This window comes from Phenylobacterium sp. Root700 (assembly GCF_001429025.1).
In the GTDB taxonomy this organism is placed as follows: domain Bacteria; phylum Pseudomonadota; class Alphaproteobacteria; order Caulobacterales; family Caulobacteraceae; genus Phenylobacterium.
Genome location: NZ_LMHT01000015.1, coordinates 1 through 108,866, shown reverse-complemented (window position 1 = coordinate 108,866; position 108,866 = coordinate 1). Strand labels below are relative to the sequence as shown.

Below are 108,866 nucleotides of genomic sequence, written 5' to 3'. Positions count from 1 at the left end.
CGCCTGGCCGCCGGCTTCCACCAGCCATGTCGCCTTGGCGGGATCGGCGAGGTCGGCCTTGGCGCTCTCCAGCCCATAGGCCTGAGCCAGGAAGTCTGCGAGGTCCTGCGGCGGATAGAGGTATCCAAAGGTCTCGACGAAGGTGCGGGCGCCGAGCTCGGCGACGGTCTGCGCGTCGGAGGCTTCGGCGCGGCGGATCACGGGTTCCTGCATTCTGTTTGAGACGCTCGACGGGTTAGGGTGAGATTCCATGGACACCGCCCTCTACACCCATCGCGACATGCTGGACCACCGCCCAGGCGAGGGGCATCACGAGCGGCCCGCGCGGCTGAGCGCGGTGCTGGACGCTCTGGCCGACAGCGGCCTGCTGCTCGACCCGCGCGAGGCGCCGCTGGTGGCGCGCGCCGATCTCGAACTGGCGCACCGTGGAAATTATGTCGACGCGATCTTCGAGACCGCGCCCGTGACCGGCAGGCTGCGGCTGGACGACGACACCTACATGTCGCCCGGCAGTCTGACCGCCGCGCGCCGCGCCGCCGGGGCGGTGGTGCAGGCGGTGAGGGACGTGGCCGCGGGCCGGGCGAATCGCGCCTTCTGCGCCGTGCGGCCTCCGGGCCACCACGCCGAGCCGGCCCTGCCGATGGGCTTTTGCATTTTTTCCAACGTCGCCATCGCCGCCCGCGCCGCTCAGGAAGCTGGGCTCAAGCGGGTCGCCGTGGTCGATTTCGACGTCCATCACGGTAACGGAACCCAGGCGGTGTTCGCCGGGCGCGAGGACCTGTTCTTCGCCTCGGTCCAGCAGTGGCCGATGTGGCCGGGCACCGGCCATCCGTCCGAAGTCGTACCCGCCAATATCCGGAACGCCGTTGTACCGCCGGGCGCGCCGCGGGAATTGTGGCGCAAGGAATTCGAGGGGCTGATGTCCCATGTCGACGCCTTCGCGCCCGATCTGATCATCGTCTCGGCCGGCTTCGACGCCCATGCCCGCGACCCGATCGGCGATTCGAGTCAGAGCCTGGAGGCCGAGGATTTCGCCTGGGCGACGCGGGCGATCGTCAGCGTGGCGCAGGCTCATAGCAGCGGCCGGGTTGTTTCCTCGCTCGAGGGCGGGTACGACCTTGAGGCTCTAGGCCGTTCTGCACTCGCGCACGTTCAGGCTCTCTCGCAGGGGTGAAGGGCGAGTCCGGGTTGCTCGAATCCGGGCCTTCGAATGATATGGCCGACGCTTTGACCGCCGACCTTCCAAAAACCGCCGCTACGCGTCCGGGCTCGATTGTCCTGGCTCGCCATGGCGAGCCCGACATCGCGCGCAACGTGATGCTGAACGCGCGCGGCTACGAAGACTATTGGGGCCGCTACGAGCAGCTGGGGATTCGGCCCGGCCAGACCCCGCCGCGCGAGCTGCTGGAACTGGCCGCCAAGGCTGACGTCATCATCTCGTCGGTGCGCAGGCGGTCGGTCGAAAGCACTCAGGCGCTGGTGGGCGGACGTGAATTCGCCCGCGACCCGATGTTCGTCGAGGCGCCGTTGCCGGCGCCGGGCTTCCCGGGCTTCCTGAAGATGTCGCCGAAGGTCTGGGGCTTCACGGCCCGGTTCTGGTGGTGGTTCTTCAACCACCACGCCGGTCAGGAAACCCGCGCCCAGGCCGAGGCCCGCGCCGACCAGGCCGCCGACCTGATCGTGGACCTAGCCGAGCAGGGCCAGGACGTGGTGGTGCTGGCGCACGGCTTCTTCAACTTCATGGTCGGTCGATCCCTGCGAAAGCGCGGCTGGCGGCTGACGGCCAACCAAGGCTGGAAGTACTGGTCGACGCGGCGCTTCGAGCGCTCCTGACACCTCTCCGGCGTTGCGACCAAGGTCCCTCGTCTCTAACGTGCCCGCTTCTCAAGGAACTTCAGAAATGGCCGACGCCGCCGACATTGATGCGCTTTCGTTCGAGCAGGCTCTCGCCGAGCTGGAACGCATTGTCGGCCAGCTGGAGTCCGGCCAAGCGCCGCTGGAGCAATCCATCGAACTCTATGAGCGCGGGGCCCTGCTGAAGGCTCACTGCGAGAAGCGCCTCGAGGCCGCGCGCCTGCGGGTCGAGAAGATCGTGGTGGGCGCGGGCGGCCAGGCGGGCGTCGAGCCGGCCGAGTTCAACTGAGATGGCGCTCGCCCAGCGTGTCGCGGAGTCCGCCGATCTGGTGACGGTGGCGCTCGATCAGCTGCTGCATCGCGCCGAGGGGCCCGAGGCTCGCCTGACTGAGGCCATGCGCTATGCGGCGCTCGGCCCTGGCAAGCGGCTGCGACCGTTCTTCGCCATCGAGACCGGCAAGATGTTCGACCTGGACGACCGCGCGGTGTTGCGCGCGGCCTGCGCGCTGGAGTGCATCCAGGCCTACAGCCTGGTCCATGACGACCTGCCGTGCATGGACGACGACGACATGCGCCGGGGCCGGCCGACGGTGCATAAGGCCTATGACGAGGCCACGGCGGTGCTGGTCGGCGACGCCCTGCAGACCGTCGCCTTCGAGATTCTCGCCCATCCCGACACCCATAAGGACGGCAATGTCCGCGCCGAGATGGTGTTGCGCCTGGCCCTGGCGTCCGGCGCGCGGGGCATGTGCGGCGGCCAGATGATCGACATGCTGGGCGTGCGCGACGACCTGGGCGCGGTGGCCCGCATGCAGCGGCTGAAGACCGGCGCGCTGATCGCCGTCGCCTTCGAACTGCCGCTGATCATGGCCCACGCCGGCGACGCCGAGCGCCATGCGCTGATGGCCTTCGCCCAGGACATCGGCCTGGCCTACCAGATCGTCGATGACCTGCTGGACGCCGAGGGCGACAGCGCCGTACTCGGCAAAAAGGCCGGCAAGGACGCCGACAAGGGCAAGGCCAACTATGTGACCTTGCTGGGCGCGCAGGCCGCGCGCGAACGCCTGAATCTCCTGGCGGAACAGACGAAAGCACACCTCGATCCGTTCGGTCCGCGGGCCGAATTCCTGCGGGCGAGTGTGGATTTCGTGTTAGATCGCCGAAACTAAACTCAAAGCAGACCCTTCATTTAGACATGCCGCCAGTCACGCCTCTGCTCGACAAGGTCTCGTATCCCCGGGACATGCGCGGGTTCAATTCAGCCGAACTTCGACAGCTCGCTGACGAAGTGCGCGCCGAGATGATCGACGCCGTTTCGCAGACCGGCGGCCACTTCGGCGCGGGCCTGGGCGTGGTCGAACTGACCGTGGCGCTGCACCATGTCTATGAGACGCCGGACGACATCCTGATCTGGGACGTCGGCCACCAGGCCTACCCGCACAAGATTCTCACCGGACGCCGCGACCGCATCCGCACCCTGCGCCAGGGCGGGGGCCTGTCGGGCTTCACCAAGCGCAGTGAGAGCGAATACGACCCGTTCGGCGCGGCCCACGCGGCGACCTCGATCTCCGCGGCGCTCGGCTTCGCCGCCGCCCGCGACGCGCACGGCAAGCACAACAGCGTGGTCGCGGTGATCGGCGACGGCTCGATGAGCGCCGGCATGGCCTATGAGGCGATGAACAACGCCTGCGAGACCACGGGCCAGCTTACCGTCATCCTCAACGACAACGACATGTCCATCGCCCCGCCGGTCGGCGGGATGAGCGCCTATCTGGCCCGCGTCGTCTCCGGCGGCGGCTATCAGTCGCTGCGCAATCTCGGCAAGTCGGTGGCCAAGGTCCTGCCCAAGCCGCTGCAAGAAGCCGCTCGCAAGGCCGAGGAATACGCCCGCGGCATGGTGACCGGCGGCACGCTGTTCGAGGAGCTGGGCTTCTACTATGTCGGCCCGATCGACGGTCATGACCTCGACGCCCTGGTGCCGATCCTGAAGAACGTCCGTGAAATCAAGGACAAGCCGGTCCTGGTCCACGTGGTGACGCAAAAGGGCAAGGGCTACGCGCCGGCCGAGAGCGCCGCCGACAAGCTGCACGCCGTGGCCAAGTTCGACATCGTCACCGGCCAACAGGCCAAGAGCCAGCCGGCCGCCCCGCAGTACACCAAGGTCTTCGCCCAGGAACTGATCAAGCAGGCCGAGCGCGACGACAGGATCATCGCCGTGACCGCCGCCATGCCCTCGGGCACCGGACTGGACCTGTTCGCCCAGCGATTCCCGGAACGCACCTTCGACGTCGGCATCGCCGAGCAGCACGCGGTGACCTTCGCCGCCGGCCTCGCCGCCGACGGCATGAAGCCGTTCTGCGCGATCTATTCGACCTTCCTGCAACGCGGCTACGATCAGGTCGTCCACGATGTGGCGATCCAGGGCCTGCCGGTGCGCTTCGCCATGGACCGCGCCGGTCTGGTGGGCGCGGACGGCGCGACGCACGCAGGCTCCTTCGACATCGGCTTCATGGGCGCTCTGCCCGGCATGGTGCTGATGGCCGCCGCCGACGAGGCTGACCTCGCCCGCATGGTCGCCACCGCCGTGGCCATCGACGACCGCCCCTCGGCCTTCCGCTATCCGCGCGGCGAGGGCGTGGGCGTGGCGATCCCGGAGATCGCTGAGCCGCTGGAGATCGGCAAGGGCCGCATCGTTCGCGAAGGTAGCGCCGTCGCCATCCTGTCGTTCGGCACCCGCCTGGCCGAATGCCTGAAGGCCGCGGATCTGCTGGCCGCGCGCGGCCTGTCGGCCACCGTCGCCGACGCCCGCTTCGCCAAGCCGCTCGACATCGACATGCTGCTGCGGCTGGCCCGCGAGCATGAGGCGCTGATCACGGTGGAAGAGGGCGCCATGGGCGGCTTCGGGGCTTTCGTGCTCCAGGCCCTGGCCCAGCACGGCGCGCTGGATCGCGGGCTGAAGGTCCGCACGCTGAACCTGCCCGACATCTTCCAGGATCACGACAAGCCCGAGATCATGTACGCCGACGCAGGTCTCGACGCCGAAGGCATCGCGGCCGGCGCGCTGTCGGCCCTCGGCGTCGACAACCACTCGATGGCGGGCCGCCGCGCTTAAGAGCGCGCGTCACCCTTCCAAGATCGTCATGGCCGGCCTACGTGCCGGCCATCCATAAACTTCGCTGTCGTGGGTTGTCTGGGCGGCTCGTGCGTATGGATCGCCGGGACAAGCCCGCCGATGACGAACGGGGTCAGGGTCGGCGCTTGGCCCGACCTCCTACTTGCAGGCGCTGAGGAACTTCCGAACCATCGACTTGGGCGCGGGCGGCGGCTGAACCGTTTCGCCAGCGGCCTTCAAGGTGATCAGCCCGGTCTTGCGGAACGCGGCGGCCACCGGCGCCGCGGTCGAGAACTCGGCGATCGCCAGCGTGCCGCCGGTGGTTTCATCGGCATGGGCCTGGCCTCGCAGGGTGCTGGTCGCCGCCTCCGAGGACAGGGCGACGCTCATCGGCCAGGGTCCGCGCACGCCGGCCTTGTCGAGCCAGGTCCCGCCAGCCTCCTGGGTCACCCCGATCTGGCGGGCCAGTTGCCCGAACACCTTCACCTGCCCGGACTTGCGCACGCAGACAAAGGCGATCGGCTGGGCGTCGGTGTCGGGGATGGCGTAGCGCAGGGCCGCGTCCGCGTCCTTGGGCGTCTCCACCGACCAGACGTGAGTGTCCTGGGCGGCGGCCTGGGTGGCGAAGAGGGCGAGGGCGGCGGCAAGGACGAACTTCATGCGCCCAAGCTAGCATCACCTTTCCGGCGGCTCTAGGCGGCCCGGCACTGGGCGAAGAAGTCGGCGACCACCGCCCGCTCGGCTTGGCGGACCGGCAGGCGCGAGGCCCGCCCGTTTTCGACCACCGCGATGTCGCCGGTGCGGGCGAAGCTGGCCAGGGTGGGGTCGCTGGCCGGCGCCATCGCCTCGACCAGGGCCGAGCCTTCGGCCATGGCCGGAGCCGTTTCGCCCGGAAGCCGGCTGGAAAGGCCCTTGGAGGACAGCTCGATGGCTTTCGGCGCGGCGGGGGCGTGCGGCGCGGTTAGCGAGACCAGCACCTGACCCGAACGGGGCCTGCAGGTCATCATCAGCAGCACGTTGTCGCTGTCAGGCTGGCCATAGGCGAGCTTGGCGCCTTCGCCCTCGGCGTTGTGCAGCGACCAGCCGAGATCGACCGCCCCGTAGCCGCCATGGGTGCAGGCGCCCAGTAGGCAGGAAAGTCCTAGTCCGAGGATCGTGCGGGGACGCATGAGGGGCTCCTTACGAGGAGGGGAAACGCCGCCCGCGCGCCAAACGATCCAAATCGGGCGTCAGAACGGTTGGAAGCGTTCCACCAGCGACTGGCCGGCCGGGGTCTTCTGGACCCGGCTGATGTCGCCGCGGCCGCCATAGCTGATCCGGGCTTCGGCGATCTGGGTGTGCTTGATCACGTTGGAGGAGGAGATGTCCTCGGGCCGCACGATGCCGGCCACGGTGAGCTGGCGCAGTTCGGCGTTGGTGCGCACTTCCTGCGAGCCCTGGATCACCATGTTGCCGTTCGGCAGGACGTTGGTGACGACGGCGGCGATGGTCAGCGAGATCTTCTCCGAGCGGGTCACCGCGCCCGAACCGGCGTTGGTCGACTGGGAGTTGGTGTTCACTGCGTTGGCCGGATCGAAACCGCCGGGGAAGAACCGGCCGAGGCTGCTCTCCAGGCCCAGGAAGTTGTCGACGCCGGCGCTCATCCCCGCCGTGCGGCTGCTGTTGGAGGCGTTGGAGGTCTGGGCGCTGTCGTTGATGTCGATCTGGACGGTCAGGATGTCGCCGACGCGGTTGGCCCGCTGGTCGATGAAGAAGGCGCGGGCGCCGTTGCGCCACAGCGAATTGGCCGAGGCCGCCTGGGGCGCCGGCTCACGGGCCGAGACGAAGGTCGGCTGCTCGCGGGCGATCAGGGCCGAGGGGTAGCCGACCGGCGCAAGCTCGGGGCCCTTCACCGCTTCGGAGACGGTCGAGCAGGCGGCCAGCGGGGCCAGGGCGAGGACGGCGAGGATCGAAAGACGCATGGGACTGGCTCTCTAACGAAGCGCGAGCTGGGTGCGGCGGGCGGCCTTGAGCTGATCGGCGGCGGGGCCGACCAGGGCCTCGCCAGGGGCGCTGGCGATGGCCTGGATGATCTTCTTCGAGGTGGTGTTCTGGACGCTGACGGTGTCGCCAAGCCCGGCGGCGGTCATCGCCTTGCCTTGCAGTGACAACGAGATCCCGCCGTCCTGGTAGTTCACGACGATCAGGTCGCCGGCCTTGATGACCTGGGGTGCGGAGACGTCCCGGGCCGACACCGCGGCGCCGGCGCGCAGCGGGCGGCGGGCCGACAAGCCGATCACCGCCTCGGCGTCGCTGGGCGCATCGTTCGGCGCGGCGGCGGCCTTGCCCCACACCAGGTCCTGGGGCTGGACGATCTCGCCGGCCGACAGGCTGCGGGCGTAGGTCAGGACCTCGACATTGCCGCGGACGGCGATTTGGCCGGCGCCGGCCCCGTCGCTGCGCACCACGATCCGGCGCAGGCCCTCGGCGTTGGCCCAGTCCAGGCCCGCGCGGCGAGCGACAGCCTGGACGGCGGCGGCGTCCAGCACGGTCGAGGCGCCCGGTTTGGCGGCGACGGCGATCTTGCCCGCCGCGCCGGCCCCGTCGAACAGGTCCGACAGCGTGACCATCCCGTCGTTGTCGAGGGTCTCGGCCTTCAGCGTCACCGGCTGGCCGGCCAGGGCGGGGCTGGCGGCGAGGGCGACGGCGAGGGTGATCAGCAGGCGCTTCATGACTATGACCGCAGGTTGCTGGTGGTGCGCAGCATTTCGTCGGCCGAGGTGATCACCTTGGAGTTCATCTCGTAGGCGCGCTGGGCGACGATCAGGGCCGTAATCTCGGTCACGGCGTCGACGTTCGAGGCCTCGGTGTAGCCCTGGTTGAGGCCGCCGATGCCCTCGGTTCCGGGCGTGCCCACGGTCGGGGCGCCGGACGCGGCGCTCTCCAGCAGCAGGTTGTCGCCGATCGCGTCGAGGCCCGCCTCGTTGACGAAGGTCGCCAGCTCCAGATTGCCGATCACTTCGGGCGTCGTCTGGCCGGTGCGGACCGCCTGGACCTGACCGCTCTTGGAAATCGAGATGTCGGTGGCGTCCTGCGGGATGGTGATCGCCGGCTGGACCAGATAGCCGTCCTCGGTGACCAACTGGCCCTGGTCGTTCGGCGAGAAGTTGCCGGCGCGGGTGTAGGCGGTCTCGCCGCCCGGCATCAGCACCTGGAAATAGCCGCGGCCGGAGATCGCCACGTCGAGCTTGTTGCCGGTGGAGGTCAGGGCCCCCTGCTGGGTGATCCGATAGACCGACCCGGTCTTCACCCCGCCGCCGACCTGCACGCCGGTCGGCACCACCGTGCCCTGGTCGGAGGACTGCGCCCCGGCCCGCTCGATGGTCTGGTAGAGCAGATCCTGGAACTCCGCCCGCTGCTTCTTGAAGCCGACGGTGTTCATGTTGGCGATGTTGTTCGAGATGACCTCGACGTTCAGCTGTTGGGCGGCCATGCCGGTCGCGGCGGTGCGAAGCGCTTGCATCGACTAGACTTTCCTTAGTTCAGCTTGCCCATCCGCTCGATCGAGCGGCGGGAGAGTTCAGCGTTGGCGTCCATCATCTTGGCCATGGACTCATAGGCGCGGGTGACTTCGATCATCCGGGTGATCTCGGTGATCGGCTTGACGTTGGAACCTTCCAGCATGCCCTGGTGCATGGTCACGCCGGAGGCGGCGACGGGCTGTTGGTTCGAGGTGTTGCGGTAGCGGTTGTCGCCAACCTTCTCGAGGATGCTCAGGGTGTCGAAGCGCGCGACGCCGATCTTGCCCAGCAGGTTCCGGCCCTGGCTGACCGTGCCGTCCGGGGCGATGGTCACCGGCCCGTCCTTGGGCTCGATGACGATCTCGCCGCCGCCTTCATCGAGGATCGGCATGCCTTCCTGGGTGGTGATCCGTCCGGCGTCGTCCAGGCGGAAGCGGCCGTCGCGGGTGAATTGCTCGCCGTCCGGGGTGCGGACCTTGAAGAAGCCGTTCCCGTCCAGCCCCAGGTCGAACGGCGCGCCGGTCTGGCGCAGCGTCCCCTGGCCGAAGTCGCGCCCGACGCTGCGGTCGATCACGAACTTCACCGGACGCGGCGCGCCGGCGGTCTGGGCGGGGGCCATCGGCTCGGTCTCCACCATCAGGCTCTCGACCTTGAACCCGGTGGTGTCGGCGTTGGCGATATTGTTGGCCACGATGTCGAGTTCGCGGCGCAGAGTCATCTGACGCGAGAGTCCGACGTAGAGGGCGTTGTCCATGGCTAGGTCTTAACCTGCGGCGAATTTGTCGCGGTCATCGCTGCAAGGATTGGGCCAGTTGGAAAGCTCAGCAAAAACAACAAGAAATAAAGTTAACGCAGGGCGCTCGGCCGATTTTGCCCGGCACGGAAATCGCGCCCGTTAACACCTGTTAAAAACTGATCCTTAACCATGCGCAGGTCATGAGACGGGGATAGATTCTAAGGAGCGCGCGCGCGTGGCCAAGGACAAGGTGAAGGAAGCCCCCGCCGGGGACGCCGCCGAAGGCGAGGACGGCGAGGGTGCGCCTGCCAAAAAGAAGTTCACGCCGAAGATGATGATCATCGCCGGCGTGGCCGCTGCGGTGATCCTGGGCGGCGGTGGAACCGCCGGCTTCCTGCTGCTGAAGCCGAAGCCCGACGAGGCCCACGCCGGTAAGAAGGTCGAGAAGAAAAAAGAGAAAGAAAAGAAGGGCGACAAGGAAGGCGACAAGGCCCTCGGCGAGATCCGCGAGGGACCTGACGGCATCCTGTTCTACACCATGCCCAACGTGGTGGTGAACATGCAGACGGCCGACGGCCGCACCACCTTCCTGAAGCTGAAGCTGACCCTCGAAGTGCCAGATCAAGCGACGGTGGATCTTCTTGAGCCGAACATGCCTAGGCTGCAGGACATGTTCCAGACCTTCCTGCGCGAACTGCGTCCCGAAGACCTGCAAGGCAGCCAGGGTTCCTACCAGCTGCGCATGGAGATCCAGCGCCGGGTCAACCTGGTGATCGCGCCCTCCAAGGTGAACGCCGTGCTCATCGAGGAGATGCTGATCAACTAGGCCCGTCGGGCCTGGCCAGCGCGCATCGCATGGAAGACGAAGAACCTCAAATCATCGGCGGAATGCAGGGTGCGATGAACCCTGACGACCCCGCGACCTGGGACAACGCCGCGGCCAGCGAGGGCCTGGGCGGCGGCGCCGAGCGGATCCTCAATCAGGACGAGATCGACAGCCTGCTGGGCTTCGACCTCTCCGACGAAGAGGCCGCCGAGCGCTCCGGCATCCGGGCGATCATCAACTCGGCGCTGGTGTCGTACGAACGCCTGCCGATGCTGGAGATCGTCTTCGACCGCCTGGTGCGGTTGATGACCACCTCCCTGCGGAACTTCACCTCCGACAACGTCGAGGTCAGCCTCGACAACATCTCGTCGATCCGCTTCGGCGACTATCTGAACTCGATCCCGCTGCCGGCCATCCTCTCGGTCTTCAAGGCCGAGGAGCTTGAGAATTACGGCCTGCTGACGGTCGACTCCAATCTGATCTACTCGATCGTCGACGTGCTGCTGGGCGGCCGTCGCGGCACCGCGGCCATGCGCATCGAGGGCCGGCCCTACACCACCATCGAACGCGTGCTGGTCCAGCGGATGGTCGAGGTCGTGCTGGCCGACGCCCGCGCCGCCTTCGAACCGCTGACCCCGGTGACCTTCACCCTCGACCGGTTGGAGACCAATCCGCGTTTCGCCGCCATCGCGCGTCCAGCCAACGCCGCCATCCTGGTGAAGCTGCGGATCGATATGGAAGATCGCGGCGGGCGCATCGAACTGCTGCTGCCCTACGCCACGCTCGAACCCATCCGCAAGATGCTGCTGCAGCAGTTCATGGGTGAGAAGTTCGGCCGCGACAACATCTGGGAAGGCCACTTGGCCACCGAGCTCTGGACCACGCAGATGGAAGTCCGCGCGGTTCTCGACGAGCAGCAGATGAGCCTGCGCGAAGTGCTCGACTTCAAGGTCGGCGACACCATCATGCTGAACGCCACGCCCGACAGTCAGGTCGAGCTGCGGGCCGGGGCGATCCCGCTGACCCGCGGCCGGATGGGCCGGCGCAATCATCATATCGCGGTCCGCGTCGACGGGCCGCTGTCGCCCCACGCCAAGAAAGCCATTTCGAGGGTCAAATGAGCATCGTCGCTATCGGCATGAACCTGATGCTGGCCGGCCTGCTGGCCGCGGCCCTGCTGATGGGCTACCGGCTCAACGCCCGCCTGAAGGCGCTGCGCGACAGCCACGAGGGCTTCGCCAAGGCCGTGGCTGAGTTGGACTCCGCCGCCGCCCGCGCCGAGCAGGGCCTGGCCGACCTGCGCGCCGCCACCGACGAGGCGCACGACGCGCTCGCCGACCGGATCGAAAAGGCGAGAGCCCTGACGGCCAAGCTGGATCGCCAACTGCAGTCGGCCCCGTCGCCGGTGTCGCGTGCGTCCCGCGAGGAGCCGGCCGTGGACGACGACGTCGAGCGCGTCGCTCACCGCCTGGGCGCAATGCTGTCGGGATCGCGCGAGCGTCGCCCCGAACGTGAACCCCTGGCTCGCCGCGAGGCCCCGGCGCCGCGCGTGCGGCCCAGCCTCGACGACGATCTTTTCGACCAGCCGACTGAGCGCCAGCCGTCGCGCGCCGGAGCCCGCCGATGAGAAACATGCCCCGCATCCTGCCGCTGGTCGGCGTCGCCATCGTCGGCGTCATGGGCATCAACGCCCTGGCCGGCGCGCAATCGTTGCCGGACATGGTGTCGGGCGCGCGCGCCTTCGCCGAGGAAGCCGCCAAGAGCGTCAAGCCGGGCGCTAAGTCTGAAGAAAAGGCCGCGACCGGAACCGCCAAGGACGCCGCTGCGTCCGTCGCCCTGCCGCCAGCCGCCAAGCCCGCCGCGGTCTGCGCGCCCACCGCCGCCGAACTGGCCAAGGAGGCTGGGCTCTCGCCCGCCGAGCTCCAGGTTCTGCAGAGCCTGGGCGCCCGCCGTGGCCAATTGGACAAGCGCGAGCAGGACATGGACGTCCAACTCGCCCTGATGGCCGCCGCCGAGGCCAAGCTCGACGCCAAGATCAAGGCCCTGACCGGCATGAAGGGCGACATCGCCAAGCTGATGGTCGACGCCGACGCCAAGGAGCAGGCCGAGATCGACCGCCTGGTGAAGGTGTTCGAGGGCATGAAGCCCAAGGACGCCGCGCCGCGCATGGTGCTGCTGGACGACGCCGTCCGCATCCCGATCGCCGCTCGAATGAAGGAGCGCGCGCTCTCGCCGATCATCGCGGCCATGCCGCCGATCGAGGCCAAGAAGCTGACCGAGGCCCTGGCCAGCCGGTTCGCCGATGTGAAGAAGGTGGCCGCCGCCGCCAACGCCGCCGTGGCGACGCCCGCCGCCACGCCTGGCCCGGCCAAGCCCGCCGCCCAGGCCGCCGCTCCGGCGCCGAAGGGCGCCGCGCCCGCGCCAAAGGCCTGATAGCTCGTGAGCCTGCGCCAAACCCTTCGGTCCGGCGTCGCGGCGATCACCATCGCCAGCGTCGTTGCGCCCGCGGGCGTGGCGCCGGCGCAGACCACCGCGCCGCGCGGCGGACTCGAAGTCCGCGTCGCCCAGGCGCGTGACTTCTCGCGGATCGAGTTCAAGGGCGCCCGCGCCGTGGCGCGCCGCGACGGCCAGACCCTGATCCTGAAGTTCAACGGCCAGGCCAATCCAGACATCTCGCGCCTGCGGGTCTCGCCGCCGAAATGGCTGAAGACGACCGAGGCGCGCCGCGCGAGCGGCGGGCTGGAGCTGGTTCTGACGCTGGCCGAGAACGCCGACGCCAAGGTCGGCGTCGCCGACGGCGTCACCTACGTCAATCTGTTCGAGAGGCCTCCGGCGCCGGCGGCGACGCTTGCCGAGGCGGCGCCCGTCGTCGCGCCCGAACCGCCGCGTCCCAACCCTGTGCCGGCCGGCGGCGTGGTGCGGATGGAGAGCAAGATCGGCGCGGGCCAGGTGCAACTGGTCTTCCCGTGGGCCAATCCCAGCGGCGCGGCGGTGTTCCGGCGCGGCGGCGCGATCTGGGTGGTGTTCGACGCGCCGGCCGCCATCGACGTTTCCAAGGCCCCGCGCGGCCTGCGCCAGATGAGCGGCCTCAGCGCCATTCGCGGCAATGACTATACCGCCGTGCGTATCGAGTCGGCGCCCAACGTGCCGTTCTTCGCCTCCAGCCAGGGCGCGGTCTGGACCGTCACGCTCGGCCCCGGGGCCCAGGTCGAACAGCCGGGCCAGATCCGGGTCGTCCGCGACCAGGCCGGCGGCCCCGCCGCGCTGAAGGCCGCCGTCGCCGGCGTCACCGGCGTGGTCAAGGTGGCCGATCCGGTGGTCGGCGACACGCTCTCGGTCGTCACCGCGCTTGGCCCCGCCAAGGGGCTGCCGTCGCGGCGCGAGTACGTGCAGATGGCGCTGCTGCCCTCGGCCCAGGGGCTGGCGGCCGAATCCTATATCGAGGACCTCGGCGTCCGGCACGAGGGCGACCTGGTGCAGATCGGCCGGCCCGCGGGCCTGACCCTGTCGCCGGCTTCGGCGACCGCCGAGCGGACCGAGGCCAATCTGGGCGCGCCGCAGGCGGCCGGAATGCCGGGCCTGATCGACTATCAGAACTGGCCGAAGACCGGTTCCGGCGGTTTCCTGACCCGCTACAACGCCCTGCTGGCGGCGTCGAACGAGGAGGCCGCGCTGGGGCGCGACGCCCCGGTCGGCGCCCGGATGGCGATGGCCCGTTTCCTGGTCGGCTCGGAACTGTCCTTCGAGGCGATCGGCGTGCTCAACGAGGCCGCGCGACGCAGCCCGGCGATCATGGAGGACCCGGAGTTCCGGGCCCTGCGGGGCATCGCCCGCGTCATGGCGCGGCGCTACAAGGAGGCCCAGGCCGACTTCTCGGTCCCGATCCTCTCGGACGACCCGTCGGCGGCGCTCTGGCGCTCCTACATCGCCGTCCAACTGGCCCAGTGGCCCGAGGCGCGCACCCAATTCGGGGCTGGCGCCGAGGCTTTCAACCAGTTCTCGCCGGTCTGGAAGGCGCGCTTCGCCCGCTCCGACGCCCAGGCGGCCCTGGCGCTCGGCGACATCAACGGCGCCGACGCCCGCATCAAACTGGCCCTGATGGACAAGACCGATCCGTTGGAGGAATTGGCCACCCGGCTGGTCCAGGCCAAGGTCGTGGAGGCCCAGGGCTACAAGGACCGGGCGCTGCGCATCTACGCCGCTGTCGCCGGCGCGCCGACCGAAGCCCTGTCCGCGCCGGCCACCCTGCACGCGACCAAGATCCGGCTGGAGATGGGCCGTATCACGCCGGTCCAGGCCGCCAACACCTTTGCGGGCCTGCGCTACCGCTGGCGCGGCGACTCCACGGAACTGGAGACCATCCGCGCGCTTGGCCATCTCTATCTCAGCCAGGGGCGCTATCGCGAGGCGCTGGAGGCGTTGCGCTCGGCCGGTCGCAGCCTGCCCGACCTGCCCGAAGCCGTGCAGCTTCAGGCCGACCTCGGCGCGGCGTTCCGGGCGCTGTTCCTCGACGGCGCGGCCGACGGCTTGGAGCCGGTCCAGGCCCTGGCCATGTTCTACGATTTCCGCGAGTTGACCCCGCTGGGCGCCGACGGCGACCTGATGGTGCGCAAGCTCGTGCGGCGGCTGGTCGATGTCGACCTGCTCGACCAGGCGGCCGACCTGCTGAAGTACCAGGCCGACAACCGTCTCGACGGCGTGCCCCGCGCCCAGGTCGCCACCGACCTGGCGCTGATCTACCTGATGGATCGCAAGCCCGAGCAGGCCTTGCAGGCGATCAACGGCTCGCGCACCACCATCCTGCCGACCGCCCTCAACGCCGAGCGCCGGCTGGTCGAGGCCCGCGCCCTGATGGGCCTGGGCCGCACCGATCACGCCCTGGAGGTCATCGAACGCGACACCTCGCGTGAGGGCCAGGATCTGCGCGCCGAGGTGTTCTGGAAGCAGAAGAACTGGGACGCCTCGGCCGCCCTGTTCGAAAAGAGCCTGGGCGACCGCTGGAAGACGCCTGGCCCGCTGTCGGCCGAGGACGAGGGCAAGCTGCTTCGCACCGGCGTCGGCTACAGCCTGGCGGGCAACGACGGCGCCCTGACCCGGATGCAGCAGCGCTATGGCGGTTTCTACGACCAGGCGCGCAATCCCGAGGCGTTGCGCGTGGCGCTCTCCGGCGTCCAGACCGGCCAGCTCAGCGTCGCCGACTTCGGCCGCGCCACCGCCGACAACGAGGCCTTCGCGGGCTGGGTCGACAAGATGAAGGCGCGCTTCCGCGAGAAACCCGCGCCGGTCGGCGTGGCCAAGCCCGCGGCCCCGGCCACGCCGCCGGCCAAGCAGGCCGCGGCGACCACCGCGGCGAAGGGCTAGGCGACGGACGGCGATGCGACCTAGGCTGGTCGGATCGACAGCTCACCGGGGATATTCCATGCGCCGTCCTGCCGTCCGCATCCTCGCCGGCACCGCCCTGGCGAGCCTGAGCCTCGCGGCCGCCCAGGCCCAGAGCGCGCCGGAGCGTCGTGACTTCTGCGCCGACCGGCCGGGCAAGGGTTCACCGTCCTGCGTGATCGATCCCGGCGTTTTCCAGGCCGAAGTCGGGGCGTTCGACGCCAGCTTTCAACGCTCGGGACCGGGCTCCAGCGACACCTACGCCATCGGCGAGTTGGAGCTGCGGCTGGGCCTGGCGCCGACCACCGAGGGGCAGATCGCGTGGACGCCCTACACCCAGGTGCGTGACCGTTCCGGCGGCCAGAGCGTCCGCGACCAGGGCGTCGGCGACGTGATCTTCGCGCTGCGTCGCTCTCTGAAAAATCCAGACGGATCAGGGGTTTCGGTGGCGCTGCAACCGTTTGTCTCGGCGCCGACCGGCAAGTCAGGGATCGGAGCCGGGGCCTGGCAGGGCGGCCTGATCGCGCCGATCTCGGCGCCCCTGAGCGCCGAGGTGTCGTTGGCCTTCACCCCGGAGCTCGACGTGCTGGCCGACGCCGACGGCCACGGCAGCCACCTCGGCTGGGTGGGCGTGGTGGCGATCAGCCGGTCCTTCGGGGCGCTCTCGCTGGGGGCTGAGCTCTGGGCCGCGGTGGATGACGATCCGGCCGAGCGCACGACCCAGGCTTGTTTCGACCTGACGCTGGCCTGGACGCCGGTCGACGACCTGCAGTTCGATTTCGGCGTCAATGCCGGCCTGACCCGCGATACGCCCGATCTGCAGGTCGGGGCCGGGATCGCGCGGCGGTTCTAACCGCCGCCGGCCCCGCGCTGGAAGCTCTCGACCAGGGAGCCCGCGACCAGTCGCCAGCCGTCCACCAGGACGAAGAAGATCAGCTTGAAGGGCAGGGAAACCACCACCGGCGGCAGCATCATCATACCCATGCTCATCAGTACGCTGGCGACGACAAGGTCGATCACCAGGAACGGGATGAACAGCAGGAAGCCGATTTCGAAAGCGCGCTTCAGTTCCGAGATCATGAAGGCCGGGGTGACCACCTGCAGGGGCGTGTCCTGCATGGTCGCCGGTTTGGGGATCTTCGAAAGCCGGATGAACAGGGCCAGGTCTTCCTGGTCGACCTGACTCAGCATGAAGGTCTTGAGCGGCGCCCCTGCCGCGTCGAACGCCTGCGGCAGTTCGATCTGCTGGTCCATCAAAGGCTTAATGCCCTCGTCATAGGAGCGTTGCAGGGTCGGGCCCATGACGATGGCGCTGAGGAACAGCGCCAGGCTGATCAGCACCGCGTTGGGCGGGCTCTGCTGCAGGCCGAGCGCCGTGCGCAGCAGGCCCAGCACCACCACAATCCGCACGAAGGACGTGGTCATGATCACGATCGACGGCGCCAGCGACAGCACGGTCAGCAGACCGACCATCTGCACGACGCGCTCGGAGAGGCCCGCGCCGGTGCCGAGGTTGACGTTGATCGCCTGGGCCGCGGCGATGGCCGGGAAGATCAGGCTGATCAGGGTCGCCAGCGCCGACAGGCCCGCGGCGCGGCGCCAGTCGGCCGGTTCCAGGCGGGTGAGGGCGGAGAAGAACTTGCGCATCAGGCGGCCGTCTTGGGTTTGCGGGCGGGCTTGGCGTTGGTTGGAAGCAGTTGGCCTTCGCCCAGCAACAGCAGGCGCTCGTCGCCGTCGAACGAGACCACCACCAGTCGCCGCGAGGGATCGAGCACCAGGGTCTCGACGACCGCCAGCCGGCGCTCCTTGCGGGTGGGCGTGAACCTCGCCAGGGCTTCGGGGCCGAAGCGTCGCAGGGCTACGGCCGCCAGGCCGACGAGGCCCAGGGTGACCGCCAGGGCGAAGACGGCGCGGAGGAAATCGGCGAATTCCATCGGGATGTTCGAACAGGGCCAAAGGGCGTGAATGCGCCGTCGAGCCAGGGTTTGCGCCGCAGGGTCTTAAGGCCCGGTTAACCCTATTTATTCACCATATTGCTCATGAACCTCGCTGAGATTCCCCTGTTTGCGATGCTGAAGGGCCGGCTTGGGCACCTCAACGAACGCCAGCGGCTGATCTCGCAGAACGTCGCCAATTCCGACACCCCCGGCTTCACGCCCACCGACCTGAAGGCCTACAGCTTCCAGGCTCAGATGAAGACCCAGATGACCCAGGTCGCCACCCAGGCGGTGACCCAGGCTGGTCACATGGCGCCGGCCGAACGCAAGAGCACCGCGTTCAAGCCGATCAAGGCCAAGGATTCGGAAACCACCCTCGACGGCAATTCGGTCGTGCTCGAGGAAGAGATGCTGAAGATGGCCGAGGCGCGCATGAACTATGATGCGGCGATCGGTTTCTATCAGAAGTCGCTGGGCATGCTGCGCATGGCCAGCCGCGGCCCCCGCGGATAGGACGCCCTAGATGGCCGACATCAAACCCATGACCGGGGCCACCCAGTCCATCGCCGCCACCGCCCTGCGCGCCCAGCAGGCCCGGATGCGGGTGATCGCCGAGAACATGGCCAACGCCAATTCCGTGTCGCGCCAGCCGGGCGGCGATCCCTATCGCCGGCAGGTGCCGGTGTTCACGCCGGTCAAGACCGACGCCGGCCAGGGCGTGCGCGTCGCCCGTGTAGAGCCCGACCGCAAGGACTTCCGCAACGTCTACGACCCCGGCCATCCCTCGGCCGACGCCTCGGGCTATGTGAAGCTGCCCAATGTCGACACCCTGGTCGAGGCGCTCGACATGAAGGAGGCCCAGCGGGCCTATGAGGCCAACCTCAACGTGATCGAGACCGCGCGCGCCATGGAAATGCGCACCCTCGACATGCTGAAGAAGTAAGGGGCGCCTGAGCCATGATGACCGCGCTCGCCGCCGCTAAAGCCTACGCCGCGACCCAGAACACCCCGGCGATCAAGCCGCCGTCGCCCAGCCAGGAAGACGGCGGGCTCGACTTTGGTTCGATGGTCAAGTCGGCCATGAACGACGTGATGCACAGCACCAAGAAGGCCGAGACTCAGATCGCGGCCCAGGTGCAGGGCAAGGCTGAACTGATCGACGTGGTCACCGCCATCTCGGCGGCCGAGGCCAGCCTGGAGACGGTGATGGCCGTCCGCGACCAGGTGATCAGCGCCTATCAAGAAATCATGCGGATGCCGATCTGACGGATCGTGTCTAAGGTTGGCGACATGGCCCAACCGGCGATTGAACTCATCGGCATAGAGAAACGCTACGGCGCGCGCGCGGCGCTGGCCGGGGTGTCGCTGGACGTGCCCACGGGGCAGTTCGTAGCCCTGGTCGGGGCGTCGGGTTCGGGCAAGACCACGTTGCTCAAGACCATCAACGGCTTGATCGCACCAGGCGGCGGTCAGGTGCGTGTCGTCGGCGAGGACGCCGCCGCCGTTCCGCCGCACCAGCTGCGTCGCAGCATCGGTTATGTGTTCCAGGAAGTCGGGCTGTTTCCGCATCTGAGCGTCGGCGAGAACATCGCCATCACCCCGAAATTGCTAGGCTGGGACCGGGCCCGTACGGCGGCGCGGGTCGACGAACTGCTCGACCTCGTCGTCCTGCCGCGTGAGGTCGCCGCGCGCGCGCCGGCCCAGCTGTCGGGCGGCCAACGCCAGCGGGTGGGCGTGGCCCGCGCCCTGGCGGCCGAACCGAAGATCATGCTGATGGACGAGCCGTTCGGCGCCCTCGATCCCTTGACCCGCGACGCCCTGGGGACCGACTACCGCGCCCTGCACGACAAGCTCTCGCTGACCACGCTCATGGTCACCCATGACATGGCCGAGGCGGTGCTCCTCGCCGACCGGATCGTGGTGCTGAAGGACGGCGTGATCGTCGCCGACGGCGCGCCTGGCCGCCTGCTCGCCACCACCCAGGACCCCGATGTTCGCGCCCTGCTGGAGGCGCCGCGCCGCCAGGCTGAGCGGCTGCGCGAACGCCTCAACGGGGTGGCCTCATGAGCGACCGCGTCGCGCAGGCCTGGGGCCTGCTGCCCGAGTACCTGGCCTGGCACGTCTTGCTGAGCGCCAGCGCCCTGGCGCTCGGCCTGCTGATCAGCCTGCCGCTCGCGGTCGCCGCCAGCCGCAGCGCGCGGCTGCGCTGGCCGGTCCTGGCCTTCGCCGGCCTGATCCAGACCATTCCCAGCCTAGCCCTGCTGGCCCTGTTCTATCCGCTGCTGCTGGCGCTCTCGGCGCTGAGCCAGACGGTCTTAGGCCAGGGCTTCTCGGCGCTCGGCTTCCTGCCTTCGCTGCTGGCGCTCACCCTCTATTCGATGCTGCCGATCCTGCGGACTGGGACGGCCGGCATCCTTGGCGTCGATCCGGCGGTGCGCGAGGCGGCCGACGGGGTGGGCATGACCCCGCGCCAGCGACTGTTCCAGGTCGAGCTGCCGCTTGCCATGCCGGTGATCATGGCCGGGGTGCGCACCGCCGCGGTCTGGACCATCGGGGCGGCGACGCTGTCGACGCCGGTCGGCCAGACCAGTCTTGGCAACTACATCTTCGCCGGATTGCAGACCGAGAACTGGGTCTTCGTGCTGTTCGGCTGCGCGGCTTCGGCGGCGCTGGCCATGGTGGTCGATCAACTGCTCGGCCTGATCGAGACCGGGGCGGCCCGGCGCAAACGCGGGCTGATGATCGCCGGCGCGGCGCTGCTGGTCGTCGGCGTGCTCGCCGCCCTGACGCCGCTGGCGGCGTTCGGCAAGCCGTCCAGCTATGTGGTCGGGGCCAAGAATTTCTCCGAGCAGTACATCCTGGCCGAGGTGATGGCCGAGCGGCTGGAGCGGTCCGGCGGGCATGTGTCGCGCAAGGAGGATCTCGGCTCGGCGGTCGCCTACCGCGCCTTGGCGGCCGGCGAACTGGACGTCTATGTCGACTATTCCGGCACGCTCTGGACCAATGTCCTGAAGCGGCAAGACAATCCGGGCCGCGCCCAGGTGCTGGCGCAGCTCACCACCGAGCTGAAGAAGCGTGACGGGGTGGTGGTGCTCGGCTCGCTCGGCTTTGAGAACGCCTACGCCTTCGCCATGCGCGCCGACCGCGCCAAGGCGCAGGGGATCGTCAGCCTCGCCGATCTCGCCCGCCAGGCGCCGCGCCTGACGCTCGGCTCGGACCTGGAGTTCCTGTCGCGGCCGGAATGGAAGGCGGTCGACGCCGCCTACGGCTTCAACTTCAAGCAGGAGCGTTCGTTCCAGCCGACCTTCATGTACCGGGCGCTGTCGGGCGGCGAGGCCGACGTGATCTCGGCCTTCTCCTCGGACGGCCGGATCTCGGCCGACAAGCTGGTGGTGCTGACCGACCCCAAGGGCGCCCTGCCGCCCTATGACGCCGTGATCCTGATTTCGCCCAAGCGGGCCGGCGACGAGCGCCTGCTGGCGGCGCTGAGGCCGCTGATCGGCTCGATCTCGGTCGAGGCGATGCGGGCGGCGAACTACAGCGTCGACCGCGACCAGGGAAAAGCCTCGCCCGCCGAAGCCGCGCGGGCGCTGCATCCGTAAACGGCAGGTAGCCGTTCGTTAACCATAACTAGGCAAATTCCGCCTAGCTTGAATTTCACTGTCCACGCGTACCCAAGAGGCCAAAGATGAACGGCGCCGAGGTTCTCGACATCGGTCGCGACGCCATCTGGCTCACCATCCAGCTGTCGGCGCCCGTGCTCATTGTCGGGCTGGTGGTCGGGGTCGGGATCGGCCTGCTGCAGGCCCTGACCCAGATCCAGGAAGCCACCCTGGTCTATGCGCCGAAGATCGTCGCCATCTTCCTCTCCCTGCTGCTGTTCCTGCCGCTGATGGGCGCTCTGATGAGCGGCTTCATGCGCGAGATCGCCGCTCGCATCGCAGCGATGTAGCGGCCGTTCGGCCGGGTCCATGGAAAGCTTCGCAGCCGCATCCCAGGTCTACGCAGGCGGCCTGATCTTCGCCCGTGTCGCGGCGATCATCATGCTGCTGCCGGGCATCGGCGACTCCAGCGTGCCGCCGCGCATCCGGTTGGGCTTCGCCTTCCTGATGGCCCTGATGCTGATGCCGGTCATCGCGCGCGGCATGGTGGTTCCCGGGACGGTGTCCGGGGTCGGCGGGGCGGTGATCAAGGAGATCATGATCGGCCTGATGATCGGCGGGATCCTGCGGATGTTCCTGTCATCCCTGACGGCGACCGGCGAGATCATCTCGATCCAGACCACGCTGGCCTTCGCCCAGACCGCCGCGCCGGGCCAAGCCGCGCCGTCGACCACGCTGGGCACCTTCCTGGGCCTGATCGGGGTGACCCTGATCATGACCACCGACCTGCACCACATGTTCCTGACCGCCATCGTCAGGTCCTATGCGCTGTTCCCGTTTTCCCGCGACGTGCCGGTGGCCGACAGCGCCCAGCTGGCGGTGCAGACGGTGGCCGGCTCCTTCCGCCTGGGCTTGCAATTGGCCGCGCCGGTCGTGGTGTTCTCGGTGATCTTCAACATCGCCGCCGGCCTGGTTGGGCGGGTGATGCCGCAGTTCCAGGTGTTCTTCGTCGTCACCCCGCTGATCGTGCTGTTCGGCCTGTCGATCTTCGCCCTCAGCCTGGGCGTCATCGGCATGGTCTGGCTCAACCGTTACCGCGAGCTCGCCTCGCTGTTCCTGGGATAGAGCCATGGCCGAAGAGCAGGACGCAGCCTCTAAAACAGAAGACGCGACCCCTACCAAACTCCAGAAGGCGCGGGAGAAGGGGGATGTCGCCAAGACCCCGGACCTGGCGACCCTGGCCTCGTTCGCGGGCGCTGCGTCGGTTCTGGCTATCGCCGGCGGCTGGATGTCGCGCGAGATGGCGGTCGCCCTGCTGCCGTTCATCGCCCATCCGGACACGATGAGCCTGGAGGGGCACGGCGCCATCGAGGTGGCGCGGACCGCTGCGCGCGCCGCCGCCCCCATGCTGATCGCCGTCCTGGCGGTGGCCGCCTTGGCGGGCGCGGGCGGCAACCTCATTCAGACCGGCCTGCTGTTCAGCCCCGACAAGATCAAGCCGGACTGGAAGAAGGTCTCGCCGATGGCGGGCCTGAAGCGCCTGGTCGGCCTCGACAGCCTGATGCAGTTCTTCAAGTCGCTGACCAAGGTCGTCATGGTCGGCTGGGTCGGCTGGCTGGTGATGAAGCCGCACATGTATTCGCTGCGCGATCTGGCGGCGCTCGATCCGGCCGCCATGCTGCCGCTGATGGCCGAGATCCTGCGCAAGCTGGTCTTCGCCACCGCCGCCCTGATGCTGGCCATCGCCGGCTTCGACTGGTTCTGGCAGCGCCAGCGCTTCCTCAAGCGCATGCGGATGACCAAGGAAGAGCAGAAGGAAGAATACAAGAACTCGGAAGGCGATCCGCACTTCAAGGCCAAGCGCCGCCAGATCGCCATCCAGCGCTCGCGCCGCCGGATGATGGCCGCCGTCCCGACCGCGACCATGGTGGTCATGAACCCGACCCACTACGCCGTGGCGCTGAAATACGAGGCCGGCGAAACCGCCGCGCCGCAGTGCGTGGCCAAGGGCATGGACGCCGTCGCCTTGAAGATCCGCGCGCTCGCCGAAGAGCACGGCGTGCCGATCATCGAGGACCCGCCGTTGGCGCGCGCGCTCTACGCCGCCGTCGAGATCGAAGAGTTTATTCCGCCCGCCCACTACGAGGCCGTGGCCAAGCTGATCGGCTTCATCATGCAGAGCGGCGCCCGCGTCGTCGCAAATGCCCGTGGCCGCTGAGATTTCGTGAGAAGATTGCGTGACTGATTCGCCTGAGGCCATCGCCTCTCCGTCTGGCATCAACCGAGGCCTCCCTATGGCCAAGTCGTCGAACCTTGATGGCGCTCGTCGCCGTTTCGACCTGCTGACGGTGTTCGCGGCCTTGTGCTTCGTCGCTGCGGTCGGCTTTGCGGCTGTGCCGGCGATCGACGCCGGCGCCTCGACGCGGGCCGGGCTGATGCTGCTGATCGGCCTGGCCGGCGTCGCCTGCCTGGGGCTGTTCGCGCTGCGCAATTCCGCCGCCCCGGCCCCGGCCGCCGAGCCGGGCGCCGACCAACTCATCGACGCGCTGTCGGAACCGGCCGCCATCGCCGCCGCCGACGGTCGCATCCATGCCGCGAACGCCTCGTGGCGTTTGGTGCTGGGCGCCGCCGCGCGCCTGCCCAAGGGCGGCCCCTCGGCCGCCAGCCTGTTCTCGGCCCTGACCGCCGCGCGTCGCGGCGAGACCGCCCAGGCCTCGATCCGCAACAATGGCTCGGAGCACTCGGCCACCGTCGCGCCGCTGGGCGAGCGCCGCTTCCTGGTCCGGCTGACCGAGCCGACGCCGCTGGCCCTGCCGCCGGCCGCCGCCGAGGTGCTGAACGCCTTCAACTCCGCCAAGCCGCCGCCGCCCAAGGTGCTGGACGCCTTCGCCGCCGCCTCGCCGTTCGGCGCGGCGCTGCTGGATGGCGAGGACCCCTTCGCCGCCACCATCATCGAGGCCAATCCGACCCTGTCGGCGGTCGCCGGCGGCGGCGCGGCGGGCACGATCTTTGGCGAACTGATCGACGCGGCCTCGCGCACCGACGCCGCCCAGAAGCTGGCCGATGGTCATGTCGGCGCCCTGGAGGTCCGGCTCGCGTGCGACCTGACCAAGGTCGCCCACCTCTATCTTTCCAAGAGCGACGGCCGCTGGGTCGCCTATCTGGTCGACGTCTCCGAGCAGAAGCAGATCGAACTGCAGCTCTCCCAGAGCCAGAAGATGCAGGCCATCGGCCAGCTGGCCGGCGGCGTGGCGCACGATTTCAACAACCTGCTGACCGCGATCTTCATGCAGCTGGACGTGCTGGCCCAGCGCCACCCGGTCGGCGATCCCTCCTATGAGGGCCTGAACGAGATCCGTTCGACCTCGGCCCGCGCCGCCGACCTGGTCCGCAAGCTGCTGGCCTTCTCGCGCAAGCAGACCGTCCAGCGCGAGACCCTCGACCTTGGCGAACTGATCAGCGAGTCCGAGGTGCTGCTGCGCCGCGTGCTCTACGAAGACGTGAAGCTGGAGACCGAGTACGGCCGCAACCTGCCGCACGTCCGCGCCGACCGCAGCCAGATCGAGACCGCGGTGATGAACCTGGCGGTCAACGCCCGTGACGCGGTGCGCGCCCATGGCGGCGGCGTGGTCCGCATCCGGCTGGCCCGCCTGACGCAGGACGAGGCCGTGGCCCACGGCTATCCCGCCGCCCAGGGCGATCAGGCCCTGATCGAGGTGTCCGACGACGGTCCCGGCATTCCGGCCGACGTCATGGACAAGATCTTCGACCCCTTCTTCACCACCAAGCCGGTGGGCGAGGGGACGGGCCTGGGCCTTGCCACCGTCTACGGCATCGTCAAGCAGTCGGACGGCTGGATCAGCGTGGCCTCCAAGCCGGGCGAGGGCGCGGCCTTCCGCATCTTCCTGCCGGTGCATGTGCCCAGCGCCTCGTCGCCGGCCCTGGTTCCGGTCGTCAAGACCGCGCCGAAGGCCCGCGATCTCTCGGGCGCCGGCCGCATCCTGTTCGTCGAGGACGAGGACGCCGTGCGCGGCGTCGCGGCCAAGCTGCTGCGGGCTCGCGGCTACGAGGTGATCGAAGCGGCCTCGGGCGAGGAAGCCCTGGAACTGGCCGAGGAGTACGCCGGCAAGATCGACCTGATGATCTCCGACGTGGTGATGCCCGGCATGCAGGGGCCGGACCTGCTGAAGCACGCGCGGGTCTACCTGGCCGGCGCGCCGGTGATGTTCATCTCCGGCTATGCCGAGGCGGAGTTCTCGAACCTGCTGGAAGGCGAGGAGAACGTCTCCTTCCTGCCCAAGCCGATCGACATCAAGACGCTGGCCGAGCGGGTGAAGCAGGAACTCCAGAAGGCCGCCTGACGTATTCACCGATTGGCCTTGCGCCGCCGAGGAGTGCTAAGCGACCGTCATGCAGCGATTTGAAACCGAGCTCGCCGACCGTCTGCGTCAGACCGTGACGACCGACGAGAACGTCCTCCACAAGTTCATCAACGCCGCGGGCGACCTCGCCGTGAACCTGGTGGTCGCGGTGATCATCCTGACGGTCACCTGGTGGGCGGCGGGCTGGGCCTCGCGCCTGGTGCGCCGGCTGATCGCCAGGGTGCATGGGGCCGGGCCGCCCGACGTAACGCTGCAGAGCTTCGCCGGATCGCTCGCCCGCTACCTGGTCATCGTCGTCGGCCTGATCGCGGTGCTGCAGCAGCTCGGCGTCCAGACCACCTCGATCCTGGCGGTGCTGGGCGCGGCCTCGCTGGCGGTGGGCCTGGCCTTGCAGGGCACGCTCAGCAATGTGGCGGCGGGCGTCATGCTGCTGCTGTTCCGGCCCTACCGGGTCGGCGACACGGTGGAGATCGGCGGGCGGACGGGCACGGTCAAGACGCTCGACCTCTTCGTCACCGAGCTGGCGACCCCTGACAACCTCAAGGTCGTGCTGCCGAACGGCAAGGTGTTCGGCGATGTCATCGTCAACACCAGCTACCACAGCCGTCGCCGGGTCGACGCCGTCTTCCGGGTCGACACCAAGCGCGACATGGCCGCGCTGCTGGCGGGACTGAAGGCGCGGGCCGAGGCCAACCCGCTGGTGCTCAAGGACCCGGCTCCGGCGGTCGAGGTCACCGGGATGTCGGAAGCCTATGTCGAGGGCGTGGTGCGGGCCTGGGTGGAGACCGCCGACTTCGGCGCGGTGAAGGCCGACCTGATGCTGGCGGCGCGGCTGCTGGCCGACGGTGAGAGCCAGGCCCTGCCGCCCCTGCCGACGCCGCGCGTGAAGGCCGCGCCGGCGGCCCGCAAGCGCCGGCCCTCGATCCGCGACCGCCTGAACTCCTAGCTCTTTAGCGCCGCCTTGGCCGCCGCGACCCCGGTCGCGAAGCAGGCCTGCAGCAGGTAGCCGCCAGTCGGCGCCTCCCAATCCAGCATTTCCCCGGCGGCGTAGACGCCCGGAATGTCGCGCAGCATCAGGTCTTCGCCTAGCGCCGAGAACGACACGCCGCCGGCCGTCGAGATCGCCCGGTCGATGGGGCGCACGGCCTTGAGCGTGATCGGCGTCGACTTGATCGCGCGCGCCAGGGCGCCGGCGTCCTTCGGCAGTTCGACGCCATGGCCTTCGCGCAGCAGGTTGATCTCGGCCGGGGTCAGGCCGGCGGTCTTGCGCAGCAGGTTGGTCGTCGACTGGCCGCTGACGACCTTGTGCAATCGGTCCGCCAGCTTAGGACGGCTGACGTCGGGGCGAAGATCGACTTCTAGAACCGCCGACCCGTCGCGTGCGATCGCCGCGCGCAGATCCGCCGACAGCGCATAGACCGCGCCGCCCTCGATCCCGTAGTCGGCGACCATGGCCTCGCCGCGCACCGTGCGGCCGCCGAAGCTGAGGGCGATGTTCTTCAGCGGGTGGCCGGCGAAGCGGGTGCGGAACAGCTCGGTCCAGGCGACATCGAAGCCGCTGTTGGACGGTTGGAAGGGCGCGAGTTCGACGCCGCGTCCGGCCAGGGCCTGCGTCCACGCGCCGTTTGATCCCAGGCGCGGCCAGCTGGCGCCGCCCAGCGCCAGGATGGTGGCGTCGGGACGTGCGGTCTCGACCTGGTCGCCTTCGACCTGGAAGACCAAATCGCCGGCCTCGTTCCAGCCGCGCCAGTCACGGCGGGTGCGGAACTCGACGCCCTGGGCGTTCAGCCGCGCCAGCCAGGCGCGGAGCAGGGGAGAGGCCTTCAGCGCACGGGGGAACATCCGGCCGCTGGAGCCGATGAAGGTTTCCTGGCCCAGACCCTCAGCCCAGGCGATCAGGTCGGCCGGGGTGAAGGCCTCCAGGATTGGCTTCAGCCGTTCGGCCTGCGCGCCGTAGCGGGTGACGAAGGCGGCGAGGTCCTCGGAATGGGTGAGGTTCAGCCCGCCGCGCCCGGCCATCAGGAACTTGCGGCCGAGCGTCGGCATCCGGTCATAGACGACGACGGCTGCGCCGGCGGCGCTCAGCACTTCGGCGGCCATAAGCCCGGCCGGGCCGCCACCGATGACGGCGGCATTCTTAATTCGTTGGGTCATGGCGGCAGGTCACGTCCTATTCCGCCACGAATGTCCAGCGATTAGGGCGCGAAGCTCGATCTGGCCTTCACGCCCCAATGGCCGTTTTCGCAGGTGATGACGTAGATCGAGTTGAATCCGCCGATCACCGAACCGTCCTTCCGGTAGCGGGTGAAGCGGGTGTCCAGGTGCACCTTGTCGGCCCCGGCGTGGATCACCTCGCGGCGCTCCCAGGCCGAATGGTCCCAGTCCGACAGCGGGCCGCGTTCGAACATCTGCGGTTGGTGGTGGCCAGGCTCGATCACCGTCAGGGTGTTGGAGGCCAACCGCACGCTCGGAAAGTTGAACGTGGCCTCGAAGGCGGGCAGGTCGCGGGCGTTGAACGCGGTCATGAAGGCGTCGGTCACGGCCATGGCCGCGGCGATCTCGGTCTCGTTGGCAGGCATTGGAACTCCCTTTTTGAGGCAGCTTGCCACGCCCGGCGCCGGTAAAAACAGTGGTTTTCGCCCTGCGGCCCTTCCGCACCAGTTAATGAATTCCTTGCCGCAAGGCTTGCCGTAACGTCTTGCTTGGCCTCTAAGGCGCGCCCGCGCGTTCTTTGTGTGTGGCGCGAACCGACAGGACGACAATGGCCTTCCCCGAAATCCACCCCGCCTTGGCGCGCGCGCTCGCGAGCCAGGGCTACGCCGAACCCACCCCCGTTCAAGAGGCGGTGCTGACCGAGGAGGCCGCTGGCCGCGACCTGCTGGTCTCGGCCCAGACCGGCTCGGGCAAGACCGTCGCCTTCGGTCTGGCCGCTGGTCCGACCTTGCTCGGCGACGAGGCCCGCTTCGGCAAGCCGGGCGCGCCGCTCGCCCTGGTCATCGCCCCGACCCGCGAACTGGCCATTCAGGTCAGCCGCGAGCTCACCTGGCTCTACGCCGACTCCGGCGCGAAGGTGGAAACCTGCGTCGGCGGCATGGATCCGCGCCGCGAGAAGTTCGCGCTGCAGGACGGTGTCCACATCCTGGTCGGCACGCCCGGCCGCCTGAAGGATCACCTGGAGCGCGGCAACCTCGATCTGGGCTCCCTGCGCGTTCTCGTCCTCGACGAGGCCGACGAGATGCTCGACATGGGCTTCCGCGAAGACCTGGAAGAGATCCTCGACTCCTCGCCGGTCGATCGCCGCACCCTGCTGTTCTCGGCGACCATCGCCAAGGACATCGCGGCCCTGGCCAAGCGTTACCAGAAGAACGCTCTGCGCGTCGACACGGTGCGCCGCGACGAACCGCACGGCGATATCGAGTACCGCGCCATTCGCGTGGCGCCGAATGAGATCGAGCTGGCCGTCGTCAACGTGCTGCGCTTCTACGAGTCCCCCGGCGCCCTGGTGTTCTGCAACACCCGCGAAGGCGTTCGTCACATGCATGCGGCCCTGCGCGAGCGCGGCTTCGCCGTCGTCGGGCTGTCCGGCGAACTTGGCCAGCGTGAACGCTCCGAGGCGCTGCAAGCGCTGCGTGACGGCCATGCCCGCGTCTGCGTCGCCACCGACGTCGCCGCCCGCGGCCTCGACCTGCCGGACCTGGGCCTCGTGATCCACGCCGACATTCCGATCAATAAGCCGGGCCTGCTGCACCGCTCGGGCCGGACGGGCCGCGCGGGCAAGAAGGGCATCTCGGTCCTGCTGGTCTCGTACACTCGCCGCCGCAAGGCCGAGCAGCTGCTGGCCTCGGCCGGCATCGAGGCCCATTGGCAAGGTCCGCCGACCGCCGACGAGATCAAGGTGAAGGACCAGGTCCGCCTGCTGGAAGACCCGATCCTCACCGCGCCGATGGCCGAGGAAGACCTGGCGCTCGCCAAGCTGGTGCTGGAAAATCGCAGCGCCGAAGAGGTGGCCGCGGCCCTGATCCGCCTGTACCGTCAGCGTCTGCCCTCGCCCGAAGAACTCTATGACGACGCGCGGATGCGCGACTCCCAGAGCCGTGACCGTGAGCGCCCCGTGCGTGGCGGCGACCGCTACGATCCGGCCGATCGTGACGGCGGCCCTGTCGGCCGCCCGCCGCGCATGGCGCCGGAAGACGTCTCGTGGTTCCGCATCAGCGTGGGCCGCGACAAGAACGCCGACCCGAAGTGGCTGATCCCGATGATCTGCCGCCTGGGCCATGTCACCAAGAAGGACATCGGCTCGATCAAGATCTTCGACCGCGAGACCAAGTTCGAGATTTCCAAGGAAGCCGAACCGAAATTCGCCGCCGCCGTGAAGGCGACCGTGGCCGACGAGATCAAGATCGAACCGTCCTCGCCTCCGGGCGGTCCGACCTCGCCGCCGCGCGGTGGTCCGAACCGCAAGGGCCCGCCGACTGGCGACCGCCCGTTCCGCAAGGGGCCTCCGGGCGAAGGCAAGCCGGCGTTCCGCAAGGGCCCGCCCGGCGAAGACAAGCCGGCGTTCCGTAAGGGGCCGCCTGGTGAAGACCGTCCTCCGTTCCGCAAAGGCCCGCCGCGTGACGGCGCCAAGCCGGCCTTCAAGGGACCTCCGGGCGCCCCCGGCCCCAAGGCCGGCAAGCCGCCGTGGAAGAAAAAAGGCAACGACGAACGCCGCTAGGCGTCTTGGTCTGGTCACAAAATCAGCGATAGGCTCACGTCAGCTTCCGGGACGACTTTGCGTTTAGTCGCCCGGAGGCCCTGACTTCCGAGGGGCTATCCCCAGGGGGATGGCGATGTGGGACGCGCCGCATGACCGAGGCTGAGCCGCCCGTTCGTAAAGCCTTGCGGGCTTTCGCCCGCTGGACCCCGGCGGTTCTGTTGATCGCGGCCACGGTCTGGCTCTACGCCAGCGGCCTGGCCACCGACATCTCGCTCGACAACATTCAGGCCCACGAGATCCGCCTGCGCGCGGAGGTGGCGGCGACGCCGCTCCTGGCCCTGGCGGTCTTCACCATCCTTTACGCCGTGGCCACCGCGGCCTTCGTGCCGGTCGGGCTGGTGTTGATGCTGGCCGGCGGGTTCCTGTTCGGCCCGCTGGTCGGAACCCTGGCCACCATCGTCGGATCGACCGCTGGCGCGGTCATGGCCTATCTGGCCGCGCGGTTCGCCGCCGGCGACCTGATCCGTGATCGGCTGGCGAGCGGCCGCCTGCGCAAGCTGGTCGAGGGGTTCGAGCGCGCGCCGTTCCGATACCTGCTCACCCTGCGCCTGGTGCCGCTCAGTCCGTTCGGGCTGGTCAATGTGGCGGCCGGCTGCGCCCGCGCGCCATTCCAGGCCTATCTGGCGGCGACGGCGCTGGGCGCCGTGCCTTACTCGCTGATCTATAGCTATCTGGGCGACGGCCTCGGCGAGGCGTTCCTGACCAGCCGCACGCCCACGGCCTCGATCCTGCTCACGCCCGACATCGCCTGGCCGCTGACGGCGCTGGCGGTCGTGTCGCTGCTGACGGCGCGGCTGAGCCGCCGGGACCGGATCGGCGCCGGAAACCTCGCCTAGAACGCTCGACTTCCCTTAGGGCGCGGCCGCATGATCCCGCCTTCTCAGGGAAGGGAACGTCATGCCGATCAATCGCCAATGGGTCCTGCGCCATCGCCCGGCCGGGGAGATTGGTCCGGGCGACCTCGAACTGGTCGAAAGCGTCACCCCCGAACTGCAGGACGGCGAGGTCCTGGTTCGCAACATCTACCTGTCGCTCGACCCCACCAACCGCATCTGGATGAGCGACCAGGATCAGTACCTGCCGCCGGTGCAGATCGGCGACGTCATGCGCGGCGGGGTGATCGGCGTGGTCGAGCAGTCGCGGGCCACGAGCCTGCCGGTCGGCGCCATCGTCAATCCCGGCCTCGGAGGCTGGCAGGACTACACCGTGGCGCCGGAATCGATGGCGCGGCGCACGCCGCAGATCCCCGGCGTGCCGCTCACCGCATATATGAGCGTGCTGGGGGCCACGGGCCTCACCGCCTATTTTGGCCTGATGGATATCGGCAAGCCGCAGCCGGGCGAGACGGTGGTGGTGTCCGCCGCCGCCGGCGCCGTGGGTTCGATCGTCGGCCAGATCGCCAAGCTGAAGGGCTGCCGGGTGATCGGCATCGCCGGCGGGGCCGAGAAGTGCCGCTGGATCACCCAGGATCTCGGGTTCGACGCGGCCATCGACTACAAGTCCGAAGATGTGAGCGCGGCCTTGGCCCGACTGGCGCCCAACGGCGTCGACATCAATTTCGAGAACGTCGGCGGCAAGGTCATGGACGCCGTCATGGGTCACATGAACAACCACAGCCGCATGCCGTTGTGCGGGATGATCTCGACCTACAACACCGCTGGCCCCGTGCCAGGCCCGAGCGACTTCGCCCGGGTCCTGATGCGCCGCATCCATATCCAGGGCTTCATCGTCATCGACTACCTGCCGCGCGCCGCCGAGGCGATGTCGGAACTGGCTCCCTGGGTCGCGTCCGGCCAGATCAAGTGGAAGGCCCACGTCGAGGACGGCCTGGAGAACGCCGCCACCGCCGTGAAGCGCCTGTTCACCGGCGACCACGACGGCAAGCTGCTGGTTCGCGTGTCGCCCGAGCACTAGGCGCTGTGGATCTCGAAAGGCGCGCTTGCTTGTGGAGACAGTGTCCTGAGACGCTATGATCGGCGGGTCAGGCTTCTGGCCTCGGCCCTTTCGGCTGCGGCCGGCTATGTTGACGCCGTCGGTTTCCTGATGACCGGGGGCTTCTTCGTCTCATTCATGAGCGGAAATTCTACGCGGCTGGCCGTCGGTCTGGCCGATCGCGCCGCCTATGCTGGATTCGCACTTGGTTTGATCGTCCTGTTCGTGGCCGGCGTGGCGACCGGAGCGCTGGTCGGCCGGATGGCGAAGGATCGCCGCGGCGTCGCCGTCCTCGCGCTGGTCGCGCTGTTGCTCGCAGGCGCGGCTATTTTGGCCTCATGCGGCGCGGATCGGTTCGCGGTCCTGATGCTCGCGCTGGCCATGGGGGCGGAGAACACCATCTTCACCGAGGACGGGGAGGTCAGGATCGGACTGACCTATATGACCGGCACGCTCGTGAAGTTGGGCAAGCGGATCACCGCGGCCGTTCTTGGCGAGGATCGCTTGGGCTGGGCGCCCTATCTCCTTTTGTGGCTTGGTCTCGTCGTTGGGGCCGCCCTTGGCGCCACGGCGTATCACTATGTCGGATCGCAAGCTCTCTGGGTGGCCGCGTGCATTATGGCGCTGCTGGCGATGGTCGCCGCCAGATTGCGCGTCGGCGATACGTCGTCACCACTCCCCGAGCGGCGTTAGAAGGCGCTGCGGCCATGGGTGGGGCCGGCCTTGGGGATGTCTGGTCGCACGGTTCTCAGGCATTCTGAATAGGTGGTGAGCAGCCAGGAACGATCGGGGCCGCCGCTGTCGCGCAGCGCGCTCGACGCCCCCTCGATCGCCAGGACGTCGCGCATGAGCTGGTAGGCCACCGCTTCTGGTGTCTGCGGAGTGTCGGCCATGATGATTTCCTTTGTCCGAGGCGACCGTGCGCCCCGGACATGAAGGAATTGGTCGAGCCTAGGCGGTCACGCCCAGGGCCAGCAGCGCCCGGTCTCGCGAGGCCTTGTAGTCGACCTTGCCGTTCGGAGCCCGGCCGATGCTCTCGACCACCACCAGCTCGCGCGGCGCCTTGTAGGCGGCGAGCTTGCTTTTCACGTGGCCGGCCATCTCCTCCAGGGTCGGCGAGGTCGCGGCCGGGTCGGGCTCGACCACCGCGCAGATGCGCTCGCCGAACCGAGCGTCGGGCACGCCCACCACCACCGCGTCGCGCACCGAGGGGTGGGTCTTCAGGGCCTCCTCGACCTCCTCGGGGAAGACCTTCTCGCCGCCGGTGTTGATGCACTGGCTCCCGCGTCCCAGCAGCTTCAGGGTGCCGTCGAGATTGACCTCGGCCCAGTCGCCCGGAACGCTCCAGCGTTGGCCCTCCATGGTCTTGAAGGTCTTGGCGCTCTTCTCGGCGTCCTTGTAATAGCCCATCGGCAGGAAGCCGCAGACCGCGACCATGCCGCGCTCGCCCGAGCCGGGCTCGACCCGCAGGCCGTCTTCGTTGAACACCGCGCAGTTGGGACCAAGCATGAAGGCCGCGGTCGCCGCCTCGGCGCCGGGCGCGGAGGCCGAGGCCCCCAGGCCCACGGCCTCGGACGAACCGAAGCTGTCCATGATCATCGCGTTGCGGGCGTAGGACAGCAGGCCGCGCTTGTTCTCCTGGCTCCACATCGAACCCGAGGAGCTCATCGCCTTGACGTGGGAAAGGTCCCAGCGGCCCGGATTGGCCTCCAGCGCCTCCAGCATCGGCGTGGAGAAGGCCAGGCCGACGATGACGATGTTGTCGGCCTTCAGCCGCACCGCCTCGTCCCACAGCTCCATCGGGTTGAACTGCCGAGAGGGCAGGGAGGCGACCGCCCCGCCGATATTGAGGGTGATGAAGGCCGAGAACTGGCCGGTGCCGTGCATCAGCGGGCAGCAGACCAGGGTGGTGGGCTTCTCGTAGGTCGACAGCCGGTCGCTGACGTCCTCGACCCGCTCCAACGGCGGCAGGCCCATCAGGGCATGGCCCCCGGCGCCGATAACGTTGAACAGGTCGTCCTGGCGCCACATCACGCCCTTGGGCATGCCGGTGGTGCCGCCGGTGTAGAGCAGCATCAGGTCTTCGGGCGAACGTCCCCAGGGCGCCTTGAACGGCCGCACGGGCGCCGGTCTGGCGACCACGGCCTCATAGTCCTCGGCCCAGGCCGGGGCGGGGTGGCCAGGCTCGGCCACGGCGATCCAGCGCTTCACCTGCGGTAGCTTCGCGCGCAGCGGCTCCAGCGTGGCGGCGAAGCCGGCGTGGAACACCACCGCCTGCGCGTCGGCGTTGTCGAACAGATAGGTGAGCTCTTCGCCGCCGTAGCGATAGTTGGTGTTGATCGGCGTCATGCCGGCCTTGAAGGCGGCGTAGTAGGTCTCAAGATATTCCGGGCTGTTGTAGAGGTAGGCGGCGATCTTGGCGTCGTGGGTCAGGCCGCCGGCCGTCAGGTGCGCGGCCAGGGCGTCGGCGCGGGCGTCGAACTGGCCCCAGGTCACCACCCGCTCGCCTTGGATCAGGGCCGGTTGGCCGGGTTGCCTGGCGGCGATCGCCTCCCAGACGTCAGCGAATGTCCACGCGCTCACCGCAACCTCCCATGACTTCTTCTTATGGGCCGAAGTTGGGGGGCAGGGGCGTCAGGGTGTCAACGCTGACGCCGGGTCAGGTGACGTGCGCGGAAGGCTGGGCGCATATGGAATTCCTCTCCCGAGGGAGAGGAGTATCGATCCTAAGCCAGTTGCTCGCGGCCGCGGACCTCGCGGAACGACACCAGCCGCTGGGCGGCTTCGTCCCAGAGCGCCAGGCGCGCGTTCTTGAAGCTTTCCAGCAGGCCGATGCGGCTGACGCCCTGAAGTTCGGGATGATCCTTCAGCACCTGCGGCAGGCGGTAGAAGGGGATGCGGCTCGACAGGTGATGGACGTGGTGGATGCCGATATTGGCGGTCAGCCAGGCCAGCGGCTGGGGCAGGTCGTAGTGCGAGCTGCCATGCAGGGCCGCGTCGTCGCGCTTCCAGTCTTTTTGCCGCGACCAGGACACGCCCTCGTATTGGTGCTGAACGAAGAACAGCCAGACCCCGATGGTGGCGGCGATCACCATGGTGGTGAAGTTGACCAGCATGACCGGCGCGACGCCCAGCAGCCAGATCATCACCCCGATCCCCGCCGCGATCAGCGCGGTGTTGCCCAGCGTCGAGACCCAGGGGCGCCAGTCCTTCATCATCCCGACCGGCACGCGCTGCTGCAGGAAGAACACGAAGGTCGGACCAAGGCCGAACATCACCGCCGGGTGGCGATAGAGGCGATAGCCCAGGCGCTTGCGCGGCGTCAGGGCCAGGTACTCATCGACGGTCAGCATCTCGATCACGCCCAGGCTGCGGCGGTCGAGATTGCCGGAGGTGGCGTGGTGGATCGCGTGCGTCTGGCGCCAGTAGTCGTAGGGGGTGAGGGTCAGCAGCCCGATCGAGCGGCCCACCCAGTCGTTGGCCGCCTTGGCCTCGAAGAACGAGCCGTGGCCGCAGTCGTGCTGGATCATGAACAGCCGCACCAGGAAGGCGGCGGCAGGCACGCTCAACAGCAGGGCCAGCCACCAGAGGCCGAAATGCATCGCCACCCAGCCGAGGGTCCAAAGACCCGCCAACGCCGAAGCGGTCAGCACCAGTTCAAAGATGCTGCGCGCCAGATCCGGGCGCTTGTAGGCGGCGAGCCGGCGGCTCCAGTCGGCGGGCTTGGCGTCAGTCACGTCGGCAGGTTTCCAATCGCGGAGGGCATAACCGCTATCGGCAGAATGGGGTTCTTCTGCGACGGGCTGATAACGGTGCTCGCCCTGCATTACGGCGAATTAACACGTCGCGCTACGCCGGGTTCTTGCCCCGCTTGATCGCGCGCCCCTAGGGTCCAGTCACAAATGTAACCAGTTCGGGGAGGGCGCTACATGCAAAGCCGCCGCCAACTTCTTCTGTCCGCCGCCGCCTTGGTCGCCCTGACCGGTTGCGCCAGCACGGCGCAGCCCATCGTTGCGTCCGCGCCGCCGACGCCGGCTCCTCCGCCCGCGCCCAGCGCCGCCGACCAGCTCACCAAGTTCCTGGATCAGATCTTCGAACAGGCGCTGGACGATTCGCCGCAACTCACCACCGGGCTTGGCCTGGACAAGGGCGCGCGCGCCCAGGCGAAATGGAAGCTCGACGACGCCTCGCTGACCGACAAGGCCAAGGACAAGGCGCTGAACAGCGAGCAATTGCGCCAGCTCAAAGCCATCGACCGCTCGCAGCTCTCGGGCATGTCCGGGGTCAACTACGACAGCGTGATGTTCGGGCTGGAGAGCAGCGAGGCCGCCAACCAGCGGTTCGACTACGGCTATGCGGGCGCCGGCCAGCCCTACATGCTCTCCCAGCTCACCGGCTCCTACCGGTCGACGCCTGACTGGCTCGACAACCAGCACCGCATCGAGACCAAGGACGACGCCGACGCCTATCTGTCGCGGCTTTCCGACTTCGGGACGGTGATAGACCAGGAGACCGAGCGCGCGCGCCGCGACATCGGGGCCGGCGTCATTCCCCCGGACTTCATCATCGCCCGCGCCCTGCCGCAGATGCAGGGCCTGCTGACCAGGCCGGAAGCCTCTTCGCTGGTCGCTTCGGTCGCGCGCCGGGCCAAGGAAAAGGGCATCGCCGGCGACTATGCCGGCCAGGCCGCCAAGATCTACGCTGAGAAGGTCGCCCCGGCGCTGGAGCGGCAGATCGCGCTGCTTAAGGAGGCCCAGGGCAAGGCCGTGCATGAGGCCGGCGTCTGGCGTCAGCCTGATGGCGAGGCCTACTATCAGCACGCTCTGCTCGACTCGACGACCACCAACCTGACGGCCGACGAGATCCACAATATCGGCCTGGAACAGGCCAAGGCGCTGCAGGCTCGGGCCGAGACGCTGCTGCGCGGCCAGGGGCTGACGCGCGGCACGGTCGGCGAGCGCATCCAGGCGCTCTACAAGGACAAGCGCTACCACTACCCGAACACCGACCTCGGCAAGGAGAAGCTGCTGGCCGACCTGACCGATCTGGTCGCCGCCACCAACAAGCGCCTGCCGGAATATTTTGACACGCTTCCCAAGGCGCCGCTGCAGATCAAGCGGGTGCCGAAGTTCATCGAGGCTGGCGCGCCAGGCGGCTACTACAACCAGCCCTCGCTGGATGGTTCGCGGCCGGGGATCTACTGGATCAACCTGCGCGACACCGCCGAGTATCCGAAGTGGGCGCTGCCGACCCTGACCTATCACGAGGGGGTTCCGGGCCACCATCTGCAGCTCTCGCTGCAACAGGAGGCCGACCTGCCGATGATCCGGCGGGCGACCTTCCTCTCGGCCTATGGCGAGGGATGGGCGCTCTATTCGGAGGAACTGGCCCGCGAGATGGGGGTCTATGAGGGCGATCCGCGCGGCGAGATCGGCTACATCCAGTCCTCGCTGTTCCGCGCCGCGCGGCTGGTGGTCGACACCGGCATGCACGCCAAGCGCTGGAGCCGCGAGAAGGCCATCGAGACGATGAACGCCATCTCGGGCACGCCGACCACCGCCTCGACCACCGAGATCGAGCGCTACGTCGTCTGGCCGGGCCAGGCCTGCAGCTACATGGTCGGCAAGCTGGAATGGCTGCGTCTGCGGGCCAAGGTGAAGGCCGCGCTCGGCGAGCGCTTCGATATCCGCAAATTCCACGACGCCGGCCTGCTGTCAGGCGCGATGCCGCTCACCGTACTGGACGCGGTGATGGATCAGCACATCGCGGCGATGAAGGCCTGAGGGCCTAGCCCCAGCTGTCGACCGAGCCGACCCGGCGCGCGGCGGGCTTGGCCGGCGGCGAGGGAACCGAGGGCTCGGGCTGGCTTGGGCGCTCGGCCGGAGCCCCGTAGAGCCAGCCCTGGGCGTAGTCGACACCTGCGCGCCGAACCGCGTCCTCGGCCTGGGTGTTCTCGACCATCTCGGCCAGGGTCTTCACGCCCAGCTCGGTGCACATGTGCACCAGGTGGCGGATGAAGGTGCTTTCGCGGCCGCCGTGCTGCAGCTCGCGGATGAAGCGGCCGTCGATCTTCACGATGTCGAGGGTGAGTTGCTGCAGATAGGCCAGCGACGCCGCGCCAGCCCCGAAGTCGTCGAGGCAGATCACGCAGCCCTCGCCCCGCAGGGCTTTCAGGTGCTGGTCGGCCAGGGCCAGGTTGTCGATCGCCGCGCTCTCGGTGATCTCCAGCAGCAGCCGGCCGGCGGCGAGCGGGGACTTGGCCAGCATGCTGCGAACCGCGACCACGAAGGCCGGGCTGACGATCGTGCGGCCCGAAACATTGGCGGCCAGCCGCAGGCTCGGATCGGCTGTCAGCCGCGCGATCGTCTCCTCGACCACGGCGATGTCGAGCGGCTCGATCATGTCGAGCTCCTCGGCCATGCGGATCATCGGATAGGGACTGGCGTCGTCGCCGAACCGGACCAGCACCTCATGGTGATGCAGGGCTGAATTGGCCTTCAGATTGACCACCGGCTGGAAGACCAGCTGGAAGCGCTTTTCGTGCACGGCCTGGCCCAGGACGCCGACCTCGACGAGGGTGCGCTTGATCGAGCGGTCGACGGCCTCGTCGATGGTGAGGGAGGCCTCGCCGGCCATCCCGTCCTTGATGAAATTGTCGAGCGAGAAGCGCAGGGCGCGCAGCACCTGGGCGGGCGGGGCGTCGGCCTTCAGGCCCATGGCCCGGCCGGTCGCGGTCAGGCCGTGGCTGGCATCGGTCGAGACCAGCTTGATCAGGCGCTGGACCAGCGCCTCGACCCCTTCGCCTTTTTGGCGGACCAGGGCGAAGCGGTCAGCGCCGAGGCCGGCGGCGGCGTTCCCGCCGTGGGATTGAGAGCAGATCGCGGCTGTCAGCCGTTGCTCCAGCTCCTTCGAGCCTTCGGAGCCGAGCACCTTGCGCAAGGCGGCCAGACCGCCGAATTCGACCAGGGCCAGTTCCAGCTCCAGCCCGGTGGTCTTGGCGGTCTCGATCAGGGCGGCGGCGGTGGTTTCGAACTTGGCCTTGTCGTGCAGGCCGTGGGTTTCCTTGGCCGCGGCGCGGCTGAAGGCGCAGGAAATCGCGCCGGCGTTGCCTGGCATGCGGAAGGCGGTCATCGAGGCGGCGCGTTCGACGCCGTCGGCGGCGCCGGCCAGGCTGATCACCAGGGGGCCGCCGCGCCCGCCATCCTTCAGGCCGCTGAGCAGGGCCTCCAGCATCATCCGGTCGCGAACGTCGACGAAGTCGCGCCAGGCCCGGCCGACCAGGGCGGTCTCGGCTGAACCGGACAGGGCCTCGCTGGCGCCGATGGCGAAGCTGATCGCTCCGTCCTGGGTGATCTCGAGAAGGAGGTCGGCGCTTGCAAAGGCGAAGCCGAGCAGGCGTTGAGGGCCGAGCGACAAAGGGGGACTCCATCCCGTTACGGGCAACACCCTGTCCCAGCTCAATTAATTTCACGTTGAGAGCGGTGTTCGTCTTCCTGTCTGAACGCGCTAGGCTCGCTGTCAGATCCTTATGGAGCTTGTCTTGCGCGAACGTCTGACCGCCCGTGTCCTGCTGTTCGATCCGCAGGGGCGGATCCTGCTGATGAAGGGGCGCCTGGCCAATCGTCCGCAGGGAACTTCGTCGTGGTTCACGATCGGCGGCGGGGTCGACGAGGGCGAGAGCCTGATCGAGGGCGCGATCCGCGAGATCGCCGAGGAAACCGGCTTCACCGAGGTCGAGATTGGCCCCGTGGTGTGGACGCGGGAAGGACCGGGCGTGCTGGTCACTGGCGAGCACGTGATCTTCAAGGAAAACTACATCGTCGCCCGCTGCGCCGGCGGCGAGCCGTCGCGCGAGGGCTGGGCCGACTACGAGGTCGACCTGATCGACGACATCCGGTGGTGGACGCTGGATGAGGTGGCCGCGACCACCGAGCGGATCTACCCGGAACGCTTCGGCGAACTGATCATCGACGTCGCGGCTGGGACCTATCCCGACGCGCCGCTGGCGATCACCGTGATCGCCGTCGCAAGTTAAGCCGCTGTCACAGCGCCGCCGTGCAGGCGCCCTAGGGAGGGGCTCATGATCGCCATCGTCTTCGCCGCCGCCGTGGCCCTCGCCGCTCAATGCGATCTGGAGGCGCCGTCCGGCCAAGCCGGCTGCACGCGCGCGGCGGTCGACGCCCTGAAGATCAACCAGGTTCAGGCGGTCGGCAGCCACAATTCCTACAAGCAGGCGATCTCGCCGCGCCAGATGGCGCTGCTGCGCTCGGCCGACCCGAAACAGGCCGACGGGCTCGACTACGCCCATCCGCCGCTCAGCGTCCAACTGGACGCTGGCGCGCGGCAGTTGGAGATCGACGTCCTCAACGACCCGGACGGCGGCCGCTACGCCGCGCCGCTGGCCATGAAGATGGCCAATGACCTGCCCTACGACCTGACGCCCCTGAAGGCGCCGGGGCTGAAGGTGATGCATGTCCAGGACATCGACTACCGCTCCAGCTGCCCGCGCTTCACCGATTGCCTGGGCCAGATCCGCGCCTGGTCCAAGGCGCACCCGGGTCATCTGCCGCTGTTGATCCTGCTCAATCTCAAGGAAGGCGGGCTGAGCGTGCCCGGCGCGGTGATGGCCGCGCCCTTCGACGCCAAGGCCATGGACGCGGTGGACGCCGAGATCGCCTCGGTGTTCCCGGCCGCCGAGCTGATCACGCCAGGCGGCGTCCAGGGGCGTCATGCGACCCTGCGCGAGGCGGCCGCTGCCGGCGCCTGGCCCACGCTCAAGACCGCGCGGGGCAAGGTGATGTTCGCCCTCGACGCGCCGGACGAGCAGGTCGCCCTCTATCGCGGCGCCCGCAAGACGCTCGAAGGGCGGGTGATGTTCGTCAACACCGCCGAGACCTCGCCCGCCGCCGGCTACATCACCCTGAACGAGCCCGCCGCCCAGAGTGAGCGCATCCAGGCCGCGGTGCGCGCCGGCCTCATCGTCCGCACCCGCGCCGACGCCGACACGATCGAGGCGCGGACCAACGATCAGACCCGGGCCCAGGCCGCCTTCGCCTCCGGCGCGCAGTATGTCTCGACCGACTACATGTTCCCCGATCCCCGCCGCGGCCCCTATCAGGTCCGCTTGCCGGGAGACCACGTGGCGCGACGCAATCCGGTCGCGCGTTGAGGGATGGGCGAAAAGTCCGGTCATCAGTCTGCGCCCAAGCGAGCTTCAGGCTATGGGTCCCGCGAGATTGTTGATCTCCGCTCAATGTAGCAAGAGTGTGGAGACGGGCTGAGTTCGAGCCTCGTTCCTGACCGGGCTGCGCAATGCAATTTCGACGTTCAGATTTCGCGGACCTCTCTTATTTCCTGGAGATCGCCAAGCACCGGAATTTTCGTCGGGCGGGCTTGGAGCTTGGCCTGAGCGCATCGGCCCTAAGCCACGCCCTCCGAGGTTTGGAAGAACGCCTGGGCGTAAGACTGCTGAATCGGACGAGCCGCAGCGTGACGCTGACCGCCGCCGGTGAGGCTCTTCAGGCCGCGGTCCAGGATCCATTTCTGAAGATCGCCCAAGCCCTGGATGTGGTGAACCGGTTCCGCGACGCGCCGATGGGTCGGGTCAGGCTGAGCGTGCCCAACGATGCGGCCGACCACCTCCTGGCGCCGGTGCTGCCCACCTTCATCGAACGATATCCCGACGTCGAACTGGAGGTGTCGGTCTCCAATCGGCTCATCGACGTGATCGAAAAGGGTTTTGACGCGGGCATACGGTACGACGGCACCGTTCCCGAGGACATGGTGGCGCAGCGATTGTCGGCCGACATCCGCTGGATCGTCGTGGGGGCTCCAGCGTACCTCGAACGCTTCGGCGTGCCCGCGCACCCGAACGATTTGCAATCTCATCGCTGCATTCGGATCAGGATCGGAGACGACAGTCTTTACCGCTGGGAATTCGAACGCGGTGACGAGCAACTCGCAATCGCTGTGCCGGGCAGCCTCGTGGTCGATGACGGCCGCCTTGGCCTGGCTGCGGCGCGCGACGGCGTCGGCCTAATGTACGTGGCTGACACCATGGTCCGAAGAGAACTGGCCAGCGGCGAGCTACGCATCGTTCTCGGCGATTGGGCGACCTCGAGCGGCGGGTACCACATCTACTATTCGAGCCGCCGCCAAGTGCCGGCGGCGCTCCGCCTGTTCATCGACCTGGTCCGCGAGCTCCGGCCGCTCGGCCTCTAGTCGCCCTTTCGATCGTTGAATTTGGCGCAACGGTCCATCGCGCGATCAGCGGCTGATGCAGTCGCTGCGCGAACGCTATCTCACGGGCCTCGGGTACGTCGCCCCCAGGTCGTGAGAGCCCATGTCGATCCAAACTGCAATTGCATCCGATCTCCCGCAGCCGACCCAAGGCGCATGGGGCGCGGTCGCCGCGCTCACGCTTTGCGTCTCGACGCTGATCGCCTCGGAGTTCATGCCGGTCAGCCTGCTGACGCCGATCGCCGCCGATCTGCACATCACTGAGGGGCGCGCGGGCCAAGCGATCGCGATCTCCGGCTTGTTCGCCGTCCTGACCAGCCTCGTCATCTCCTCGGCCACGCGCAAGATCGATCGCAAACACGTGCTGCTCGCGCTGACCGGCGTGATGATCCTCTCGGGTCTGATCGTCGCCTTCGCGCCGAACGCCACCGTCTTTATGGCGGGACGGGCGCTCGTCGGCGTCGTGATCGGCGGCTTCTGGTCGATGTCCGCCGCCATCGTAATGCGTCTTGTGCCCGAAGATCAGGTCCCGCGCGCTCTTGGGGTCCTGAACGGCGGCAATGCGCTGGCCACAACAATCGCGGCCCCGCTGGGAAGCTTCATGGGCCAGTACATCGGCTGGCGCGGCGCGTTCTTCGTCGTCGTACCGCTCGCCGCTATCGTACTGGCCTGGCAGCACTTCAGCCTTCCCGCCATGCCGCCTCGCGCGACGCCGCGCACGGGCGGCGTGTTTCGGGTGCTGCGCCGGCCAGGCGTCTCGCTCGGCTTCGCCGCCGTGGCCTTGTTCTTCACTGGGCAGTTCGCGCTCTTCACCTATCTGCGCCCGTTCCTGGAGACGGTTACGGGGGTCAGCGTGTCGAGCCTGTCCTTGATCCTTCTGGGACTCGGTCTCGCCGGCCTCTCAGGAACGTGGCTGATCGGCCAACTGCTGCCGGCGCGCTTGGGCCTTCTGCTCGTGGCCGCCCCGCTCGCCCTGGCGGCGATTGCGGTGGGGCTCATTGCTTTCGGCGCCGCGCCGCTTCCGACCGCAGCCTTGCTCGCCGGTTGGGGACTGGTCGGCACGGCTGCGCCCGTCGCCTGGTGGACCTGGATCAGCAGGACCCTGCCCGACGATGCCGAGGCCGGCGGCGGCCTGATGGTCGCCGTCATCCAACTTGCGATCACGCTTGGGGCGTCACTCGGCGGCGTCCTCGTCGACGCTCGCGGCTACCACACCGCCTTCGGGGTCAGCGCCGCCATCCTCGTCAGCGGGGCGATGCTCGCAGCAGTCGGCGCCCGCGCGACATCCCGCACAGGAGTTCCCGAATGAGACTGACCTCGGCCGCCGCAGGCCGCCTTGGCCGACGCGATGTTCTGAAACTCAGCGCCGCCGGCCTCGCCACCGCCGCCCTGCCGCTCGCCCCAAACCCCAGCTCAGCAAAGGCCCAAATCATGTCCAATCAGTGGGATAAGGTCTTCCCTCGCAGCGAGAAGGTCGACCACGCAAAGGTCACCTTCAAGAACCGCTATGGCCTCACGCTGGCCGGCGATCTCTACACGCCGAAAGCTCGCGGCTCCGCGCCCCTCCCGGCGCTGGCGGTCGGCGGCCCGTTCGGGGCCGTCAAGGAGCAGTCCTCGGGTCTCTACGCCCAGACCATGGCCGAGCGCGGCTTCGTCAGCTTGGCGTTTGATCCGTCCTTCACGGGCGAGAGCGGCGGCGAGCCCCGCAATGTCGCCTCGCCTGACATCAACACCGAAGACTTCAGCGCAGCCGTCGATCTCCTCGGCCTGCAGCCGACGGTCGACCGCGACCACATCGGCGTCATCGGCATCTGCGGCTGGGCCGGCATGGCGCTGAACGCGAGCGCCGTGGACAAGCGCATCAAGGCGGTCGCCACCACCAGCATGTACGACATGTCCCGGGTCATGGCGCGGGGCTACTACGACAAGCTCACGACCGACGACCGGACCAAGATGCTGGAGCAGATGAGCCAGCAACGATGGGTCGACGCGGAGCGGGGCTCGCCGGCTCCCGGACCGCGCATCCTGCCGGAGACGCTGGACGGCGTAACCGATCCCGCCGCCCGCATGTACTTTGACTACTACCGGACGCCGCGGGGCTTTCATCCGCGGTCGCCGAACTCCAACGGCGCTTGGACGGCGACGAACGCGCTGTCGTTCATGAACATGCCGCTGCTCACCTACATCAAGGAGATCACGCCACGGCCGATCCTGCTGATCGCTGGCGATAGCGCGCACTCCCGGTACTTCAGCGAAGACGCGCATGTAGCGGCGGCCGAGCCGAAGGAACTCCTGATCATAAAGGCCGCCGACCACGTCGACCTCTACGACCGGGCGGACAAGATCCCCTTCGACAAGCTGCAAGCCTTCTTCAGTCAGCATCTCGGATGATGGCCCGCCGCGATCGGACCCTGGCCCAATGATCAGGCTCGCAATCTGGATCGCCGCCCTCGTATCGGCCACGACCGCTGACGCAGCACAGCAAGGAACCAAGACGATGGAAATCACCCGCAAGGCAGACCTGAAAACCGTCGACGGCCCAGCCGATTACTTCACCGGCAAGGTCACGATCACCGGTCAATTCCAGCGGCCCGAGCCGTCCAGGGTCAGCGGCGCCATTGTTCATTTCGAACCCGGCGCTCGAACGGCCTGGCACACGCATCCGGCGGGTCAGACGCTGCTCGTAACCGAAGGTGTAGGCTGGACCCAGATTGAGGGCGGTCCGAAGCTAGAATTCCACGCCGGGGACATCCTCTGGTGTCCCGCCGAACACAAGCACTGGCACGGTGCTACACCGCATCAGGCCATGACCCACATCGCCATCCAGGAGTCGGTCAACGGCTCGCCGGTCACCTGGATGGAGAAGGTTTCCGACGAGGAATATCTCGCGGCTAAGGGCGACCAATAGCAGCGTTCAGGGATAGTCGTGGAGGTCTGCTGGCAAACGGGGCAAAGGCTGGGGACCGGCAGGTCGAAGCTGACCGGCGCCTTCGATCTGTCGACGGGGACGGCCCTGACGACACTGGGCGCTCAAAACGGCCGCGCGTCGGGGTACTGCGGCAGGTCGTCGGTGATCGGCCACCAGTTGGCTTTCGAGGCGGTGTAGAAATGGAAGTCGAGCTCGCTTTCGACCGCGCCGTCCAGCGTGCCGACCCGCACGCGCATGACGCCGGGCTTGCTCTTCAGGCGGCTGAACAGCGGGCCGCCGCAGCGGCCGCAGAACACCCGCTCCTTGCCCGGCGAGGACTCGTAGATCCGCAGGTCATCTTCGCCTGAGAGCAGGGTGAAGTTCGCCGTTTCGACCGGGATATTGGTCCCGAACGGCCCGCCCTGGGCTTTGCGGCAATCGCCGCAATGGCACACCTGGATCGGCGCGAGGTCGCCCGCGATCTCAAAACGGGCGGCGCGGCAATGGCAGGAACCGGTGTGCATGGGATCTCCGGGGAAGGGCGCTGCGGGCGGTCTTTTTGCGCGGGGATCCGAAACTAACCAAACGCTTTTACCAGCGATTGACCGAACGTTGTTATTCGCGAGGATATGACGCGCTTCTCTATCCCTTACGAGGATCCCGAGCCCAGGAAACCGCCCCCGAGCGGCTGGGCCATCGTCCGCGTCTTCATCTGGACCCTGCTGCTGGCCTGCGTCGGCCTCTGGTGCTGGGCGATGCTCGCGGCCTGACTTTCCTCCGCTGACCAGGTTGGCCCGGCCTTTGCGGCCTGACGCCCATGAGTGGTCAGATCGTCCCAGCGGAGGACAACATGCGGTTCACGTTTGCAGACAGCCCGGTCGAGCTCCCCCGGCGCAATGTCGTCCTGGTCTGGGCGCGCCGCGCCTTCGACATGATCGTCATCGGCGCGATGGTCTACGCCGCCGCCGAGACCCTGGCCTTCCTGCGCGGCCTCCTCGCCTAGCACCGTCATCGGCCTGTCATCCAAAGGTCGCATCACCAAGCCTCAGTGCGGCTCGGGAGTGTGCGGCGGATGGGGCAAGCCAGCGGGTTCCTTTGGGCCTACGCCTTTCATGAGGGCGGCGCGGAGCCGCTCACCGACCAGACGTTCGAGATCCCGCCGGGCGATCCCAAGGCCTGGGTCTGGACGCACTTTCCGCTCAGCGACCAGCGCGCGCGGCTCTATCTGGAAAACCAGCACGACATCCCGGCGCCGGCGCGCGACCTGATCCTGCGCACCGACCAGCGGGTGCAAATCCAGTTCAGCGGCCAATGGGCGTTCGGCGTCCTGCCCGATCTGGAGCGGGACCTGGACGGCCGCCCCGTCGGCGCCGGGCGGCTGTTGTTCGCCTTCGATGGGCGGCGATTGATCACTGCTCGCCGCCAGGCGCTGCGGGTGGTCGACGAGGTGCGGCGCGAGGTCGATCGCGGCGCGCTGATCGCCAGTCCGGCCGACGCCGTGGTGCGCCTGATCGAGCGCTATGTCGATGTCTCCGAACAGCGGCTGCATGACGCCGCCGAGGCCCTGGACCGGGTCGAGGACCGGATGCTGGGCGATCATGGCGAGGTCGAGGGGCTGAAGCTTGGCCCCACCCGCCGCGGCCTGTCGCGCGACCATCGGGAGTATCTGGGCCTACGCAGCGCCCTGCACCGGGCCTGCGTCCCGCGCGAGGACCACCGGGTGGCCCTGTTGCCCCAGCACCTGCCCAGGCTGGCGCAGGAGGCCGAGGATCTCGACCGCGAGGCCGCCAGCCTGCAGGAGCGCGCGCGTCTGCTGCACGAGGAGCTCGACACCCAGATCACCAGCGCCACCAACCGAAGCATGCGGGCCCTGACGGTGATGTCGAGCCTGCTGATCCCGCCGACCCTGATCGTCGGGGCCTTCGGCATGAACCTCTCGGGCATTCCCTTCGCCGGCTCGCACAGCGGCTTCGTCGCCGCCTGCGTGCTCTGCCTGGCGGTGGTGGGCGGCGCCTATTGGGTCCTGCGGCGGATGCGGATCATGCCCTAGCCGCGCGGCCTTCCGTCAGGCCGGCAGCTTGACGGGTTCGCCGGCCGCGTCGGGGCCCAGGTCCAGGTCCAGGTCCTCGATGTCGTCGAGCTCGCCTTCCCACTTGGCGACCACGGCGGCGGCGACGGAGTTGCCGACGACGTTGGTGGCCGAGCGGCCCATGTCCAGCAGGTGGTCGACGCCCAGCACCAGGGCGATCCAGGCCTCAGGCAGGCCGAAATAGGTGAGGGTGGCCATGATCACCACCAGCGAGGCGCGCGGCACCCCGGCGATCCCCTTGGACGTCACCATCAGCAACAGCAGCATGAAGATCTGCTGCTGGACGGTCAGGTGCACCCCATGGGCCTGGGTGATGAAGATGGTGGCGAAGGTGCAGTAGAGCATCGAGCCGTCGAGGTTGAACGAGTAGCCCAGCGGCAGCACGAACGAGACGATGCGGCGGCGCACGCCCACCTTGGGCAGGCCGTCGAGGATCTTGGGATAGGCCGCCTCGGAACTGGCGGTCGAGAAGGCCAGCAGGGCCGGGTCACGGATGACGCCGAACAGCGGGATCACCCGTTTGCCGATCACCAGGAAGCCGGCGATGAACAGCAGCACCCACAGCAGTCCCATGGTCGCATAGAAGCCGAGGACGAACTTGCCGTAGACGGCCAGCATCGACACGCCCTGGGTGGCGATGGTCGAGGCCAGCGCCGCGAAAATCGCCAAGGGGGCCAGCTTCATCACGAAACCGGTCACCTTGAGCATGATCTGGGCGCCCTGCTCGACCAGATCGAGGACGGCCGGCGCCTTGTTGTCGAGCGCGGCCACCGCGGTGCCGACGAACAGCGAGAAGACGACGATCTGCAAGATCTCGTTCTTGGCCATGGCGTCGACGATGGAGGTCGGCACCAGGTGGGTGATGAAGCCCTTCAGGGTGAAGGCGTCGGTGGTGGCGGCGGCCGGGGCGCTGGCGGCGATGGCGGTCTGCATGTGCAGGCCCGCGCCCGGTTGCAGCAGATGCACCATCATCAGGCCGAGCAGCAGCGAGACCAGCGAGGCGCCGATGAACCAGCCCATGGTCTTGACGCCGATCCGGCCCACGGCCGCGGCGTTCTCCATGTGCGCGATGCCCGCGACCAGGGTCGTGAACACCAGCGGCGCGATGATCATTTTGATCAGCCGCAGGAAGACGTCGGTGACCAGGGACAGGCCGTCGGCGGCCCGTGCGGCCTGGGCTGGATCAAGGAACTGGTTGCACGCCCAGCCGACGCCGACCCCGAGGATCATGGACATGACGATCAGCATGGCGAAGCGGCGATTCATGGGCGGCTCACGGTTGGCGGCGGACCGTGAGGCGCGTGCTTCACGGTATCGGCGCGACCCCCAGGTCGCACTCGCTTGGTCATAAGACGCACAGCCGCGCGCCGACCTCACCTGGAAACGGCGACGTCCTCGTCGGGGACCAGGTCGAAGGCGATGGTGGTGCGCACCTGGTCGCCGCCGAACGGCACGGTTCCGTGCCACAGATAGGATGGGAACAGGACCAGCAGGCCGGGCTCGGGCCGCACGAAATGCTCGGCGCTCAGGCTTGGCCGGGTCGGGATCGGCGGCGCGCCAAACCGGATCCAGCCGGCGTGATCGCCCTGGTCCTGCACGGCCGGCGGCACGTCGATGTAGCAGGCCGAGGAGATCCAGCCCTCCGGGTGGATGTGATCGACGTGGAAACCGTTGGGGCGCAGCCGCACCGACCAGGCGCCGTGGACGCGGTGGGCGCCGTGGTTGCGGGCACGGAAAATGTCGCTGCCCTGGCCGACCGCGTCGCGATAGGCGGCGATAGGTCCCTCGACAGCCTCGAAGAAGGCCCGCACCACCGGGTGCTCGCTTTGCAGCAGGTTCTGCGAGGTCTGGGTCCCGCCGCGCACCGACTGTTCGATCGGGTGGGCGTTCAGGGCGTGCAGCTCAGAGAGCGCGACGCGCAGGTCGGCGAGATAGGCGTCAAGGTTCGCCCAGCCGCGCGGGGTGTCGATGGGACTGGCGCGGACCAGGGCCTGATAGTCCCAGAGCCGCCGATAGCGGTTGTCGCCGGCCAGCCGCCAGGCGGTGGCCAATGCGGCCGCGGCTTCCTGGTCCCGGGGGTTTTCGGCTAGCAGCCGCTCGGCGATCTCCGCGCCCTTGCCGGGGTGTCCCAGAGCCAGCTCCGCATGGGACAGGGCGCGGCGGGCTGACGGATCGGTGGGGCGACGCTCCAGGACCTGCCCGATCAGGGCGTGGCTGCGTTCGGGCGCCTGGCTCAGCAGCAGTTGGGCGGTGTCCAGCATCAGGCGCGGATCGCCCGGCGCCTGCGCCAAGGCCTGCTCGGCGAAGTCCAGAGCCGTCTGGTCGCCGGCGATATGGCTGAGCAGGCGGATCTTCACCGCCGACAGGGCGGCGACCACGCCCGGCTGCCCGGTGGCGGCGCTCAGGGCCGCGTCGATGGGTTGGACGGCCAGGGCGACGTCGCCGGTCCGCATCCAGATGAGCTGGCCCAGGTCGCGGATGGCGTCAGCATAGCTGGCGCGCCGGGCGACAGCGTGGCGGAAGGCGTGCTCGGCGTCGTCGAAACGGCGCAGTCCCTGCAAGGCGCGGCCATAGACCAGCCAGGTCTCCGGCGCGTCGAGACCCAGCGAGAAGGCGCGTTCGGCCTCCGCGACCGCCTCGCGGTCACGCCCGGCGTCGCCGAGGCCCGAAGCGACGTTGTGAGCGGCGACCGCGCTTTTCGGGTTCAGGCGGGCGGCGTCCACATAGTCAGCCAGCGACTCGGCCTTGCGGCCCATCTGCTTCAGGGCGGCCGCGCGCGCCGACAGCGCCTCGGGCCAGACCCGCTCCGCCTGAACGAAGGGGGTGATGATCGCCTCGGCCTGCGCCGCGCGCCCGCTGGCGGTCAGCAGACGGGCCAGGGCGGCGGCGGCCTGCACGCAGCCGGGCTCCCGCGACAGTACGTCGCGGTAGAGCTCCTCGGCCGCCGCGCTCCGGCCGATCCGCGCCAGGCCACGGGCGCGGTCCAGATCCTGGGCGGCGGCGGCCGAGATCTTTGGCGCTGCGTCGAGTTGCTTTTCCGGCCGCAAACTTGAGATTCCACGCTATTGCGGCAGGGACAGGGAGCCTTGCACGCACGCCCATTGTGGCGGCGGGCTGATCGGCCTGTCCAGGGGCGCCCCTGCTTAGCGATGCGGCGCCGGGCCTTGGCGGATCAGGCGCTGACCCCGCCGGGCGAAAAGTTTCAATTCGGACATGTGGCTCTGGAGAGCCGCTGCGTCTTGGAACCGGACGCGCGAGGGGCGTGTCGTCAAAAATCCAAGGGCGGTCGCATGAATTCTAGTTCGTTGAAGTGGCTTATGGCGGGTAGCTGCGCCATCAGCGCCTTGCTCGCAGGCGCGGCGCAGGCGCAGACGGCCGGGAGCGAAGTGGCTGTTGAGGAAGTCGTCGTCACCGGTTCGCGCATCGCCCGGCCTGACTACGTCGCCAACAGCCCGATCGTTTCGGTCGGCCAGGCGGCCATCGAAAACACCGGACAGGTGACCGTCGAAAAGTCGCTGTCGCAAATGCCGCAATTCTCCGGCTCGTTCGGCCAGGGCAACACCGGCTCGACCTCGACCGGCCTGAACGGCGGCCAGTCGTACGCCTCGCTCCGCGGCCTGGGCGCCAAGCGCACCCTGATCCTGATGGACGGCCGCCGCCTGCAGCCTTCCAACCCGGACGGCTCGGTCGACCTGAACACCATCCCCGAAGCCCTGATCGAGAACGTCGAAGTCATCACCGGCGGCGCCTCGACGGCCTATGGCTCGGACGCCACCGCCGGCGTGGTGAACTTCCGTCTGAAGCGTAACTTCGACGGCATCACCGTCGACAGCCAGTACGGCATCTCCGAAAAGGGCGACGCCGAGTCCTTCAAGATCGCGCTGACCGCTGGGTCGCAGTTCAACGAAGGCAAGGGCCGGGCGGTCATCTCGGTCGACTACACCAACCGCGACCGCGCCCTGCAGAGCGCCCGCGACTACTACGTCTTCCGCACCTCGGCGCCGGGCCTCAGCACCATTCCGCAAGGCACCGTGCTGTTCGGCGCGAACCTGCCGACCCTCGCCTCGGTCAACAACGTGTTCGTGGGCCAGTACGGCACCAAGGCTCTGACCGGCAACTCGGCCGGCAAGTACACCGGCCAAATCGGCTTCAACACCGACCAGACGCTGTTCTCCACGGCCGGCGTTCCGGTCCAGAACTTCCGCGATCCGCAGACCGACAGCGCCTATATCGTCAACTCGAACGCCGCTGGCACCCAGCAGCAGGTCAACTTCGGCTACAATGGCTCGTCCATGCAGTCGGACCTCGACCGCTATTCGGTGTTCGGCAAGGTCGACTACGACCTGTCCGACACCCTGCGCTTCTTCACGCAGTTCACCTTCACCGACTATGAGTCCGTCGGCGTCACCAACCCGACCCTGGCTTCGAACGTCTACGGCCTGTCCGTGCCGGTCTCGAACCCGTTCATCCCGAACGAATTCAAGGCCATCCTGGCCTCGCGTCCGACCCCGGGCGGCGCTTTCACCTTCTACAAGGCGCTCGATATCCTCGGGCCGCGGATCCAGAAGTACAGCTACACCGTCTACCAGCTGACCTCGGGCCTCGCGGGCGATGTCGGCTTCAAGGACTGGACCTGGGACGCCTACGCCTCGTTCAGCAAGGCCAGCTTCGACAACGAACAACTGGGCGGCGCCAGCGCCAGCGCCACCGCGCGTCTGCTGAACAGCCCGACGGGCGGCACCGAATACTGCGCGGGCGGCTTCAACCCGTTCGGCAACCTGACCCCGTCCGGCGACTGCATCCGCTACATCAGCCGTCGCACGCTGAACCAGAACACCCTGGAGCAGCGCACGATCGAAGCCAGCGTGCAGGGTAGCGCGTTCGAACTGCCGGCCGGCGACGTCCGCTTCGCCCTCGGCGCCGACTACCGCAGCAACGAGTACACCTTCACCCCCGACAGCCAGCTCAACCAGCCCGACGGCACCAGCGACGTGCTGGGCTACAGCGTGCTGCGCGACGCCGGTGGTTCGGTGGACACCTACGAGCTGTTTGGGGAAGTGCTGATCCCGATCCTGAAGGACATCCCCTTCATCGCGGAACTCAACACCAACCTCGGCTATCGCTTCTCCGACTACAGCTCGGTCGGCGCGATCCACACCTACAAGGCCGACTTCGACTGGAAGGTCATCGACGGCCTGCGTCTGCGCGGCGGCTACAACCGCGCCATCCGCGCCCCGAGCGTCGGCGAACTCTACGCCCCGGTCTCGACCGGCAGCGTGGCGATCGGCACCGCCGGTCCGACGACGACCGACGGCGATCCCTGCGATGTGCGTTCGTCCTTCCGCCGCGGCGCCAACGGGGCTCAAGTGGCCGCGCTCTGCCTGGCGCAAGGCGTGCCGGCGAACATCCTCGACAGCTACCAGCTGGGCACCGCCCAGGTGTTCGCCCTGACCGGCGGCAACCCGGAACTGGAAGAAGAAACCGCCGACACCTTCTCGTTCGGCGCGGTCATCCAGTCGCCGTTCGAGTCGCCGTTGTTCAGCCGGATGTCGGCCTCGCTCGACTGGTACAGCATCAAGGTGAAGGGCGCTGTCGGCCAACTGCCGATCAAGAACTCCTTCCAGTTCTGCTACAACGCCGGCGGCGCGAACCCGACCTACGATCCGAACAACTATTACTGCCAGCTGCTGACCCGCAACAAGGCGAGCGGCGTGCCGCTCAACCCGGTTCAACCGCTGTCGAACCTGGGCCAGTTCGAAACCACCGGCGTCGACTTCCAGTTTGACTGGACCATCGACCTGATGGACGTCGGCCTCGGCGACAAGGCCGGCTCGCTCGGCTTCAACGTCGCTGTCGGCTGGCTGGATACGTTCAAGATCCAGGGCCTGCCGGGCGCTGCGACCTACGATTATGTCGGCACCTGGAACACCGCCGTCGAAAGCAGCGCTGGTCTGGCTCACCCGGAGTGGAAGTCCGTCACCACGGCGACCTACACCAACGGTCCGGCCAGCATCGGCCTGCGCTGGCGCTACCTCAGCGAAATGGAGAACTCCGCCAAGGTGGTCACCCCGACCAGCACCTCGCGCGGCGTGAAGGCCTATCACGTGTTCGACCTCAACGGCCGCGTGAAGCTGCCTTGGGAAACCGACCTGCGCTTTGGTGTGAACAACCTGTTCGACGAAGCTCCCCCGCAGGCTGGCGACACCGAGGGCAACTACGACGCCCAGAACTACGACGTGCTTGGCCGCGCCTACTATGTGGGCGTCCGCAAGCGCTTCTAGGCCACGACAGGGCGCTCCTCGGCCGATGTGGCCGGGGAGCGCCTAGAGATCCGCATCGTCCTTGCGGCGAAGGGCGTCGGCCGAGAGGTCGGCGCCCTTCTTCTTTGGGGCAAGGCGTCGCGCAGGCATGAAAAAGGGCGCCGGGACGAGAAGTCCCGGCGCCCTTGATCGTTTTTAGAAGCGACTACCGGCTGGCGGCGATCGCCGGTCCGTAGAGCAGGCCGTTGAACAGGAACTTGAAGGTTCCGTACGACTGGGCGCGCTGGGTCACTTCTGGACCCATCACGAACAGCTTGCCCTTGCCCAGGTCGATGTCGAGCACGGCGGTCGAGCCCTTCAGCTTCTCCTGGCCGACGGCCCAGCCGCTGCGCAGCGGGGTCTCGGTGTCGAACCACGAGACCTTGGCCACGCCGGTCGCCGCGGCCTTCAGGTTGAAGGTCGGGCTGCGGTCGAAGAACACGTCCACGTCCTGCGGCAGGCCATAGGCCAGCGGCTGGCGGTTATCGACCTTGGCGCGCAGCACCGAGCCGGGAATGTAGAATTCCTTGGTCGTGAGCGCGGTCAGCTTGTCGCCGTCCTTCTTGGCGACGGCGACCTCGACCGGGGCGCCCAGGGCGGTGGCGAGGCGGCCCGACGAGCCGACGGCGATCAGGGTGCCGCCGTCCTTGGCGAAGGCCGCCAGCTGCGGCAGGGTCTTGGCGTCGGTCACCGTACCCAGCCACGGATGGAACTCGGCGGGGATGTCCTCGGCCTTGGGCTGCGGGAAGCTGCGGCCGCCGCGGAACGGACCACCGGCGGGGGCCGGGAAGGTGCCGTCGGCGAACACCAGGACGTCGTAGTCCTTGGCCAGGTTCCCGGCGTCGAGGCGCTGCGGATAGACCACCTCGAAGGGCGCCTCGAACTGTTCGAACAGCCAGCGGTTCCAACCCGAGGGCATCGAGCCGCCATAGACGTCGACCAGGCCGATGCGGACCGGTTTCAGGGGCAGGGACTCGCCGGCCGGCTTGGCGCCGACGGCGTAGGCGTCGATGCCCAGATCCTTGACGCTGGCGGTCACGATCGCCTGGGCCTGGGCCGAGGCCGGAACCCAGATGGCGCCGGGACCAAAGGCCTGCTTGCCGGCCTTGGAGCCTTCCTTCAGCCAGAACACCGGCGCGCCGGCCTTCAGCAGGCGGTTGGTGAGGGTGAAGCTCTTGTTGGTCTCATGGCTGATCAGCCAACCGGCCTTGCCCGAACCCTTCACTGAGCCCGAGGTCACGGCGATCACGTCCGGCACGCGCTCGAACGGGCCGTCGAAGCCCTCGAGGATGCGGTCGAACTTGATCCCCATCTGGTAGGCCAGGGTGTAGCCGGTGATGTCGTAGGGCGACTTCGGCGGACCGCCCGGATATTCCACGTCGTGCGGGTGGTCTTGCGGCTCGAACATGTCGAGCACGTGCGGGCGATAGGCCTGGGCGGTCTTCACCACATAGGAGCCGGCCGGATAGGTCTTGGTCCCGACCTTGAACGGCTTGGTCGCCTTGTCCACGTCGACGCCGGTCTTGATCAGCGCGTTCAGGAAGGTGACCACCGTAGGCATGTCGGCCTGGTCGGCGGGGATCACATAGCCGCGCGGGTCGCGGGTTTCAGGCGACTGCAGGACCGACTTGTAGAGGGTCGGGTCGACCGCGCCGCGGCCGATCATGGCGGCCAGCACCGGATCTTCGACAGGCGCCTTGGCGGTTTTGGCCGCTTCCTTCAGGGCGTCGATCTTGGTCGGCGTGATGGTCCAGGAATCCTTCTGGCCCTTGTCGATGCTGTTCGCGCCCATCTTGTAGATGTTGAACAGCAGCCGCTCGCGGTTGCGGGCGGCGTAGTCGATGACCGCACGGTTCAGGCTGTATTGATACTCGACCGTCTGGTTCAGGTGCCAGGTCTGCGGGGCGGCCGGCATCGGCCGGTCGTTGCTGGCCAGCTGTACGTCGGGCACCAGGGCCAGCGGCATCGGCGTCGGGTTGCCGGTGATCTCGGTCAGCAGGCCCACGGCGTTGTGGAAGTAGGCGACCGAGCGTTCCATCCCGTTGTGCCAGGTGGAGTAGGGGGCCGCGCTACGCGCGCCCGAACCCGGCTTGTCCTCGGCGACCAGGCGGCTGTGCATGGCCATGCCGACTTCCTGCAGGGTCGTCATGACCAGCGGGTCGTAGTTGAAGTTGAAGGGGTCGCGGAACGGCGGCACGAACACCACCATGCCGGCCGGGGCGGGCTGGTGCTGGTTGTAGATGATCTGCGGATACCACTCGCGGAACAGCATCTTGTTCACGTTGGTGGTTTCGGACATGTGCGACATGAAGCTGTCGCGGTTGTTGTCGTGGCCGACGTACTTTTGATAGAGCCGCGGGATCGTGTTGACGTCGCGCTTCTTCACGTCGGCGTCGCGCATGTACCAGTCCGAGACCAGCTCCATGCCGTCCGGATTGTCGTGGCCGTAGAGGACGATCACGTCGTCCAGGTGACGCAGGGTCTCCGGGTCGTTCTGGCTGAGCAGGCGGTAGAGGACCTGGATCTGGCCTTGCGAGGTGACGACCTCGGTGGCGTGCATGCCCGCGTCGATCCAGACGATGGCCTTGCCCTCGGCGGCCAGCTTGGCGGCCTCTTCCTTGGTCAGGCCCTCGGCCTTGGCCAAGCGCTTGGCGATCGACTTGTAGTGATCGAGCTTGGCGAGGTTGGCGGGGGAGGAGACGATCGCCACCCACTGGGTGCGGCCTTCCTCGGACTTGCCGATGTCGACCAGCTTCATGCGGTCGGACTGGCTCNTTTCAGATACGCTTCATAGGCGGTGTAGTCGGCCAGGAAGTAGTCGCTGCCGGGGTTCTGGGCGAAGGCTTCGCCGGGCGGCGTGATGGTCGCGGCGTTCGCGCCGCCCCCCATGATCATGACCAACGCCATGGCGGCGCCGGTCATGGCGTATTTCCGCGTCATCATTTGTCCCCCGTCCTCTCAAACCTAATGGGCGAGCCCTCCAAACGGACTCGTCTTGGTATCAAGACGCAGCGGCGAGGGCGTTCCACACTGTAGGTTGTCGACGAATTTTGGGGGAGCTGCGGATACCGGAGGCTTGAAACCGGGCGTCCGGGGTCGCCCGCAGTCGGGTGGAGCCTGGCCTGGGGGGACCAGGTTCCACCCTGCTGGGCTAACGCTTACTCAGCGCCGCCAGCCTTGCGGTAGTCGAGCGGCGGCTTGCGGTCGCCGACCATGGCCTTGTACTGGAAGTCCGCGCCTTGGCGTTCCTTCAGCTCAGCCTTGGCCTTGGCGATCAGGTCGGGGTTGGAGAACAGCTCCGCGCCGGTGATCGACAGGGTCTTGGCGGCGAGCGCCGCGCCCTTGAGGCCGATGCTCATGCCGCCGGCCGCGACGTTCTGCCAGCTGTGGCCGGCCGAACCCGGCACGAAGGTCGCCGTCGAAAGGCCGACCGTGGGCGTGACCCAGCTGATGTCGGCCACGTCGGTGGAGCCGCCGCCGGCGTCACCGGAGGTGTCGGCGTTCTTGTAGGTCTGGATCTTGCCGACCGAGCTCAGGTCGCCGCCGCCGTTCGGCAGGGACTTGGCCAGTTCCTGGGCGAACTTGGTCTCTTCCGGCGTCCAGGTGATGCCGCCGACGCTGTTCAGCGAGTCGTACATGACCTTGCCCAGCACGTCGTTGGGCAGCAGGTTGTAGACGCCGCCGGTCTGTTCGAACTCGACCTTGGTGTTGGTGGCCATGGCCGCGCCGTCGGCGGCCTTCTTCACGCGGCCCATGACGTCGACGACGATCTTCGGGTCGGCGTTGCGCACGTAGTAATAGACCTCGGCGAAGTCCGGCACGACGTTCGGGGCCTTGCCGCCGTTGGTGACGACGTAGTGGATGCGCGTGCGGTCCGGAATGTGTTCACGCAGGTAGTTGGTCGAGACGTTCATGATCTCGACGCCGTCGAGGGCCGAGCGGCCGGCCCACGGCGCGCCCGAGGCGTGGCTGGATTGGCCGTAGAAGCGGAACTTGCCGCTGATGTTGGCCATCGAGGTGCCCTGGTTGGCCGAGTTCGTGTTGCCCGGGTGCCAATGCAGGGTGACGTCGACGTCGTCGAACAGGCCGTCGCGGACCATGTAGACCTTGCCCGAGCCGCCTTCTTCGGCCGGGGTGCCGTACAGGCGGATCTCGCCCTGCACCTTGTTCTGGATCATCCAGGACTTCAGCGCGACGGCGCCGGCGACCGAGGCCGCGCCGAACAGGTTGTGACCGCAGCCGTGACCGGCGTCGTGGCCGGCGATGGGTTGCTTGGTGGGGACGGCGGCTTGGCTCAGGCCGGGCAGGGCGTCGAACTCGGCCAGGATCGCGATGACCGGGCCCGAGCCGTTCTTGAAGCTGGCGACGAAGCCCGTGGGCTCGCCCGCCACGCCGGCCTTGATGGTGAAGCCGGCGGCCTTCAGCTGGTCCTGGAGGACCGCGGTGCTCTTGGTTTCGAGATAGCCGAGTTCGGCGTAGTTCCAGATCTTGAGCGCCGCGTCGTTCATCTTCGGCGTATAGGCGTCGACCGCGCCGATCAGCTGGCTGCGGTCGGCGGGCGTCAGCGGCGCCGCCAGGGTCGGGCCGGCTGCAAGCCAGGCCGAGGCGCAAAGCGCGCTGGTCGCCAGCGCCTTGTAGATCGTCTTCATGAAAGTCCCTCCAGGCCACCGGCGCGAACGGCGCCGGCCGTCGTCTTCAAGACGCAGCCGGAGGGGATATCCTCACCCCGCGGAGAGAGGAAATAGGTCGATCGTCGCAGGCGCCGTCTGGCTGGAGCGCGCCATGCCGTAGGCCTCCAGGGTGGCCACGAAGCCGGCCACGTCGCCGGTCTTGAAGCGGCCGCTGAGCGGGGTCGCCGCCAGGGCCGGATCGGTGATCCGCACCTTCTGGTCGGAGTAGCGGTTCATCTCCTGGACGATCGAGGCCAGGGGGCGATTTTCGAAGACCAGGCTGCCGTCGCGCCAGCTGGTCAGGTCGGCGACATTGCGCGCCTCGACGCTCCAGGCCTCGTCGCCGCGTTGCTGCAGGTGATGGCCGGGCGTCAGGTCGACGCTGGCGTCGTCGGCCGCGACCCTGATCTTGCCTTCGACCAGGCTGACCGACCATTGGCTGGGGTCGACGCGGACGTCGAAGGCGGTGCCCAGCGCCGTGACCGTGCGGCCGGCCGCGGTCACCACGAAGGGCCGTTCGGGGTTCTTGGCGACCTGGAAGAAGGCCTCGCCCCGGACCACGGTGAGGGCGCGCTGGCGGCCCCAGCTGGTGAGGCGTACCTCGGTGTCGGTGTTGAGCGTCACCTGGGAGCCGTCCTCCAGGGTGACGGTGTTCTGGCCGCCGACCAGCGTGCGATAAACCGCCAGGTCCTGGGCGACCGCCGCGACGCTCGCCGGTTGATCGGCCTGTCCCGCCTGCCGCCACGAATTCAGGCCCAGCAGGCCTCCGCCCAGCACCGCGGCCACGGCGAGCCCGGCGGCCCAGCGCAGGGGCGGGCCGCGACGCGTGGCGGCGAGGTCGGCGCTCAGCGCCCGCCGGGCGGCGAGGACGGCCGGATCGTCCTTCAGGGCGTCCAGGCGCGTCCAGGCGCCGCTGACCAGGGCCCAGTCGTCGTGATGATGGGGATCGGCCGCCAGCCAGGTCTCGAAGGCCCGGCGCAGCTCCGCGTCGTGCGGGTGGCGCTCAAGCTGAACGAACCACGCCGCGGCGTCCGGGCTACCGGAAGATCCGTGCTGTGGTCGGTTGTCGTTCATCGAATTCCTGCAGCCGGATCGAAATGATCCGGAGAGCCTTGGTGACATGTTTCTCGACGGCGCTGACGGAGATGCCAAGTTGCGCCGCGGTAGCTTTGTAGCTCATGCCCTCGAACCGGACGAGCATGAAAGCCGAGCGGGTTCGCGGCGACAGCTGGGCCAGGGCCTCGAGGGCCACGGCGGCCTCCTGCTTGGCCTGGAGGATGCGGTCGGGCGAGAGCTCGTCGAGGGGGTGGTGGGCTTCTTCCAGTTCGCAGTGCGCGCCGCGCCGCCGGACGGTGTCGCGGCGGCGGCGATCGAGCAGGACGTTGGTCGCGGTCTGGAAGATGAAGCTGGAGAGGTTCGTGACCTCGCCGCCGTTTCGGCGATTGTGGAGTCGGAGGAGCACTTCCTGAATCAGGTCGTCGATCTCGTGTCCGTCGGCCCTGCGGCGAAAGAACGCGCGCAAGGCGTGCTGATACGGGATCGACGCATGCGCAAGCCCTTCCGGCTTGCCTCCGGCCCTGGTCGTGTCCGCCCACGCCATCTAAATTTCCTGAACACCCCGAATTGTCTTATTGGCGTCATGGTTGTTGATGGGGGCGCCCAGGTCAATGACGTTTGGGAAGGGTCGGCGGGTTGAAACACCCGTGCTGGATTTTCAGGCATGCATCGACCCTTCGCCAACGGCATGCACCTTGACCGGGGCAAAGCGTCTGTGTGCGACGTGACGGGGCTGGCGCCGGGCGCCCAGTCCATGGAAGACCACGGAGACGGTACGGAGCCTTGCGCCCCTTGAGTGTCTTGCGGTTTGGGTTGGTTGCGGCGTGCATGTGCTGCGCGGTTCTGGCGAGCGTTCCGGCGCACGCGGCTGAGCGACGCCCGCTGTTCGCAATTCCCGCGGGCCTGCCGCTCGACAAGGCGCTCACCGCGTTCTCCGCCCAGAGCGACCGCGACATTTTGTTCCCCCCCGGCGTGGTCTCCGGCCTGCGCGGCCGCAGCGTTTCGGGGCGCATGGACTCAGGTCAGGCGCTGAGCGAGCTGCTGAAAGGGTCGGGGCTGACCTGGCGCGACTTCCAGGGCCGGTTCCTGATCGAGCGCGCGCCGGCGGCGGTCGCCATCGATGTGGCGGCCGATGTCGAGGGGGTGGTCGTCACCGCCCTGCGTCGCCCGACGCTGGAACAACTCACCCCGATGTCGGTGCGCGCGCTGTCGGGCGAAGAGCTGCGCCGCGCCGGGGTGACGAACTTCCGTGACGTCGCCGCGCTCATGCCCGGCCTCACCCAGACCAGCACCGGCACCGGCCGCAACCGTCTCAGCCTGCGCGGCGTCTACGGTTCCGGCGAGGCGACCACGGCGCTCTATTACGACGACATTCCGGTCACCGGCCCCAGCGGCACCACCGCCGATCCCGGCGGCTCGTTCCCGGAATTCCTGCTGGTCGACGTTCAGCAGGTGGAGCTGCTGCGCGGGCCGCAGGGCACCCTTTATGGCTCCAGCGCCATGGGCGGCGCCTTCAAGATCATGTTCAATCGCCCCGACCTGTCACGGCGGGGCGGGATGGTGGAGGGCGAGGCCTCCACCAACGCCGGGGATCTGGGCGGCGCCCAGACCTTGGTGGTCAATCAGCCGCTGATCGCCGACCGGCTTGGCCTGCGGCTGGCGGCCTATCATCGCGACGAGCCGGCCTTCACCGACAACGCCCGCCTGGGGCTGTCGCGGATCAACGGCAGTTCGGCCAGCGGCCTGCGCCTCGGAGTCGGCGCGGAGCCCACCGAGAATTTGCAGCTCAACCTGACGATCGCCCATCAGGACGCGACAGACGACGACGCCAGCGCAAGCTCGCTCGGCGCGCCGTCCCACGTCTCGGAGAACTATGTCCGCACGCCGTTCCGAAGCCGGATGACGCTTTATGACGGCTCGCTGAACTGGCGCGTCTCGAGCGTCCAGCTGACCGCGACGGCGGCCTCCTATCAGTGGGATAGCACCCGCAGGATCGACTACACCGCCGTCCTGCTGTCGGAGCGGCGCAGTCTCGACGGATGCAAACGCTACCTGGGACTGCCGATGGAGGGGGCCTGCACGCCGGGCGAGCTGGACTCCTATTCGGCCTATGTCGACAGCCGTTCGCCCGGCCTGCTGAACCAGCCGATCGAGCTGAGGGCGCAGGTGCAGGAGTTGCGCCTGCGCTCCGCCGGCCTTGGCTTCGTCGCCTGGACCGCGGGGCTGTTTCACGAGGTGCGCAACGATACGATCGACAGCCAGGTCGTGGTCGGCGACGCCGTGAGCGGCCTGCCCTCGCCCTCGGCGGGGTTCACCGGCCGACGCATCGTCGACAGCCGACTGCGCCAGCGTGCGGTGTTTGGCGAGATCACCCTGGGCGCCGACCGCGACAGTACGTTGGTCTTTGGGGCGCGCCATTTCTCGTACGACAAGCAGACCGAGGGGAGGGCGCTGGTCGTCAACGTCATCTCCAACACCTCCGAGGCCAACTTCTTCGCCACCACGCAGGAGGCCGGGTGGAGCCTGAAGTTCGTGGCGAGCCATCGCTTCAGCCGTTCGATCATGGGCTACGCCCAGGCCGCCCAAGGGTTCCGGCCGGGCGGCATCAACACCGTTCCGGGGCTGCCGCCGGAACTGGCCGCCTATGACGCCGACAGCCTTTGGAACTATGAGGCGGGGCTGAAGACCGCCTGGCTCGACAGCCGGCTGGTGCTCAACGCCACGGTCTACCGGATCGACTGGCGCGACATGCAGTACAGCGCCAACAGCACCAACGGCGCCTTCGCCTTCATCACCAACCTCGGCCAGGCCCGGGTGTTCGGGTTGGAGGCCGAGACCGTCTACACCGCCAGCCCCGCCTGGAAGGGCGGACTGAACCTGTCGCTGACCGACGCGGTGCTGACCAAGGATCAGGCGACCAACTATGCGATCGGACTAGGCAGCGCGGGGGACCGGATCCCGGTCGTGCCCCGAGCGGCCGCCAGCGGCTGGGTCGAGTACCGCCGTCCCCTGGCCGCGAACCTCGATTTCCTGGCCCGTGGCGACGCCTCCTATGTCGGGATCTCGCACAGCGCCTTCGACACCGGGACCGCGGCCGACGTCAAATTGGGCGGCCTGCTGCTGCTGAACGCGCGCGCTTCGGTGCAGACCGCGTCCTGGACGTTGGGGGCCTTCGTGGACAACATCCTCGACGGCGACCGCCCGACCTTCGCCACCGCGGCCCGCCAGCCCCAGGTGTTCGCGCCGCGCCCCCGCCGCTTCGGAATGTCGGCCGTCTACGCCTTCTGAAGGCTGCGTCAGAATCGGTCGTGGCGGCGCTTTCGGCAAAAAAGAACATCTTGCGAACATAGAACAAACTGCGTACGCCTTTGTTCAGACGGCCGGCGGCTCTTTCGAGAGTCGAACTGTCGGGTTGGAATCATGAAACAAGGAGCGCCTTGCAATGAGTCAGTCGGCGTTGAAACTCGTGGGACGAGAAGAAGGTGACAAGGCGCGGGCGCTGGAAGCGGCGCTCGCCCAGATCGATCGGGCCTTTGGTAAGGGCTCGGTGATGAAGCTTGGCTCGAAGAGCAAGATCGAGGTTGAGGCGGTTTCGACCGGCTCCCTCGGCCTTGACATCGCGCTGGGCATCGGCGGCCTGCCCAAGGGACGGGTCGTGGAGATCTACGGGCCGGAAAGCTCGGGTAAGACCACGCTCGCCCTACATGTGGTGGCCGAGGTTCAGAAGAACGGCGGCACCGCGGCCTTCGTGGACGCCGAGCATGCGCTCGACCCGTCCTACGCCCGTAAGCTGGGCGTGAACCTGGACGACCTGCTGGTCTCGCAGCCGGACACCGGCGAACAGGCCCTGGAGATCACCGACACCCTGGTGCGTTCCGGCGCTGTCGACGTGATCGTCATCGACTCGGTGGCGGCGCTGACGCCGCGGGCCGAAATCGAAGGCGAGATGGGCGACAGCCTGCCGGGCCTGCAGGCCCGTCTGATGAGCCAGGCGCTGCGCAAGCTGACCGCCTCGATCTCCAAGTCCGGCACCCTGGTCATCTTCATCAACCAGATTCGGATGAAGATCGGCGTGATGTACGGCAGCCCGGAAACCACCACGGGCGGCAATGCGCTGAAGTTTTACGCCTCGGTCCGTCTGGACATCCGCCGGACCGGTTCGGTGAAGATCCGCGACGAAATCGTCGGCAACAACGTCCGCGTGAAGGTCGTGAAGAACAAGGTCGCCCCGCCGTTCCGGGAGGTCGAGTTCGACATCATGTACGGCGAAGGCATCTCCAAGCTGGGCGAGATCATCGACCTCGGCGTGAAGGCCGGCGTTGTCGAAAAGTCTGGTTCCTGGTTCTCCTGGAACTCGACCCGGATCGGTCAAGGGCGTGATAACGCTCGGGAATTCCTCAAGAACAATCCTGACATCGCGGCCCAGATCGAAAAGCAGGTCCGCGGCGCCAAGGAAGTCATCGAGGAAGAGCTGCTGGTCGGCCCGACCGCCGAAGAAGAGAGCGACGCCGAATAGGGATCGCGTCGCGGATGATCGCCACGGCCTTCGGAGGCCGGACGCGCCCAACCCGACGTTCGGACCCGCCTTTGAAGGCCGGGACCCCCGCGCGATCGTTCCGCAACGCGTGAGGACGCTTGGACGCAGCCCGTCCAAGCGTCCTTTTCCTTTGCGGGCGCTGACAAAATTCGTAAACGGTCGCGCGCGGGGCGGCGCAGATTGCGCGACCCCATATCCACTTTTTCCGTTTCAGCGTCCGATGAGCCATGCAGAGCCTCAACGAAATCCGCAGCGCCTTCCTGGGCTACTTCGAGAAGAATGATCACCTGATCATTCCGTCGGCCCCGCTCGTTCCGCAGAACGATCCGACCCTGCTGTTCGTCAACGCAGGCATGGTGCCGTTCAAGAACTACTTCACCGGCGCCGAGACGCCGCCCGCGCCGCGTGCGGCCTCGTCGCAGAAGTCCGTGCGCGCCGGCGGCAAGCACAACGACCTCGACAATGTCGGCTACACCGCGCGCCACCACACCTTCTTCGAGATGCTGGGGAACTTCTCCTTCGGCGACTACTTCAAGGCCGGGGCGATCGAGTACGCCTGGAACCTGCTGACCAAGGAATTCAAGATCCCGGCTGAGAAGCTGTGCGTCACCGTCTATCACACCGACGATGAAGCGGCCGAGCTGTGGAAGAAGATCGCCGGCCTCCCGGACGAGAAGATCATCCGCATCGCGACCAACGATAACTTCTGGTCGATGGGCGACACCGGCCCCTGCGGGCCCTGCTCGGAAATCTTCTACGACCACGGTTCGCACATTCCTGGCGGCCCTCCCGGCAGCCCGGACGAGGACGGCGACCGGTTCGTGGAGATCTGGAACCTGGTCTTCATGCAGTTCGAGCAGTTCGCCGACGGCACGCGCCGCGACCTGCCCAAGCCGCAGATCGACACCGGCATGGGCCTGGAGCGCATCGCCGCCGTCCTGCAAGGCGTCCACGACAACTATGACATCGACCTGTTCCGCACGCTGATCGCGGCGTCGAAGGAACTGGTCGCCGGCGGCTCCAATGGTCCCTCGCACCGGGTGATCGCCGACCACCTGCGCTCCACCAGCTTCCTGATCGCCGACGGCGTCTCGCCCTCGAACGAAGGCCGCGGCTATGTCCTGCGCCGGATCATGCGCCGCGCCATGCGCCACGCCCACCTGCTGGGCGCCGAAGAGCCGTTGATGCACCGCCTGGCCCCCGTGCTGGTGGCCGAGATGGGCGGCGCCTATCCGGAGCTGAAGCGCGCCGAGCCAGTGATCGTCGAGACCCTGCGCCAGGAGGAAGAACGCTTCCGCCGTACGCTCGGCCGCGGCATGACGCTGCTGGACGAGGCGACCGCCAACATGAACGCCGGCGACATGCTGTCTGGCGAAACCGCCTTCAAGCTCTACGACACCTACGGCTTCCCGCTCGACCTGACCCAGGACGCGGTGCGCGCCAAGGGCATCTCGGTCGATCTGTCGGGTTTCGAGGACGCCATGAAGCGCCAGAAGGACCAGGCTCGTGAGGCCTGGACCGGCTCGGGCCAATCGGCGCAGGGCGCGGAATGGTTCGCCATCCGCGAGCGCCTGGGCGCGACCCAGTTCCTCGGCTACGACACCACCGAAGCCACCGGCAAGCTGCTGGCCCTGGTGTCCGGCGGCGCTGAGATCACGGGCGCCAAGGCCGGCGAGACCGTGCTGGCGGTGTTCGACCGCACGCCCTTCTACGCCGAGAGCGGCGGCCAGGCGGGTGATGTCGGCGAAATCGAATGGACCGGCGGCAAGGCCAAGGTGCTCGACACCCAAAAGCAGGCCGGCGACCTGTTCGTCCACGAGATCGAGATCCTGACCGGCGAACTGGCCGTCGGCGCCGAGGCCCGCCTCGCCGTCGATCCCGACCTGCGCACCACCACGCGCGCCAACCACTCGGCCGCTCACCTGCTGCACGCGGCTCTACGCCACGTGCTCGGCCCGCACGTCTCGCAGAAGGGCCAGATGGTCGACGGCGAGCGCATGCGGTTCGACTTCAGCCATGGCGGCCCGCTAACGGCGGTGGAGGTCGAAAAGATCGAAGCCGAGGTCAATGCGGTCATCCGCCAGAACCTGCCCGCCAACACCCAGGAAATGGCGCCTGACAAGGCGATCGAGGCCGGGGCCGTGGCGCTGTTCGGCGAGAAGTACGGCGACACCGTCCGCGTGCTCGCGCTCGGCAAGTCGCTGGACGGCGAAGGCGACTATTCGGTCGAATTGTGCGGCGGCACCCACGTGGCCCGCACCGGCGATATCGCGCTGTTCAAGATCGTCTCTGAAGGCGGCGTCGCCGCCGGCGTGCGGCGTATCGAGGCCCTGACCGGCGAAGCAGCGCGGCGTTGGCTGATCGAACAGGCCGGCGTGGCCAAGGCGCTCGCCGACCAGTTCAAGGTCCCAGTGATCGAGGTCGCCGCGCGCGTCGAGGCCCTGGAAGCCCAGCGTCGCAAGCTCGAGAAGGAGCTGGGCGAAGCCAAGCGCCAGCTCGCCATGGGCGGCGGTGGCGGCGGCGCGCCTGCCGGGCCTGAAGAGATCGGCGGGGTGCAGGTCATCGCGCGGGTCATGGACGGCGTCGGCGGCAAGGACTTGCGTCCGATTGTCGAGGAGTTCCGCAAGCAGCTCCCCGACGGCGTGATCGCCCTGATCGGTTCGGCCGAGGGCAAGGCGGCGGTGGCGGTCGCGGTGACCGGCTCGGCTGCGGGCAAGTTCAGCGCCGTTGAACTGGCGAAGGCCGCGGTGCTGGCCATGGGCGGGCAGGGCGCCGGCGGGCGTCCCGACTTCGCCCAGGGCGGCGCGCCGGACGGCGCCTTGGCGGCTGAAGGCATGGCGGCGGTCAAGGCCGCGCTGGCCGGCTAAGGCCCGCTCCATCGGTGAGATATGAGCAGCGGCGCGAAGGTTTCCTTCGCGCCGTTTTTCGTCCCGTGATTCGCCGAAATGTGCCGGATGGCCGCGCCTTTTCGCGTCAGATTTCGACGCTGGAATGCACGTTCACCGCGTTTTCGGGCCGCATTCTGACGGGCCTCGGCGAACTTGAAATATGAGTACCCGTGTGAGGCGAGTGAGCTTGTCGGGTTCGCGGTTAAGCCTTAGTTCACCATCCTAGGTAGCGCCGCAAGGCGCGGGTTTTGATGCTGGGATAGCTTATCATGTTCAAATTTATCGCTGCGGCAGGCGCCGCGCTCGCACTGACCGCCGTGGCCGCTCCGGCCAGCGCCGCCGTTGATTTCTCGGGCAACTACGCCGTCACGCAGCTCAACAGCAACAGCCCCGGCCTGAACGTGTCGGTGAGCCCGAACCCGGGCGCTCTCGACTTCAGCCTCGATGCGCCGCCGTCGTTTTTGAACAATGTCCAGTTGTTCAAGATCTGGACCACCGAAACTTCGGTGAACCCCGATGACTACAACGGCAGCACGATCACGGTGAACTTCAACTTCACGGCGCCCGCCGCCGGCAGCGGCCAGATCGGTGGCGTCACCCAGGGTGAAACGTCGCTGTTCGGCTTCTTCCAGAATGGCGTCGTGCGTTGGTCCGGCGACGACACCATCGACTTCGGCTCGTATGGCGTGCTGAACATCCATCTGGACGACGCGGTCTTCAACGAAGGCGGCTGGTGGAGCCTGAACGACGGCAAGCGGTACGGTGAATTCATCACCGCCGACTTCAGCCTGACGCCCGCCGCGATCTCGGCCGTGCCGGAACCGGCCACCTGGGCGATGATGATCACGGGCTTCGGCCTGGCTGGCACGGCGATCCGTCGCCGCCGTTCGATCTTCGTGGCCGCCTAAGTCACGATCTAGACAGCTACGGAAAAGGCCGGGGGAAACCCCGGCCTTTTTTGTTGTCCGCAGGTGATCGCCGGGGCCGTTCAGCCCTTGGTGAAGACCGCGATCTTGTTGCCGGTCGGGTCGCGCATATAGGCGCCGTAGAAGCTGGTGGAGTCCGCCGGCCGGGGACCCGGTCCGCCTTCGTCGATCCCGCCCTGGGCCAGCGCCGCCGTGTGCGCCGCCGCCACCGCGTCCTTCGAAGGGGCCAGGAAGGCGATCATCACCCCGTTGCCGCCGCGCGCGGCCTGGCCGTCGAACGGCGGACAGACAAAGGTGTTGGCGTCCTGCCCCTTGGGGCCGTACCCGGCCCAGCCGCCGTCGAAGAACTGGCGCTCATAGCCGATGGCGCCCAGGACCGCGTCGTAGAAGGGCATGGCCTTCTCAACATCCAGCGCGCCGATTGTGACATAGCCGATCATGTCGTTGTCTCCCTCCAAATCCGTCGCGAAACCTATCGCTGGAATTCGAACGAAACAAGAACATTAAGGCCTGATGGGCTGGATTCTGATCCGCACATGGTCCGGCGCGCCGACACCCCCGGTGCAGGCGGCGGGTCTGAAGCGCAGGTCGTAACAGACCCGGATCTCTTGCAGGCGGTTGCCGTCGCCGACCTTCACGAACAGGGCGTTGCGCTTCAACTGAGGATTGCGGGCGGCAAAGGCGCTGCGGACGTCGCCGACGGTGATCGCGGCGCCCACCGGAAAGACCAGGGGCGGAGCGTTGATCCCCCGCCACAGCTCCGCGGCCTTGGCGAAGTAGGGCTCGGGCGCGTTCCAGCCGCAGCTGCCGTGGGCCGCCCACTCATGCTGCAGCAATTCGGGCGAGGGCGTCATACAGAGGTTGGCCCGGACGGTGGCGGGGCTCAACGCCGGGGCGGGGCCGCAATAGCGCGGGTGGGTCTTGCCGCCCCCGTTCGGCCAGAGCCCGTGGACCACGAAGCCAAACCGGTTGTCGCGGCACTGGATGGGGGCGTCGGCGGCGTTGGCGTGGCTTCGGCACCACTCCGGCGACCAGGTGAGCGACAGCATGTACGAGGCGATGGGCACGCCGCGCGAGACCTCGCGCGCCGGCGGCGGGACGGCCCGCGCGGGCCGGACGTCTCGAGGGATCGCGCAGCTTGGCCCGGTCGCGGCCAGGGCATGACCCGAGATCATGGAGCAGAGCGCGGCGGTCAGGCCGGCGAGCGCCCGGCGCCGACCGTTCATCGGCTATCGGGCAGGCGGATCTGCACCAGTTTCCAGGTGAACAGGTCGCGGCGCTCGAAGGTGAAGATCACCGCGCCCGCGCCGGCCTTCGCGCCCTTCGGGGAAACCGCGAACCGCGCGCGGTTGGGGCCCCAGTAGCGCAGGCGGGGGAGAGCGCTCCTATCGGCGTCCGGCGGAGCCTTGCCAGGGCCATAGCCGCGCGTCAGGTCATAGAGGCCGGAGGCGCTGAGATAGGGCTCCACGGCCGGCGGCGTGGGGATCACCGGCTCGATCGCCCGGCGCACGGCGCCGATGGGATCGGTCCAGATGTCGGGCGGGGCCGGCGCGCTCACCGGGGCGGCGGCCACCTGCGGGCGCAGGCCCTGGCGGACGGCCGGATAGTCGACGAGCTGGGCCAGGGCGTTGCCGTCGCCGTCGCGGGCCGCGGCCTTCACGGCCCGAAAAGCAAAAAACGGCGCGGTCACGAAGACCAGCGCCGTTCCCACGATCGCGATAACGATCAGTCGGAAGATCGCGCGCGTCAGGCTCCAGTGAGCTGGCGCGCGCGGTTCCATATGCTTAGGCCGACTTGGCCAGAGCCGCGTCGAGGTTGGCCGCGACCTTGTCGATGAAGCCTTCGGTCGTCAGCCAGCCCTGGGTGTCGCCGACCAGCAGCGCCAGGTCCTTGGTCATCGAGCCGCTTTCGACGGTGTCGACGCAGACCTTTTCCAGGGTCTCGGCGAAGTGCGTCAGCTCGGGGTTGCCGTCGAGCTTGGCGCGGTGCTTCAGGCCCTGGGTCCAGGCGAAGATCGAGGCGATCGAGTTGGTGGAGGTCGATTCGCCGCGCTGATGCTGGCGGAAGTGGCGGGTCACGGTGCCGTGGGCGGCTTCCGATTCCATGATCTTGCCGTCCGGGGTGATCAGGACGGAGGTCATCAGGCCGAGCGAGCCGAAGCCCTGGGCCACCTGGTCGGACTGCACGTCGCCGTCGTAGTTCTTGCACGCCCAGACGAAGCCGCCGGACCACTTGAGCGCCGAGGCGACCATGTCGTCGATCAGACGGTGTTCGTAGACGATCCCAGCTTCCTTGAACTTTTCGACGTAACCGGCGGCGAAGACCTCGGCGAAGATATCCTTGAAGCGGCCGTCATAGGCCTTGAGGATCGTGTTCTTGGTCGAGAGATAGACCGGGTACTTCCGCTGCAGGCCGTAGTTCAGGCAGGCGTGGGCGAACTCGCGGATCGAGTCGTCCAGGTTGTACATGCCCATGGCGATGCCGGCGCCGGGGAACTCGAACACTTCATGCTCGATGGTGTCGCCGTTCTCGCCTTCCCACTTGATGGTCAGGCGGCCCTTGCCGGGCACCAGGAAGTCGGTGGCCTTGTACTGGTCGCCGAAGGCGTGACGGCCGACGATGATCGGCTGGGTCCAGCCGGGGATCAGGCGCGGGACGTTCTTGCAGATGATCGGTTCGCGGAAGACCACGCCGCCGAGGATGTTGCGGATGGTGCCGTTCGGCGACTTCCACATCTTCTTCAGGCCGAACTCTTCGACCCGGGCTTCGTCGGGGGTGATGGTCGCGCACTTCACGCCCACGCCGTGGCGCTTGATCGCCTCGGCCGCGTCGATGGTGACCTTGTCGTCGGTGGCGTCGCGGTGCTCGATCCCGAGGTCGTAGTAATCCAGATCGATGTCCAGATGCGGGAAGATCAGCTTGTCCTTGATCCACTTCCAGATGATGCGGGTCATTTCGTCGCCGTCGATGTCGACGACAGGATTGGCGACTTTGATCTTGGCCATGAGGGCAGGGCGCTCCGGGGGCGTAACGAAGAGGGTTGAGGGCCGTATACTAGGCCAACGCCGTGACGCAAAGGGGAGGTCAGCGGCTTATCTGACCCCACGGGTGATCGCGCGCGCCACATCGGCGTGGATCGCCTCTCGCCCGGCCTCGTCCAGCGTCGCTCCCTTGAGGAACGAGGCCACCGCGTAACGCCGTCCATCGGGCAGGGTGACGACGCCGATGTCGTTGGTTGCTGAGTTCACACCCTGATCGGTGCGGCCCGCCCCGGTTTTGTGGGCGAACACCGATCCGGCCGGAAAGCCGGCCTTCAGCCGCTGCGCGCCCGTCGGGGTCTCGGTCATGATCTTCATCAGCAGGGCCTTGGAGGTCGGCGACAGGATCGGCTCCTCGTCCAGCGTATAGAAGAAGGTGAGCACGCCGCGCGGCGTGGCCGTGTCGCGCTCGTCGGCCAGATAGGCGATCATCGCCGCGCGCCGCCGGGCGGGCGGGACCTGCGCGATCGCCGCGGCGAAGGCCGGGCCGCCCTTCCAGGCGATGCGGAACGATTCCAGTCCCGCGCTGTCGGGCTGAAGCTCGCGCTCGTAGCGGTCGATTCGGATTTCGTTGACGTGATCGTCGTCCAGCCAGGCGGTCACCGCGCCCGGCCCGCCGATCAGCTTCATCAGCACGTCGGCGGCGGTGTTGTCGGATTCACCGGTCGCCGCGACCAGCAGTTCGCGCACCGTATAGTCGCTTCGCGCCGGCCAGGCGTCGGCGATCGGGCTGTGGGGCGGGGAGATGTCGTTCTCGGTCAGGGTGATCGGCTGTTCCAGGTCCAGGCGCCCGGCGTCCACCTCGGCCAGGACCGCGGCCCCCAGCGGCGCCTTGAAGACGCTCTGCATGGGAAAGCGCAGGTCGCCGTTGAACAGCCAGACCTCGCCGCTCTCCAGGTTCATCAGGCCGACGCCCAGGACGCCCGGCCGCGCCCGCTCGGCGATGGCGCCGACCTCGCGATCCAGCAGCGCCATGTCCAGCCGCGGCGTGTCCGACGCCGTCTGGCGCATGGGTTTGTCGCAGGCGGCGACAAGCAAAAGGAGGGCGGCCAGGACGACGGGAATGCGCATTGCCAGGTTCCTCGATCACGCCCGCTCTTGCATTGGCGGGCTTCCGGACTTCAAAACGCGGCATGGAAACCGCCTCTCCGCCTTGCATTATCCTGAACGTCCCGCAACTGGCCCAGAACATTGGGGCTGTGGCCCGGGTGATGGCGAACTTCGGCCTGGCCGATCTACGCCTGGTCAATCCGCGTGACGGCTGGCCGCAGGAACATGCCTGGGCGGCCGCGTCCGGCGCCGAGTGGCCGCTGAACGCCGCCCGCGTCTATGACCGGGTCGAGGACGCCATCGCCGGCCTGCACCTGGTCTATGCGACGACGGCGCGGCCGCGTGAGCTGCAGCTGCCGATCCTGACGCCGCGTGAGGCGGCGGCCAATCTCTCGCACGAGGTCGCCGAGGGCCGCTCTGTCGGCCTGCTGTTCGGCGGCGAGCGCGCCGGGCTGGAAACCGCCGACATCGCGCTGTGCCAGGCGGTGGTCACCCTACCGATCGATCCGCGCTTCCGCTCGCTGAACCTGGCCCAGGCCGTGGCGATCAACGCCTATGAGTGGCGGATGACCGTGGCGAGCGGCGCGCCGCCGATCTTCCGTGAAGGCCCGCCGCCCGCCGACGCCACGGCGATGATGGGCCTCTATGAGCACTTCGAGCGCGAGCTGGACGACGCCGGCTTCTTCCATCCGCCGGAGAAGAAGCCCTCGATGGTGCAGAACCTGCGCTCGGCGCTGGGCCGGGCGCGGTTCTCCGACCAGGAGGTGCGCACCTTCCGCGGCGTGGTGACGGCCCTGTCCAAGGGGCGTGGACGGGTGCTGGAGAAGATGGCGCGGCAGAAAGCTGAGAAGGAATAGTCCCGTGACTCTGCGCGATCAGCTTGCCGCCCTGCCGATCCCGATCCTGCAGGCGCCGATGGTCGGCGCCTCGTCCTTCGAAATGGCGGCGGCGGTCTCTAAGGCCGGTGCCATGGGCCACATCGCCGGCGGGGCCATGGCCCCCGACGCCATCGAGGCCGCCGTCGCGGCGATGCGGGCGCAGACGCCGGGCCCGTTCGGCGTGAACCTGCTGATGGCCGCGCGCGTCACGCCAGGCGCGGCGGAGGTGGACCGCGCGTTGGCGCGCCTGGCGCCCTGGTACGCCGAACTTGGCGAGCCGGTCCCCGCCCAACCCAACGAATTCGCCCCGGACTTCGAGAGCCAGCTCGCCGCCCTGGTGCGCGCCGCGCCTCCGGTCGCCTCCTTCACCTTCGGGATTCTGACGGCGGCGCAGGTCGAGGCGCTGCACGCGGCTGGAACCCTGGTGGTCGGCACCGCGACCAGCGTGGCCGAGGCGCGCGCCTGGGCGCAGGTCGGGGCTGACGGGATCTGCGCCCAGGGCTTCGAGGCCGGCGGCCATCGCGGCCATTTCCTGGCCGAGGTCGAGGCCAGCCTGGTCGGAACCATAGCCCTGACCGCCCTGATCGGTCAGGCCGTGGACCTGCCGGTCATCGCCGCGGGCGGGATCATGGACGGCCGCGGCGTGGCCGCCGCCTTGGCGCTGGGGGCCTGCGCGGTCCAGATGGGCACCGCCTTCCTGCTGGCCGATCAGGCCACTGTCAGCCAGCCTTGGCGAGGGGCGATCGAGAGCGTCGGCGACGAGCCCACCCGGCTGACGCGGGCGTTCACCGGCCGCTTCGCGCGCGGCATCGAGAACCGTTTCATGCGTGAACTACGGGCGGTCGAGGATGAAGTCCCGGCCTATCCGGTCCAGAACCGGCTGACCCAGGCGCTGCGGGCCGCGGCGACCAAGGCCGATCAGCCGGACATGATCTCGCTGTGGGCCGGGCAGGGCGTGGGACTTGCGCGGCCGGGCGAGGCCGGAGCGATGGTGCAGGCCTGGTGGCGCGAGGCCAAGGAAGCCTCGGCGGCGCTGCAGGCGCGCGTCAGCCGCTGATCACCAGTAGCCGTAGACCCGGCGGCGTTCCTCGCGCGGCATGTCCTCGGGATTGGGCACCGGGCGCATGGTGGTGATCTCCAGGCCGTCGGCGCGCCGGAAGGTGGCCAGTTCGCTCTGGGTCAGGGGCACGCGGCCCGCCTCGCAGGCCGCTTCCTGCGGCGTGGCGGTCATCCCCGCCGGCGTGAACAGCCGTCCGACATAACCATATTGGCGCAGGGCCATGCCAAGGCAGGGCCTGGCCGTGACCTTGAAGGCGAAGACCTCCCGGGCCGCAGCCTCGGCGTCGCAGGTCTCTAGGGACCGGTCGGCGGTATCCGGCAGGCGGACGCGGACTACGCCGGTGAAGCCGCTGCCCCGGAGGCCCTGGGCCATGCAGCGGTCGGCGACGTCCAGGCCTGGCGCGCTTGGCGAGGCGTCGGGCGGCGTCGCGGCGGTGAGGCTTGTCGCGACCAGGAACGCGAGGATGGACATGGCTTGGTCTCCAGCGCCGCAGTATCGGAGCTTGAGCTCGCCGCCGTAAAGCGTCCTCGCGCGCCGCTAGAAGATGGCGGCGGCGTTCTGGCGAGCGGCCGGCTTCCACGCTAGGGTGCAGGGAAGGCGAAGCTCGAGGCAGATCATGAAAAATCTCGTCCTAACAATCGCGGCCCTGGCCGCCCTGGCGCCCCCGGCCGCCGCCCAGACCGTCACCTGCCGCACTGAGGCTGGACGCGCGATCTGCCATGACGTCTATGGCAATGTGGTCACCGCCACCCGCGACGCGCTCGGCAACACCACCTGGAGCGATCAGTACGGCGAGGAGGTCAAGGTTCGTCGCGACGCGATGGGCAATACGACCACCAAGTACAGCGACGGCTCCAGCGTCTCGACCCGCCGCGATGCGATGGGCAACACCGTCGTGCGCGACGAGAAGGGCAACACGCTCCGGTGCCGGGTCGACGCCATGGGCAAGACCCGCTGCCGCTAGGACAAGCGGCTGGAAGACCCGCCGCAATTGACTCTTTGGCCCCCTGCCGTCATACACCGCCCCTTCGCGCCGCCGGGCTTGCCCTTCGGCCGCGATGTTTATGACGGGTGACTTGAAGGCCGCCGTTGAGATCGTGCTTCCACTAGCGGAGGCGCCGGCCCAGGTCGAAGTAGAAAGAATCGAATATGTCGAAGCGTCACTCGGCGAAGTACAAAATTGACCGCCGGATGGGCGAGAACATCTGGGGTCGCCCGAAGTCCCCGGTCAATCAACGCTCGTACGGCCCCGGCCAGCATGGCCAACGCCGCAAGCAAAAGGTTTCGGACTTTGGTCTGCAGCTCCGCGCTAAGCAGAAGCTGAAGGGCTACTACGGTAACCTGACCGAGAAGCAATTCGCCCGCACCTACACCGAAGCCGCGCGCCGCAAGGGCAACACTTCGGAAAACCTGATCGGCCTGCTGGAAAGCCGCCTGGACGCGGTCGTCTACCGCGCCAAGTTCGTGCCGACCGTGTTCGCCGCCCGTCAGTTCGTGAACCACGGCCACGTGCTGGTGAACGGCAACCGCGTCAACATCGCTTCCTACCGCGTGAAGGCCGGCGACATCGTCTCCGTCCGTGAGCGTTCGAAGAATATGGCGCTGGTGCTGGAAGCCCTGCAATCGGGCGAACGCGACACCCCCGACTACGTCGAAGTCGACGCCAAGGCGATGACCGCGAAGTTCATCCGCGCTCCTGAGTTCTCCGAGGTCCCGTACCCGGTGAAGATGGAGCCCAACCTGGTTATCGAATTCTACGCGTCCTAATCGGCGCACCGAACACCAGAGATTTTGCGAAGGCCTCGGAGCGATCCGGGGCCTTTTGCTTTGCGTGGTTATGTGGCCGACTGCGCCGATGAATCGACGTCTGCTGATGATCGCGGGCCTGGCCCTGCTGAGCGGCTGCGCCACGGGCGCGGGGCCAGTTCTCACCCCGGCCGAGGCCGCCCATCCCGAGTTGGAGCCGGTTTACTCCGCGGTGGCCGGGCGCGAGGCGCTGACCATCGAGGTCGCCTCCAACGGCTGCACGCAAAAGGCCGACTTCACCTTCTATGTGGAGCGTAAGGGCGCGGCGGTGACGCTGTCCTTCGCCCGCACGCGCCTGGACCAATGCCGGTCCTTCGCGATGGGCAAGACAACGCTCAGCTTCACCTGGGCCGAGCTGGGCCTGGAGCCGCGCAGCCCGGTCTTCCTGCTCAATCCGCTCAGCGCCTGGACCGGGCCGGGAAGCTAGAGCCGGCTCAGGGCGCTGGCCCGGACAGCGCTGCCCTTGGGGATGTTGTCCAGGAAGCTGTCGTCATGGCCCGGGATGATGAAGTCCCCATCGGCGCGCATCTGCACCAGGCGGCGCTTGGTCTCCAGGTACTGAACCTTGTCGAAGGCGTAGGGCTGATCGGCGTCGTCGCGGTCCAGGGACCGGCAGAAGTAGCAGGCGTCGCCGGCCAGGACGTCGGCGCCGCCCTCGCGCCAGACCCGCAGGGACTGGTGGCCGCTGGTGTGGCCGGGCGTAGCGAACACCTCCACCGAGCCGTCGCCGAACAGATCGAGGCGCTCATTGGTCCGCACGAGGTCGTGGCCGGCGTCGAGGTCTCGGAGCTCTTCGTGCTGGTGGAGGAAGATCCTGGCGTTGGGAACCAGGCTCACCCCGCCCACGTGGTCGAAATGCGAGTGGGACGCCACCACGCCCTCGATCCGCGCCGGATCGACGCCGGCGGCGACCAGCCGGGCCGCGAGGTCGTGGCCTTCCGGTAGGTCGCTATGGAAGACCTTCGATATGGTTCGCCCGTCATCGGTAAGCGCCAGGCCCGCGTCGTAGAGCATCATCCGTCCGGTCGGATGGGTGATCAGATAGGCGTAGACCGGCAGGACCAGATCGCCGGGGCCGCCCACCTCCATGGCGTTGGCGGGCGCCCGGATGGTTCCGCAGCGCAGCGGCAGGATTTCGGTCATTGAGGCCAAGCTGGTCTCCTCGCTAGATGAACCGCGCGACGATGTCGGGCGTGACGCGTTTGGGTCGGCCGGTGGCCTGGTCGATCATGCACCAGACGGTCCGCGCCTGGGCGCACATCGCGCCGTCCGGGCCGTCGATGCGGACAAACCGGTCGAAGCGCGGGCCTTCCGGAGTCTCGGCCACCCAGGTGCGGGCGCTGGCCGTCTCGCCGGGCATCAGGGCGCGGCGGTAGTCGATTTCGTGGCGCAGCACGATCCAGGCCCATTTCGCCTGGTCCTCCGTCGGCTGGCGGGCGGTCCAGTGCGAGGTGGCCATGTCCTGGATCCAGCGGACATAGACGACATTGTTCACATGGCCGTTCGCGTCGATGTCGTCTGGGGCAGGGGTGAAGGCCCGGCTGAAGACTTGGCGGCCGACTGGGGGCTCTAGGAGTTTCGTCATGTTCGCCCCTCAAAGCGGCCTATGTCTCGCGCGCCCGTACTCATGGACCAGACGGCGACCGCAATCTACGCGGGGGATCGTCCGAGCGTCACCTGTCGGAGCCGGGATACGAAACAGCCCGCTCCATGGAGCGGGCTGTTTGTCGAAATGGCGCCTTGGCCGGTTCAGGCTGCGCTGAAAGCGTGCCGACGCCGCGAGGTGCGGACCATTGAGCCCACCGCGCCAAAGCCGATGATCATCATCGCCCAGGTCGCGGGCTCGGGGACGGCGCTGTTGATCGAGGCGATCGTCTGCACGCCGCTATATTGTTGAGAGGTGTAGCTGAAGGCGGTCGCGACGAACTCGGCGCCGCCGGAGGGCGCGCCGCCGCCGCTGGAGCAACCTTGGCCTGTGCTCTGGATGCACCACCACGACTGGAAAGCCGCGCCGGAGAGCCCAATGCGGACACGGTCGAACGCCGACGAGTAATCGAACAGCAAGTCAGTGGCCGTCGCCGAAAGAGCATCGCCACCGATGGTGAGGGTTGAATTTGCGCTGTTGGCCGTAACCGATGCGCCGCCCCGGGTCAGAACGACGGTCCAGTCGCTGATGTTCGCCGTCGTGAGCGCCCCGAGGGTCCCGTCAGTCGTGATGGAGAGACTAACGCTGCCGTCTCCGACGGAACGGTTGGAGATGTAGGTCGCTGCCTCGGCGAAGCTGGCGGTCAGAAGCGACAGGACCGCGGACATGGCCGCGATATTGAGTAGTTTTTTGATTCTGAGGCCCCCCGTGCACGGTCCCGAATTGGGAATAGCGCACGGAGCTATCTCGGTTTTCAACTCTTGGTCCAACCAATTCGCGTTCTAGGTGAGCGGCGGTTCACAAGTGGACTCAAGAGCTATCTGGCGCGGAGCTGAACCTAACCGCGATGGGCGGCGAAGGCGGCCTCGACGCAGGGCATGACCAGCCAGCCGATCGGCTCGCCCACGGCGTCGAGCTCCTTGGCGGTGCTCGACGAGACGTGGAGGAACTGCGCCTCGCAGATGAAATGGACCATCGGGATCGACGGGTCGATGCGTCCGGCCACGCCATGCAGGTTGAATTCGTCGTTGAAGTCGCTGGCTTCGCGCAGGCCGCGCACGATGTGCGTCGCCCCGATCCTGCGCGCATAGCCGACCAGGCTCTGGTTGGTGAACTCACCGACCTCCAGCGCGCCGTCGAACAGGGTGTCCATCGCCGTGGGCGCGTCGTCAGGCCAACGTTCGATGATGGATTGAACGATCAGCCGCTGGCTTTCCTCGACCCCGAACATGCGCGCCTTCTTGACGTTCGAACCAACGGCGACGTGCACCGTGTCGAAGGTCATCAGCGCCTTGCCGATGATGTCCAGGTGGCCGCGCGTGACCGGATCGAACGATCCGGCGTAGAGGGCCTTGGTCGTGGCGGATTTGCGCATGTGAAGCCTTGGCGTTTGCGTCTCGCTCCAGACGCCGACCATTTCGCAAGGTCGGCGTACAAGGCAAGCTCGGGCTTCTTGGCGGCTAAGAAGCCTGCCTAGGCGGTCAGGACGCCTTGCTCGATCATCAGGGTCTTCAGTTCGCCCGACTGGAACATCTCGCGGATGATGTCCGAGCCGCCGACGAATTCGCCCTTCACGTAGAGCTGCGGAATGGTCGGCCAGTCGGTGTAGGTCTTGATGCCGTCGCGGATGGCGTCGTTCTGCAGGACGTCGACGCCGACGAAGTCCGCGCCCAGGTGATCGAGGATCTGCACGACCGTGGCGGAGAAGCCGCAACGGGGCTCTTCCGGCACGCCCTTCATGAACAGCACGACCGGATTTTCGGTCACGGCCTTGGCGATGAACTCGTGGACGGGGTTGGTGGTCGTGGTGTCGGTCATGACTGTGGCCTTTGCGGCGAAGAATTCAGCCCAGAGCTAGGGAGCCGGGGGCCTTCGGTCAAGCGCCGGCCGCGTCAGGCGCGGCGCTGGGTCGCGATCTGTCCGAACCGCGCCATCTCGATCTGGGCGGCGACGCCGGTCGGAAGGTCCTTGTCGCTGACCGCCGACAGCCGCTCGACGGCGTCGGCCCGCCAGACCTCGACCTGCACGGCCGAGAAGGCCGGTTCGGTCAGGGCGTAGGCCAGGCAGATCTCCTCGGAGGTCCAGCCGGAGGTGTCTTGCAGGAAGGCGTAGGTGCCCATGCCCGCCAGCGGCTCGGCGCGGCGCGCGCCCAGCAGGCCGCGCCGCAGCGGGCGCTCGACCTCGGGGCGGCCGGCGCCGGAAGCGGGCAGGCCCGCGGGGAAGGGGTCGCAGGCCACCAGGGTCATGTTGGCGGCCGAGGCGTCGCGGATGCGCCGCCGGGCCTGCCAGTCCGAGACCAGGCTGAAGGGCGTGGTCAGGACGTCGAAGATCTCGCTGCCGATGCAGGCGTCCACCGCCGTCCCGTCGCCGGCGACGCCGATCTGCAGGCAGACGCCCCCGCTGCGCAGATCGGCCAGATAGGCGCGCGCGTCGGGGGTGAGGGCTTCGACCGCCGCCTCGTCCATCATCAGGACGTCGATATAGCCGGCGCGGGTCTTTTGCAGCGCCCCGCGGACGCTCTCGGCCACGTCGCGGGCGGTGATCGTTCCGGCGGGAGTGCCACGCAGCCGCCAGCCGAGGAAGATCAGCCGGCGCTCGACCGCGCTCAAGGCTTCTCCGACCCCCAGGGCCATGACGTCGGACCCTGCCGACAGCTCAAAGCTGTTGATGCCGTTTTCCATGGCCGCGAAGACCAGGGCTCGCCATGCGCCGGGCGAGTTCATGTTCGGCGCTTCGCGCAACAACAGGCTGATGGCGGAGACCGCCTTGCCCGTTGCGCCGAAGGGTCGATAGCGCATGTGCCGCCCTCAGGCTGGTGTGGAAGTTTCGAGGGCTAGTGCGTGGAGTTCGCCGCCCATCTTGCCCTTCAGCGCGCTGTAAACCAGCTGATGCTGCTTCACGCGTGATAGGCCCGAGAAGGCGGTGGAGACGATGCGCGCGCGATAGTGGTCGCCGTCGCCGGCCAGATCATCGATGGCGATCTGAGCGTCGGGAAACGCCTCGCGAAGGTTCGCCTCAAGATCGGCGATGGACATCGGCATGAGATGGGCTCCACTCGAAGAATCTTTCTGCGGCAGAAACCTTAACAACCGCTGGATTGATGGATCGTCGGCGCGATCTCATCGTAGCCGCGATTGAGGAATTCGATCAGGCAGAAACCGTTGCCGAACGGATCGGCCAGCACCGCGATCTTGCCCCAGATGTGGGTGCGCGGTTCGGCGTCGGCGACAGCGCCGGCCGCCAGGGCTCTATTGAGGGCGGTTTCCAAATCCTCGACCACGACGTCGAGATGGACCGGCGTCCAGTGCCGGCCATAGCGGCGGACGTCCTGGCCGGCGCCGATGGAACCCTCCGGCTTTTCCAGCAGGTAGAGTTTGGCGGGCAGGCCCGACAACTCGACCCCGCCGTCGCCGAACCGGCGGCTGACGGTCAGGCCGAAGGCCGCCGTATAGAACGCCTCGGCCCGCGCCAGGTCGGGGACATCGATATTGACCAGCAGGTCCATGACCCCAGCCTAGCGCGGTTTTTGAGCTGCTGGACCCGACCTCGATCAAGGCCAGGTCCAGCGAGGTGCTCGTCAGTCGACGATGGCCGAATAGATCAGGCTCTTGAGCTGGCCGCGGAAGTTGAAGGTGCCCGACGGCATCAGCTGGGTCATGAACACCATGGTCAGGTCCTCCTTCGGATCGACCAGGAAGATGGTGGAGGCCGCGCCGCCCCAATAGTAGTCGCCCGAACCCAGCGAGCCGGTCGACACCTCGTCCATGCTGGACGCGAAGCCGAGGCCGAAGCCGACGCCTTCGTTGGAGGTTTCGGAGAACGAGCCGAGCGCGACCTGCGAAAGGTCCTTGCCGCCGGCCAGGTGGTTCATGTGCATCATCGCCAGCGTGCGCGGCCCGATGACCCGGTGGCCGTCCAGTTCACCGCCCCGGCGCAGCATCTCGCAGAACTTCATGTAGTCGGCGGTGGTGCCGGTCAGGCCGCCGCCGCCCGACTTGAAGGCCGGCTCCTTGGTGAAGGCGCTGGTGGCCGGATCATCGATCAGTTGCAGCTTCTTGTCGGGGCCGCGCTGATAGTTGGCGCAGAAGCGGTCGACCTTGTCGGGGGCGACGAAGAACGAGGTGTCGGTCATGCCGAGCGGGCCGAAGATCTCGTCCTGCAGGTACTGGGCGAAGGGCTTGCCGGAGATCAGCTCGACCAGGGCGCCGCAGATGTCGGTGGAGAGCGAGTACATCCAGCGCTCGCCGGGCTGGTAGAGCAGCGGCACCTGGGAAAGCTTGTCGAGGAAGGCGCCGGGCGAATCCAGGCCGCCGAAGGTGCGGATCTTCAGCTCGCGATAGGTCTTGTCGACCAGATGCTGGATGCCGACGCCGGGCAGTCCGCCGCCATAGGTGAAGCCGCCGCTGTGGCTGAGCACGTCACGGAACGAGACCGGGCGCTTGGGCGCCTCGGTGACCATGTCCTCGCCCTCGCCGGAAACCCAGACGCGGTGGTTCTTCCATGACGGGACGTAGCGGCTGATCGGGTCGTTGAGCTGGAAATAGCCCTTTTCATAAAGGGTCATCAGCGCGATCGAGGTGATCGGCTTGGTCATCGAATAGATGCGGAAGATGGCGTCGTCGGCCATCGGCTTGTTCCGCTCCAGGTCCATGGAGCCGAAGGACTTCTGATAGGCCATGTGGCCATGCCGGGCGACGGCGATCTGGCAGCCCATGATCTTCTGCGGGGCGATGTAGTTGCGCTCGAGGTGGTCGGCGATGCGGTCCAGGCGACCAGCGTCCAGCCCTGTCCACTGAGATTGGGCGTCCATGAAATATCCTCCCGAAAAATGGCGGTCTTTGTAATTGGCGGGCATCATGAGCCGCGATGGCCGCGCAAGCCAAGAAAATCATGCGGGCCGAGGAGGAGGGCGAATGCAGCAAGTCGAGGCGATCCTGGAGCCTGATCTGCCGATCTGCGATCCGCACCACCACCTGTGGGACTACCCGGCCAGCCGCTACCTGATCGAGGAGCTGAACGCCGACACCGGGTCGGGGCACCGCATCGAGAGTACGGTCTTCGTCGAGTGCAATTCGTTCTATCGCGCGCAAGGGCCGCGGGCGCTGGCGCCGGTCGGCGAGACCGAGGCGGTCAACGGCGTAGCGGCGATGTCGGCCAGCGGCCGCTACGGCGAAATGCGCGCCTGCGCCGCGATCGTGGGGTTCGCGGACCTTAGCCTCGGGGCGGCCGTCGAGCCGGTGCTGGAGGCTCACATCCGCGCCGGCGGCGACCGTTTCCGGGGCGTGCGCCACGCCGGCGCCTGGGACGCCAGCGAGGCGGTCCGCAACGCCCACACCAATCCGCCGAAGGGCCTCTATGGCTCGGCGGCCTTCCGCGAGGGCTACGCGCGGCTCGCCGATCATGGGCTGTCGTTCGAGGCCTGGCAGTTCCATCCTCAGCTTCCCGAAGTCACGGACCTGGCTCGGGCTTTCCCCGAGACGGTGCTGGTGCTCGACCATGTCGGCGGGCCGCTGGGGATCGGTCCCTATGAGGGCCGGCGCGCCGAGGTGTTCGAAATCTGGAAGGCTGATCTAACGGAGCTGGCCAAGAGCCCGAACGTCGTCGTCAAGCTAGGCGGCCTGGGCATGGCGATCTGCGGGTTCGGCTTCCACAAGCGCGAGACCCCGGCCAGTTCGCAGGAGCTGGCCCAGGCATGGCGACCCTACATCGAAACCTGCATCGAACTGTTCGGCGCCGAGCGCTGCATGTTCGAGAGCAATTTCCCGGTCGATCAGGTGTCCTGCGACTACCGCACGCTCTGGAACGCCTTGAAGCGGTTGGCGGCGGGGGCCTCGACTGAGGAGAAGGCGTTGCTGTTCCGCGATGTCGCCCGGCGGACCTATCGTCTGGCGTGATCGCATAGAGATATAAAGATATCTTTATATCGAGCTTGACGTTTTCCCCTCCCAGGTGTCTGCTGCGGGGGTCGAGGTTCCGCTGCCTGTGAGGGCGGCGGCTAAGAGGGAATCCGGTTCGACGCCGGAGCTGCCCCCGCAACTGTACGCGGTGAGCGGCCTGTTCAACTCGTGTCACTGGCGCCGAAAGGCGTCGGGAAGGCCCGGACAGGCGGCTATGACCCGTGAGCCAGGAGACCTGCCGCGACAGATAACGTCCTCGGGCGGGGTGTCCTGACGGTCGCTGCATGTCGCGGCCGCCTTGGCGTGTCCGCGCGCGCTGGCGTCCGCCTGGCTGCTCCCCCGGCTTACTGGGGTTTTGAGCCGATGACCTACCTGCCGCCGTCCTTCCGTCGCGAGCGAATGCGCGTGGCCGGTCCCTGACGACCGGCCCGAAGCCAGACCGCCTTCCGACTTCCATCGCCATTCCAAGCAGACCGGCCGCCTCGCGCCGCCGGTGGAGGACCACTCATGCCTGTCACCATCGCCACCCTGGGCTTTCCCCGCATCGGCCCGCGCCGCGAACTGAAGTTCGCCCTGGAGCGCTACTGGTCCGGTAAATCCAGCGCCGAGACGCTGGAGGACGAGGCGCGCGCCCTGCGGGCCGGCGCCTGGTCGCGCCAGCGCTCGCTCGGCGTCGACCACGTCCCGTCGAACGACTTCTCGCTCTACGACCACGTGCTGGACATGAGCGCTGTGCTGGGCGCGGTCCCGCAAGCCTATCGCGCCGTGGGAACTCCGCTCGAAACCTACTTCGCCATGGCGCGCGGGCGCGGCGCGGTGATCGAGGCATGCGCCGGCCACAGCCACGCCCACGGCGGCGACCTGCCGGCCCAGGAGATGACCAAGTGGTTCGACACCAACTACCACTATGTCGTCCCGCGTCTGTCGCCCGGCCAGACGTTCGAACTGACCTCCACTAAGCCGGTCGACGCGTTCCTGGAGGCCAAGGCCCTGGGCGTGACGACGCGTCCGGTGCTGGTCGGGCCGGTCAGCTATCTCAAGCTCGGCAAGGCGACGCAGGACGGGCTTGATCCGCTGTCGCTGCTGGACGGGGTGCTGCCGGTCTATGCCGAACTGCTCCGCCGCCTGGCGGCCGCCGGCGCTGAGAGCGTGCAACTCGACGAGCCCTGCCTGGTGCTGGACCTGACCAACGTCGAGCGGGCCGCCCTTCGCAGGGCTTACGGCGTCCTGGCCGACGCCGCGCCGGGGCTGAAGATCATGCTGACCACCTATTTCGGCGGTCTGGGTCCCAATCTGTCTACGGCGGTCACCTTGCCGGTCAGCGGGCTGCACCTCGACCTGGTGCGGGCGCCGGGCCAGTTGGCCGATGCGCTGGCCCAGGCGCCGGCCGACCTGACCTTGTCGCTCGGCGTCGTCGACGGCCGCAACATCTGGCGGGCCAACCTCTCCAACCTGCTGCAACGGCTCGAGCCGGCGGCGGCCGAGCGGCGCGGCCTGATCCTCGCGCCGTCCTGCTCGCTGCTGCACACCCCGCTCGACCTGGCCCAGGAGAGCGCCCTGGACCCCGATGTTCGCGGGTGGTTGGCCTTCGCCGCCCAGAAGGTCGAGGAGCTGGACGTGCTGCGGCGCGGCCTCAATGAGGGGCGCAGCGCCGTCCGCGCCGAGCTTGAAGCCTCCGACGCCGCCGTGGCGTCGCGCCGTAGCTCGCCAAAGATCCACGACCCGGCGGTCCAGGCCCGGGTGCACGCGGTGACGCCGCGGATGGCGCGGCGCGAGGGTGACTTTTCCGAGCGCCGGGCGGCGCAGGCCGCGCGGCTGAACCTGCCGGCCTATCCCACCACCACCATCGGCTCATTCCCGCAGACGCAAGGGGTGCGCAAGGCCAGGGCGGCCCACGACAAGCGCGCGCTCAGCGACGCCGACTACGACGCCTTCCTGCGCGCCGAGACGCTGGACGCCGTACGCTGGCAGGAGGAGATCGGGCTGGACGTGCTGGTCCACGGCGAGTTCGAACGTAACGACATGGTCCAGTATTTCGGCGAGCGCCTGTCAGGCTTCGCCTTCACCCAGAACGCCTGGGTGCAGTCCTACGGCTCGCGCTGCGTGCGGCCGCCGATCATCTTCGGCGACATCTCGCGGCCGGCGCCGATGACCGTCGGCTGGTGGGCCTACGCCCAGTCGCTGACCGATCTGCCGATGAAGGGCATGCTGACCGGGCCGGTCACGATCCTGCAGTGGTCGTTCGTCCGCGACGATATCTCTCGCAGCCAGACCTGCCGGCAGATCGCGCTGGCGCTGCGCGACGAGGTCGTCGACCTCGAGGCGGCGGGCGCCAAGATCATCCAGGTGGACGAGGCGGCGCTGCGTGAAGGCCTGCCGCTGCAACGGGCCGATTGGCCGGTCTATCTCGGCTGGGCGATCGGGTGTTTCCGGCTGGCGGTCAGCGGGGTGCGCGACGAGACCCAGATCCACACCCACATGTGCTACTCGGACTTCAACGACATCATCGAGGCCATCGCGGCCATGGACGCCGATGTCATCTCCATCGAGACCGCGCGCTCGCAGATGGAGCTGCTGGAGGCCTTCTCCGGCGGCGGGTACCCGAACGAGATCGGGCCGGGCGTCTACGACATCCACGCGCCGCGCACGCCCACCGTCGAGGAGATGGTCGAGCTGCTGCGCAAGGCCGGCGAACGGCTCGCCCCCGACCAGCTGTGGGTCAATCCCGATTGCGGCCTGAAGACCCGTAAGTGGGAGGAGGTGCGCCCGGCCCTGGTCAACATGGTGACGGCCGCGCGCCGCCTGCGCGAACCGGCCGCCTGACGGACGGCGCGCGGCCGGTTCCCCGGCCGCGCGTCCTTCGACGCCGATGGACACCGCCCGGCGGGGTCGCCAAGGTCTGGTCAGATGTGACGGTAGGCGATGGAGCGACGAGATGCAGGTCCTGATGGCGCAGGCGGAGATCCTTGGGCGGCGGTTGAAGGACCGTAAGGAGACCGTGGCGGTCGCCGAGAGCTCGTCGGGCGGGCTGATCTCGGCGGCGCTGCTCGGCGTGCCGGGCGCCTCGGCCTATTTCCTGGGCGGGGGCGTGGTCTACACGCCCAAGGCCCGTGTCCTGCTGATGGATATCCCGAAGGAGGCGCTGAGCGGCATGCGCTCGGCCAGCGAGCCCTACGCCCTGCTGCTGGCCCGCACGGTGCGCGAGCGGTTCGGGGCGACCTGGGGGTTGTCGGAAACCGGCGCGGCCGGGCCGACCGGCAATCCCTACGGCGACGCCGCCGGGCACACCTGCGTGGCCATCGCCGGGCCGATGGACTTCGCCATGACCATCGAGACCGGCGAGAGCGACCGGCTGGAGAACATGCGGGCCTTCGCCGCGGCCGCGCTGCAACTGCTGACCAAGGCGACGGACTAGCCGTTAGCGCGGGGCGGCGGGCAGGGTGCTCATCGCCGGCGCATCGGCCAGGGCCTGATAGGACATGCTCTTGGCGCGCTTGATCGCCTGGCGCAGCTGGTCGACATCCGCGCCCTGGATCATCTGGCCGCCGACCACGAAGGTCGGGGTTCCCTTGACCTGGATCTCCGCGGCCAGGGCGCGGGTGTCGGCGATCTGCTGGGTGATGGCGCGCTCGCCCATCGCCTCGCGAACCTCCTGCGGATTGAGGCCGGCGGCGCGGATGGCGGTGTCGAGCCGCGCGTCGGTCAGCGTCTTCAGGCTCATCAGGCTGCGATAGAGCTCCAGGCCCTTGGCCTTGCCTTGCGGGGTCAGGGCCGCCTTGGCCGCGGCGTCCGAGGCGCTGCCGAAGACCGGGTGCTCCTTGAAGACAAACCGGACGTCGGGGTTCTCGGCGATCAGCTTCAGGACCTCTGGGGCCACCGCCCGGCAGTAGGTGTCCCGGTAATCGAAGAACTGCACGACCGTGACGCCGCCATCCGGGTTGGCGACCAGATCGCGCGGGTCCCGCTCCAGGCGCGCCTGGGCGCGCTTCAGCGCCCCGGCGGCGGCCAGGGCCCGCTTCTGCCGCAGCTTGACGGCCGCTTCCTGAAGGACCTCGGGGTGGGCCAGCAGATAGGCCCGCACCTGGCCTTCGAAAGCTTCATCCTTCTGGCGCTCACAGCCAGCCAGGAGGAGCGTGCAGGCGAGGCCGGCGGTTAGCGTTCTGAGCAGCATGTTGTCCGAAAAGGATGAAAGCGGTGGCGGCGCGGCGGGGGAGTGCAGCGTTGTTTGCGTAACATGTTGGCGATGCTTGTCGCGTCTCAAGTTTACAAACCAAATTAACGATAGTGATCGTGGGTTATGCGAGTATATATTTTAAGTCGTGGTGATGTATTTGTTCGAATTTCGTGGATTCTGTGCGAACTCAATCGTGTTTGTGAATTTTTAACTGTATTAATCAACCAACAAACTTAGGAACGTTTACACGCGAAAGTCGCACGATAGGCCTGTCAAATCATCTGGCGGGCGGTCAAGTTGCATCTTCGTTTTCCGACATATGCGGGACTTCTGGTTGGCGTCGCGCTGACCTTCACGGCCCCGACGGCGTTCGCCGGACCGATGGAAGATGCGATCCTGGCCGAGATCAATTTCGCGCGGGCCTACCCGCAGGAATATGCCCGGCGGCTGATGCTTCAACCGATCACCGACTGGGGGCGTTCGCTCCAGGCAGGCGGCCAGCCGGACGACCCGGAGGCGCGCGCCGAAGCCATCGAGGCTCTCCAGCGCCAATCGCCTTTGCCGCCCCTGCAGCCGGACGACAAGCTGGCCGCCGCGGCGCTTGAACATGTCGAGGTCCAGGGTCCGGGCGGCCATATCGGTCACAGCGGGCCCGACGGAGAGCGCTTCTACGATCGGCTGCGGCGTCATGGTGTCCAGCCCGCGATCGCGGCTGAGAACATCGCCTATGGCCCGCCGACGGCGGCCGACACCGTGCGCGAACTCATCATCGACAGCGGCGTGCCGAGCCGCGGCCACCGCCACAACATCTTCCATGCCAGCTTCGAGGCGGTCGGCGTCAGTTGCGGCCCGCATCGGGACTATTCCACCATGTGTGTGATGGACTTCGGGGGCTCGTCGGCCGCGGGGCCGTCCCCAAAACGGCACGATCGCCCAGGGCAGAGCGCCGAATAGATCGCATCGCGGCCATCGTCGTGCAGATTCGCGGATCTGAGCGGCGCGTTTGAGCTGATCATCGCCGAAAACTAGCCGCGATTTCGCCGTGCTGGCGATTTTTCCGCCAACAATACAATTGTTTACAAGGTTCGTTTCTGGCGCCGGTTCTCGTGGCGCCTATGTTGCTCTACAGAACATCTAAGCTTGGGTGCTGTCCGTACTAAGTACAGCCGTCCGGGCGACGACCTCGCCGCTCCTTGGGTGGGGTCGCTCGGAACGAACGTATTTGTACATGGATATCACCCGATATCTCGTCGTGTGTGGAACGGAGCCATGGCTTTATCTCGTTATGTAGTGGCAGGCGCTTTGTTGGGGATGACCGTTGTCGGACCCGCCGCCGCCGAGGATTGTTTCCCGAAGGTTCGCGCGTTCGACGCTCGGCCGGCTGCGCCGCCAAAGGCTCGCCCGACCGTTCGCAAGCCCGCAGTTCGCGCCACGACCCCTGTGCACCACGTCCGTAAGCCGGTCGTCCGCAAGGCTCGCCTGATCGTGGCGGCCGCGAAGCCGGCGCTTCCGTCGAAACAGCTTCTCGAGTCCTCCTATGAGATGCGCACCGGGGCCCTGCCTCCGGCGCCTTCGATCGACTGCGACCGCGCGCCGTCGATCCAGACAGCCCTGCCGCCGGAGGCGAAACCCGCCGCCCAGCGCTTGCTGGACGAGATCGCCGGGCCCGAACCCGTGGGCGAGCTTGCGCCCACCCAACTCGCCGCCAACGAAGGCGCTCCGGCTCTAGGCGCTCCAGGCGCCGGCTGGCCGATTGGCTTCGGTGGTCCGGGCGGTCCGGGTGGCGGCGGCTTTGGCGGCGGCGGTGGTGGTGGCGGTGGCGGTGGTCAACCGCCCGGCGGCGGCGGAGAGACTCCGGTTCCGCCGGTCGAGCCGCCTGTCGGTCCCCCCGTTCCGCCTGTTGGTCCCCCGGTTCCGCCGGTCGGGCCGCCCGTCGTGCCGCTGATCCCACCAGGTCCGCCGATACCGCCGGTCACGCCGGAGCCGCCGGTCGTGACGCCTCCGGTGATTCCGCCCGTGAGCGCGGTTCCTGAGCCGGCGACTTGGGCGATGATGATTATCGGCTTCTTTGGTCTGGGCGCGGCGATCCGGTCGAACCGGGCGCGGCCGTCGACGTCGCGGGCCGTCTAGGCGGACGTCGAGCATAAGGCAGAGATAGAGCGCCGGCGGCCGATCCAATCGGCCGCCGGTTTTAATGTGTCCTAGCCGCCCATATAGGCCGGCATCCAGCCCTCGTGAGCGTCCCGGAGCTTGGCGAGCGGCAGGGCGAACAGGCCCTCGACGGCGATGTCATCGCCACCGGCCTGGCCGATCACACTGGCTGTCACACCAGCCGCCTTGGCGGCGTCCAGCACGGCCGCCGGGTCGCTCACGGCGATCAGGTAACGGGCCTGGTCCTCGCCGAACAGGGCGGCGTGAACGGCGACGCCTTCCGGCGCTGTCAGGTTGAGGCCGAGCTTGGAGGCCAGCGCCATCTCGGCGGCGGCGGCGATCAGGCCGCCATCCGAAAGGTCATGCACGACAGTGACTTGGCCCGAGAGAATCAAGTTTCGGATGATGTCGCCGACCTTGCGCTCCTGCGCCAGATCGACCGGCGGCGGGGCGCCGTCCTCACGACCGACGATTTCACGCAGGTACATGCTGGCGCCCAGCTCGCCGGTGGTGTCGCCCACCAGCACCAGGGCGTCGCCCGCCTTCATGCCCGCGAAGTCGGCGCGGCGCGCATAGTCGGGGATCAGGCCCACGGCGCCGACCGTCGGGGTCGGCGGAATGGCCTGGCCGTTGGTCTCGTTGTAGAGCGAGACGTTGCCGCTCACGACCGGGAAGTCGAGCGCCCGGCAGGCTTCGGCCATGCCTTCGATGGCGCGGACGATCTGGCCCATGATCTCGGGGCGCTCGGGGTTGCCGAAGTTCAGGTTGTCGGTGATGGCGATCGGATCTGCGCCGACCGCGGTCAGGTTGCGCCAGGCTTCGGCGACCACCTGCTTGCCGCCCTCATAGGCGTCGTTCAGCACATAGCGCGGGGTGCAGTCGGAGGTGACCGCAAGGGCCTTCCTGGAGCCATGCACGCGCACGATCCCGGCGTCGGCGCCGGTGGCGCTGTCCTCCAGGGTGTCGGCCATGACGTGGCGATCGTACTGCTCCCACAGCCAGCGCTTGGAGGCCATGTCCGGCGCGCTCATCAGCTTCAGCACCGCGCCGGCGTAGTCGGCGGGCGCCGGAACCTCGGCTGCGGTGAGGCGCGGCTGGGCCGGGGTCGCGACCCACGGACGATCATACAGCGGGGCGTCGTCGAACAACGGGGCCAGCGGCACGTCGCAGACGATCTCGCCCTGGTGCTTCAGCACCATGTGGCCGGTGTCGGTGGTGATCCCGATGGTGGCGGCGTCCAGGCCCCACTTCTCGAAGATGCGCTGGCCGTCGGCCTCACGGCCGGGTTTCAGGATCGCCAGCATGCGCTCCTGGCTTTCCGACAGCATCATCTCATAGGCGCTCATGCCGTCTTCGCGCTGGGGCACCATGTCGAGGTTGAGCTCGATGCCGACCCCGCCCTTGCCGGCCATCTCGACCGACGACGAGGTGAGGCCCGCCGCGCCCATGTCCTGGATGGCGGCCACCGCGCCCGAAGCCATCAGCTCCAGGGTGGCTTCGATCAGCAGCTTTTCGGCGAAGGGGTCGCCGACCTGGACGGTCGGGCGCTTTTCGTCGGAGGCGTCGTCGAACTCGGCCGAGGCCATGGTCGCGCCGTGGATGCCGTCGCGGCCGGTTTTCGAACCGAAGTACACGACCGGCAGGCCGGCGGCCGGGGCGGCCGAGTAGAAGATCTTGTCGGCGTCGGCCAGGCCCACGCACATGGCGTTGACCAGGATGTTGCCGTCATAGCCGCGATGGAAATTGGTTTCGCCGGCCACGGTGGGCACGCCCACGCAGTTGCCGTAGCCGCCGATGCCGCTGACCACGCCCGACACCAGGCGCTTGGTCTTCGGATGGCTGGGATCGCCGAAACGCAGGGCGTTCAGCAGGGCGATGGGGCGCGCGCCCATGGTGAAGACGTCGCGCATGATGCCGCCGACGCCGGTCGCCGCGCCCTGATAGGGCTCGATGTAGGACGGGTGGTTGTGGCTCTCCATCTTGAAGATGCAGGCCTGGCCGTCGCCGATGTCGATGACGCCGGCGTTCTCACCTGGTCCGCAGATCACGCGGGGTCCCGTGGTCGGGAACTTGCCCAGGTGCTTCTTGCTGGATTTGTAGGAGCAGTGCTCGCTCCACATCACCGAGAACACGCCCAGTTCGACTGGGTTCGGCTCCCGGTTCAGGCGTTGCAGGATGACGTCGTATTCTTCCGACTTCAGGCCGTACTCGGCGGCGGTTTCGCGGAGGGTCTTTGCAGGCTGAGCGCTCATGCGCGCGTAATAGCCGGACTCGGCGCGGTGCGCGATAGGGCAGAGGCCCTGGAATGCGCCTTGCGGCCGCGCGCCGCGCCCAAGCGCTGGTTTCCAGCCGGTCCGCAGGCCTAAGCGCCCCGCGGTCTTGATGCAGCTACGGGCTTGAATGAAGGGGTTCGGGAGGGGGTGCGTGGCGCCGCCCCCCCAGGGACGGCGCTACGCTGGAGGCGCGAAACTCCGAGCGTTCGCGCCTCACCCGTTCGGCGACGCGTGGACGCCGAGCTGCCACGCCAATCTAACGTAGTCCTTCCGATGCGGGTGCGCATTGGCGTGCAACGACGTGCACGCCGGTGCATGGCTCTGGCGCGGGGGCCTCGGGGGCGCCGCCGCCGCTCATGGCTTGAAGCGCGGAATTTGGTGGGCGATGAGCGTGTCGCTGGGTGTCGCCATGACGCGGGCCGACCCGCCGGACGCCTCGACGGAGCGCGCCGCCTTGCAGGCGCCGTCGATCGCTTCCTCGCGGGTCAGGTAGTCGCCGTAGAAGACGTAGTCGCGGGTTACTTCCCACACGCCGCCGCGCAGGCTGGCCCGGAAGGTGCGGACCGGCGCGGTGGCGCGCTTGGCCGGACTCAATGTCGACGTCCCGGTCGGCGCAGGGCGAAGAAGGCGGAAACGCCGATCGCCGCCAGCACGCAGGCGGCGGACGCGATGAAGAGCGTGGGCATTGTTGTCTCGAAGGGGCGCCGCGTCGAACAGGCTCAACCGTTTGGCTGGCGGCGCAGGTTCGACGGCGCACGCTGGGAGTATGGGCGCTCGGCCGGACGTCCGCCAGAAAATCCCGTAAAGAGGTCTGCCTCCGGCCGGGTGGGCCCTGGCGATATCATGCGCCGTTCGGGCGGCGACATGGTAGGTTCCCGTAACGGATGCCGACCGGTGGTCGGGAAGGGTGCAAACCGACGTGCGTCGCGCGTCTTCGCCTCCGCTCCGGAAAGCCGCAAGTATGACGCCGATCAAAGAAGGTCCCCTTCGGTTGCAGTCCGAAGGGCGTTGGGCGCTGGCGGTCTGCGCATGACGACCCTGTCTCAGGAGAAGCGCCAGGAGATCATGGCGCTGGAGCCGCGTCTTCTCGATTGGGCGAACCGCATGACGCGCGACGCCAACGAGGCTCAGGCTCTGGTGCAGGAAACCCTGGCCGCCGCCCGGGCGCTGGCGATGACCGCAAGCGACGAGGTCGGGGCCGAGGTCTGGGTCTTCCGCCTGCTGCGACAGCAATTCCATTCGCTGGAGCGCGACCGCCATCACCGGCGCGCGGTCAGCGCCTTCACCACCGACCAGACCTATGCCCGCAAGCGCTCGCAACTGGCGCTCGCCGCCTCTGCGGAAGCTCGCGCGACCGACGTCTGAACACCCGGGTTCATCCCGTTTCCTGAAAGGAACGTCCCATGGCCAAAGGCCAAAAGAAGAGCAATCGCGAAGTCCGAAAGCCGAAGACCGTGAAAGACAAGCCGGCCGAAGCGACCAAGTCGTTCCTCTCGCCGATCACCCCCAAGAAGTAGCGTCGTCAGGCGCTCAGGCGCTTGCGGCTCGTGAACCACGGCTTCAGGCGCCTTAGCGCCTCCTCGATCTCCGGCGTCGAGACCGCAAAGCTCATGCGGATGAAATGCCCGCCCTCGACCGGGTCGAAGTCGACGCCCGGCGCAGTGGCGACGCCGGTGTCGCGCAGCAGGGTCTGGCAGAACTCCAGGCTGTCGCGCGTCAGGTGGCCGACGTCGGCATAGATGTAGAAGGCGCCGTCCGGCGGGGCGATGGCGTCGAGACCCAGATCAGGCAGGGCCTCCAGCAGCAGGGTCCGGTTACGCCGGTAGACCTCGATGTGGCCCCCCAGTTCCTCACGGCTGTCCATCGCCGCCAGCCCCGCGTGCTGCGCCAGCGACGGTGGGGTCAGGAACAGCGCGCCCATGAAGGCCCGCGCCCGCTCGACATGCTCGGGCGGGTTCAGCAGCCAACCCAGCCGCCAGCCGGCCATGCTGAAATATTTCGAGAAACTGTTCACCACCAGGGCGCTCGGCTCGAACTCCAGGATCGAGCTGGCCGGCTCGACATAGCTGAGCCCGTGATAGATCTCGTCGGAGATGATCTTGATCCCGCGCTCGCGGCAGACCTGGGCGATGGCTTCCAGTTCGGCGGCGGGGATGATGGTGCCGGTCGGGTTGGCTGGGCTGGCCAGGATAACCCCGGCCGGGGCGGGATCGAGGGCGGCGAGCCGCGCGGCGCTGAGCTGGAAGCGTTCCTCCGGCCCGCAGGCCAGCTCCACCGGAACCATGTGCAGGGCCTTCAGGGTATTGCGGTAGGCGACATAGCCCGGCCGCGCCAAGGCCACCCGGTCGCCCGGCGAGAAGCATGACGACAGCGCCAGCACCAGGGCCGGCGAGGCGCCGCAGGTCAGGATCAACTGGTTCGCGCGAACCTCGACGCCATAGACCTCCTTGTAGTGCCGGGCGATCCGCGCCTTCAGCTCCGGGCTCTCCCAATAGCCCATCGGGTCGGTGTCGAGGATCTTGTGGGCCGCGGCGATCGCCGCCTTCGGCGCGCCGGTCGAGGGCTGGCCGAACTCCATGTGGATGACCGAGCGCCCCTGGCTCTTCAGCTGATGGGCGATCGCGCTGATCGCGATGGCGTGGAACGGCTCGATGGTCGAGGACATGGGCGGCAAGGTCCGAGCTCGCGCCGCGCGTGGCGCGGCCCCATCTGGCCGACCAGGACGGGCAAGGCAAGCGCGGCGCCCCGTCGCTGGCGACTTGACCTGCGGCGTCCCAGGCGCGAAGCCGTTCGCACATAGGTGGGGGATAGCATGGCGAGCAGTTCAGCGACGGCGACGGCGCCGTCGACGCGTAGGGTCCTGACGGCGAGCTTGGTTGGGACGGCGGTCGAGTTCTACGACTTCTACATCTACGCCACCGCCGCCTCGCTGGTGTTCGGCCCGCTGTTCTTCCCCTCGGCCTCGCCCTCGATGCAGCTCTTGTCGTCCTACGCGACCATGGCCGTGGCCTTCTTCGCCCGTCCGCTGGGCGCGATCGTGTTCGGCCACTTCGGCGATCGCATCGGGCGCAAGTCGACCCTGGTCGCCTCGCTGATGTTGATGGGCGGATCGACCGTGGCCATCGCCTTCCTGCCGACCTACGCCCAGGCCGGATGGCTGGCGCCGGTGCTGCTCTGCGTGCTGCGCTTCGGCCAGGGCTTTGGTCTCGGCGGCGAATGGGGCGGCGCGGCCCTGCTGGCGGTCGAGAACGCTCCGCCCGGCTGGCGCGCGCGCTACGGCATGTTCCCGCAACTGGGGGCGCCGGTCGGCTTCATCGCCGCCAACAGCCTGTTCCTGCTCCTCGGCATGCTGCTCACCCCCGAGCAGTTCCAGGCCTGGGGCTGGCGGATCCCGTTCCTGGGCAGCGTGCTGCTGGTCGGCGTCGGCCTCTGGGTGCGGCTGAAACTCACCGAGACCCCGGCCTTCTCCAAGGCGCTCGAGGAGGAAAAGCCCTCCGCCGTGCCGCTGGCCGAACTGTTCAAGCGTCACCTCGCGCCGACCCTGGCCGGCACCTTCGCGGTCGTCGCCTGCTTCGCCACCTTCTATCTCGCGACCGCCTTTGCGCTGGGCTACGGCGTCCAGACCCTGGGCTACAGCCGCGAGACCTTCCTGGGCATACAGCTCGGCGCCATCGGCTTCATGGCGCTGGGCATCGTGATCGCCGGCTACTGGTCCGACGCCACCAACCCGCGCCGCGTCCTGATGTCGGGCTGCGTCATGGCGGTTGCGGTCGGCGCCCTGATCGCGCCGATGATGGGCTCAGGCTCGCTGCTCGCCTGCTGGGCGTTCCTGTCGCTGGCCCTGCTGACCATGGGCTTCGTCTACGGCCCGCTGGGCGCCTTCCTGCCGGGACTGTTCCCGGCCCGGGTGCGCTACACCGGCGCCTCGATGGCCTTCAATGTCGGCGGCATCATCGGCGGCGGCCTGACCCCGATGGTCGCCCAGGCGCTGTCCAATCAGGGCGGCCTGGTCCCGGTCGGGATCTATCTGGCCGTCGCCGCCCTGGTCAGCTTCCTGGCGCTGCTGCCGCTGAAGCAGCAGCAGGCCTGAACCGGCGCTCAGCGCTGGGCGAGTCTGGTCGCGCCCTCCTGGCTTTGCGGGCTGTAGAGGGCGGTGACCAGCGGGGCGTTCAGCTGGGCGACCGCCTTGGCGGTCATGGCCTTGCTGCACGCCGCCTCGGCCAAGCCCGAACCCACGGGATGGGTCACCACGCCGCCGCAGAAGACGGTCGAGGCCGACTTGATGCGCCGCAGGGCGATTTGAGCCCCAGGCGCGGCGTTGAGGTTGAGGTCTTGCACCTGCACGCGCATGGTTCCCTGCTCGGCATGTGCGGCGGTTCCTATCAGGGCGAGTAGGGCGAAAGTCGAAACAATCAAGCGATGCATGACTAGCTCCTATGGATTTCAGGGCCGCGGCGCGCGGCTTGGTTTAGTCGCCATGCAGTCCTATAGAGGCCGATTGTTGTGCCAGTATTTGAATGGGCGGCGCCGGTGACTCCGTGAAGGATGTGCAGGCCATGGAACGCGTTCGCTTTCACGACCTGACCTTTGACGACGGCTTCCTCGTCGCCCAGCGCGATGATGGGGCGGCGGTGCGCCTGACGCGTCAGGAGCGTGCCCTGCTGCTGCTGTTCGTCGAGCGGCCCCAACGACTGCTGACCCGGGATCAGTTGCTGTCGGCCCTGGGGTCGGAGGGCTCCGACCGCAATGTGGATTTCGTCATCAACCGGCTGCGCCGGAAGCTGAACGACCACGGCCGCGTGCGCCGGTTCATCTCCACCCAGTACGGCGAGGGCTACGTCTGGATCGCGCCGGCCCAGCAGGAGGCCGCCGGTCAGGATGGGCTGATCGGGGTAGGCGCGATCCGTGGCCTGGACCAGGCGGGCGGCGGGGCCGAGGCCAAGACGGTCCTACGCAGCCTGAAGGCCGCGCTGGAGGCGCGCACCGCCAAGGCGGAGCACGCGGCGGCGGGCCGGTTCGTCGTCGAAGGCAGCTTCCACGGCGGGCGGGACCGTCTGCACGCGGCCTTCGTGCTCCGGGCGGTTCCAGGCGGCCAGATCGTCGGCGCGGACCGCGAGGTGTTCTGCGATCCGATCGACCAGGCGCAGATCACCGCCCTCGCCGACAATCTGGTCGCCGCGCTATGGCGGCATGTCGCCGGAGGGGGGGACGCCGCGCCGGGGCCGACGGACGAGCCGCTTCAGTTGCGAATGCATGGCGCGTCGATCTTGCTGGGCGGGGCCGGCGGGGTTTGGCAGGTGAACAAGGACCAACTCCTCCGCGCGCGGGCGCTCGACCCCGCCGAGCCGCGGGCCATGCTGATGTGGGCGATGCAACTCTTCGCCAATCTGGTCCTGGGGACAGGCGGCGAGGTGTTCGATCCGGTGCGGCTGGCCAAGGTCGAGGACGAGATCGAGGCGTTGGTGTTCGCCTGCCTGCCGGCCTTGGTCGGCGATCCGGTCTTCAGGCTGGCGGCGGCCGATCTGCTGCTCGCCGTCCATCGCGGCCATGTCGCCCTGGCCGAGGAGCTGGCCGAAGCGGCCTTCGCCGGCAGCACGGCGTTCGCCGCCGCCTTTCCGATTCTGGCGCAGCTTCAAGCCTATCGCGGCGATCTCGAGGCGGCGTGGCGTCTCTATGACGAAGGCCTGAAGCTGTGTGAGCCCGGATCGGAATTCGAGAACTACGTGCTGCTTCTGAAGGCCAAGACGTTGCTGGCGGCCGACGCGCGTAGCGAGGCCCATGCCGTGTTCGAGCGCTTGGGAGGGATCGGCCCGGCGGCGCGTCGGGAGATCGGGCTGCTTTTCCTGCCCCCCGAAGACCGGGAGTTGCCGCCCGAACTCGGAGCGCTCTTGGAACGCATCGGGCCTGAGCATGCCCGCAGGGTCGTGACGTATCAGTACTACATGGCGGCGCGCTTCTTCAGCGTTCCCAGTCAGGCCGCGAACGTCATGCGCGGACCGCTGGAGCGGCTGACCCGCCGGTTCGGCCCATCGGTGGCGCCTGATGAGGTCAGGCGGGCGCTGGCGGCCGGACGCGGCGCCTGATCACCAGCGGTTATGGACCTCTTCGGCGAAGCCGATCAGGTCGCGGATCTGCAGGCGCACGCCGTCGTCGAGCACCACCTGGCCGGAAAACCGGCCGAACACCTGATGCTGGGCCGAGCTGATCTCGCCCATCGCGAAGGACGCGGCGCGGTCGACGATCGGTTCGAAGGTCATCTCGAAGCGCCCGTCGCTGGAGGTGAAGCGCCAGGGCGCGCTGTCGTGGGCGCCTTGCGGCAGATGGAACGTCAACTCGGTCAGCTTGTGGGCCTTGCCGTCGAAGAACAGGATGTTCTCGCTGGCCGCCGAGGTGTCGCCAAACCCGTAGCCGATGTTGAAGCCGAACGGCTTGCCGTCGACCAGGCCCGAGGCTGAGCCCCAGTACCAGGTGTTGTCGAAGGTCCAGACGCCTCGGCCCCAGTCCAGCACCCCGAAGGCCTGCTCCGGTGCGAAGTCGTAGCGCTCGCCGGCATAGTCGATGTGGCCGCTGGCCTGCAGGCAGTTGATCTTCTGATTGTAGTAGAAGGCCTCTGGGACCTCCGGGAACGGGGTGGCGATGACCATCCGGTCCATCGGCGGCTGGGCCAGCCAAAGCTCGCCGGAAATCCCGCGGCCCTTATCGAAGCCCGGGGCGTCGATGGTCAGGCGGCGGCCGCCCGGTTCATGGCGAAACGCGATCTGCATCTTCGGATGAACCTGGACGATGTCGCCGTGGTCGGCGCTGGACGGCAGGTCCATCGCGCCGTTCGGAGCCGGGGTCCCGACGCCGCCGTTGACGAAGCTGCGCGCGCGGAAGTCCATCCACGAGACGCCGAGAAAGCCCATATGGCCGTTGTCGGCCACGGTGAGGGCGATGCCGAACTCGTCGGTCAGGACGCAGTAATAGTCCCATTCCTTGATGCGCGGATCGGGGGACTTGAGCACGGATCGGCTGTAGCGGCGGACCTCCTGGGTGGCCCAGCCGCGCTCGACCAGCGCGCCGTCCGTGTCCAGCAGCTCTCCAAGACCCATCCGATGTTGCATGACCGCTCCCTTGCGCCGCTCTCAGCGGAGTCGGGGGACTGCTTAGTGCATGACGTCAGGTCATGACAAAGCCGCAGGTCAGACGCGCGGCGCGCCATTGACCGTCGATGGTATCGTGCTTATCGATATTGCGAGTCATTCGCAAATTGATATGAAGCGCCCCATGCGACCTGGACCTCTCGCCGCCGCCAGTCTGCGGATCGGACCCGCCGGGCTGGCGCTCTCCGAACAGCTGGTCCTGGCGGGGCTGCGCACCTGGGCCCGCGCCCGGATGGTCGGTGACGAGCCGCGCGCCTTGATCGCGCCCAGCCTCACCCACGTGGCGTCCAGGCCGGTCGCCTCGGTGTTCGTCGCGATGATGGAGCGTATCGAGCGCGAGGCCGCCCGCGCCATGCAGGTCCACTGCGTGGCCTGCAGCGGCTATTCTCATGACGAACAGCGGGTGGTGCTGGCCTGCGGCCTGGCGCGGGTCGCGCCCGAGGTCGCCATGCAATTGCTGACGCCCCTGGTCAGGACGCGCGAGGCGCCGATGCTGCTGGCGCGCACCCTGAATATTGCGCTCGGCAATGCGGGTTTCCCGATGCCGGTGCGGATGTGGGACGGGGAGGAGGCCTCAGCCACCCTCCACTAAATCGCAGGTATCGGCGCCTGGCCGGCCGCCGTCAGTTCCTTGGTCCATTTGAACTGCTGGCGGTGGTCGAATGCGGTCTCGACATAGGTCTGCGGGTCCCACATCCGCCGGTCGGGGGCCTCGAAATGAGCGTTGCCATAGACATGGAGGGACAGGCCGGTCTCGCCCGGCTCATTCCACATGGCGTGGATCGCCTCCTGGCCAAGGACCGCCACCGCCGGCGCCGTGACGCGCCTTAGCCCGGTCTCGACGCAATGCTCCCCGTCCACCTGATAGGTCTTGTACTGCTCGACGCCCTCGACCAGCCCAATGATCGCATCGGTGGCGTGGTCGTGAGGCGGGCCGCGCAGGCCTCCTTCGCTCCAGACCGAGTAGATCGTCAGGTCCGGCGACTGGACATAGATCTTCGCAAGCTGTCCCGGTTCCAACTCGCTGCGGAGTTCTCCGGTGAGGTCGCCGGCGGCCAGCAGCCGCTTCATCGCGCCGGCGATCTGCGCGGGCCAATCGGACTGGCCTCGCAGCGCGCGGCACTCGGCGACGAAGTTCGTCATTTTCTCAGCCATGTTCGGTCTCCGTCGTCCTGAGCCGTGGACTAGATCGCAGGCGCCTGGGTTTGACAATCGGGCCGCTGGGGTCGGAGCACGCCGTCTATCGCCTTCGTGGGACGAATACGGCAGGAAGCGGGTATGAAACGCCTCGCCTTTCTTGCGCTCGCCGCCGCTGGCGTCTTCTGGGGCATGGGCTTTCCGCTGGGCAAGCTGGCACTGCGCGAAACCGATGCGGCGCAGGTCGTGTTGCTGCGCTTCGCGGTCGCCGCCCTGGCGGCGCTGCCTTTCGCCCTGCGCGACCGCGAGACGCGCGCGCTGTTTGGCTCACCGGTGGTGCTGCTGGCCGGCGCGCTCTACGGCGTCGCCTTCCTGGTGCAGTTCGAGGGGCTGGCGCGGGTCAGCGTCACCCTCGCGGCGCTGCTGGTCGGGGTGATGCCCGCCCTGATCGCGCTCAGCGCCAGGTTCCTCGGCGAGCGGGTCAGCCCGGCGTCCTGGGTGGGTGTCGCGGCCGCGACCCTGGGGGCGCTTCTGATCGCTGGAAAGCCGGGGAGCGCGGGAACGCTGGTTGGCGTGGCGCTGTCGCTGGCGGCGCTATTGATCTTCCTGGCCTGGCTCTTCGTGGTGCGCAAAGCCCCGATCGGAGCGAGCCCCATGGCCATTCCAGCCGTGACCATCGTCGTGGCGGCGGCGACCATCCTGCCCATCGCCTTTTTCATGCATGGCGCGCCCAGGCTCGACCTCAGCCCCGCGGCATGGGCGGGCATCGTCGGGCAGGGCGTATTCTCGACCCTGCTGGCCACCGCGGCCTGGCAATACGGATCGGCGCGGGTGGGCAGCGCCAGCGCCGGGGTCTTCATCAATATCGAGCCGCTGATGGGCGCGGCGATCGGGGTGCTGCTGTTTGGCGATCACCTGACGTTCGCGTTGGGGGCTGGCGGCTTGCTGATCCTCGTCGGCAGCCTCGTGGTGGTGCTCGGCGAAAAGCACACGCCGCCGACCGAGCTTCCCGCCGTTCCGCCGACCCCGGCCTGATCGCTAGGCCGGTTCGATGTCGAGCCCGCCCTCCGAGGCGTCCTTGAACCCGCCCAGGTTCTGAACGCGCTCGTATCCCATCTCCTTCAGCGCCTTGCCGGCCAAGGCCGAACGCCCGCCCGAAGCGCAGTAGAGGATGATCGGGCGGTCCTTCTGGAACGCGGGATTGTAGGACGCCGTATCGGAGTCGGCGCGGAACTCGATCATGCCGCGCGAGATGTTGATCGCGCCCTTCACCTTTCCCGTCGCGGCGACTTCCGGCGGGTCGCGCACATCGATGACCAGCGCGTTCTCATCTGCGATGAGCTTCTTCGCCTCGGCGGGACTGATCCGCGGTACGGCCTCGTTGGCGGCGGCAAGCAGGTCTTTTACGGAAGTCGGCATTGCGTTGCTCCCTGATCGCGAAAATCAGAGCACATCCCCGCATGCGGCGCGAGCGGCCAGGATGGCGATCAGCTAGAGTTGAGCGTGGTGGGCGACCGCATTGATCTGGTCTTTACCCGCAGGGTGGAGATCGGTGCGGGATGCGGTGGAGGCAGATTGATGAGCGACGAACAACCAAGCTTCGACGACACCGGCTTCGATGTCGACGACTGGACGCGTCTGAAGCCCTTCGTCGGGGTGCTGGCGACGCTGGACGACGTGCAGCGGCGGGTGGCGATCTTCGCGCTGGGTGACACGCAGAACGGCCGGCCCATCGACATGGAGCTGCCGCAGCCGGTGATCTGGTGGACCGACGACGGCGAAGAGGCCGCGATCGTGGTCCAGGCCGAGGCGCACGACACCGAGGACGGCGAGACCATGGAGGTGCTGGGCCTGCTCACGCCGGACGGCGGCGGCGCGGTCGCCCTGCTGGAAGACGTCGATCTGGTCGACGACACCGATCCGGTGTGGCGTAAGCTCGTCACCGAGGCGATCGGCGACGAAGAGGGCGACGAGGACTAGCTCGCCGCCCAGCTTCGATCAGTTACGGCCGTGGATGATCACCGGCAGGGTTTCGTAGCCCTTCACGAACACCGAGTGGGTGCGCAGCGGCTCTCCCACCACCTCGATGCTGGGGAAGCGCTTCAGGATCTCTTCCCAGATGATGGTGAGCTGCAGTTCGGCCAGTCGGTTGCCGACGCAGCGGTGCACGCCAAAGCCGAACGACAGGTGGTTACGCGGCCTCTCGCGGTCGATGATGTAGCTGTCGGGATTGGCGATGACCTCGTCGTCGCGGTTGCCCGAGACGTACCACATCACCACCCGGTCGCCCTTGCGGATCAGCTTGCCGCTGAGCTCGAAGTCCTCCGTCGCCGTGCGGGCCATGTGCGCCAGCGGCGTCTGCCAGCGGATGGTCTCGGAGACCATCGAGGGGATCAGGGCGGGGTTGGCCTTCAGCTTGGCGTACTGCTCCGGGTTCTTGTTTAGCGCGTAGATCGAGCCGGAGATGGTGTTCCGGGTGGTGTCGTTGCCGCCGATGATCAGCAGGGTGACGTTGCCGTGGTACTCGTGGGGATCCATGTCCCGGGTGGCCTCGGCATGGGCCAGCATGGAGATCATGTCGGACTGCGGCGGGGCGTTGATGCGCTGGTTCCACAGGCCGTCGAAGGCGTCGAAGCACTCGCCGATCTCCCGGCGCTTCTGCTCCCAGCTCTCGCAGACCCCGTGGCCGGGCGGGTTGGTCATCATGTCCGACCAGTAGGTGAGCTTGCGGCGATCCTCGAAGGGGAAGTCGAAGAGCGTGGCCAGCGTCATGGCCGTCAGCTCTTTGGAGACCAGGTCGACCCAGTCGAATTCCTCACCGATCGGCAGAGCGTCGAGGATGGCGCCGGCCCGCTCGCGGATCACCGGGGCCATGAGGTGGAGGTTGGCGGGCGCCACGGCCGGGCTGACCGCCTTGCGCTGCACGTCGTGCTTGGGCGGATCCATGGAGATGAAGGACGGCCGGCTCGGGCGCCCGGCGTTCTCGGCCTTGGACTCCAGGCTCTGTAGGACGATGCCATCGGCCGAAGAGAACACCTGATGATTGGTGTCGACGGCCATGATGTCGTTGTATTTGGTGATCGACCAGTAGGGGCCATGGGCGCTCTCGGCCGTGAAATGCACAGGGTCTTCGCGGCGCAGGCGCGCGAAGTGCTCCCACATGGCGTCGCCGCTGAAGAGTTCAGGCTGGGCCGGGTCCAGCTGGCCCAGCGGAATGTCGCTCACCTGCCGGCGCGCCTCTTGGGCGATGTCGATGGAGCCGTCGCTCATATTCGGTCCTCCCGTATGGCGTCCGCCAGTGACGGCGCCTTGTTCTCGTTGGTGACGAGTACGGCGAACCGAACGTTGTTTTGATAGCTGTTACCGACGTGCGGCGTCGGGCGCGTCACCGACGATGGCGACGCGCGGGCGTTCTCAGATCTTGGCTTGGCCCGAAACTAGGCGCTGGCGAGCGCGCTCTGGAACAGCAGGGCGCCGTCGGCCGAGCCGAGTTCTTCTTCGAAGGCGCGGTCCGGGTGAGGCATCAGGCCCAGGACATTGCCCTTGCCGTTGACGATGCCGGCGATGGCGCGCGACGAACCGTTCGGGTTGTCGAGGTAGCGGAAGACCACCTGGCCCTCGCCCTCCAGCCGGTCGAGGGTTTCCTCGTCGGCGAAGAAGTTGCCCTCGCCGTTGCCGACCGTCATCTCGACTTCGCGGCGGCCGTTATAGGCGGCGGTGAAGCGGGTCTGGGCGTTGGTGACTTCCAGGCCGACCGGCTTGCAGACGTATTTCAGCTTCTCGTTCCGCAGCAGGGCGCCCGGCAGCATCTTGGCCTCGGTCAGCACCTGGAAGCCGTTGCAGATGCCGACGGTGGCGACGCCGCGTTCGGCCGCGGCGCGGACCTCGGCCATCACCGGCGACAGCGAAGCCATGGCCGCGCAGCGCAGGTAGTCGCCGTAGGAGAACCCACCTGGCAGCACGATCAGATCCAGGCCGGAGGGCAGGGCGGTGTCGCCGTGCCAGACCATGTCCACCTTGGCGCCCGTCGAGCGCTCGATGGCGACCTTGCAGTCGCGGTCGCAGTTGGAACCGGGGAAAACGATGACGGCAGCTTTCATGGGCGGTTCTCTAGGCGATTTCGTCAGAAAAGGGGAGAGGCGGATGTGCCGCATCTGGCGTGCGGATCATCTGGCGCTGAGGCTTTGCAGATAGGCCATCACCTGGTCAAATCCAGCCTTGTCCCCGTAGGGGCAGCCGGTGTTCTGCATGACCTTGCGGCCGTTTTCCTGGACGGCTTCCTGCTTGAGGATCGCCGGGTGGCCGGGTGCGCCGGCCTGCGTCAGGACGAACGCCTCGCCGCCGCCTTCCACATTGTAGAAGCGATAGGGCTCGCCGCGCTCCTGCGGCGCGGGCTTCAGGCCCGGCTGAGCCAGGACCTTGGCGGCGAGCGTCTCGTAGGGAAGGCTGCAATCGAGCGCCAGCCTTGGGCGCGCCGGGGGTGGTTCCGGCGCGCAGGCGGCAAGGGCGAGCAGTGGGATCAGCGCGAGAAGCGCCGAGCCCCTCACGCCACCTCGACCCGGTAGCTTTCGATCACGGTGTTGGCGAGCAGCTTCTCGCACATCTGTTTGACCTCGGCCTCGGCCTGCTCGGCGTTCTCGGCCTTCAGGTCGAACTCGATGGTCTTGCCGACGCGCACGCCCTCGACCTGCGGCCAGCCCAAGCCGTGCAAGGCGTTCTCGACGGCCTTGCCCTGGACGTCGAGCACGCCGGGTTTCAGGAACACATGAACTTTAGCGCGCACTAGTGGAGACCTCCTTGGATGACGGTCGGCATCTCTTTCATGATGCCGAGCCGGCGGGCCACTTCGGTGTAGCCCTCGATGACGTCGCCCATGTCGCGGCGGAAGCGGTCCTTGTCCAGCTTCTCGTTCGTCTGGGTGTCCCAGAGGCGGCAGGAATCAGGGCTGATCTCGTCGGCGAGGATCACCCGGGCGAAGTCGTTCTCGTAGACCCGGCCGAATTCAACCTTGAAGTCGACCAGGGTGATGCCGACGCCGGCGAACAGGCCAGTCAGGAAGTCGTTCACCCGCAGGGTCAGGGCCATCATGTCGTCGATCTCCTGGGTCGAGGCCCAGTTGAAGGCGGTGATGTGCTCCTCGGCGACCATCGGGTCGTTGAGCTTGTCGTCCTTCAGATAGAACTCGATGATCGAGCGCGGCAGGGCTTGGCCCTCGGGCAGGCCGAAGCGCTGCGACAGGCTGCCGGCCGCCACGTTGCGGCAAACGACTTCCAGCGGAATGATCTCCACCTCGCGGATGAGCTGTTCGCGCAGGTTCAGACGACGGATCAGGTGATTCTGGACCCCGATGGAGTTCAGCTTCACCATGACGTATTCGCTGATACGATTGTTGATGACGCCCTTGCCCTCAAGAATTGCTTTCTTTTGGGCGTTGAATGCTGTGGCGTCGTCTTTGAAATACTGAATAAGGGTGCCGGGCTCCGGGCCCTCGTAGAGGATCTTGGCCTTGCCTTCGTAGATCTTCTTGCGGCGGGTGGTCATATGCGCCTTCTCCCAGAGCGAGGGCTTGGCCATTGTTCGGAAAAGAAAAACGCGCGCGGTTGATCCCAACGCGCGCGGCTCCGACTCGAAGGCCCTCTCGCTCATCTGAGGCCGGTTAAAATTAGCGGAACGGGCGCTGCGGCGCAAACGGCGTAAGCGCCGCATCGCCTGTTGATGCGTTTACGTTGCGAGGGAACGACGCAAGGGATATGCAACGCCCGATCTACCGCCTACTGGGGAACACATGACGACCTTCGACGATCGCGAGCGTGGCTTCGAAAAGAAGTACGAGCTCGACCAGGAGCAGGAATTCAAAGCCGGCGCGCGACGCAATCGCATGCTGGGTGAATGGGCTGCAGGCCTGATGGGTCTGGGGGAAGACAGCGTTGTCGAATACGCCAAGGCGGTGGTGAAGTCCGACTTCGAGCTGCCCGGCGACGACGACGTGCTGCGCAAGGTGTTCGAGGACCTGAAGGGCTCGGGCGTCGCCGTCAGCGAAGGCGAAGTCCGGATGAAGATGGACGAACTGCTGGCCCAGGCCCGCGAGCAACTGCGCTCGGGCGAGTAGGCCTAGCCTCAATCGACGACATGAACGCCGTCCGTCAGGGCGGCGTTTTTTGTTGCCCGCACGCCTGACAGGCGAATCCCGCCCGTTCGTCGCAGAAACCGCGGCCGCTCGTCGCAGGCGGTTTGGCGAGCGGCCGCCAAATCCCCGATCGATCCCCCGACCCGCCGCGATCCTGCGGCTTCAACATTGGGGGAGATCACCCATGCATAAGATTATTGGCGCGGCTGTCGTCGGCGCGGCCCTGCTGGGCGCCGCCGGAGCCGCTCACGCCGCCACCGTGGCGCTCGAGAACGCGAACTTCAACGCCGGCTGGTCCCAGGCCGACGGCGATTTCCGTCCCGGCCACGCCGGCGGCGCCCTACTGGCTGGGGCGCCTCGGGCGGGTCCTCGACCGGCCATTGGAATCCGACCGCAGCGTCCTTCACCGATGAAGCGGCCCACGCCGGCGTCGGTTGGGCGCACGGGAACGGCATTTCCAAAGCCTCGAACCCCGCCATGCTGGCCCAGAAGGTCGCCGGCCACACGATCTTGGCCAACACCCGCTATACCCTGACCATGGACGTCGGCCGTCGGCAGTACGCCACGGGCGATTTCGGGTTCCAGATCGGTCTGCTGGGCGGGCTGCTCGACGGCACGGGCCAGATTTTCGCCCAGCTGAGCGACGCGACCAGCGGGGTCACGATCGCGCCGGGGAGCTTTGGAACCGTCAGCCTGGTGTTCGAAACCGGGGCTGGCGACGGCTTCCTCGGCAAGCCGCTCCATATCCTGATCGGCGGCACGGGGATCGGCGCGGCCTTCGACAACGCCACGCTCGACGCCTCGCCGCTCAGCGTGTCGGCGGTGCCCGAGCCGGCGACCTGGGCGATGATGATCATCGGTTTCGCCGGGGTCGGCGGGGCGGTGCGGGTCAGCCGCCGCCGGGGCTTGGCCTCGGCGTAGGGGGGGGGCGATGCGCCGCTGCGCGCCGCCCCCTCACCAAGCCTCTCCCGAGGGAGAGGGATTTTGGCGCGTCCACCACCCACCTCGTTATCCTCCGGGCTCGCGCAGCGAGATCCGGGGGACCCATAGGGCGGTGGTCGGTTTGCAACTCGGCTTGGGTCCCCCGGATCGTCTTGCAGACGACCGGAGGATGACGAGTGTGGGGCGCCCCGCCTAGCGCTTCAGCTGGCCTTCCAGGAACTTGCGGATGGCCGGGCCGTAGGGCGGACGCATCTGTTGGAGGGGTTTGTCGGCCTTGATCTGGGAGTAGATCGACTTGGCGTGACTGAACTCGCGGAAGCCGTCGACGCCGTGATAGCTGCCCATGCCCGACGGCCCGACCCCGCCGAACGGCAGGTTCTCCTGGGCCACGTGGAAGACCACGTCGTTGATCGTCACCCCGCCGGCGGTGGTGCCTTCCAGCACCTTTTCGCGCTCGGCCGCGTCGGTCCCGAAATAGTACAGGCCGAGCGGGCGATCGCCTTTGTTGACGTAGGCGATGGCCTCGTCGATGCCGCTATAGGTCTTCACCGGCAGGACCGGGCCGAAGATTTCTTCCTGCATGACCAGCATGTCGTCGGTCGGGTCGATGATCAGGGTCGGGGCGATCTTGCGATGCTCCTGCTGGGTCAGGTCCTCGCCGTCCGGCTTCAGCTCGATGATGCGGGCGCCCTTGGCGCGGGCGTCGTCCACATACCCCTTGATCCGGTCATAGTGCCGCTGGGCGACGATGGCGGTGTAGTCGGGATTGTCCTTGATGGTCGGGAACATCTTAGCCACCGCGCCCTGGGCCCCGGCGATGAACGGCTCCAGGCTCTCGCGCGGGGTCAGCACATAGTCGGGGGCCAGGCAGATCTGGCCGGCGTTCAGCGTCTTGCCGTTCATGATCCGCGCCGAGGCCACGTCGATGTCGGCCGATTTGCCGAGGATCACCGGGCTCTTGCCGCCCAGCTCCAGGGTCAGCGGCACCAGGTTGTCGGCCGCCGCGCGCATCACGTGGCGGGCGATGTTGGTCGCCCCGGTGAAGATCATGTGGTCGAAGGCCAGGCCTGAGAAGGCTTGGCCGACCTCCGGCCCGCCCGTGACGACGGTGATCTCCTCGTCGGAAAACGCCCCGGCGAACATCACCGCCATCAGCTCGGAGGTGGCGGGCGTGAACTCCGAGGGCTTGATCATCGCCCGGTTGCCGGCCGCCAGCACCCCGGCCAGAGGCGCGAAGGTGAGGTTCACCGGGAAGTTCCAGGGGCTGATGATCCCGACCACGCCCTTGGGCTGGAAGCGGATCTCCGCCTTGGCACCGAATAGCCCCAGGATCGCCGGGCTGGGCTTGCGCTTCTCCGGGGCCATCCACTTGGTCAGGTGATCGCGCGCGTGCTTCAGCGGGCCGATGGAGGCGGCGATGTCGGTGAAGGCCGTGGCCTCTTTGCTGCGCGAGCCGAAGTCCTGGTTCAGCGCGTCCTCGATAGCCTTACGGTTGTCGATCAGCAGGCCGATGCAGCGGTTGAGCTGCTCGATCCGCTTGGCGGCGCTCGGCGCCCCGTCGCGCAGATGCGCGGCCTTCTGCTTGGCCAGCAGCGCGTTCATCGCGGCAGCGTTCATGGTGATGTCCTCCCCGGGGATCTTATCCGGTGAGTGTTCGGATCGTTACGTGGGGGAATGGAAGGGGAGGTGCTTTGGTGGGGGCGAGAACTGACGCGCCGCTGCGCGCCGCCCCCTCACCTAGCCTCTCCCGAGGGAGAGGAATTCTAGCTCTATCTCCTCTCCCCGTTGGGGTGTGGGGAGGGGCCTCTTGGTCGCGAGGCGCTGACGATATGTTGCGTTCAGATCCTCCCCCAGCGGGCTACGGGATTCACACAACTGCGTCGGCTTTGGCGCTGACGAAGCCGGCGAGCGTTGCGGC

General features: G+C 67.9%; 110 protein-coding genes and 1 riboswitch (1 of these 111 running past the window's edge). Of the genes, 59 read left to right on the top strand and 51 right to left on the bottom strand.

Going from position 1 to position 108,866, the window contains the following annotated elements; translation table 11 throughout:
• On the bottom strand, window positions 1–213 hold the 5' end (the start) of the coding sequence (locus ASE02_RS10085) for a GNAT family N-acetyltransferase (protein WP_156406003.1). Its footprint begins 327 nt before the window's first position; the window shows 213 of its 540 coding nt (coding positions 1–213); it begins with the start codon at window positions 211–213; the stop codon falls past the left edge of the window.
• Between the two features lie 37 nt (window positions 214–250).
• Here ASE02_RS10085 and ASE02_RS10080 point away from each other — a divergent pair, with 37 nt between their 5' ends.
• The 5 genes from ASE02_RS10080 (at window position 251) to dxs (ending at window position 4,966) form a co-directional block, all read left to right on the top strand.
• A complete protein-coding gene (locus ASE02_RS10080; RefSeq protein ID WP_056733748.1) occupies window positions 251–1,174 on the top strand; it encodes a histone deacetylase family protein in 924 nt (307 codons plus the stop codon).
• Between the two features lie 41 nt (window positions 1,175–1,215).
• Window positions 1,216–1,833 carry a histidine phosphatase family protein gene (locus ASE02_RS10075; RefSeq protein ID WP_156406002.1) on the top strand — a complete coding sequence of 206 codons (618 nt, stop codon included), beginning with the start codon at window positions 1,216–1,218 and terminating at the stop codon, window positions 1,831–1,833.
• A 67-nt stretch (window positions 1,834–1,900) separates the two neighbouring features.
• On the top strand, window positions 1,901–2,143 hold the full coding sequence (locus ASE02_RS10070) for an exodeoxyribonuclease VII small subunit (protein ID WP_056733744.1): 243 nt from the start codon (window positions 1,901–1,903) through the stop codon (window positions 2,141–2,143).
• Between the two features lies 1 nt (window position 2,144).
• On the top strand, window positions 2,145–3,023 hold the full coding sequence (locus tag ASE02_RS10065; protein ID WP_056733742.1) for a polyprenyl synthetase family protein: 879 nt from the start codon (window positions 2,145–2,147) through the stop codon (window positions 3,021–3,023).
• Window positions 3,024–3,049: 26 nt separating this feature from the next.
• Window positions 3,050–4,966, top strand: a complete 1,917-nt coding sequence (dxs, locus tag ASE02_RS10060) for a 1-deoxy-D-xylulose-5-phosphate synthase (protein ID WP_056733740.1) — start codon at window positions 3,050–3,052, stop codon at window positions 4,964–4,966.
• Between the two features lie 159 nt (window positions 4,967–5,125).
• On the opposite strand, the gene ASE02_RS10055 is transcribed toward dxs, so the two are convergent.
• The 6 genes from ASE02_RS10055 to flgF are packed head-to-tail and all read right to left on the bottom strand — an operon-like array spanning window position 5,126 to window position 9,220.
• Window positions 5,126–5,626, bottom strand: coding sequence for a hypothetical protein (locus tag ASE02_RS10055; RefSeq protein WP_056733738.1), 501 nt, complete (start codon window positions 5,624–5,626; stop codon window positions 5,126–5,128).
• A gap of 32 nt (window positions 5,627–5,658) precedes the next feature.
• The gene (locus tag ASE02_RS10050) at window positions 5,659–6,135 is read right to left on the bottom strand and encodes a hypothetical protein (protein ID WP_056733736.1); all 477 of its coding nucleotides are present in this window, start codon (window positions 6,133–6,135) and stop codon (window positions 5,659–5,661) included.
• Between the two features lie 60 nt (window positions 6,136–6,195).
• Complete coding sequence (gene flgH / locus ASE02_RS10045) at window positions 6,196–6,927, bottom strand: flagellar basal body L-ring protein FlgH (RefSeq protein ID WP_056733735.1); 732 nt, start codon at window positions 6,925–6,927, stop codon at window positions 6,196–6,198.
• 12 nt (window positions 6,928–6,939) lie between these two features.
• A complete protein-coding gene (flgA, locus tag ASE02_RS10040) occupies window positions 6,940–7,677 on the bottom strand; it encodes a flagellar basal body P-ring formation chaperone FlgA (protein WP_056733733.1) in 738 nt (245 codons plus the stop codon).
• A gap of 2 nt (window positions 7,678–7,679) precedes the next feature.
• Window positions 7,680–8,468: a flagellar basal-body rod protein FlgG gene (flgG, locus tag ASE02_RS10035; protein ID WP_056733732.1), complete on the bottom strand. Its 789-nt coding sequence runs from the start codon at window positions 8,466–8,468 to the stop codon at window positions 7,680–7,682.
• A 14-nt stretch (window positions 8,469–8,482) separates the two neighbouring features.
• Window positions 8,483–9,220, bottom strand: coding sequence for a flagellar basal-body rod protein FlgF (gene flgF / locus ASE02_RS10030; protein ID WP_056733730.1), 738 nt, complete (start codon window positions 9,218–9,220; stop codon window positions 8,483–8,485).
• A 217-nt stretch (window positions 9,221–9,437) separates the two neighbouring features.
• On the opposite strand from flgF, the gene ASE02_RS10025 reads away from it, so the two are divergent.
• From ASE02_RS10025 to ASE02_RS10000, 6 genes are read left to right on the top strand one after another with little or no spacing between them, the layout of a single operon-like run.
• A complete protein-coding gene (locus ASE02_RS10025) occupies window positions 9,438–10,028 on the top strand; it encodes a flagellar basal body-associated FliL family protein (protein ID WP_056733728.1) in 591 nt (196 codons plus the stop codon).
• Window positions 10,029–10,057: 29 nt separating this feature from the next.
• Window positions 10,058–11,149 carry a flagellar motor switch protein FliM gene (fliM, locus tag ASE02_RS10020; protein ID WP_369818542.1) on the top strand — a complete coding sequence of 364 codons (1,092 nt, stop codon included), beginning with the start codon at window positions 10,058–10,060 and terminating at the stop codon, window positions 11,147–11,149.
• A complete protein-coding gene (locus tag ASE02_RS10015) occupies window positions 11,146–11,655 on the top strand; it encodes a DUF6468 domain-containing protein (protein WP_056733726.1) in 510 nt (169 codons plus the stop codon). The genes fliM and ASE02_RS10015 overlap by 4 nt, the downstream gene beginning before the upstream one ends.
• A complete protein-coding gene (locus ASE02_RS10010) occupies window positions 11,652–12,461 on the top strand; it encodes a MotE family protein (protein WP_056733724.1) in 810 nt (269 codons plus the stop codon). The genes ASE02_RS10015 and ASE02_RS10010 overlap by 4 nt, the downstream gene beginning before the upstream one ends.
• 6 nt (window positions 12,462–12,467) lie before the next feature.
• Window positions 12,468–15,389 carry an endoglucanase gene (locus ASE02_RS10005; RefSeq protein WP_082601985.1) on the top strand — a complete coding sequence of 974 codons (2,922 nt, stop codon included), beginning with the start codon at window positions 12,468–12,470 and terminating at the stop codon, window positions 15,387–15,389.
• Window positions 15,390–15,447: 58 nt separating this feature from the next.
• On the top strand, window positions 15,448–16,260 hold the full coding sequence (locus tag ASE02_RS10000) for a transporter (RefSeq protein WP_056733721.1): 813 nt from the start codon (window positions 15,448–15,450) through the stop codon (window positions 16,258–16,260).
• Here the strand turns inward: ASE02_RS10000 and fliP are convergent.
• Window positions 16,257–17,054, bottom strand: a complete 798-nt coding sequence (fliP, locus tag ASE02_RS09995) for a flagellar type III secretion system pore protein FliP (protein WP_156406001.1) — start codon at window positions 17,052–17,054, stop codon at window positions 16,257–16,259. The genes ASE02_RS10000 and fliP overlap by 4 nt on opposite strands.
• Window positions 17,054–17,341, bottom strand: a complete 288-nt coding sequence (locus tag ASE02_RS09990; RefSeq protein WP_056734019.1) for a flagellar biosynthetic protein FliO — start codon at window positions 17,339–17,341, stop codon at window positions 17,054–17,056. Before ASE02_RS09990 ends, fliP begins: the two co-directional genes overlap by 1 nt.
• 105 nt (window positions 17,342–17,446) lie before the next feature.
• Here ASE02_RS09990 and flgB point away from each other — a divergent pair, with 105 nt between their 5' ends.
• From flgB to ASE02_RS09940, 10 genes are all read left to right on the top strand, one after another.
• Window positions 17,447–17,857 (top strand): flagellar basal body rod protein FlgB, encoded by a 411-nt coding sequence (flgB, locus tag ASE02_RS09985; RefSeq protein WP_056733719.1) that lies wholly within the window; start codon window positions 17,447–17,449, stop codon window positions 17,855–17,857.
• 10 nt (window positions 17,858–17,867) lie between these two features.
• Window positions 17,868–18,287, top strand: coding sequence for a flagellar basal body rod protein FlgC (flgC, locus tag ASE02_RS09980; RefSeq protein ID WP_056733717.1), 420 nt, complete (start codon window positions 17,868–17,870; stop codon window positions 18,285–18,287).
• A gap of 14 nt (window positions 18,288–18,301) precedes the next feature.
• A complete protein-coding gene (gene fliE / locus ASE02_RS09975; RefSeq protein WP_056733716.1) occupies window positions 18,302–18,610 on the top strand; it encodes a flagellar hook-basal body complex protein FliE in 309 nt (102 codons plus the stop codon).
• Window positions 18,611–18,634: 24 nt separating this feature from the next.
• The gene (locus ASE02_RS09970; protein WP_056733714.1) at window positions 18,635–19,411 is read left to right on the top strand and encodes an ABC transporter ATP-binding protein; all 777 of its coding nucleotides are present in this window, start codon (window positions 18,635–18,637) and stop codon (window positions 19,409–19,411) included.
• A complete protein-coding gene (locus tag ASE02_RS09965; RefSeq protein ID WP_056733712.1) occupies window positions 19,408–20,946 on the top strand; it encodes a glycine betaine ABC transporter substrate-binding protein in 1,539 nt (512 codons plus the stop codon). The genes ASE02_RS09970 and ASE02_RS09965 overlap by 4 nt, the downstream gene beginning before the upstream one ends.
• A gap of 86 nt (window positions 20,947–21,032) precedes the next feature.
• Window positions 21,033–21,296, top strand: a complete 264-nt coding sequence (gene fliQ, locus ASE02_RS09960; RefSeq protein WP_056733710.1) for a flagellar biosynthesis protein FliQ — start codon at window positions 21,033–21,035, stop codon at window positions 21,294–21,296.
• Window positions 21,297–21,315: 19 nt separating this feature from the next.
• Window positions 21,316–22,071, top strand: a complete 756-nt coding sequence (fliR, locus tag ASE02_RS09955; RefSeq protein WP_056733708.1) for a flagellar biosynthetic protein FliR — start codon at window positions 21,316–21,318, stop codon at window positions 22,069–22,071.
• A gap of 4 nt (window positions 22,072–22,075) precedes the next feature.
• The gene (gene flhB / locus ASE02_RS09950; protein WP_056733706.1) at window positions 22,076–23,164 is read left to right on the top strand and encodes a flagellar biosynthesis protein FlhB; all 1,089 of its coding nucleotides are present in this window, start codon (window positions 22,076–22,078) and stop codon (window positions 23,162–23,164) included.
• Window positions 23,165–23,240: 76 nt separating this feature from the next.
• Window positions 23,241–25,307 carry a cell cycle histidine kinase CckA gene (cckA, locus tag ASE02_RS09945; RefSeq protein WP_056733705.1) on the top strand — a complete coding sequence of 689 codons (2,067 nt, stop codon included), beginning with the start codon at window positions 23,241–23,243 and terminating at the stop codon, window positions 25,305–25,307.
• Window positions 25,308–25,356: 49 nt separating this feature from the next.
• Window positions 25,357–26,274 (top strand): mechanosensitive ion channel family protein, encoded by a 918-nt coding sequence (locus ASE02_RS09940; protein ID WP_056733703.1) that lies wholly within the window; start codon window positions 25,357–25,359, stop codon window positions 26,272–26,274.
• Here ASE02_RS09940 and ASE02_RS09935 read toward each other — a convergent pair.
• Window positions 26,271–27,482 (bottom strand): TIGR03862 family flavoprotein, encoded by a 1,212-nt coding sequence (locus ASE02_RS09935; protein ID WP_056733701.1) that lies wholly within the window; start codon window positions 27,480–27,482, stop codon window positions 26,271–26,273. The two genes, ASE02_RS09940 and ASE02_RS09935, sit on opposite strands and share 4 nt — an antisense overlap.
• A gap of 41 nt (window positions 27,483–27,523) precedes the next feature.
• The gene (locus ASE02_RS09930; protein ID WP_056733698.1) at window positions 27,524–27,907 is read right to left on the bottom strand and encodes a hypothetical protein; all 384 of its coding nucleotides are present in this window, start codon (window positions 27,905–27,907) and stop codon (window positions 27,524–27,526) included.
• A gap of 182 nt (window positions 27,908–28,089) precedes the next feature.
• Between ASE02_RS09930 and ASE02_RS09925 the strand changes: the two genes are divergently transcribed.
• From ASE02_RS09925 to ASE02_RS09910, 4 genes are all read left to right on the top strand, one after another.
• The gene (locus tag ASE02_RS09925; RefSeq protein ID WP_056733696.1) at window positions 28,090–30,042 is read left to right on the top strand and encodes a DEAD/DEAH box helicase; all 1,953 of its coding nucleotides are present in this window, start codon (window positions 28,090–28,092) and stop codon (window positions 30,040–30,042) included.
• A 131-nt stretch (window positions 30,043–30,173) separates the two neighbouring features.
• Window positions 30,174–30,920 carry a TVP38/TMEM64 family protein gene (locus ASE02_RS09920; protein ID WP_056733694.1) on the top strand — a complete coding sequence of 249 codons (747 nt, stop codon included), beginning with the start codon at window positions 30,174–30,176 and terminating at the stop codon, window positions 30,918–30,920.
• A gap of 61 nt (window positions 30,921–30,981) precedes the next feature.
• Complete coding sequence (locus tag ASE02_RS09915; RefSeq protein WP_056733693.1) at window positions 30,982–31,998, top strand: NADP-dependent oxidoreductase; 1,017 nt, start codon at window positions 30,982–30,984, stop codon at window positions 31,996–31,998.
• A gap of 3 nt (window positions 31,999–32,001) precedes the next feature.
• On the top strand, window positions 32,002–32,709 hold the full coding sequence (locus ASE02_RS09910; RefSeq protein ID WP_369818546.1) for a YoaK family protein: 708 nt from the start codon (window positions 32,002–32,004) through the stop codon (window positions 32,707–32,709).
• Here ASE02_RS09910 and ASE02_RS09905 read toward each other — a convergent pair.
• The 3 genes from ASE02_RS09905 to ASE02_RS09895 all read right to left on the bottom strand — a co-directional run bounded on the left by ASE02_RS09905 (window position 32,706) and on the right by ASE02_RS09895 (window position 35,753).
• Window positions 32,706–32,909, bottom strand: coding sequence for a hypothetical protein (locus tag ASE02_RS09905; RefSeq protein WP_056733688.1), 204 nt, complete (start codon window positions 32,907–32,909; stop codon window positions 32,706–32,708). The two genes, ASE02_RS09910 and ASE02_RS09905, sit on opposite strands and share 4 nt — an antisense overlap.
• Before the next feature lie 58 nt (window positions 32,910–32,967).
• Window positions 32,968–34,599 (bottom strand): AMP-binding protein, encoded by a 1,632-nt coding sequence (locus ASE02_RS09900; RefSeq protein WP_056733686.1) that lies wholly within the window; start codon window positions 34,597–34,599, stop codon window positions 32,968–32,970.
• A gap of 143 nt (window positions 34,600–34,742) precedes the next feature.
• Complete coding sequence (locus ASE02_RS09895; protein ID WP_056733684.1) at window positions 34,743–35,753, bottom strand: fatty acid desaturase; 1,011 nt, start codon at window positions 35,751–35,753, stop codon at window positions 34,743–34,745.
• Between the two features lie 192 nt (window positions 35,754–35,945).
• On the opposite strand from ASE02_RS09895, the gene ASE02_RS09890 reads away from it, so the two are divergent.
• Complete coding sequence (locus ASE02_RS09890) at window positions 35,946–37,799, top strand: DUF885 family protein (RefSeq protein ID WP_056733682.1); 1,854 nt, start codon at window positions 35,946–35,948, stop codon at window positions 37,797–37,799.
• Between the two features lie 4 nt (window positions 37,800–37,803).
• On the opposite strand, the gene ASE02_RS09885 is transcribed toward ASE02_RS09890, so the two are convergent.
• Window positions 37,804–39,432, bottom strand: coding sequence for an EAL domain-containing protein (locus ASE02_RS09885; RefSeq protein WP_056733680.1), 1,629 nt, complete (start codon window positions 39,430–39,432; stop codon window positions 37,804–37,806).
• Between the two features lie 124 nt (window positions 39,433–39,556).
• Here ASE02_RS09885 and ASE02_RS09880 point away from each other — a divergent pair, with 124 nt between their 5' ends.
• The 6 genes from ASE02_RS09880 to ASE02_RS09855 all read left to right on the top strand — a co-directional run bounded on the left by ASE02_RS09880 (window position 39,557) and on the right by ASE02_RS09855 (window position 45,163).
• On the top strand, window positions 39,557–40,051 hold the full coding sequence (locus ASE02_RS09880; RefSeq protein WP_162257162.1) for an NUDIX hydrolase: 495 nt from the start codon (window positions 39,557–39,559) through the stop codon (window positions 40,049–40,051).
• A 45-nt stretch (window positions 40,052–40,096) separates the two neighbouring features.
• Entirely contained in the window at window positions 40,097–41,185 is a 1,089-nt protein-coding gene (locus ASE02_RS09875; protein ID WP_056733676.1) for a phosphatidylinositol-specific phospholipase C1-like protein, read from the top strand.
• Window positions 41,186–41,328: 143 nt separating this feature from the next.
• Window positions 41,329–42,237: a LysR family transcriptional regulator gene (locus ASE02_RS09870; RefSeq protein ID WP_056733675.1), complete on the top strand. Its 909-nt coding sequence runs from the start codon at window positions 41,329–41,331 to the stop codon at window positions 42,235–42,237.
• Window positions 42,238–42,358: 121 nt separating this feature from the next.
• Window positions 42,359–43,564, top strand: coding sequence for an MFS transporter (locus ASE02_RS09865; protein WP_056733673.1), 1,206 nt, complete (start codon window positions 42,359–42,361; stop codon window positions 43,562–43,564).
• Window positions 43,561–44,646 carry an alpha/beta hydrolase gene (locus tag ASE02_RS09860; protein WP_056733672.1) on the top strand — a complete coding sequence of 362 codons (1,086 nt, stop codon included), beginning with the start codon at window positions 43,561–43,563 and terminating at the stop codon, window positions 44,644–44,646. The genes ASE02_RS09865 and ASE02_RS09860 overlap by 4 nt, the downstream gene beginning before the upstream one ends.
• Window positions 44,647–44,674: 28 nt before the next feature.
• Window positions 44,675–45,163: a cupin domain-containing protein gene (locus tag ASE02_RS09855; protein WP_235536661.1), complete on the top strand. Its 489-nt coding sequence runs from the start codon at window positions 44,675–44,677 to the stop codon at window positions 45,161–45,163.
• 122 nt (window positions 45,164–45,285) lie between these two features.
• Here ASE02_RS09855 and ASE02_RS09850 read toward each other — a convergent pair whose 3' ends face one another.
• Window positions 45,286–45,687, bottom strand: a complete 402-nt coding sequence (locus tag ASE02_RS09850; protein WP_056733670.1) for a GFA family protein — start codon at window positions 45,685–45,687, stop codon at window positions 45,286–45,288.
• 105 nt (window positions 45,688–45,792) lie between these two features.
• Between ASE02_RS09850 and ASE02_RS22325 the strand changes: the two genes are divergently transcribed.
• From ASE02_RS22325 to ASE02_RS09845, 3 genes are all read left to right on the top strand, one after another.
• Entirely contained in the window at window positions 45,793–45,933 is a 141-nt protein-coding gene (locus ASE02_RS22325; protein ID WP_156406000.1) for a hypothetical protein, read from the top strand.
• 80 nt (window positions 45,934–46,013) lie between these two features.
• Entirely contained in the window at window positions 46,014–46,166 is a 153-nt protein-coding gene (locus ASE02_RS22320; RefSeq protein WP_156405999.1) for a hypothetical protein, read from the top strand.
• 69 nt (window positions 46,167–46,235) lie between these two features.
• Window positions 46,236–47,213, top strand: coding sequence for a CorA family divalent cation transporter (locus ASE02_RS09845; protein ID WP_056733668.1), 978 nt, complete (start codon window positions 46,236–46,238; stop codon window positions 47,211–47,213).
• Between the two features lie 15 nt (window positions 47,214–47,228).
• On the opposite strand, the gene ASE02_RS09840 is transcribed toward ASE02_RS09845, so the two are convergent.
• A complete protein-coding gene (locus ASE02_RS09840) occupies window positions 47,229–48,518 on the bottom strand; it encodes a dicarboxylate/amino acid:cation symporter (RefSeq protein WP_056733666.1) in 1,290 nt (429 codons plus the stop codon).
• Between the two features lie 107 nt (window positions 48,519–48,625).
• Window positions 48,626–50,299, bottom strand: coding sequence for a putative 2OG-Fe(II) oxygenase (locus tag ASE02_RS09835; protein ID WP_056733664.1), 1,674 nt, complete (start codon window positions 50,297–50,299; stop codon window positions 48,626–48,628).
• Window positions 50,300–50,569: 270 nt separating this feature from the next.
• Here ASE02_RS09835 and ASE02_RS09830 point away from each other — a divergent pair, with 270 nt between their 5' ends.
• On the top strand, window positions 50,570–53,533 hold the full coding sequence (locus ASE02_RS09830; RefSeq protein WP_056733662.1) for a TonB-dependent receptor domain-containing protein: 2,964 nt from the start codon (window positions 50,570–50,572) through the stop codon (window positions 53,531–53,533).
• Between the two features lie 184 nt (window positions 53,534–53,717).
• Here the strand turns inward: ASE02_RS09830 and ASE02_RS09825 are convergent, their stop codons facing one another.
• From ASE02_RS09825 to ASE02_RS09810, 4 genes are all read right to left on the bottom strand, one after another.
• The gene (locus tag ASE02_RS09825) at window positions 53,718–56,309 is read right to left on the bottom strand and encodes a M14 family metallopeptidase (RefSeq protein WP_235536666.1); all 2,592 of its coding nucleotides are present in this window, start codon (window positions 56,307–56,309) and stop codon (window positions 53,718–53,720) included.
• Between the two features lie 400 nt (window positions 56,310–56,709).
• Complete coding sequence (locus ASE02_RS09820) at window positions 56,710–58,200, bottom strand: amidohydrolase (RefSeq protein ID WP_056733661.1); 1,491 nt, start codon at window positions 58,198–58,200, stop codon at window positions 56,710–56,712.
• Window positions 58,201–58,272: 72 nt separating this feature from the next.
• Entirely contained in the window at window positions 58,273–59,295 is a 1,023-nt protein-coding gene (locus tag ASE02_RS09815) for a FecR domain-containing protein (protein WP_056733659.1), read from the bottom strand.
• Complete coding sequence (locus tag ASE02_RS09810; protein ID WP_056733657.1) at window positions 59,258–59,821, bottom strand: RNA polymerase sigma factor; 564 nt, start codon at window positions 59,819–59,821, stop codon at window positions 59,258–59,260. The genes ASE02_RS09815 and ASE02_RS09810 overlap by 38 nt, the downstream gene beginning before the upstream one ends.
• A 284-nt stretch (window positions 59,822–60,105) precedes the next feature.
• Here ASE02_RS09810 and ASE02_RS09805 point away from each other — a divergent pair, with 284 nt between their 5' ends.
• The 4 genes from ASE02_RS09805 (at window position 60,106) to ASE02_RS09790 (ending at window position 67,610) form a co-directional block, all read left to right on the top strand.
• Entirely contained in the window at window positions 60,106–62,565 is a 2,460-nt protein-coding gene (locus ASE02_RS09805; protein WP_056733656.1) for a TonB-dependent receptor, read from the top strand.
• Window positions 62,566–62,719: 154 nt separating this feature from the next.
• Window positions 62,720–63,793 carry a recombinase RecA gene (gene recA / locus ASE02_RS09800; RefSeq protein ID WP_056733654.1) on the top strand — a complete coding sequence of 358 codons (1,074 nt, stop codon included), beginning with the start codon at window positions 62,720–62,722 and terminating at the stop codon, window positions 63,791–63,793.
• A gap of 248 nt (window positions 63,794–64,041) precedes the next feature.
• On the top strand, window positions 64,042–66,681 hold the full coding sequence (alaS, locus tag ASE02_RS09795; RefSeq protein ID WP_056733652.1) for an alanine--tRNA ligase: 2,640 nt from the start codon (window positions 64,042–64,044) through the stop codon (window positions 66,679–66,681).
• A 290-nt stretch (window positions 66,682–66,971) separates the two neighbouring features.
• Window positions 66,972–67,610 (top strand): PEPxxWA-CTERM sorting domain-containing protein, encoded by a 639-nt coding sequence (locus ASE02_RS09790; RefSeq protein ID WP_056733650.1) that lies wholly within the window; start codon window positions 66,972–66,974, stop codon window positions 67,608–67,610.
• Between the two features lie 80 nt (window positions 67,611–67,690).
• Here the strand turns inward: ASE02_RS09790 and ASE02_RS09785 are convergent, their stop codons facing one another.
• From ASE02_RS09785 to bla, 5 genes are all read right to left on the bottom strand, one after another.
• Window positions 67,691–68,068, bottom strand: a complete 378-nt coding sequence (locus ASE02_RS09785) for a VOC family protein (protein ID WP_056733647.1) — start codon at window positions 68,066–68,068, stop codon at window positions 67,691–67,693.
• Window positions 68,069–68,131: 63 nt separating this feature from the next.
• Window positions 68,132–68,854, bottom strand: coding sequence for a ribonuclease T2 (locus tag ASE02_RS09780; RefSeq protein WP_056733645.1), 723 nt, complete (start codon window positions 68,852–68,854; stop codon window positions 68,132–68,134).
• Complete coding sequence (locus ASE02_RS09775; RefSeq protein WP_056733643.1) at window positions 68,851–69,408, bottom strand: DUF2939 domain-containing protein; 558 nt, start codon at window positions 69,406–69,408, stop codon at window positions 68,851–68,853. Before ASE02_RS09775 ends, ASE02_RS09780 begins: the two co-directional genes overlap by 4 nt.
• A 4-nt stretch (window positions 69,409–69,412) precedes the next feature.
• Window positions 69,413–70,633, bottom strand: a complete 1,221-nt coding sequence (locus tag ASE02_RS09770) for an NADP-dependent isocitrate dehydrogenase (RefSeq protein ID WP_056733641.1) — start codon at window positions 70,631–70,633, stop codon at window positions 69,413–69,415.
• A gap of 87 nt (window positions 70,634–70,720) precedes the next feature.
• The gene (gene bla, locus ASE02_RS09765) at window positions 70,721–71,737 is read right to left on the bottom strand and encodes a class A beta-lactamase (RefSeq protein WP_056733638.1); all 1,017 of its coding nucleotides are present in this window, start codon (window positions 71,735–71,737) and stop codon (window positions 70,721–70,723) included.
• A 62-nt stretch (window positions 71,738–71,799) separates the two neighbouring features.
• Between bla and ASE02_RS09760 the strand changes: the two genes are divergently transcribed.
• Together ASE02_RS09760 and ASE02_RS09755 are read left to right on the top strand one after the other, a co-directional pair.
• Window positions 71,800–72,573, top strand: a complete 774-nt coding sequence (locus ASE02_RS09760; protein WP_056733636.1) for an RNA methyltransferase — start codon at window positions 71,800–71,802, stop codon at window positions 72,571–72,573.
• A gap of 4 nt (window positions 72,574–72,577) precedes the next feature.
• Window positions 72,578–73,651: a nitronate monooxygenase family protein gene (locus tag ASE02_RS09755; RefSeq protein ID WP_056733634.1), complete on the top strand. Its 1,074-nt coding sequence runs from the start codon at window positions 72,578–72,580 to the stop codon at window positions 73,649–73,651.
• Here ASE02_RS09755 and ASE02_RS09750 read toward each other — a convergent pair whose 3' ends face one another.
• Entirely contained in the window at window positions 73,652–74,125 is a 474-nt protein-coding gene (locus ASE02_RS09750) for a hypothetical protein (protein ID WP_056733631.1), read from the bottom strand. It abuts the gene before it with no gap.
• 145 nt (window positions 74,126–74,270) lie between these two features.
• On the opposite strand from ASE02_RS09750, the gene ASE02_RS09745 reads away from it, so the two are divergent.
• The 3 genes from ASE02_RS09745 to ASE02_RS09735 all read left to right on the top strand — a co-directional run bounded on the left by ASE02_RS09745 (window position 74,271) and on the right by ASE02_RS09735 (window position 75,887).
• The gene (locus ASE02_RS09745) at window positions 74,271–74,618 is read left to right on the top strand and encodes a hypothetical protein (RefSeq protein ID WP_056733630.1); all 348 of its coding nucleotides are present in this window, start codon (window positions 74,271–74,273) and stop codon (window positions 74,616–74,618) included.
• A gap of 185 nt (window positions 74,619–74,803) precedes the next feature.
• Window positions 74,804–75,421 carry a 30S ribosomal protein S4 gene (gene rpsD / locus ASE02_RS09740; protein ID WP_056733628.1) on the top strand — a complete coding sequence of 206 codons (618 nt, stop codon included), beginning with the start codon at window positions 74,804–74,806 and terminating at the stop codon, window positions 75,419–75,421.
• A gap of 88 nt (window positions 75,422–75,509) precedes the next feature.
• On the top strand, window positions 75,510–75,887 hold the full coding sequence (locus ASE02_RS09735) for a hypothetical protein (RefSeq protein WP_156405998.1): 378 nt from the start codon (window positions 75,510–75,512) through the stop codon (window positions 75,885–75,887).
• Here the strand turns inward: ASE02_RS09735 and ASE02_RS09730 are convergent.
• From ASE02_RS09730 to ASE02_RS09690, 9 genes are all read right to left on the bottom strand, one after another.
• The gene (locus ASE02_RS09730; RefSeq protein WP_056733624.1) at window positions 75,884–76,603 is read right to left on the bottom strand and encodes an N-acyl homoserine lactonase family protein; all 720 of its coding nucleotides are present in this window, start codon (window positions 76,601–76,603) and stop codon (window positions 75,884–75,886) included. The genes ASE02_RS09735 and ASE02_RS09730 overlap by 4 nt on opposite strands.
• Window positions 76,604–76,625: 22 nt before the next feature.
• Window positions 76,626–77,045, bottom strand: a complete 420-nt coding sequence (locus ASE02_RS09725) for a thioesterase family protein (protein WP_056733621.1) — start codon at window positions 77,043–77,045, stop codon at window positions 76,626–76,628.
• A gap of 164 nt (window positions 77,046–77,209) precedes the next feature.
• The gene (locus tag ASE02_RS09720) at window positions 77,210–77,773 is read right to left on the bottom strand and encodes a PEPxxWA-CTERM sorting domain-containing protein (protein ID WP_056733618.1); all 564 of its coding nucleotides are present in this window, start codon (window positions 77,771–77,773) and stop codon (window positions 77,210–77,212) included.
• Window positions 77,774–77,943: 170 nt separating this feature from the next.
• On the bottom strand, window positions 77,944–78,480 hold the full coding sequence (coaD, locus tag ASE02_RS09715) for a pantetheine-phosphate adenylyltransferase (protein WP_056733617.1): 537 nt from the start codon (window positions 78,478–78,480) through the stop codon (window positions 77,944–77,946).
• A 98-nt stretch (window positions 78,481–78,578) separates the two neighbouring features.
• A complete protein-coding gene (gene grxD / locus ASE02_RS09710; protein WP_056733615.1) occupies window positions 78,579–78,923 on the bottom strand; it encodes a Grx4 family monothiol glutaredoxin in 345 nt (114 codons plus the stop codon).
• A 74-nt stretch (window positions 78,924–78,997) separates the two neighbouring features.
• Entirely contained in the window at window positions 78,998–79,903 is a 906-nt protein-coding gene (locus tag ASE02_RS09705; protein ID WP_056733614.1) for an aldo/keto reductase, read from the bottom strand.
• Window positions 79,904–79,912: 9 nt separating this feature from the next.
• Complete coding sequence (locus ASE02_RS09700) at window positions 79,913–80,146, bottom strand: BolA family protein (protein WP_200957654.1); 234 nt, start codon at window positions 80,144–80,146, stop codon at window positions 79,913–79,915.
• 41 nt (window positions 80,147–80,187) lie between these two features.
• Window positions 80,188–80,610: a VOC family protein gene (locus ASE02_RS09695; protein ID WP_056733613.1), complete on the bottom strand. Its 423-nt coding sequence runs from the start codon at window positions 80,608–80,610 to the stop codon at window positions 80,188–80,190.
• Between the two features lie 72 nt (window positions 80,611–80,682).
• A complete protein-coding gene (locus ASE02_RS09690; protein WP_056733611.1) occupies window positions 80,683–81,915 on the bottom strand; it encodes a serine hydrolase in 1,233 nt (410 codons plus the stop codon).
• 103 nt (window positions 81,916–82,018) lie between these two features.
• On the opposite strand from ASE02_RS09690, the gene ASE02_RS09685 reads away from it, so the two are divergent.
• The 3 genes from ASE02_RS09685 to ASE02_RS09675 all read left to right on the top strand — a co-directional run bounded on the left by ASE02_RS09685 (window position 82,019) and on the right by ASE02_RS09675 (window position 86,417).
• Complete coding sequence (locus ASE02_RS09685; protein ID WP_056733608.1) at window positions 82,019–82,999, top strand: amidohydrolase; 981 nt, start codon at window positions 82,019–82,021, stop codon at window positions 82,997–82,999.
• Between the two features lie 57 nt (window positions 83,000–83,056).
• Window positions 83,057–83,260, top strand: a riboswitch (cobalamin riboswitch).
• Window positions 83,261–83,509: 249 nt separating this feature from the next.
• The gene (gene metE / locus ASE02_RS09680) at window positions 83,510–85,825 is read left to right on the top strand and encodes a 5-methyltetrahydropteroyltriglutamate--homocysteine S-methyltransferase (RefSeq protein WP_056733606.1); all 2,316 of its coding nucleotides are present in this window, start codon (window positions 83,510–83,512) and stop codon (window positions 85,823–85,825) included.
• A gap of 112 nt (window positions 85,826–85,937) precedes the next feature.
• Entirely contained in the window at window positions 85,938–86,417 is a 480-nt protein-coding gene (locus tag ASE02_RS09675) for a CinA family protein (protein ID WP_056733603.1), read from the top strand.
• A 3-nt stretch (window positions 86,418–86,420) separates the two neighbouring features.
• Here the strand turns inward: ASE02_RS09675 and ASE02_RS09670 are convergent, their stop codons facing one another.
• Entirely contained in the window at window positions 86,421–87,173 is a 753-nt protein-coding gene (locus ASE02_RS09670; RefSeq protein WP_082601979.1) for a DsbA family protein, read from the bottom strand.
• Window positions 87,174–87,473: 300 nt separating this feature from the next.
• Here ASE02_RS09670 and ASE02_RS09665 point away from each other — a divergent pair, with 300 nt between their 5' ends.
• Both ASE02_RS09665 and ASE02_RS22315 read left to right on the top strand, forming a co-directional pair.
• On the top strand, window positions 87,474–88,130 hold the full coding sequence (locus ASE02_RS09665; protein ID WP_056733602.1) for a CAP domain-containing protein: 657 nt from the start codon (window positions 87,474–87,476) through the stop codon (window positions 88,128–88,130).
• A gap of 357 nt (window positions 88,131–88,487) precedes the next feature.
• On the top strand, window positions 88,488–89,306 hold the full coding sequence (locus tag ASE02_RS22315; protein WP_162257161.1) for a PEPxxWA-CTERM sorting domain-containing protein: 819 nt from the start codon (window positions 88,488–88,490) through the stop codon (window positions 89,304–89,306).
• Between the two features lie 71 nt (window positions 89,307–89,377).
• Here the strand turns inward: ASE02_RS22315 and purL are convergent, their stop codons facing one another.
• Window positions 89,378–91,579 carry a phosphoribosylformylglycinamidine synthase subunit PurL gene (purL, locus tag ASE02_RS09655; RefSeq protein ID WP_056733598.1) on the bottom strand — a complete coding sequence of 734 codons (2,202 nt, stop codon included), beginning with the start codon at window positions 91,577–91,579 and terminating at the stop codon, window positions 89,378–89,380.
• Between the two features lie 375 nt (window positions 91,580–91,954).
• Window positions 91,955–92,194, bottom strand: coding sequence for a hypothetical protein (locus ASE02_RS09650; RefSeq protein WP_056733596.1), 240 nt, complete (start codon window positions 92,192–92,194; stop codon window positions 91,955–91,957).
• A 435-nt stretch (window positions 92,195–92,629) separates the two neighbouring features.
• Between ASE02_RS09650 and ASE02_RS09645 the strand changes: the two genes are divergently transcribed.
• Both ASE02_RS09645 and ASE02_RS23330 read left to right on the top strand, forming a co-directional pair.
• Window positions 92,630–92,965 (top strand): sigma factor, encoded by a 336-nt coding sequence (locus ASE02_RS09645; protein WP_056733595.1) that lies wholly within the window; start codon window positions 92,630–92,632, stop codon window positions 92,963–92,965.
• A 38-nt stretch (window positions 92,966–93,003) separates the two neighbouring features.
• Complete coding sequence (locus ASE02_RS23330; protein ID WP_369818541.1) at window positions 93,004–93,117, top strand: hypothetical protein; 114 nt, start codon at window positions 93,004–93,006, stop codon at window positions 93,115–93,117.
• Between the two features lie 5 nt (window positions 93,118–93,122).
• Here the strand turns inward: ASE02_RS23330 and ASE02_RS09640 are convergent, their stop codons facing one another.
• Window positions 93,123–94,265, bottom strand: coding sequence for an aminotransferase class I/II-fold pyridoxal phosphate-dependent enzyme (locus ASE02_RS09640; protein WP_056733592.1), 1,143 nt, complete (start codon window positions 94,263–94,265; stop codon window positions 93,123–93,125).
• A gap of 147 nt (window positions 94,266–94,412) precedes the next feature.
• Between ASE02_RS09640 and ASE02_RS09635 the strand changes: the two genes are divergently transcribed.
• Complete coding sequence (locus tag ASE02_RS09635; RefSeq protein ID WP_056733590.1) at window positions 94,413–95,690, top strand: MFS transporter; 1,278 nt, start codon at window positions 94,413–94,415, stop codon at window positions 95,688–95,690.
• Between the two features lie 8 nt (window positions 95,691–95,698).
• Here ASE02_RS09635 and ASE02_RS09630 read toward each other — a convergent pair whose 3' ends face one another.
• Window positions 95,699–96,025, bottom strand: a complete 327-nt coding sequence (locus tag ASE02_RS09630; RefSeq protein ID WP_082601978.1) for a UrcA family protein — start codon at window positions 96,023–96,025, stop codon at window positions 95,699–95,701.
• Between the two features lie 131 nt (window positions 96,026–96,156).
• On the opposite strand from ASE02_RS09630, the gene ASE02_RS09625 reads away from it, so the two are divergent.
• Entirely contained in the window at window positions 96,157–97,683 is a 1,527-nt protein-coding gene (locus ASE02_RS09625) for a winged helix-turn-helix domain-containing protein (RefSeq protein WP_162257160.1), read from the top strand.
• On the opposite strand, the gene ASE02_RS09620 is transcribed toward ASE02_RS09625, so the two are convergent.
• A complete protein-coding gene (locus tag ASE02_RS09620; protein ID WP_056733584.1) occupies window positions 97,684–98,703 on the bottom strand; it encodes a DUF2804 domain-containing protein in 1,020 nt (339 codons plus the stop codon).
• A 163-nt stretch (window positions 98,704–98,866) separates the two neighbouring features.
• On the opposite strand from ASE02_RS09620, the gene ASE02_RS09615 reads away from it, so the two are divergent.
• Entirely contained in the window at window positions 98,867–99,334 is a 468-nt protein-coding gene (locus tag ASE02_RS09615) for a hypothetical protein (RefSeq protein ID WP_056733582.1), read from the top strand.
• Here the strand turns inward: ASE02_RS09615 and ASE02_RS09610 are convergent.
• Window positions 99,331–99,897, bottom strand: a complete 567-nt coding sequence (locus tag ASE02_RS09610) for a hypothetical protein (RefSeq protein WP_056733579.1) — start codon at window positions 99,895–99,897, stop codon at window positions 99,331–99,333. The two genes, ASE02_RS09615 and ASE02_RS09610, sit on opposite strands and share 4 nt — an antisense overlap.
• 123 nt (window positions 99,898–100,020) lie before the next feature.
• On the opposite strand from ASE02_RS09610, the gene ASE02_RS09605 reads away from it, so the two are divergent.
• Window positions 100,021–100,914 carry a DMT family transporter gene (locus tag ASE02_RS09605; protein ID WP_056733578.1) on the top strand — a complete coding sequence of 298 codons (894 nt, stop codon included), beginning with the start codon at window positions 100,021–100,023 and terminating at the stop codon, window positions 100,912–100,914.
• Window positions 100,915–100,917: 3 nt separating this feature from the next.
• Here the strand turns inward: ASE02_RS09605 and ASE02_RS09600 are convergent, their stop codons facing one another.
• Entirely contained in the window at window positions 100,918–101,298 is a 381-nt protein-coding gene (locus tag ASE02_RS09600) for a rhodanese-like domain-containing protein (protein WP_056733577.1), read from the bottom strand.
• Between the two features lie 159 nt (window positions 101,299–101,457).
• On the opposite strand from ASE02_RS09600, the gene ASE02_RS09595 reads away from it, so the two are divergent.
• The gene (locus tag ASE02_RS09595; RefSeq protein WP_056733575.1) at window positions 101,458–101,859 is read left to right on the top strand and encodes a hypothetical protein; all 402 of its coding nucleotides are present in this window, start codon (window positions 101,458–101,460) and stop codon (window positions 101,857–101,859) included.
• A gap of 18 nt (window positions 101,860–101,877) precedes the next feature.
• On the opposite strand, the gene ASE02_RS09590 is transcribed toward ASE02_RS09595, so the two are convergent.
• The 5 genes from ASE02_RS09590 to purC all read right to left on the bottom strand — a co-directional run bounded on the left by ASE02_RS09590 (window position 101,878) and on the right by purC (window position 105,420).
• Entirely contained in the window at window positions 101,878–103,149 is a 1,272-nt protein-coding gene (locus ASE02_RS09590; protein ID WP_056733573.1) for a cytochrome P450, read from the bottom strand.
• Window positions 103,150–103,316: 167 nt separating this feature from the next.
• Entirely contained in the window at window positions 103,317–103,979 is a 663-nt protein-coding gene (gene purQ / locus ASE02_RS09585; RefSeq protein WP_056733571.1) for a phosphoribosylformylglycinamidine synthase subunit PurQ, read from the bottom strand.
• Window positions 103,980–104,045: 66 nt separating this feature from the next.
• Window positions 104,046–104,426, bottom strand: coding sequence for a hypothetical protein (locus ASE02_RS09580; protein WP_056733568.1), 381 nt, complete (start codon window positions 104,424–104,426; stop codon window positions 104,046–104,048).
• Window positions 104,423–104,662 carry a phosphoribosylformylglycinamidine synthase subunit PurS gene (gene purS / locus ASE02_RS09575; protein WP_056733566.1) on the bottom strand — a complete coding sequence of 80 codons (240 nt, stop codon included), beginning with the start codon at window positions 104,660–104,662 and terminating at the stop codon, window positions 104,423–104,425. The genes ASE02_RS09580 and purS overlap by 4 nt, the downstream gene beginning before the upstream one ends.
• The gene (purC, locus tag ASE02_RS09570; protein WP_056733564.1) at window positions 104,662–105,420 is read right to left on the bottom strand and encodes a phosphoribosylaminoimidazolesuccinocarboxamide synthase; all 759 of its coding nucleotides are present in this window, start codon (window positions 105,418–105,420) and stop codon (window positions 104,662–104,664) included. Before purC ends, purS begins: the two co-directional genes overlap by 1 nt.
• A gap of 244 nt (window positions 105,421–105,664) precedes the next feature.
• Here purC and ASE02_RS09565 point away from each other — a divergent pair, with 244 nt between their 5' ends.
• On the top strand, window positions 105,665–105,988 hold the full coding sequence (locus ASE02_RS09565; protein WP_056733562.1) for a DUF1476 domain-containing protein: 324 nt from the start codon (window positions 105,665–105,667) through the stop codon (window positions 105,986–105,988).
• Window positions 105,989–106,483: 495 nt separating this feature from the next.
• Window positions 106,484–106,927: a PEPxxWA-CTERM sorting domain-containing protein gene (locus tag ASE02_RS22640; RefSeq protein WP_056733560.1), complete on the top strand. Its 444-nt coding sequence runs from the start codon at window positions 106,484–106,486 to the stop codon at window positions 106,925–106,927.
• Between the two features lie 213 nt (window positions 106,928–107,140).
• On the opposite strand, the gene ASE02_RS09555 is transcribed toward ASE02_RS22640, so the two are convergent.
• Window positions 107,141–108,565, bottom strand: coding sequence for a coniferyl aldehyde dehydrogenase (locus tag ASE02_RS09555; protein WP_056733558.1), 1,425 nt, complete (start codon window positions 108,563–108,565; stop codon window positions 107,141–107,143).
• Between the last annotated feature and the right edge of the window lie 301 nt (window positions 108,566–108,866).

What these genes read in the sequence shown, in the direction of transcription:
- ASE02_RS10080 (WP_056733748.1), top strand. Translation starts at nt 251, where the DNA reads ATGGACACCGCCCTCTACACCCATCGCGACATGCTGGACCACCGCCCA.
- ASE02_RS10075 (WP_156406002.1), top strand. Translation starts at nt 1,216, where the DNA reads ATGGCCGACGCTTTGACCGCCGACCTTCCAAAAACCGCCGCTACGCGT.
- ASE02_RS10070 (WP_056733744.1), top strand. Translation starts at nt 1,901, where the DNA reads ATGGCCGACGCCGCCGACATTGATGCGCTTTCGTTCGAGCAGGCTCTC.
- ASE02_RS10065 (WP_056733742.1), top strand. Translation starts at nt 2,145, where the DNA reads ATGGCGCTCGCCCAGCGTGTCGCGGAGTCCGCCGATCTGGTGACGGTG.
- dxs (WP_056733740.1), top strand. Translation starts at nt 3,050, where the DNA reads ATGCCGCCAGTCACGCCTCTGCTCGACAAGGTCTCGTATCCCCGGGAC.
- ASE02_RS10055 (WP_056733738.1), bottom strand. Translation starts at nt 5,626, where the DNA reads ATGAAGTTCGTCCTTGCCGCCGCCCTCGCCCTCTTCGCCACCCAGGCC.
- ASE02_RS10050 (WP_056733736.1), bottom strand. Translation starts at nt 6,135, where the DNA reads ATGCGTCCCCGCACGATCCTCGGACTAGGACTTTCCTGCCTACTGGGC.
- flgH (WP_056733735.1), bottom strand. Translation starts at nt 6,927, where the DNA reads ATGCGTCTTTCGATCCTCGCCGTCCTCGCCCTGGCCCCGCTGGCCGCC.
- flgA (WP_056733733.1), bottom strand. Translation starts at nt 7,677, where the DNA reads ATGAAGCGCCTGCTGATCACCCTCGCCGTCGCCCTCGCCGCCAGCCCC.
- flgG (WP_056733732.1), bottom strand. Translation starts at nt 8,468, where the DNA reads ATGCAAGCGCTTCGCACCGCCGCGACCGGCATGGCCGCCCAACAGCTG.
- flgF (WP_056733730.1), bottom strand. Translation starts at nt 9,220, where the DNA reads ATGGACAACGCCCTCTACGTCGGACTCTCGCGTCAGATGACTCTGCGC.
- fliM (WP_369818542.1), top strand. Translation starts at nt 10,058, where the DNA reads ATGGAAGACGAAGAACCTCAAATCATCGGCGGAATGCAGGGTGCGATG.
- ASE02_RS10015 (WP_056733726.1), top strand. Translation starts at nt 11,146, where the DNA reads ATGAGCATCGTCGCTATCGGCATGAACCTGATGCTGGCCGGCCTGCTG.
- ASE02_RS10010 (WP_056733724.1), top strand. Translation starts at nt 11,652, where the DNA reads ATGAGAAACATGCCCCGCATCCTGCCGCTGGTCGGCGTCGCCATCGTC.
- ASE02_RS10000 (WP_056733721.1), top strand. Translation starts at nt 15,448, where the DNA reads ATGCGCCGTCCTGCCGTCCGCATCCTCGCCGGCACCGCCCTGGCGAGC.
- fliP (WP_156406001.1), bottom strand. Translation starts at nt 17,054, where the DNA reads ATGCGCAAGTTCTTCTCCGCCCTCACCCGCCTGGAACCGGCCGACTGG.
- ASE02_RS09990 (WP_056734019.1), bottom strand. Translation starts at nt 17,341, where the DNA reads ATGGAATTCGCCGATTTCCTCCGCGCCGTCTTCGCCCTGGCGGTCACC.
- flgB (WP_056733719.1), top strand. Translation starts at nt 17,447, where the DNA reads ATGAACCTCGCTGAGATTCCCCTGTTTGCGATGCTGAAGGGCCGGCTT.
- flgC (WP_056733717.1), top strand. Translation starts at nt 17,868, where the DNA reads ATGGCCGACATCAAACCCATGACCGGGGCCACCCAGTCCATCGCCGCC.
- fliE (WP_056733716.1), top strand. Translation starts at nt 18,302, where the DNA reads ATGATGACCGCGCTCGCCGCCGCTAAAGCCTACGCCGCGACCCAGAAC.
- ASE02_RS09970 (WP_056733714.1), top strand. Translation starts at nt 18,635, where the DNA reads ATGGCCCAACCGGCGATTGAACTCATCGGCATAGAGAAACGCTACGGC.
- ASE02_RS09965 (WP_056733712.1), top strand. Translation starts at nt 19,408, where the DNA reads ATGAGCGACCGCGTCGCGCAGGCCTGGGGCCTGCTGCCCGAGTACCTG.
- fliQ (WP_056733710.1), top strand. Translation starts at nt 21,033, where the DNA reads ATGAACGGCGCCGAGGTTCTCGACATCGGTCGCGACGCCATCTGGCTC.
- fliR (WP_056733708.1), top strand. Translation starts at nt 21,316, where the DNA reads ATGGAAAGCTTCGCAGCCGCATCCCAGGTCTACGCAGGCGGCCTGATC.
- flhB (WP_056733706.1), top strand. Translation starts at nt 22,076, where the DNA reads ATGGCCGAAGAGCAGGACGCAGCCTCTAAAACAGAAGACGCGACCCCT.
- cckA (WP_056733705.1), top strand. Translation starts at nt 23,241, where the DNA reads ATGGCCAAGTCGTCGAACCTTGATGGCGCTCGTCGCCGTTTCGACCTG.
- ASE02_RS09940 (WP_056733703.1), top strand. Translation starts at nt 25,357, where the DNA reads ATGCAGCGATTTGAAACCGAGCTCGCCGACCGTCTGCGTCAGACCGTG.
- ASE02_RS09935 (WP_056733701.1), bottom strand. Translation starts at nt 27,482, where the DNA reads ATGACCCAACGAATTAAGAATGCCGCCGTCATCGGTGGCGGCCCGGCC.
- ASE02_RS09930 (WP_056733698.1), bottom strand. Translation starts at nt 27,907, where the DNA reads ATGCCTGCCAACGAGACCGAGATCGCCGCGGCCATGGCCGTGACCGAC.
- ASE02_RS09925 (WP_056733696.1), top strand. Translation starts at nt 28,090, where the DNA reads ATGGCCTTCCCCGAAATCCACCCCGCCTTGGCGCGCGCGCTCGCGAGC.
- ASE02_RS09920 (WP_056733694.1), top strand. Translation starts at nt 30,174, where the DNA reads ATGACCGAGGCTGAGCCGCCCGTTCGTAAAGCCTTGCGGGCTTTCGCC.
- ASE02_RS09915 (WP_056733693.1), top strand. Translation starts at nt 30,982, where the DNA reads ATGCCGATCAATCGCCAATGGGTCCTGCGCCATCGCCCGGCCGGGGAG.
- ASE02_RS09905 (WP_056733688.1), bottom strand. Translation starts at nt 32,909, where the DNA reads ATGGCCGACACTCCGCAGACACCAGAAGCGGTGGCCTACCAGCTCATG.
- ASE02_RS09890 (WP_056733682.1), top strand. Translation starts at nt 35,946, where the DNA reads ATGCAAAGCCGCCGCCAACTTCTTCTGTCCGCCGCCGCCTTGGTCGCC.
- ASE02_RS09875 (WP_056733676.1), top strand. Translation starts at nt 40,097, where the DNA reads ATGATCGCCATCGTCTTCGCCGCCGCCGTGGCCCTCGCCGCTCAATGC.
- ASE02_RS09870 (WP_056733675.1), top strand. Translation starts at nt 41,329, where the DNA reads ATGCAATTTCGACGTTCAGATTTCGCGGACCTCTCTTATTTCCTGGAG.
- ASE02_RS09865 (WP_056733673.1), top strand. Translation starts at nt 42,359, where the DNA reads ATGTCGATCCAAACTGCAATTGCATCCGATCTCCCGCAGCCGACCCAA.
- ASE02_RS09860 (WP_056733672.1), top strand. Translation starts at nt 43,561, where the DNA reads ATGAGACTGACCTCGGCCGCCGCAGGCCGCCTTGGCCGACGCGATGTT.
- ASE02_RS09855 (WP_235536661.1), top strand. Translation starts at nt 44,675, where the DNA reads ATGATCAGGCTCGCAATCTGGATCGCCGCCCTCGTATCGGCCACGACC.
- ASE02_RS09850 (WP_056733670.1), bottom strand. Translation starts at nt 45,687, where the DNA reads ATGCACACCGGTTCCTGCCATTGCCGCGCCGCCCGTTTTGAGATCGCG.
- ASE02_RS22325 (WP_156406000.1), top strand. Translation starts at nt 45,793, where the DNA reads ATGACGCGCTTCTCTATCCCTTACGAGGATCCCGAGCCCAGGAAACCG.
- ASE02_RS22320 (WP_156405999.1), top strand. Translation starts at nt 46,014, where the DNA reads ATGCGGTTCACGTTTGCAGACAGCCCGGTCGAGCTCCCCCGGCGCAAT.
- ASE02_RS09845 (WP_056733668.1), top strand. Translation starts at nt 46,236, where the DNA reads ATGGGGCAAGCCAGCGGGTTCCTTTGGGCCTACGCCTTTCATGAGGGC.
- ASE02_RS09840 (WP_056733666.1), bottom strand. Translation starts at nt 48,518, where the DNA reads ATGAATCGCCGCTTCGCCATGCTGATCGTCATGTCCATGATCCTCGGG.
- ASE02_RS09830 (WP_056733662.1), top strand. Translation starts at nt 50,570, where the DNA reads ATGGCGGGTAGCTGCGCCATCAGCGCCTTGCTCGCAGGCGCGGCGCAG.
- ASE02_RS09825 (WP_235536666.1), bottom strand. Translation starts at nt 56,309, where the DNA reads ATGAAGCTGGTCGACATCGGCAAGTCCGAGGAAGGCCGCACCCAGTGG.
- ASE02_RS09820 (WP_056733661.1), bottom strand. Translation starts at nt 58,200, where the DNA reads ATGAAGACGATCTACAAGGCGCTGGCGACCAGCGCGCTTTGCGCCTCG.
- ASE02_RS09815 (WP_056733659.1), bottom strand. Translation starts at nt 59,295, where the DNA reads ATGAACGACAACCGACCACAGCACGGATCTTCCGGTAGCCCGGACGCC.
- ASE02_RS09810 (WP_056733657.1), bottom strand. Translation starts at nt 59,821, where the DNA reads ATGGCGTGGGCGGACACGACCAGGGCCGGAGGCAAGCCGGAAGGGCTT.
- ASE02_RS09805 (WP_056733656.1), top strand. Translation starts at nt 60,106, where the DNA reads ATGTGCTGCGCGGTTCTGGCGAGCGTTCCGGCGCACGCGGCTGAGCGA.
- recA (WP_056733654.1), top strand. Translation starts at nt 62,720, where the DNA reads ATGAGTCAGTCGGCGTTGAAACTCGTGGGACGAGAAGAAGGTGACAAG.
- alaS (WP_056733652.1), top strand. Translation starts at nt 64,042, where the DNA reads ATGCAGAGCCTCAACGAAATCCGCAGCGCCTTCCTGGGCTACTTCGAG.
- ASE02_RS09790 (WP_056733650.1), top strand. Translation starts at nt 66,972, where the DNA reads ATGTTCAAATTTATCGCTGCGGCAGGCGCCGCGCTCGCACTGACCGCC.
- ASE02_RS09785 (WP_056733647.1), bottom strand. Translation starts at nt 68,068, where the DNA reads ATGATCGGCTATGTCACAATCGGCGCGCTGGATGTTGAGAAGGCCATG.
- ASE02_RS09780 (WP_056733645.1), bottom strand. Translation starts at nt 68,854, where the DNA reads ATGAACGGTCGGCGCCGGGCGCTCGCCGGCCTGACCGCCGCGCTCTGC.
- ASE02_RS09775 (WP_056733643.1), bottom strand. Translation starts at nt 69,408, where the DNA reads ATGGAACCGCGCGCGCCAGCTCACTGGAGCCTGACGCGCGCGATCTTC.
- ASE02_RS09770 (WP_056733641.1), bottom strand. Translation starts at nt 70,633, where the DNA reads ATGGCCAAGATCAAAGTCGCCAATCCTGTCGTCGACATCGACGGCGAC.
- bla (WP_056733638.1), bottom strand. Translation starts at nt 71,737, where the DNA reads ATGCGCATTCCCGTCGTCCTGGCCGCCCTCCTTTTGCTTGTCGCCGCC.
- ASE02_RS09760 (WP_056733636.1), top strand. Translation starts at nt 71,800, where the DNA reads ATGGAAACCGCCTCTCCGCCTTGCATTATCCTGAACGTCCCGCAACTG.
- ASE02_RS09750 (WP_056733631.1), bottom strand. Translation starts at nt 74,125, where the DNA reads ATGTCCATCCTCGCGTTCCTGGTCGCGACAAGCCTCACCGCCGCGACG.
- ASE02_RS09745 (WP_056733630.1), top strand. Translation starts at nt 74,271, where the DNA reads ATGAAAAATCTCGTCCTAACAATCGCGGCCCTGGCCGCCCTGGCGCCC.
- rpsD (WP_056733628.1), top strand. Translation starts at nt 74,804, where the DNA reads ATGTCGAAGCGTCACTCGGCGAAGTACAAAATTGACCGCCGGATGGGC.
- ASE02_RS09735 (WP_156405998.1), top strand. Translation starts at nt 75,510, where the DNA reads ATGAATCGACGTCTGCTGATGATCGCGGGCCTGGCCCTGCTGAGCGGC.
- ASE02_RS09730 (WP_056733624.1), bottom strand. Translation starts at nt 76,603, where the DNA reads ATGACCGAAATCCTGCCGCTGCGCTGCGGAACCATCCGGGCGCCCGCC.
- ASE02_RS09725 (WP_056733621.1), bottom strand. Translation starts at nt 77,045, where the DNA reads ATGACGAAACTCCTAGAGCCCCCAGTCGGCCGCCAAGTCTTCAGCCGG.
- ASE02_RS09720 (WP_056733618.1), bottom strand. Translation starts at nt 77,773, where the DNA reads ATGTCCGCGGTCCTGTCGCTTCTGACCGCCAGCTTCGCCGAGGCAGCG.
- coaD (WP_056733617.1), bottom strand. Translation starts at nt 78,480, where the DNA reads ATGCGCAAATCCGCCACGACCAAGGCCCTCTACGCCGGATCGTTCGAT.
- grxD (WP_056733615.1), bottom strand. Translation starts at nt 78,923, where the DNA reads ATGACCGACACCACGACCACCAACCCCGTCCACGAGTTCATCGCCAAG.
- ASE02_RS09705 (WP_056733614.1), bottom strand. Translation starts at nt 79,903, where the DNA reads ATGCGCTATCGACCCTTCGGCGCAACGGGCAAGGCGGTCTCCGCCATC.
- ASE02_RS09700 (WP_200957654.1), bottom strand. Translation starts at nt 80,146, where the DNA reads ATGCCGATGTCCATCGCCGATCTTGAGGCGAACCTTCGCGAGGCGTTT.
- ASE02_RS09695 (WP_056733613.1), bottom strand. Translation starts at nt 80,610, where the DNA reads ATGGACCTGCTGGTCAATATCGATGTCCCCGACCTGGCGCGGGCCGAG.
- ASE02_RS09690 (WP_056733611.1), bottom strand. Translation starts at nt 81,915, where the DNA reads ATGGACGCCCAATCTCAGTGGACAGGGCTGGACGCTGGTCGCCTGGAC.
- ASE02_RS09685 (WP_056733608.1), top strand. Translation starts at nt 82,019, where the DNA reads ATGCAGCAAGTCGAGGCGATCCTGGAGCCTGATCTGCCGATCTGCGAT.
- metE (WP_056733606.1), top strand. Translation starts at nt 83,510, where the DNA reads ATGCCTGTCACCATCGCCACCCTGGGCTTTCCCCGCATCGGCCCGCGC.
- ASE02_RS09675 (WP_056733603.1), top strand. Translation starts at nt 85,938, where the DNA reads ATGCAGGTCCTGATGGCGCAGGCGGAGATCCTTGGGCGGCGGTTGAAG.
- ASE02_RS09670 (WP_082601979.1), bottom strand. Translation starts at nt 87,173, where the DNA reads ATGCTGCTCAGAACGCTAACCGCCGGCCTCGCCTGCACGCTCCTCCTG.
- ASE02_RS22315 (WP_162257161.1), top strand. Translation starts at nt 88,488, where the DNA reads ATGACCGTTGTCGGACCCGCCGCCGCCGAGGATTGTTTCCCGAAGGTT.
- purL (WP_056733598.1), bottom strand. Translation starts at nt 91,579, where the DNA reads ATGAGCGCTCAGCCTGCAAAGACCCTCCGCGAAACCGCCGCCGAGTAC.
- ASE02_RS09645 (WP_056733595.1), top strand. Translation starts at nt 92,630, where the DNA reads ATGACGACCCTGTCTCAGGAGAAGCGCCAGGAGATCATGGCGCTGGAG.
- ASE02_RS23330 (WP_369818541.1), top strand. Translation starts at nt 93,004, where the DNA reads ATGGCCAAAGGCCAAAAGAAGAGCAATCGCGAAGTCCGAAAGCCGAAG.
- ASE02_RS09640 (WP_056733592.1), bottom strand. Translation starts at nt 94,265, where the DNA reads ATGTCCTCGACCATCGAGCCGTTCCACGCCATCGCGATCAGCGCGATC.
- ASE02_RS09635 (WP_056733590.1), top strand. Translation starts at nt 94,413, where the DNA reads ATGGCGAGCAGTTCAGCGACGGCGACGGCGCCGTCGACGCGTAGGGTC.
- ASE02_RS09630 (WP_082601978.1), bottom strand. Translation starts at nt 96,025, where the DNA reads ATGCATCGCTTGATTGTTTCGACTTTCGCCCTACTCGCCCTGATAGGA.
- ASE02_RS09625 (WP_162257160.1), top strand. Translation starts at nt 96,157, where the DNA reads ATGGAACGCGTTCGCTTTCACGACCTGACCTTTGACGACGGCTTCCTC.
- ASE02_RS09620 (WP_056733584.1), bottom strand. Translation starts at nt 98,703, where the DNA reads ATGCAACATCGGATGGGTCTTGGAGAGCTGCTGGACACGGACGGCGCG.
- ASE02_RS09615 (WP_056733582.1), top strand. Translation starts at nt 98,867, where the DNA reads ATGCGACCTGGACCTCTCGCCGCCGCCAGTCTGCGGATCGGACCCGCC.
- ASE02_RS09610 (WP_056733579.1), bottom strand. Translation starts at nt 99,897, where the DNA reads ATGGCTGAGAAAATGACGAACTTCGTCGCCGAGTGCCGCGCGCTGCGA.
- ASE02_RS09605 (WP_056733578.1), top strand. Translation starts at nt 100,021, where the DNA reads ATGAAACGCCTCGCCTTTCTTGCGCTCGCCGCCGCTGGCGTCTTCTGG.
- ASE02_RS09600 (WP_056733577.1), bottom strand. Translation starts at nt 101,298, where the DNA reads ATGCCGACTTCCGTAAAAGACCTGCTTGCCGCCGCCAACGAGGCCGTA.
- ASE02_RS09595 (WP_056733575.1), top strand. Translation starts at nt 101,458, where the DNA reads ATGAGCGACGAACAACCAAGCTTCGACGACACCGGCTTCGATGTCGAC.
- ASE02_RS09590 (WP_056733573.1), bottom strand. Translation starts at nt 103,149, where the DNA reads ATGAGCGACGGCTCCATCGACATCGCCCAAGAGGCGCGCCGGCAGGTG.
- purQ (WP_056733571.1), bottom strand. Translation starts at nt 103,979, where the DNA reads ATGAAAGCTGCCGTCATCGTTTTCCCCGGTTCCAACTGCGACCGCGAC.
- purC (WP_056733564.1), bottom strand. Translation starts at nt 105,420, where the DNA reads ATGACCACCCGCCGCAAGAAGATCTACGAAGGCAAGGCCAAGATCCTC.
- ASE02_RS09565 (WP_056733562.1), top strand. Translation starts at nt 105,665, where the DNA reads ATGACGACCTTCGACGATCGCGAGCGTGGCTTCGAAAAGAAGTACGAG.
- ASE02_RS22640 (WP_056733560.1), top strand. Translation starts at nt 106,484, where the DNA reads ATGCTGGCCCAGAAGGTCGCCGGCCACACGATCTTGGCCAACACCCGC.
- ASE02_RS09555 (WP_056733558.1), bottom strand. Translation starts at nt 108,565, where the DNA reads ATGAACGCTGCCGCGATGAACGCGCTGCTGGCCAAGCAGAAGGCCGCG.